Annotated in this window: 105 protein-coding genes, 2 tRNA genes and 1 pseudogene (2 of these 108 only partly in view); 50 read left to right on the forward strand and 58 right to left on the reverse strand. The window is 29.0% G+C overall.

Translation table 11 applies throughout. From position 1 onward, the window contains the following. Nucleotides 1–651: the 3' portion of a S8 family serine peptidase gene (locus tag ACSIGC_RS01360; protein ID WP_442266389.1), read on the forward strand. The gene continues 573 nt to the left of window position 1, outside the view; only the last 651 of its 1,224 coding nucleotides appear in the window; the start codon falls outside the window, past its left edge; its stop codon occupies nt 649–651. Between the two features lie 73 nt (nt 652–724). Here ACSIGC_RS01360 and folD read toward each other — a convergent pair whose 3' ends face one another. The 3 genes from folD to ACSIGC_RS01375 all read right to left on the reverse strand — a co-directional run bounded on the left by folD (nt 725) and on the right by ACSIGC_RS01375 (nt 3,572). After that, nucleotides 725–1,600, reverse strand: coding sequence for a bifunctional methylenetetrahydrofolate dehydrogenase/methenyltetrahydrofolate cyclohydrolase FolD (gene folD / locus ACSIGC_RS01365; RefSeq protein ID WP_442266390.1), 876 nt, complete (start codon nt 1,598–1,600; stop codon nt 725–727). Nucleotides 1,601–1,674: 74 nt separating this feature from the next. Further along, a complete protein-coding gene (ffh, locus tag ACSIGC_RS01370) occupies nt 1,675–3,003 on the reverse strand; it encodes a signal recognition particle protein (protein WP_442266391.1) in 1,329 nt (442 codons plus the stop codon). Nucleotides 3,004–3,044: 41 nt separating this feature from the next. Further along, nucleotides 3,045–3,572 (reverse strand): DinB family protein, encoded by a 528-nt coding sequence (locus ACSIGC_RS01375; protein WP_442266392.1) that lies wholly within the window; start codon nt 3,570–3,572, stop codon nt 3,045–3,047. A 142-nt stretch (nt 3,573–3,714) separates the two neighbouring features. On the opposite strand from ACSIGC_RS01375, the gene ACSIGC_RS01380 reads away from it, so the two are divergent. Genes ACSIGC_RS01380 through ACSIGC_RS01400 form a run of 5 tightly spaced genes read left to right on the forward strand, consistent with a single transcriptional unit; the run spans nt 3,715 to nt 9,349 of the window. Beyond that, the gene (locus ACSIGC_RS01380) at nt 3,715–5,055 is read left to right on the forward strand and encodes a hypothetical protein (RefSeq protein ID WP_442266393.1); all 1,341 of its coding nucleotides are present in this window, start codon (nt 3,715–3,717) and stop codon (nt 5,053–5,055) included. 24 nt (nt 5,056–5,079) lie between these two features. Next, nucleotides 5,080–6,519 (forward strand): serine hydrolase domain-containing protein, encoded by a 1,440-nt coding sequence (locus ACSIGC_RS01385; protein ID WP_442266394.1) that lies wholly within the window; start codon nt 5,080–5,082, stop codon nt 6,517–6,519. Between the two features lie 25 nt (nt 6,520–6,544). Then, a complete protein-coding gene (locus ACSIGC_RS01390; RefSeq protein ID WP_442266395.1) occupies nt 6,545–7,564 on the forward strand; it encodes a sensor histidine kinase in 1,020 nt (339 codons plus the stop codon). Then, nucleotides 7,561–8,592: a histidine kinase gene (locus ACSIGC_RS01395; protein WP_442266396.1), complete on the forward strand. Its 1,032-nt coding sequence runs from the start codon at nt 7,561–7,563 to the stop codon at nt 8,590–8,592. Before ACSIGC_RS01390 ends, ACSIGC_RS01395 begins: the two co-directional genes overlap by 4 nt. A 1-nt stretch (nt 8,593) precedes the next feature. Continuing rightward, nucleotides 8,594–9,349, forward strand: coding sequence for a LytR/AlgR family response regulator transcription factor (locus ACSIGC_RS01400; protein WP_442266397.1), 756 nt, complete (start codon nt 8,594–8,596; stop codon nt 9,347–9,349). Here the strand turns inward: ACSIGC_RS01400 and ACSIGC_RS01405 are convergent. Beyond that, on the reverse strand, nt 9,346–9,957 hold the full coding sequence (locus tag ACSIGC_RS01405; protein WP_442266398.1) for a hypothetical protein: 612 nt from the start codon (nt 9,955–9,957) through the stop codon (nt 9,346–9,348). The genes ACSIGC_RS01400 and ACSIGC_RS01405 overlap by 4 nt on opposite strands. Nucleotides 9,958–10,018: 61 nt before the next feature. Next, the gene (locus tag ACSIGC_RS01410; RefSeq protein WP_442266399.1) at nt 10,019–10,552 is read right to left on the reverse strand and encodes a GNAT family N-acetyltransferase; all 534 of its coding nucleotides are present in this window, start codon (nt 10,550–10,552) and stop codon (nt 10,019–10,021) included. Between the two features lie 99 nt (nt 10,553–10,651). On the opposite strand from ACSIGC_RS01410, the gene ACSIGC_RS01415 reads away from it, so the two are divergent. Further along, complete coding sequence (locus ACSIGC_RS01415) at nt 10,652–11,662, forward strand: LacI family DNA-binding transcriptional regulator (protein ID WP_442266400.1); 1,011 nt, start codon at nt 10,652–10,654, stop codon at nt 11,660–11,662. Here the strand turns inward: ACSIGC_RS01415 and ACSIGC_RS01420 are convergent. From ACSIGC_RS01420 to ACSIGC_RS01430, 3 genes and pseudogenes are all read right to left on the reverse strand, one after another. Then, nucleotides 11,646–12,200 (reverse strand): annotated as a pseudogene (locus ACSIGC_RS01420) (DUF1572 family protein). The gene ACSIGC_RS01415 and the pseudogene ACSIGC_RS01420 sit on opposite strands and share 17 nt — an antisense overlap. Nucleotides 12,201–12,234: 34 nt before the next feature. After that, nucleotides 12,235–12,717 carry a peptide-methionine (R)-S-oxide reductase MsrB gene (msrB, locus tag ACSIGC_RS01425; RefSeq protein ID WP_442266401.1) on the reverse strand — a complete coding sequence of 161 codons (483 nt, stop codon included), beginning with the start codon at nt 12,715–12,717 and terminating at the stop codon, nt 12,235–12,237. Nucleotides 12,718–12,719: 2 nt separating this feature from the next. Then, a complete protein-coding gene (locus tag ACSIGC_RS01430; protein ID WP_442266402.1) occupies nt 12,720–13,586 on the reverse strand; it encodes an alpha/beta hydrolase in 867 nt (288 codons plus the stop codon). Between the two features lie 120 nt (nt 13,587–13,706). Between ACSIGC_RS01430 and ACSIGC_RS01435 the strand changes: the two genes are divergently transcribed. After that, nucleotides 13,707–14,543, forward strand: a complete 837-nt coding sequence (locus ACSIGC_RS01435) for a M48 family metallopeptidase (protein WP_442266403.1) — start codon at nt 13,707–13,709, stop codon at nt 14,541–14,543. A gap of 68 nt (nt 14,544–14,611) precedes the next feature. Next, nucleotides 14,612–15,919, forward strand: coding sequence for an MFS transporter (locus ACSIGC_RS01440; protein ID WP_442267737.1), 1,308 nt, complete (start codon nt 14,612–14,614; stop codon nt 15,917–15,919). Between the two features lie 17 nt (nt 15,920–15,936). On the opposite strand, the gene ACSIGC_RS01445 is transcribed toward ACSIGC_RS01440, so the two are convergent. The 8 genes from ACSIGC_RS01445 to ACSIGC_RS01480 form a co-directional block, all read right to left on the reverse strand. Next, nucleotides 15,937–16,254 carry a hypothetical protein gene (locus tag ACSIGC_RS01445; protein WP_442266404.1) on the reverse strand — a complete coding sequence of 106 codons (318 nt, stop codon included), beginning with the start codon at nt 16,252–16,254 and terminating at the stop codon, nt 15,937–15,939. Nucleotides 16,255–16,355: 101 nt separating this feature from the next. Continuing rightward, on the reverse strand, nt 16,356–16,913 hold the full coding sequence (locus ACSIGC_RS01450) for a type 1 periplasmic binding fold superfamily protein (protein ID WP_442266405.1): 558 nt from the start codon (nt 16,911–16,913) through the stop codon (nt 16,356–16,358). Nucleotides 16,914–16,946: 33 nt separating this feature from the next. Then, entirely contained in the window at nt 16,947–19,349 is a 2,403-nt protein-coding gene (locus tag ACSIGC_RS01455) for a TonB-dependent receptor (protein WP_442266406.1), read from the reverse strand. Nucleotides 19,350–19,390: 41 nt separating this feature from the next. Continuing rightward, entirely contained in the window at nt 19,391–19,714 is a 324-nt protein-coding gene (locus ACSIGC_RS01460) for a hypothetical protein (RefSeq protein WP_442266407.1), read from the reverse strand. A 47-nt stretch (nt 19,715–19,761) separates the two neighbouring features. Continuing rightward, a complete protein-coding gene (locus ACSIGC_RS01465; protein ID WP_442266408.1) occupies nt 19,762–20,193 on the reverse strand; it encodes a hypothetical protein in 432 nt (143 codons plus the stop codon). Then, complete coding sequence (gene purB, locus ACSIGC_RS01470) at nt 20,193–21,536, reverse strand: adenylosuccinate lyase (RefSeq protein WP_442266409.1); 1,344 nt, start codon at nt 21,534–21,536, stop codon at nt 20,193–20,195. Before purB ends, ACSIGC_RS01465 begins: the two co-directional genes overlap by 1 nt. A 124-nt stretch (nt 21,537–21,660) precedes the next feature. Further along, nucleotides 21,661–23,832 (reverse strand): T9SS type A sorting domain-containing protein, encoded by a 2,172-nt coding sequence (locus tag ACSIGC_RS01475; protein WP_442266410.1) that lies wholly within the window; start codon nt 23,830–23,832, stop codon nt 21,661–21,663. A 117-nt stretch (nt 23,833–23,949) separates the two neighbouring features. Continuing rightward, nucleotides 23,950–24,546 carry a Crp/Fnr family transcriptional regulator gene (locus ACSIGC_RS01480; protein WP_442266411.1) on the reverse strand — a complete coding sequence of 199 codons (597 nt, stop codon included), beginning with the start codon at nt 24,544–24,546 and terminating at the stop codon, nt 23,950–23,952. 77 nt (nt 24,547–24,623) lie between these two features. On the opposite strand from ACSIGC_RS01480, the gene ACSIGC_RS01485 reads away from it, so the two are divergent. Beyond that, nucleotides 24,624–25,028, forward strand: a complete 405-nt coding sequence (locus tag ACSIGC_RS01485) for a group III truncated hemoglobin (RefSeq protein WP_442266412.1) — start codon at nt 24,624–24,626, stop codon at nt 25,026–25,028. Here the strand turns inward: ACSIGC_RS01485 and ACSIGC_RS01490 are convergent. Continuing rightward, the gene (locus tag ACSIGC_RS01490; protein ID WP_442266413.1) at nt 25,012–25,356 is read right to left on the reverse strand and encodes a hypothetical protein; all 345 of its coding nucleotides are present in this window, start codon (nt 25,354–25,356) and stop codon (nt 25,012–25,014) included. The genes ACSIGC_RS01485 and ACSIGC_RS01490 overlap by 17 nt on opposite strands. A 128-nt stretch (nt 25,357–25,484) precedes the next feature. Between ACSIGC_RS01490 and ACSIGC_RS01495 the strand changes: the two genes are divergently transcribed. From ACSIGC_RS01495 to ACSIGC_RS01510, 4 genes are read left to right on the forward strand one after another with little or no spacing between them, the layout of a single operon-like run. After that, nucleotides 25,485–27,500, forward strand: coding sequence for a VWA domain-containing protein (locus tag ACSIGC_RS01495; RefSeq protein ID WP_442266414.1), 2,016 nt, complete (start codon nt 25,485–25,487; stop codon nt 27,498–27,500). After that, a complete protein-coding gene (locus tag ACSIGC_RS01500; protein ID WP_442266415.1) occupies nt 27,500–27,679 on the forward strand; it encodes a CPXCG motif-containing cysteine-rich protein in 180 nt (59 codons plus the stop codon). Before ACSIGC_RS01495 ends, ACSIGC_RS01500 begins: the two co-directional genes overlap by 1 nt. Nucleotides 27,680–27,682: 3 nt before the next feature. Then, nucleotides 27,683–28,075, forward strand: a complete 393-nt coding sequence (locus tag ACSIGC_RS01505; protein WP_442266416.1) for an acyl-CoA thioesterase — start codon at nt 27,683–27,685, stop codon at nt 28,073–28,075. 10 nt (nt 28,076–28,085) lie between these two features. Then, on the forward strand, nt 28,086–28,919 hold the full coding sequence (locus ACSIGC_RS01510) for a prohibitin family protein (RefSeq protein WP_299677843.1): 834 nt from the start codon (nt 28,086–28,088) through the stop codon (nt 28,917–28,919). Nucleotides 28,920–29,128: 209 nt separating this feature from the next. Here ACSIGC_RS01510 and ACSIGC_RS01515 read toward each other — a convergent pair whose 3' ends face one another. Next, nucleotides 29,129–30,184: an endonuclease gene (locus ACSIGC_RS01515; protein ID WP_442266417.1), complete on the reverse strand. Its 1,056-nt coding sequence runs from the start codon at nt 30,182–30,184 to the stop codon at nt 29,129–29,131. Between the two features lie 2 nt (nt 30,185–30,186). Next, the gene (locus ACSIGC_RS01520; protein ID WP_442266418.1) at nt 30,187–31,398 is read right to left on the reverse strand and encodes an RsmB/NOP family class I SAM-dependent RNA methyltransferase; all 1,212 of its coding nucleotides are present in this window, start codon (nt 31,396–31,398) and stop codon (nt 30,187–30,189) included. A 78-nt stretch (nt 31,399–31,476) separates the two neighbouring features. Between ACSIGC_RS01520 and ACSIGC_RS01525 the strand changes: the two genes are divergently transcribed. Both ACSIGC_RS01525 and recG read left to right on the forward strand, forming a co-directional pair. After that, nucleotides 31,477–31,986 (forward strand): SH3 domain-containing protein, encoded by a 510-nt coding sequence (locus tag ACSIGC_RS01525; RefSeq protein ID WP_442266419.1) that lies wholly within the window; start codon nt 31,477–31,479, stop codon nt 31,984–31,986. Nucleotides 31,987–32,313: 327 nt separating this feature from the next. Next, nucleotides 32,314–34,419 (forward strand): ATP-dependent DNA helicase RecG, encoded by a 2,106-nt coding sequence (gene recG, locus ACSIGC_RS01530; protein ID WP_442266420.1) that lies wholly within the window; start codon nt 32,314–32,316, stop codon nt 34,417–34,419. Between the two features lie 48 nt (nt 34,420–34,467). Here recG and ACSIGC_RS01535 read toward each other — a convergent pair whose 3' ends face one another. Then, the gene (locus ACSIGC_RS01535) at nt 34,468–34,650 is read right to left on the reverse strand and encodes a hypothetical protein (protein WP_299677828.1); all 183 of its coding nucleotides are present in this window, start codon (nt 34,648–34,650) and stop codon (nt 34,468–34,470) included. Between the two features lie 89 nt (nt 34,651–34,739). Next, on the reverse strand, nt 34,740–35,594 hold the full coding sequence (locus tag ACSIGC_RS01540) for an alpha/beta fold hydrolase (RefSeq protein ID WP_442266421.1): 855 nt from the start codon (nt 35,592–35,594) through the stop codon (nt 34,740–34,742). Between the two features lie 89 nt (nt 35,595–35,683). Here ACSIGC_RS01540 and priA point away from each other — a divergent pair, with 89 nt between their 5' ends. After that, nucleotides 35,684–38,107 (forward strand): replication restart helicase PriA, encoded by a 2,424-nt coding sequence (priA, locus tag ACSIGC_RS01545; protein WP_442267738.1) that lies wholly within the window; start codon nt 35,684–35,686, stop codon nt 38,105–38,107. Nucleotides 38,108–38,119: 12 nt separating this feature from the next. Beyond that, nucleotides 38,120–38,806, forward strand: coding sequence for a hypothetical protein (locus ACSIGC_RS01550; protein WP_442266422.1), 687 nt, complete (start codon nt 38,120–38,122; stop codon nt 38,804–38,806). A 23-nt stretch (nt 38,807–38,829) separates the two neighbouring features. Here the strand turns inward: ACSIGC_RS01550 and ACSIGC_RS01555 are convergent, their stop codons facing one another. Then, nucleotides 38,830–39,828, reverse strand: a complete 999-nt coding sequence (locus tag ACSIGC_RS01555) for a hypothetical protein (protein ID WP_442266423.1) — start codon at nt 39,826–39,828, stop codon at nt 38,830–38,832. A 147-nt stretch (nt 39,829–39,975) separates the two neighbouring features. Here ACSIGC_RS01555 and mqo point away from each other — a divergent pair, with 147 nt between their 5' ends. From mqo to ACSIGC_RS01580, 5 genes are all read left to right on the forward strand, one after another. Further along, nucleotides 39,976–41,451: a malate dehydrogenase (quinone) gene (gene mqo, locus ACSIGC_RS01560; protein ID WP_442266424.1), complete on the forward strand. Its 1,476-nt coding sequence runs from the start codon at nt 39,976–39,978 to the stop codon at nt 41,449–41,451. 15 nt (nt 41,452–41,466) lie between these two features. Next, entirely contained in the window at nt 41,467–42,906 is a 1,440-nt protein-coding gene (locus tag ACSIGC_RS01565; protein ID WP_442266425.1) for a TPM domain-containing protein, read from the forward strand. Nucleotides 42,907–43,274: 368 nt separating this feature from the next. Continuing rightward, nucleotides 43,275–43,835, forward strand: a complete 561-nt coding sequence (locus ACSIGC_RS01570) for an RNA polymerase sigma factor (RefSeq protein ID WP_442266426.1) — start codon at nt 43,275–43,277, stop codon at nt 43,833–43,835. Continuing rightward, nucleotides 43,822–44,631: a hypothetical protein gene (locus ACSIGC_RS01575; protein ID WP_442266427.1), complete on the forward strand. Its 810-nt coding sequence runs from the start codon at nt 43,822–43,824 to the stop codon at nt 44,629–44,631. The genes ACSIGC_RS01570 and ACSIGC_RS01575 overlap by 14 nt, the downstream gene beginning before the upstream one ends. A 70-nt stretch (nt 44,632–44,701) precedes the next feature. Continuing rightward, nucleotides 44,702–45,778, forward strand: coding sequence for a hypothetical protein (locus ACSIGC_RS01580; protein WP_442266428.1), 1,077 nt, complete (start codon nt 44,702–44,704; stop codon nt 45,776–45,778). A gap of 28 nt (nt 45,779–45,806) precedes the next feature. On the opposite strand, the gene ACSIGC_RS01585 is transcribed toward ACSIGC_RS01580, so the two are convergent. Next, nucleotides 45,807–46,691 (reverse strand): sterol desaturase family protein, encoded by an 885-nt coding sequence (locus tag ACSIGC_RS01585; protein ID WP_442266429.1) that lies wholly within the window; start codon nt 46,689–46,691, stop codon nt 45,807–45,809. Nucleotides 46,692–46,811: 120 nt separating this feature from the next. Here ACSIGC_RS01585 and rpsF point away from each other — a divergent pair, with 120 nt between their 5' ends. Genes rpsF through rplI form a run of 3 tightly spaced genes read left to right on the forward strand, consistent with a single transcriptional unit; the run spans nt 46,812 to nt 47,921 of the window. Continuing rightward, nucleotides 46,812–47,153 carry a 30S ribosomal protein S6 gene (gene rpsF / locus ACSIGC_RS01590; RefSeq protein ID WP_442266430.1) on the forward strand — a complete coding sequence of 114 codons (342 nt, stop codon included), beginning with the start codon at nt 46,812–46,814 and terminating at the stop codon, nt 47,151–47,153. Between the two features lie 3 nt (nt 47,154–47,156). Then, a complete protein-coding gene (gene rpsR / locus ACSIGC_RS01595) occupies nt 47,157–47,456 on the forward strand; it encodes a 30S ribosomal protein S18 (RefSeq protein WP_173862380.1) in 300 nt (99 codons plus the stop codon). Nucleotides 47,457–47,471: 15 nt separating this feature from the next. Continuing rightward, the gene (gene rplI / locus ACSIGC_RS01600; RefSeq protein WP_442266431.1) at nt 47,472–47,921 is read left to right on the forward strand and encodes a 50S ribosomal protein L9; all 450 of its coding nucleotides are present in this window, start codon (nt 47,472–47,474) and stop codon (nt 47,919–47,921) included. Between the two features lie 243 nt (nt 47,922–48,164). On the opposite strand, the gene lysA is transcribed toward rplI, so the two are convergent. The 4 genes from lysA to ACSIGC_RS01620 form a co-directional block, all read right to left on the reverse strand. Next, nucleotides 48,165–49,367, reverse strand: coding sequence for a diaminopimelate decarboxylase (gene lysA / locus ACSIGC_RS01605; protein WP_442266432.1), 1,203 nt, complete (start codon nt 49,365–49,367; stop codon nt 48,165–48,167). 276 nt (nt 49,368–49,643) lie between these two features. Then, nucleotides 49,644–50,882, reverse strand: coding sequence for a peptidase T (pepT, locus tag ACSIGC_RS01610; RefSeq protein ID WP_442266433.1), 1,239 nt, complete (start codon nt 50,880–50,882; stop codon nt 49,644–49,646). A 26-nt stretch (nt 50,883–50,908) separates the two neighbouring features. Further along, nucleotides 50,909–51,457 (reverse strand): hypothetical protein, encoded by a 549-nt coding sequence (locus ACSIGC_RS01615; protein WP_442266434.1) that lies wholly within the window; start codon nt 51,455–51,457, stop codon nt 50,909–50,911. A 2-nt stretch (nt 51,458–51,459) separates the two neighbouring features. Continuing rightward, complete coding sequence (locus ACSIGC_RS01620; protein ID WP_442266435.1) at nt 51,460–52,527, reverse strand: DUF3810 domain-containing protein; 1,068 nt, start codon at nt 52,525–52,527, stop codon at nt 51,460–51,462. Between the two features lie 126 nt (nt 52,528–52,653). Between ACSIGC_RS01620 and dnaB the strand changes: the two genes are divergently transcribed. The 4 genes from dnaB to ACSIGC_RS01640 all read left to right on the forward strand — a co-directional run bounded on the left by dnaB (nt 52,654) and on the right by ACSIGC_RS01640 (nt 56,366). After that, complete coding sequence (dnaB, locus tag ACSIGC_RS01625; RefSeq protein ID WP_442266436.1) at nt 52,654–54,183, forward strand: replicative DNA helicase; 1,530 nt, start codon at nt 52,654–52,656, stop codon at nt 54,181–54,183. A 9-nt stretch (nt 54,184–54,192) separates the two neighbouring features. Then, on the forward strand, nt 54,193–54,384 hold the full coding sequence (locus ACSIGC_RS01630; protein ID WP_442266437.1) for a hypothetical protein: 192 nt from the start codon (nt 54,193–54,195) through the stop codon (nt 54,382–54,384). A gap of 72 nt (nt 54,385–54,456) precedes the next feature. After that, nucleotides 54,457–55,716, forward strand: coding sequence for an asparagine synthetase B (locus ACSIGC_RS01635; RefSeq protein WP_442266438.1), 1,260 nt, complete (start codon nt 54,457–54,459; stop codon nt 55,714–55,716). 83 nt (nt 55,717–55,799) lie between these two features. After that, the gene (locus ACSIGC_RS01640; protein WP_442266439.1) at nt 55,800–56,366 is read left to right on the forward strand and encodes a hypothetical protein; all 567 of its coding nucleotides are present in this window, start codon (nt 55,800–55,802) and stop codon (nt 56,364–56,366) included. A 91-nt stretch (nt 56,367–56,457) separates the two neighbouring features. Here the strand turns inward: ACSIGC_RS01640 and ACSIGC_RS01645 are convergent, their stop codons facing one another. Then, on the reverse strand, nt 56,458–59,700 hold the full coding sequence (locus ACSIGC_RS01645) for a S41 family peptidase (protein WP_442266440.1): 3,243 nt from the start codon (nt 59,698–59,700) through the stop codon (nt 56,458–56,460). A gap of 78 nt (nt 59,701–59,778) precedes the next feature. Beyond that, a complete protein-coding gene (locus tag ACSIGC_RS01650) occupies nt 59,779–61,479 on the reverse strand; it encodes a helix-turn-helix domain-containing protein (RefSeq protein WP_442266441.1) in 1,701 nt (566 codons plus the stop codon). Between the two features lie 313 nt (nt 61,480–61,792). On the opposite strand from ACSIGC_RS01650, the gene ACSIGC_RS01655 reads away from it, so the two are divergent. Together ACSIGC_RS01655 and bshA are read left to right on the forward strand one after the other, a co-directional pair. After that, entirely contained in the window at nt 61,793–62,638 is an 846-nt protein-coding gene (locus tag ACSIGC_RS01655) for a transketolase (RefSeq protein ID WP_442266442.1), read from the forward strand. A 126-nt stretch (nt 62,639–62,764) separates the two neighbouring features. Further along, nucleotides 62,765–63,886: an N-acetyl-alpha-D-glucosaminyl L-malate synthase BshA gene (gene bshA / locus ACSIGC_RS01660; protein ID WP_442266443.1), complete on the forward strand. Its 1,122-nt coding sequence runs from the start codon at nt 62,765–62,767 to the stop codon at nt 63,884–63,886. Between the two features lie 282 nt (nt 63,887–64,168). On the opposite strand, the gene aroB is transcribed toward bshA, so the two are convergent. Further along, nucleotides 64,169–65,227: a 3-dehydroquinate synthase gene (gene aroB, locus ACSIGC_RS01665; protein WP_442266444.1), complete on the reverse strand. Its 1,059-nt coding sequence runs from the start codon at nt 65,225–65,227 to the stop codon at nt 64,169–64,171. Nucleotides 65,228–65,327: 100 nt separating this feature from the next. Between aroB and ACSIGC_RS01670 the strand changes: the two genes are divergently transcribed. The 3 genes from ACSIGC_RS01670 to glyA are packed head-to-tail and all read left to right on the forward strand — an operon-like array spanning nt 65,328 to nt 68,068. Then, entirely contained in the window at nt 65,328–66,491 is a 1,164-nt protein-coding gene (locus tag ACSIGC_RS01670; RefSeq protein WP_442266445.1) for a proline dehydrogenase family protein, read from the forward strand. Further along, nucleotides 66,491–66,784 carry an LETM1 domain-containing protein gene (locus tag ACSIGC_RS01675; protein WP_442266446.1) on the forward strand — a complete coding sequence of 98 codons (294 nt, stop codon included), beginning with the start codon at nt 66,491–66,493 and terminating at the stop codon, nt 66,782–66,784. The genes ACSIGC_RS01670 and ACSIGC_RS01675 overlap by 1 nt, the downstream gene beginning before the upstream one ends. Before the next feature lie 9 nt (nt 66,785–66,793). Beyond that, nucleotides 66,794–68,068, forward strand: coding sequence for a serine hydroxymethyltransferase (glyA, locus tag ACSIGC_RS01680; RefSeq protein ID WP_442266447.1), 1,275 nt, complete (start codon nt 66,794–66,796; stop codon nt 68,066–68,068). Between the two features lie 87 nt (nt 68,069–68,155). On the opposite strand, the gene ACSIGC_RS01685 is transcribed toward glyA, so the two are convergent. From ACSIGC_RS01685 to rmuC, 6 genes are all read right to left on the reverse strand, one after another. Next, a complete protein-coding gene (locus tag ACSIGC_RS01685) occupies nt 68,156–70,774 on the reverse strand; it encodes a starch-binding protein (RefSeq protein ID WP_442266448.1) in 2,619 nt (872 codons plus the stop codon). 303 nt (nt 70,775–71,077) lie between these two features. Continuing rightward, nucleotides 71,078–71,386, reverse strand: coding sequence for an S-adenosylmethionine decarboxylase (locus ACSIGC_RS01690; RefSeq protein WP_442266449.1), 309 nt, complete (start codon nt 71,384–71,386; stop codon nt 71,078–71,080). A 2-nt stretch (nt 71,387–71,388) separates the two neighbouring features. Continuing rightward, a complete protein-coding gene (locus ACSIGC_RS01695) occupies nt 71,389–72,945 on the reverse strand; it encodes a polyamine aminopropyltransferase (RefSeq protein WP_442266450.1) in 1,557 nt (518 codons plus the stop codon). Further along, nucleotides 72,946–73,845: a DUF350 domain-containing protein gene (locus tag ACSIGC_RS01700; RefSeq protein ID WP_442266451.1), complete on the reverse strand. Its 900-nt coding sequence runs from the start codon at nt 73,843–73,845 to the stop codon at nt 72,946–72,948. A gap of 6 nt (nt 73,846–73,851) precedes the next feature. Then, nucleotides 73,852–74,556: a DUF4178 domain-containing protein gene (locus ACSIGC_RS01705; RefSeq protein WP_442266452.1), complete on the reverse strand. Its 705-nt coding sequence runs from the start codon at nt 74,554–74,556 to the stop codon at nt 73,852–73,854. Between the two features lie 18 nt (nt 74,557–74,574). Next, entirely contained in the window at nt 74,575–76,014 is a 1,440-nt protein-coding gene (gene rmuC, locus ACSIGC_RS01710) for a DNA recombination protein RmuC (RefSeq protein WP_442266453.1), read from the reverse strand. A 50-nt stretch (nt 76,015–76,064) separates the two neighbouring features. Here rmuC and ACSIGC_RS01715 point away from each other — a divergent pair, with 50 nt between their 5' ends. After that, nucleotides 76,065–76,622, forward strand: a complete 558-nt coding sequence (locus tag ACSIGC_RS01715) for a 1-acyl-sn-glycerol-3-phosphate acyltransferase (protein WP_442267739.1) — start codon at nt 76,065–76,067, stop codon at nt 76,620–76,622. A 20-nt stretch (nt 76,623–76,642) separates the two neighbouring features. Here ACSIGC_RS01715 and gcvT read toward each other — a convergent pair whose 3' ends face one another. Further along, entirely contained in the window at nt 76,643–77,725 is a 1,083-nt protein-coding gene (gene gcvT, locus ACSIGC_RS01720) for a glycine cleavage system aminomethyltransferase GcvT (RefSeq protein WP_442266454.1), read from the reverse strand. Between the two features lie 167 nt (nt 77,726–77,892). Here gcvT and ACSIGC_RS01725 point away from each other — a divergent pair, with 167 nt between their 5' ends. Next, on the forward strand, nt 77,893–79,542 hold the full coding sequence (locus ACSIGC_RS01725) for a M1 family metallopeptidase (protein ID WP_442266455.1): 1,650 nt from the start codon (nt 77,893–77,895) through the stop codon (nt 79,540–79,542). A gap of 137 nt (nt 79,543–79,679) precedes the next feature. After that, complete coding sequence (locus tag ACSIGC_RS01730) at nt 79,680–80,039, forward strand: DUF3887 domain-containing protein (protein WP_442266456.1); 360 nt, start codon at nt 79,680–79,682, stop codon at nt 80,037–80,039. Between the two features lie 18 nt (nt 80,040–80,057). On the opposite strand, the gene ACSIGC_RS01735 is transcribed toward ACSIGC_RS01730, so the two are convergent. Genes ACSIGC_RS01735 through ACSIGC_RS01745 form a run of 3 tightly spaced genes read right to left on the reverse strand, consistent with a single transcriptional unit; the run spans nt 80,058 to nt 83,796 of the window. Continuing rightward, nucleotides 80,058–82,346: a TonB-dependent receptor plug domain-containing protein gene (locus tag ACSIGC_RS01735; protein WP_442266457.1), complete on the reverse strand. Its 2,289-nt coding sequence runs from the start codon at nt 82,344–82,346 to the stop codon at nt 80,058–80,060. After that, complete coding sequence (locus ACSIGC_RS01740; protein ID WP_442266458.1) at nt 82,330–83,226, reverse strand: FecR family protein; 897 nt, start codon at nt 83,224–83,226, stop codon at nt 82,330–82,332. Before ACSIGC_RS01740 ends, ACSIGC_RS01735 begins: the two co-directional genes overlap by 17 nt. A gap of 54 nt (nt 83,227–83,280) precedes the next feature. Continuing rightward, complete coding sequence (locus ACSIGC_RS01745) at nt 83,281–83,796, reverse strand: RNA polymerase sigma factor (RefSeq protein WP_442266459.1); 516 nt, start codon at nt 83,794–83,796, stop codon at nt 83,281–83,283. Nucleotides 83,797–84,043: 247 nt separating this feature from the next. Between ACSIGC_RS01745 and ACSIGC_RS01750 the strand changes: the two genes are divergently transcribed. After that, on the forward strand, nt 84,044–85,786 hold the full coding sequence (locus ACSIGC_RS01750) for a hypothetical protein (protein WP_442266460.1): 1,743 nt from the start codon (nt 84,044–84,046) through the stop codon (nt 85,784–85,786). Nucleotides 85,787–86,019: 233 nt separating this feature from the next. On the opposite strand, the gene ACSIGC_RS01755 is transcribed toward ACSIGC_RS01750, so the two are convergent. Next, complete coding sequence (locus ACSIGC_RS01755) at nt 86,020–86,430, reverse strand: helix-turn-helix domain-containing protein (RefSeq protein ID WP_442266461.1); 411 nt, start codon at nt 86,428–86,430, stop codon at nt 86,020–86,022. Between the two features lie 484 nt (nt 86,431–86,914). On the opposite strand from ACSIGC_RS01755, the gene ACSIGC_RS01760 reads away from it, so the two are divergent. Beyond that, a protein-coding gene (locus ACSIGC_RS01760; protein WP_442266462.1) for an IS3 family transposase occupies nt 86,915–88,209 on the forward strand; the annotation gives its coding sequence in 2 pieces (ribosomal slippage) (nt 86,915–87,281 and nt 87,281–88,209; 1,296 coding nt in all). A gap of 60 nt (nt 88,210–88,269) precedes the next feature. On the opposite strand, the gene purL is transcribed toward ACSIGC_RS01760, so the two are convergent. From purL to ACSIGC_RS01785, 5 genes are all read right to left on the reverse strand, one after another. After that, nucleotides 88,270–91,941, reverse strand: a complete 3,672-nt coding sequence (gene purL, locus ACSIGC_RS01765) for a phosphoribosylformylglycinamidine synthase (RefSeq protein ID WP_442266463.1) — start codon at nt 91,939–91,941, stop codon at nt 88,270–88,272. A 102-nt stretch (nt 91,942–92,043) separates the two neighbouring features. Beyond that, on the reverse strand, nt 92,044–94,191 hold the full coding sequence (locus tag ACSIGC_RS01770; protein ID WP_442266464.1) for an endonuclease: 2,148 nt from the start codon (nt 94,189–94,191) through the stop codon (nt 92,044–92,046). A gap of 37 nt (nt 94,192–94,228) precedes the next feature. After that, entirely contained in the window at nt 94,229–95,014 is a 786-nt protein-coding gene (locus tag ACSIGC_RS01775) for a carboxypeptidase-like regulatory domain-containing protein (RefSeq protein WP_442266465.1), read from the reverse strand. A 111-nt stretch (nt 95,015–95,125) separates the two neighbouring features. Then, nucleotides 95,126–95,209: transfer RNA gene (locus ACSIGC_RS01780), tRNA-Leu, on the reverse strand. Between the two features lie 37 nt (nt 95,210–95,246). Further along, nucleotides 95,247–95,319, reverse strand: a tRNA-Lys gene (locus tag ACSIGC_RS01785). Nucleotides 95,320–95,427: 108 nt separating this feature from the next. Between ACSIGC_RS01785 and ACSIGC_RS01790 the strand changes: the two genes are divergently transcribed. Further along, the gene (locus ACSIGC_RS01790; protein WP_442266466.1) at nt 95,428–95,952 is read left to right on the forward strand and encodes a shikimate kinase; all 525 of its coding nucleotides are present in this window, start codon (nt 95,428–95,430) and stop codon (nt 95,950–95,952) included. Here ACSIGC_RS01790 and ACSIGC_RS01795 read toward each other — a convergent pair. Then, the gene (locus ACSIGC_RS01795) at nt 95,933–96,436 is read right to left on the reverse strand and encodes a phosphoribosyltransferase family protein (RefSeq protein WP_442266467.1); all 504 of its coding nucleotides are present in this window, start codon (nt 96,434–96,436) and stop codon (nt 95,933–95,935) included. The two genes, ACSIGC_RS01790 and ACSIGC_RS01795, sit on opposite strands and share 20 nt — an antisense overlap. 9 nt (nt 96,437–96,445) lie before the next feature. Further along, nucleotides 96,446–96,826, reverse strand: coding sequence for an RNA-binding S4 domain-containing protein (locus tag ACSIGC_RS01800; protein ID WP_442266468.1), 381 nt, complete (start codon nt 96,824–96,826; stop codon nt 96,446–96,448). A gap of 76 nt (nt 96,827–96,902) precedes the next feature. On the opposite strand from ACSIGC_RS01800, the gene ACSIGC_RS01805 reads away from it, so the two are divergent. Beyond that, nucleotides 96,903–97,820 (forward strand): FKBP-type peptidyl-prolyl cis-trans isomerase, encoded by a 918-nt coding sequence (locus ACSIGC_RS01805; RefSeq protein ID WP_442266469.1) that lies wholly within the window; start codon nt 96,903–96,905, stop codon nt 97,818–97,820. Nucleotides 97,821–97,913: 93 nt separating this feature from the next. On the opposite strand, the gene ACSIGC_RS01810 is transcribed toward ACSIGC_RS01805, so the two are convergent. From ACSIGC_RS01810 to ACSIGC_RS01840, 7 genes are all read right to left on the reverse strand, one after another. After that, complete coding sequence (locus tag ACSIGC_RS01810; RefSeq protein ID WP_442266470.1) at nt 97,914–98,537, reverse strand: porin family protein; 624 nt, start codon at nt 98,535–98,537, stop codon at nt 97,914–97,916. Between the two features lie 51 nt (nt 98,538–98,588). Continuing rightward, entirely contained in the window at nt 98,589–99,539 is a 951-nt protein-coding gene (locus tag ACSIGC_RS01815; protein WP_442266471.1) for a transketolase family protein, read from the reverse strand. Between the two features lie 50 nt (nt 99,540–99,589). Then, nucleotides 99,590–100,171: a Maf family nucleotide pyrophosphatase gene (locus tag ACSIGC_RS01820; RefSeq protein WP_442266472.1), complete on the reverse strand. Its 582-nt coding sequence runs from the start codon at nt 100,169–100,171 to the stop codon at nt 99,590–99,592. Between the two features lie 2 nt (nt 100,172–100,173). Then, nucleotides 100,174–100,629 (reverse strand): SsrA-binding protein SmpB, encoded by a 456-nt coding sequence (smpB, locus tag ACSIGC_RS01825; RefSeq protein ID WP_173862354.1) that lies wholly within the window; start codon nt 100,627–100,629, stop codon nt 100,174–100,176. 35 nt (nt 100,630–100,664) lie between these two features. Further along, entirely contained in the window at nt 100,665–102,203 is a 1,539-nt protein-coding gene (locus tag ACSIGC_RS01830) for a hypothetical protein (protein WP_442266473.1), read from the reverse strand. Nucleotides 102,204–102,209: 6 nt separating this feature from the next. Further along, nucleotides 102,210–102,836, reverse strand: a complete 627-nt coding sequence (locus ACSIGC_RS01835) for a hypothetical protein (protein WP_442266474.1) — start codon at nt 102,834–102,836, stop codon at nt 102,210–102,212. A gap of 196 nt (nt 102,837–103,032) precedes the next feature. Beyond that, nucleotides 103,033–104,214: a THUMP-like domain-containing protein gene (locus ACSIGC_RS01840; protein ID WP_442266475.1), complete on the reverse strand. Its 1,182-nt coding sequence runs from the start codon at nt 104,212–104,214 to the stop codon at nt 103,033–103,035. A 113-nt stretch (nt 104,215–104,327) separates the two neighbouring features. Between ACSIGC_RS01840 and ACSIGC_RS01845 the strand changes: the two genes are divergently transcribed. Continuing rightward, a complete protein-coding gene (locus ACSIGC_RS01845; RefSeq protein WP_442266476.1) occupies nt 104,328–105,125 on the forward strand; it encodes an outer membrane beta-barrel protein in 798 nt (265 codons plus the stop codon). Nucleotides 105,126–105,181: 56 nt separating this feature from the next. On the opposite strand, the gene ACSIGC_RS01850 is transcribed toward ACSIGC_RS01845, so the two are convergent. Both ACSIGC_RS01850 and prmC read right to left on the reverse strand, forming a co-directional pair. Continuing rightward, complete coding sequence (locus ACSIGC_RS01850; RefSeq protein ID WP_442266477.1) at nt 105,182–106,129, reverse strand: pentapeptide repeat-containing protein; 948 nt, start codon at nt 106,127–106,129, stop codon at nt 105,182–105,184. A 10-nt stretch (nt 106,130–106,139) separates the two neighbouring features. Further along, a complete protein-coding gene (gene prmC / locus ACSIGC_RS01855) occupies nt 106,140–106,985 on the reverse strand; it encodes a peptide chain release factor N(5)-glutamine methyltransferase (protein WP_442266478.1) in 846 nt (281 codons plus the stop codon). Nucleotides 106,986–107,035: 50 nt separating this feature from the next. Here prmC and ACSIGC_RS01860 point away from each other — a divergent pair, with 50 nt between their 5' ends. The 6 genes from ACSIGC_RS01860 (at nt 107,036) to ACSIGC_RS01885 (ending at nt 112,040) form a co-directional block, all read left to right on the forward strand. Continuing rightward, nucleotides 107,036–107,500, forward strand: coding sequence for an LEA type 2 family protein (locus ACSIGC_RS01860; RefSeq protein ID WP_442266479.1), 465 nt, complete (start codon nt 107,036–107,038; stop codon nt 107,498–107,500). A gap of 10 nt (nt 107,501–107,510) precedes the next feature. Beyond that, nucleotides 107,511–108,548 (forward strand): bifunctional diaminohydroxyphosphoribosylaminopyrimidine deaminase/5-amino-6-(5-phosphoribosylamino)uracil reductase RibD, encoded by a 1,038-nt coding sequence (gene ribD / locus ACSIGC_RS01865; protein ID WP_442266480.1) that lies wholly within the window; start codon nt 107,511–107,513, stop codon nt 108,546–108,548. Next, nucleotides 108,541–109,152, forward strand: coding sequence for an HAD hydrolase-like protein (locus tag ACSIGC_RS01870; protein WP_442266481.1), 612 nt, complete (start codon nt 108,541–108,543; stop codon nt 109,150–109,152). The genes ribD and ACSIGC_RS01870 overlap by 8 nt, the downstream gene beginning before the upstream one ends. Continuing rightward, nucleotides 109,149–110,015 carry a GRP family sugar transporter gene (locus ACSIGC_RS01875; RefSeq protein ID WP_442266482.1) on the forward strand — a complete coding sequence of 289 codons (867 nt, stop codon included), beginning with the start codon at nt 109,149–109,151 and terminating at the stop codon, nt 110,013–110,015. Before ACSIGC_RS01870 ends, ACSIGC_RS01875 begins: the two co-directional genes overlap by 4 nt. Nucleotides 110,016–110,019: 4 nt before the next feature. After that, complete coding sequence (locus ACSIGC_RS01880) at nt 110,020–110,625, forward strand: IMPACT family protein (protein WP_442266483.1); 606 nt, start codon at nt 110,020–110,022, stop codon at nt 110,623–110,625. 68 nt (nt 110,626–110,693) lie between these two features. Further along, on the forward strand, nt 110,694–112,040 hold the full coding sequence (locus tag ACSIGC_RS01885) for a hypothetical protein (RefSeq protein WP_442266484.1): 1,347 nt from the start codon (nt 110,694–110,696) through the stop codon (nt 112,038–112,040). 68 nt (nt 112,041–112,108) lie between these two features. Here ACSIGC_RS01885 and ACSIGC_RS01890 read toward each other — a convergent pair whose 3' ends face one another. Beyond that, nucleotides 112,109–113,278, reverse strand: coding sequence for a T9SS type A sorting domain-containing protein (locus ACSIGC_RS01890; RefSeq protein WP_442266485.1), 1,170 nt, complete (start codon nt 113,276–113,278; stop codon nt 112,109–112,111). A gap of 381 nt (nt 113,279–113,659) precedes the next feature. Here ACSIGC_RS01890 and rpsA point away from each other — a divergent pair, with 381 nt between their 5' ends. Continuing rightward, nucleotides 113,660–115,343: the 5' portion of a 30S ribosomal protein S1 gene (gene rpsA, locus ACSIGC_RS01895; RefSeq protein ID WP_442266486.1), read on the forward strand. It continues 89 nt past the right edge of the window; only the first 1,684 of its 1,773 coding nucleotides appear in the window; its start codon is at nt 113,660–113,662; its stop codon lies beyond the right edge, outside the window.

The raw sequence follows: 115,343 nt of genomic DNA on the forward strand, positions 1-115,343 counted from the left end.
AGAAGTAGAACTTTTGTTACTTCTGGAAAAGACTCAAAAGATGCAAATGATGGAAATGGTCATGGAACTCATGTTGCTGGTACTGTTGGTGCATTAGATAATAATATTGGAGTAATTGGAGTTGCACCTGGAGCAAACTTAGTAGCATTAAAAGTTTTAAGTTCAAGAGGTACAGGTGAGTTTTCGTGGACTGTTCAGGCTTTAGATTATGTAGCAGCAAATGGATCTGCTGGTGATGCAGTAAATATGAGTTTAGGCCCAAGATCTAGATATACTGATTCTGCTGTTGATCAAGCAACTTTAAATGTGGCAAACTTAGGAATTAATATCGCTATTGCAGCAGGAAACTCTGATGATGATGCATCTTTCTATTCACCTGCTCGTGTTAATCACCCTAATGTATATACAATTTCTAATATGACTATAAATGAAGTTTTAGCAAGTAGTTCTAACTATGGAGAACCTGTTGATTATGCTGCGCCAGGTACTTCAATTTTATCTACATGGAAAGATGGAGGTTATAACACAATTAGTGGTACTTCTATGGCTTCACCTCATGTATGTGGTTTATTAATTTCAGGAGGTGTAACTGGTGATGGTTTTGTTCAAGATAAGGATAATGATCCAGATCCAATTGCAGTAAGAAAATAGATTTTATATAAAGTTTTAAAATATAACAGAGCCTCTACTTTTAGAGGCTCTGTTTTATATAAAAAATTAAAAATTAATTTCTACGTTTATTCGCTATTAAGGTATTTTTTAATAACATAGCAATAGTCATAGGACCAACACCGCCAGGAACAGGAGTAATAAAAGAAGATTTTTCAGCTACTTCGTCAAAGGCCACATCCCCAACTAGTCTAAATCCACTTTTTTTAGAAGGATCAGCAACTCTTGTAATTCCCACGTCGATTATAACAACACCTTCTTTTACCATATTACCTTTTAAAAATTCTGGAATACCAATGGCAGCAATAATAATGTCTGCTTCTTTAGTAATATTCTCTAAATTTTTAGTTCTACTATGCGTTAAAGTTACAGTAGCATTTCCGACTTTTCTCTTTTGAGAAAGTAAAATACTCATAGGACTTCCAACAATATGGCTACGTCCAATAACGACAACATTTTTTCCTGAAGTTTCAACTTCATAACGGTCTAATAATTCTAAAATCCCAAATGGAGTTGCAGAAATAAAAGTAGGTAAGTTTAAAGCCATTCTACCAACATTTTCAGGATGAAAACCGTCTACATCTTTGGCTGGATCTATAGCTAATAAAACTTTTTGTTCATCAATATGTTTAGGTAAAGGTAGTTGTACAATAAATCCATCAATATCATTATCGACATTTAAGATTTCAATTTCATTTAACAATTCAGCTTCAGTAGTTTCTTCTGGTAATTGAATTAAAGTTGATTCGAAACCTACACGTTCACATGCTTTCACTTTTGCATTAACATAAGTTAAACTAGCCCCATCATTACCAACAATAATTGCTGCTAAATGAGGCGCTTTTTTTTCGTTTCTCTTTAATTCACCAACTTCTAAAGCTATTTCTTCTTTAATGTCGGCAGAAGTTTTTTTTCCGTCTAATAAAATCATTTTTTGTTGTTAGTGTGTTGTTTATGTTGTGTAAATAAAAAAGAGAAGTGGGCACACTTCTCTTCTGTAATTTTTTATCTCATTCCTCGCATCATTTGCATCATTCTTTTGCCTCCGCCACCTTGCATCATTTTCATCATTTTACTCATTTGATCAAATTGTTTCATGAGTTGATTTACTTCTTGTACTGAGGTTCCAGAACCTTTAGCGATTCTCTTTTTTCTACTTGCGTTTATAACAGAAGGTTTACTTCTTTCTTCAGGGGTCATTGAAAATATAATAGCTTCAATTCCTTTAAATGCATCATCATCAATATCTACATCCTTTAAAGCTTTTCCAGCACCAGGTATCATTCCAACTAAATCTTTCATGCTACCCATTTTTTTGATTTGCTGAATTTGATTTAAGAAATCGTCAAAACCAAATTGGTTTTTTGCAATTTTCTTCTGTAATTTTCTAGCTTCAGCTTCATCATATTGTTCTTGAGCACGCTCAACTAACGACACAACGTCTCCCATTCCAAGGATACGATCAGCCATACGATTCGGATGGAATACATCAATAGCATCCATTTTTTCACCCGTACCAATAAACTTAATTGGCTTATCAACTACAGATTTAATAGATAATGCAGCACCACCTCTTGTATCACCGTCTAATTTTGTTAGTACAACTCCGTCAAAATTTAAAACATCATTAAAGGCTTTAGCAGTGTTTACTGCATCTTGTCCTGTCATAGAATCTACAACGAATAATGTTTCATTTGGATTTACAGCTTTATGAATATTAGAAATCTCAGTCATCATTTCTTCATCAACAGCTAAACGACCTGCGGTATCTATAATAACCACATTTTTTCCGTTTGCTTTTGCATGCTTAATTGCATTTTGAGAAATTTCAACAGGATTTTGGTTTCCTACTTCAGCATAAACTTCAACACCGATTTGTTCTCCAACAACTTGTAATTGATTAATAGCGGCAGGACGATAAACATCACAACCTACTAATAATACTTGTTTAGTTTTCTTGTTTTTTAAATAATTGGCCAGTTTACCTGAGAAGGTTGTTTTACCCGATCCTTGTAAACCAGACATTAAAATTACAGTTGGACTCCCGCCAAGGTTAATACCTACTGTATCTCCTCCCATTAATTCAGTTAACTCGTCTTTTACGATTTTAACCATTAACTGACCAGGATTTAACGTTGTTAATACGTCTTGTCCTATGGCTTTTTCCTTAACCGAGTTTGTGAATTGTTTTGCAATTTTAAAGTTAACATCGGCATCTAAAAGTGCTCTACGAACTTCTTTTAAAGTTTCGGCAACGTTAACCTCATTTATCTTACCATGACCCTTCAGCGAGTGTAGAGCCTTATCTAATTTTTCACTTAAATTATTGAACATCGATGTCTACTACATTTTTTAGAGGCACAAATATAGGTATTTTAAGAGTAGTTTTCAATTAAATCTCTTGTGTGATGTTCTGTATGATGCGCAGTCCACATAATTATTTCTCGAAGTGGCATTTTTCCTAGTAATGGATGGGGTAAAATTAAGTTGTCTAGTTTATAATCACTTAACTTTTTAGTCTTACTTTGTAATTTTTTATTCTGCTTTTTTAAAGTAGCTACAAGTTTAATTATTTTTTTTTCGTTTGGAGTACTTACTTTACTATTAAAATCTCTGGCTTTGTCTTTATATTTTATTAATTTTTCGTCATATCTTTTCACAATCTCTTCATATGTTCTTAATTCTCTATTAGTTGTGCCAAATTTTGCTTTTAAAATAAATGGCGGTAAATTTAAAGCAAGATTCAATGGTTTAATAGAATCTACAAGGTGTTGAATTTGTTGACCAGCTGTCCATCGATTTATTGGTCCTTTCTCCCAATATTTTCCTTCTTGTTTAGATATCCATTGAAATAACTGTTGATGTTTTTCTTCAAGTAAATTTGAAATTGAATTTTTATCCATATCCGTATAAAATGAAATGCATTTTAAAGATATAAAATTAAATTTTACAATTGACTACATTAAAAATACGGTTGATTACATTTCGTTTTTTTTAAGTTTAAACTTCAAATACTTTTGAAAAAGTAAAACAAAAAACAAAGTCATGAGAACAAAATCGATTATACTAACATTGATTTTAATATTATCATCTATTGCATATAATTTAGCAGCACAGACAAATATTAAAGTCTATGGAAAGAATGAAAATTTTAAAAAAGCAGTAGGAAATATTACTCTGTTTATTAAAGGAAAAGGAAAGTTTCATATAGAATACGAAGGAGATATAGAGGTTTCAGATGATGATAAAGATATTATTTCAATTTCAAGAGATGGTTTTATAGAGATTAAAAAAACAAGTTTTGGAAAAAAGAGAAGGCTGGTAATTGAAGCAGAAAGTGGCTCTTTAAAAAAGAGATATTATGTTGGGTGGAGTGAAAAAAACTTTGACCCTGAAGGGAAAATTTGGTTAGCTGAAATTCTTCCAGAAATTGTAAGGTATACTGGTATTGCTGCAAAATCTAGAGTAGAAAGGTTTTATAGAAGAGGAGGAGCAACAGCAGTTTTTAATGAAATAGAAAAATTAAATGGCGATTATGCTGAATCTACATATTTTAAACTTTTGTTAGATAAGGGTTTGGATAATTCGGAATTAATAAAACTTATAAATTTAGCTAGTACTACTATTGATTCTGACTATTATTTATCGGATATTCTTCAAAAAAATCAAAATTTATTTTTACAAAATGAACAATCAGTATCAGCATATTTAAATGCCACAAAAACTATAAAATCTGATTATTATAAATCTCAGTTAATAGAAAATGCGATTGATAATACAGAGATAACAGACGAGCAATTAGATAAATTATTAGAAATTTCTAAAAATATTAGCTCAGATTATTATTTATCTGAAGTGTTAACTAAAATTTTAGAAAATAGAGATTTAAATAAATCAAATATGAATAAAATTATGAAATTATCTAACAGTATTAGTTCAGATTATTATAAGAGTCAAATTTTGAAAAAAGCATTAAAAAAGAAAGATTTATCTAAAGAGAATTATGATACTTTTATTAAGTCTATGGGAGATGTAGATTCTGATTATTATGCTTCAAATGTAATTAAAGATTTACTTAAAAAGGATTTAAATGATAAATCATTAAATGAATTAATAACACTTGTAGAAAAGAATGTAGATTCTGATTATTATGCATCTGATGTTTATAAAAAATTAGCTAAAAGAGATTTAACAGAAAAGCAATTAATTAAAATATTAGAGTCTTTACATACTATCAATTCAAGTAATTATTTATCATCTGTTTTAATCGCTTTTGCTCCAAGTGTGAAACAGGCTTCCCAACGTGTTAAAGACGCTTATTTAAAAAGAGCTAAAAGTATAGATTCAGATCTTTATTTTGGTAGGGCTATAAAAGCAATTTATTAAAAATTATACAATAAAAATTTTAATATGAAAAAGAGTTTACTTTTCGTTTTTATAATGACATTTTTAATTTTGGTTTCTTGTGAGTATCACAATAAAAATAACGATTCGTTTAAAATTATAATTAACGAAAAAACAAAGAAATTAGATTTATTGTATTCAGAGTTGTACAATAATCAGAAATTTAACGGTAATGTTCTTGTTGCTGAAAAAGGAGATATAATATTCCAAAAAAGTTTCGGATTGGCGAATGAAAAAGATCAGATTAAATTAAATTTAGAAACTACTTTTGAATTAGCTTCTGTATCTAAACAATTTACAGCAATGGGAATAATTTTACTTGAAAAAGAAGGAAAATTATCTTTAACAGATACCATATCAAAATACATCCCTGAGTTAAAAGAATACAAAGCTATAACGATACAAAATTTGTTAACACATACAAGTGGTTTACCAGATTATATGGAATTGTCAAATAATGAATTAGATAAAAGTAAAATTGCCACAAATCAAGATATTATAAATCTTTTTCATAAAGTTAAACCAAAGAGAAATTTTGAATCAAATCAAAAATGGGAATATAGCAATACAGGATATTTATTATTAGCTACAATAATTGAGAGAGTAAGTAAGAAAGAATATGGAGATTATTTGAAAGAAAAGATTTTTGATCCTTTAAAAATGAAGAATACTTTCGTACACAGAAGAAGATTCAATCCTAAAGAAATTAATAATTACGCATTAGGGTACATTTATTCTGATAGTTTGAAAAAGAAAATATTACCTGATGAATTAGGTAAAGAGTATTATGTGGTTTATTTAGATGGAATTGTTGGTGATGGTATGGTAAATTCAAATTTATATGATTTATTGAAATGGGATAGGGCTTTGTATAATAATGTATTAGTGACTGAAGAGGAAAAAAAGCATATATTTTCATCATACAAAATTAATGGAAATACTGAGACAGATTATGGTTATGGTTGGATGATTGAAGATTCTGAAAAATTTAATAAAATTGTTTCTCATTCTGGAGGATGGGCAGGTTATATTACTTATATAGAAAGGCATATAGATAACGATAAAACAATTATTATTTTACAAAATAATTCTACAAATCAAATTGAAATACCTATAAAAAATACAAGAAGGATTTTATATGGGATGCCTATTGAAAAACCTATTAAATTAGTTAAAGAGGTTTTAGGAAATTTAGCTGGAATTTATATTTCAAATAAAGGAATAGAAGAACAAATTATTTTTGAAAATGATAAACTTTGGGTTCCAATGAATCCAGAAATTAACCTTGAATTAGTTCCTGTATCTGAAACAAAATTTATTGTCGATGGATTTTCACCAGAAGTATCATACACGTTTGTCCTTAATAAAAAAGGGGAAGTTAAACAATGTAGAATTCAACAAGAAGGAACTAAGGTAGATAAAGTAATAAAAAGAAAAAAAAATTAAAAGTCTTAAGTTTAAGTTCATGTAAATGAAACTAATAAAAATACATCTTCTTACTATTATAACTGGACTAGCATTAGGAATATCAGTGGGATATTTTATGCTAATAGGAGAGCAAAAAGGAGAAGATATTAATATAATTACCATCTTTTTATTAGCTTGTTTGGGGATAGTGTGTGGATATTCAAATTTGGTTATTTCCAAAGTTTTAGATAAACAATTACCTTGGAAAACAAATGAAGGAACACGATTGTTTTTAGGAATAATATTACATTTTGTAATTACTTTTTTAATAAGTGTTTCTCTTTTTTACTTCTATCTTTTGGCATTGAATCCTATTTCTGATTTTCTATCAGAATATTCATTGATTTTAATAAAATTGAGTATTATATTTTTTATAATTTCAATATTATTTCAAGTAGTTTATTTTGCTTTATACTCATATTATGCATATGCTACATTACAGATAGAAACAGTAAAACTTCAGAGGAATCAAATAGAACATCAGCTAGAAGCTTTAAAATCACAATTAAGTCCACATTTTTTATTCAATGGTTTAAACGCGATTTCATCATTAACTCATAAAGACAAAACAAAAGCCTCTTTATTTATAAGAAAGTTAGCTTTAATGTACGATTATGTTTTAAAAAGTTATGATACAAAACTCATTGAACTAGAGAAAGAAATGGAATTAGTAGCGTCATATATTTTTTTAATTAACAATAGATTCGAAAATAAATTTAAATGTGAAATAACATTATCTCCTGTTTTATTAGGAACTAAAATTCCACCATTATCTATACAAATGTTGGTAGAAAATGCTGTTAAACATAATGTTTTAAGTATTGAAAAACCTTTGATGATGAAAATTACAAATGATGAGGAATTTATTTATGTTCAAAATAATATTACATCGAAGCCTAAAAAGGTTAGTTCATTTAAAATAGGGTTGAAGAACATTAACAAAAGGTATTTGCTTTTAACAGGAAAAAACATAGAAATGAGCAATGGAGATAAATTTCTAGTAAAATTACCTATTATACGATGAAAAAGTTATTTATACACAAACCTTTGTTTCGATTACTAAGTCCTGTTTTTAGTGGAGTAGTGGTGTATTTATTAATTCTTTTGGTGAATAATAATGTAGCACAAATTCGACAAGAATTTTTAGGACAAGAATTATATGTGTGTATTGGGTTATCGTACATAGTTCAAGAGTTTTTAAGGTTTTCATTATTACAATTTAAAAGGTTTTTTAAATCATTAAGTAGTCCTTTTTTTATACTAATTCAAGTCTTCGTTACCATAATATTATGTATTGCAATTGTATCGTTATTTATGACAATATATTACAAGAAAATATTAGGGTTTTCACCAAATTTTGAAGAGTTATTATTGTTCAATAGTATTTTTAGTGTTGTAAGTGCTATTTATATTTTACTTTTTATTAGTCACGAATATTTACATAAAATAAATACAGATAAATTAAAAGAAGAGGAACAATACCTTCAATTTATAGAAGAAGATTTTCAAGAATTTAAACAAGGGATTAATCCTAGTTTATTATTCGAAAGTTTAGAAAACTTATTAGTATTAATTCAAAATGATACTGATTTAGCAGATAATTTTATCGATCATTTAGCAACAATATATCGTTATATTTTATCAAGTAAAGAAAAACAATTGGTAACGATTCATGAGGAATTAGAAGCTACAAATGAATTGGTACATCTTTTTAATTATTTACCATTCAGAAATATTACAATAGTAAATGGTGTTAAAAGTGATTTTTTAGTTGTACCAAGAAGTTTACTTTTTACAATTGAACAAATTATTAGGACTACAATCATCTCATCGAATTTAGAATTAAAAATAGAATTAAAAGAAACGGAAAATAGTTTTATTCTAACTTATGTAACCAATGATAAAATAACAACACCATTTACATTACACAGTATTAAAGAGATAGAAAGAGTTTATAAAATATATAGTGATATAGAAATACAGCTTATTACAACTGATTTTAAACGAACGATAACCTTACCAAAACTAACTACCAAAACTGAAAAAAACTAAAATGAAAATAATAATAGTTGAAGATGAATCCTTAGCTGTAGAGAAACTAGAACGTTATCTTTTAAAGTACGACGGAACTATTGAAATTTCAACGAAACTTGATAGTATTCAAAGTGCAGTAGAATTTTTTCAATCAGAAAATGAATTTGATGTTGTTTTTATGGATGTTCAATTAACAGACGGTCTAAGTTTTGAGATTTTTAATCAAACTAAGATCGAGAAACCCATCATATTTGTTACAGCTTTTGATGAATACGCGATAGATGCTTTTAAGGTGAATAGTATAGACTATATTTTAAAACCAATTACATTTACTGATATCTCCAAAGCAATGACTAAATTAAAGTCAATGCAAAATCTTTTCAAAAAAACAGAAGTTGTATCTAATGTTGCTAAAGATTTAATCAAAAGAAAGTTTAAAGATCGCTTTTTAGTGAAATTAGGAAACCATATTCATTCAGTAAAAACAGACGAAATTTCTTTGTTTTATGCTGAAGGAAGAACAGTATATTTAGTAACGAATTCTGGAAAAAAATATATTTTAGATTTTAAATTAGAAGATTTGGTAAAAATTTTAAATCCTAAAAACTTCTTTAGAGTAAATAGAACATTTATAGTTGGAATCAATCCAATTAAAGATGTGTTAGTTTATTCTAATAGTAGATTAAAAATCACAACATCATTTCAACTCGAAAAAGAAATTATAGTAAGTAGAGAAAAAGTTTCTCTATTTAAAAATTGGTTTGAAGGTAATTAATTATAAAGCTTGTTTTTATATTTTTTGATACCAAGAACTAACCCGAAACAACTAATAATTATAATACAAATGAGCATTGGAATAATAAGAAATTTTATGTTAAGTAAAGTACTTATTATTGTTAGTATTAAAAAAGAAACTCCAATATATATCCATATAGGCTCAGATTCTAATCTGTTTTGAGAAGGAAAATTTGGTTCTTTATTAAAGAGAACTTTTAAAGTGTCCCAATCCCATATCAATAGTAAAATATTAGCTAATAACATTAATCCAGTTATAATAGGTGTTCCTCTAAAATCATAAGATATTGTAATAACAAAAACATTGGTAATAATAGCAAAGAAAGCAACAGCACCTAGTTTAGCATAGCGTTGTGTCATCAATAATATTCCTGCAATTAATTGTCCTATTCCTAAGAATTTCCAATAAATTCCAGATTGATATAGTGTTTCAAAAAAATGCCAAGCTGTGTTGATCGGATTTTCAGCACCACTTTCGGTAGTAAATCGCATCCCTTGTATTTTTTTAATACTAGCAAATACAAAAGCAAAGCCTATTAAATACCTAGTGTATATAATAAACAATTGAGGTAATAATTTATTTTTCATCTCTGTTTTTACTTGGTTACTTAGTTAGAGACGAACAATATAAATTTTTGTTACCAAAGAGTCAGGTATTTACTTTGTATAATACACAAGATTCTAGTTTAGGATATTCTTTTAAAAATGGATGATTAAAAGTACTGGCTTTTTGCATTCCTATTTTCTCCATTACCTTTATTGAAGAAATATTAATTGAAGGAGCAACAGAAACAATTTCAGATAACTTTAAAGTTTCAAAACCGTACGATAAACAACGTTTTGCACCTTCAGTAGCGTAACCATTTCCCCAAAACTTTGGTAATAACCGCCAACCAATATCTGTAGAAGGATTAAAATCAGCTTTATAAGTTTGTAAAGAAAGCCCCACAAAACCTATAAATTCTTGAGTTTCTAATTTTTCAGTAGCGAAATAGCAATATTTATGTGTTTCAAATTGCTGCTGCATTCTTTTTATAAAATCTTCACATTGTTCTTTAGAAGCTGTAGAAGGAAAAAAACGCATAACTTCTTGATCGGAATTTAATTTATATAAATTATCTAAATCATTAATAGTCCAATTTCTAAATCCTAAGTTTTCAGAAGTAAATATGTAAGAGTTCATTTTGTTAATTTTTATCAGTATGAAATCACATTTTTTTTGATCACAAAAAGCAAATTAATACATTTACTTCCTAAGGAACCGAACAAATATTGATTTTTTATGAAAAAAAGTATCACGCTGAAAGAGTTGGCTAAGATTCTTGATGTTTCTGCATCTACAGTTTCAAAGGCTTTAAATGATAGTTATGAGATTAGTGAGGCCACAAAGAAGAAAGTTGAAGAAGCAGCTAAACGATATAACTACAGACCAAATAGAGCTGCTTTAAATTTAAAATCAGGAAAAACAAATACAATAGGAGTAGTATTACCAAGTATTAAAGATTTCTTTTTAGTTAGAGCTTTAAGAGGTATTGAAAGTGTTTTAGCAGATACAGATTATAATATTATTATTACCGTTACTAATGAATCTTTTGAGAAAGAAGTAAAAGCTGTAGAAACCTTAGTAAATGGTTTGGTTGATGGTATTATTATAGCGGTAACTGAAGAGACACAAATTAAACAAGATTTTAAGCATTTAAGTGATATTTCAGAAAGTATCGATTTATTAATGTTTGATAGGGTTGATAATCCTGTAGAATGTGATAAAGTTTTGGTAAATGATTTTGAAGCTGTACAAAAAGCTGTACGACACTTAAAGTTTAAAGGAGCTTCTAGTGTAGCATTAGTTTCTTCAAATAAAAATTTAAGTGATGAAAATACAAGGCTATTAGGATATTTAGAGGCTATAAAAGATAATCAAGATCCTCTTATTGTTAAAGGAAATGAAATGTATATTGAAAATGAACTTCATGTTTTATTTGATGAAGAAAAAGTAGATGGAATTATAGCATTAGATGAAGAAGCTTCATTAGCAGCTTTTAGAACAGCTAGTAAAAGAAAACTTTTAGAGGATAGAAAATTATTAATGATAGGTTATGCTGGAACAAAAATTTCTGAACATTTAAAACCTAGCTTAAGTACGGTTGATCAACATGGAAAAAGAGTAGGAAGAACTACAGCAAAACAATTATTAGATAAATTAAATAAAGAGTCAAAAACAAATAAAGTTACAGTTGTGTATTCATCTTTATGCGAAAGAGCAACAACACAAACAATTATAAATCCTCTGTAAAATGCTTACGAACTTTATTTTTTGAGAATTTCTCTTGATTATATTGTTCTGAATTTCCTTTAGGAATAGATAAAGATTGCCATTTTTCGTTAGTTAACATTTTCCCTAAAAATACAATTTGCCCTGTATGATAAGAGTAATGACAAAGCTGACGATTAATTGCTTCCGTAACAGTATGTCCATGATTTCTGATGTAAATAATTTTTTCTAAATCATTTTGATGTAAAGATCCAATTGCGTTAAATAAACATTGCCATCCTTTTTGCCAATATGATATTATCTCATCTTTAGAAACAAAAGTATTTAAAAATTCTTCATCTCTATTGCGCTATTCTTTTTCGCCATCTTCAGTTAAAAAGTTAGTCCATCTAGATAACATATTACCTACCATGTGTTTTACTATAATTGCTATAGAATTTTCATGAGTATCAGCTATCCAAAAAAATTGATCATTAGTAAGTTGATTAAATGTTTTATCTCCTAAATCTTTGTAATATTCAAATTGCTTGATAGCGCTATTTAAGTAAGAATTGGTCATAAAAAAGAGTTGAATTTTCAACTCTTAATTTACATTATTTTTTTGAAGGAATAAATTTTAGGGCTACACCATTAATACAATCTCGTAATCCTGTAGTCTCTCTGGGTCCATCATTAAAACGATGTCCTAAATGCCCGCCACAAGTATTACACTTAAGTTCCGTTCTGGCATAACCAATCTTATAATCTACATCAGTTTCAATATTGTTTTCAATAGCTTTATCAAAAGAAGGCCAACCTGTTCCTGAATTAAATTTACGTTCCGATTTGTACAAAGGAGTTTCACAACCAGCACAAACAAAAGTCCCTTTTTCTTTTAAGTAGTTAAATTCACTTGTGTTTGGTCTTTCTGTTCCAGCTTTTCTCAATACATAATACTGCATTGGAGTTAAAGCTTTTTTCCATTCTTGATCGGTTTTTTGAACCTTATATTTTTTCGATGAAGCTTTATCTTTCTGTGCAATAGATTCACAAGAAATTAAGGCTAATACAGCGAATAAAACAAATATTTTTTTCATACTTAAGAAATTATAAAATCAACAACTCTATTCATGGTTTCTTTATCACGTAAGATTTTTGTGTGTCCTAATCCTTGCGTGATTAAAATAGAACCTTGGTTTAAGTTTTGACGAATACTGTATGCACAACTTACAGCCACATCACCATCTAAAGAATCATGAACAACTAAAGTAGGTATATCTACTTGTTTAGCTGTTTCAGAGCTAGCATTTAAATCGATATCTTTACCTAATTTCTTATCATAATAATTTTTCATTCTTTTAGCAATCTCAGGTTTTAATGTAAGATTGTTTGTAAAATTCATTAGAATTTCACTGATCGTATCTCCAGAGCCAATAGATATAATTTTATTTGTTTTAAAGCCATCTGCATATGCAGAATATAAAGACATTCCTCCCAAAGAATGACCAACGGCAGCTTCAAAAGGACCGTGTTCTTTATTAACTTCATGAATAGCTTCAATAAATTCAGGCATTAAAGTAGTTTTACCTTCAGATTTACCATGAGCTGGAGCGTCAAAAGAAATTACCATATATCCTTTTTCAAGTAATTTATCTGCAATCATAAATAGCTGTGTACTTCTACCGCACCAACCATGAACCAGTAGTATTTTTTTAGTAGAGTAACCATAAGTTAATACATCAATCTCTTTATTGATAGAAGAAACTTTTAACCTGCTTTTTTGAGCACTCTTCCACATTGTTTTTTCTCGTTCAGGTAATTGAAATTTGATAGGAGTTGAAAATAATTTCAAAGAAAACTTTGTTGCCAAAGCAGGAGAAATAAACTGAATAATTTTACTTATTTTTTTGACTTTATTTGGAATAGCTAAGCCTTGGGGTAAAATTCTGTTTGAAGCTGTTTTCATTATCGGGTGAATATTTTTAATGTAAAGATAGAATTTTGTATTTTTAAAAACATAGAAAGTGACTTTTACACTAAATTTGAGTCATATTTTAATAAAGAGTAACAAAAAATCAATAAAAAGATGAGAAGAATTTTAGCTTTAGTAACTGTAATCACATTATTCATTCAATGTAGTACTGTACCAATTACAGGAAGGAAGAGAGTGAATTTTGTAAGTGATTCTCAAGTTTTACCTATGAGTTTTCAACAGTATAGTGGTTTTTTAAAAGAAAATAGTAGTAAATTAATTAAAAATACTAAGCAATCTAGAGAGTTAAAATCAATAGGTAAAAATATAGCTGCTGCTGTTGATCGTTTCATGAGAGCTAATGGAATGACTTCTGAAGCTAATTCTTATCGATGGGAATTTAATTTGATTAATGATGAAACAATTAATGCTTGGTGTATGCCAGGAGGAAAAGTAGTTTTTTACACAGGCATTATGCCTATATGTGCTAATACTAATGGAGTTGCTGCAGTAATGGGGCATGAGGTTGCTCATGCATTTGCAAAACATGGACAAGAAAGAATGTCTTCAGCTCAAATGCAACAATTAGGAGGTTTAGCAGTAGCTCTAGGAACAGCAAATAGTAAGCAACGTAATTTATGGAATATGGCTTATGGTGTAGGATCTCAATTAGGAATGCTTAAATTTAGTAGAACTCATGAAACTGAAGCAGATAAATTAGGTTTAGTTTTTATGATAATGGCAGGTTATAAAGGAGAAGAAGCTGTTAATGTTTGGTTTCGTATGAGTGAAAATGCTAAAAAATCGGGTAGAAAAGCACCCCCAGAATTTTTAAGCACTCATCCACACAACCAAACAAGAATTGTAGATTTAAAAGCATATTTACCTACAGCAAAAAAATTAGCAGCTAAATATAATGCTGAAACAAAAAATATAGGAGTAAAAAAATAAAAGGTAACTTTTTGAGTATATTGCAAACCGTTCTTAAAATAAGAACGGTTTTTTAATTTTTCTAAGTGATGGTAAAAATACAAGGAGACTCAAAAGTAATTAAAGCTTGGGCTTTTTATGATTGGGCAAATTCAGTTTATTCTTTAGTGATTAGTACAGCAATTTTTCCAATGTATTATGATGCGGTAACTGAAGGTAATTTTGTAAGTTTTCTCGGTATAGAATGGGAACATCCTAATTCTTTATATACTTATGCATTATCATTTTCATTTTTAATTGTAGCTATTATTTCACCAATTTTATCAGGTATTGCTGATTACAGGGGAAATAAAAAGAGTTTTATGAAATTCTTTTGTTTGTTAGGAAGTTTATCTGTTATGAGTTTGTATTTATTTGAAGGCTTATCTACAACTTGGATTGGGATTATAGCTAGTATTTTAGCAAGTATTGGTTTTTGGGGAAGTATTGTTTTCTACAATGCATATTTGCCAGAGATAGCACATCCTGAAGATCATGATAGGGTAAGTGCAAGAGGTTTTATAAATGGATATATCGGTTCTATTTTATTACTTCTTCTATGTTTATCATTGGTCATATTTCATGATTCTTTTGGCTTAACAGAAGGAGTGGCTACACGTTTATCTTTTGTACTTGTAGGAGTTTGGTGGTTAGGTTTTGCACAAATTACTTTTAAAAAATTACCAAAAGATAAAAAAATACCAAAAGATCAATTAGAAGAAGGGTATTTATGGAAAGGCTTTCAAGAGCTTAAAAAAGTATTGAAAGAAGTAAAAAAAGATCATCCAGTTTTAAAACGTTTTTTAATAGCTTTCTTTTTGTTGAGTGTTGGTGTTCAAACGATCATTTTAACAGCTACATTATTTGGAACAGCAGAATTAAAGTTAGGAAAAATTAACCTAATAGGAACCATATTAATTATTCAAGTTTTGGCAATTTTAGGTGCTTTTCTTTTTTCTAGAATATCTGAAAAATTTGGAAATATAAAAGCTTTAACGATTACTATTATTGTTTGGATGTTTGTTTGTTTTGGGGCATTTCTTTTACATAAAGATTTAAATAATATTTTAGTCTATTTTTATTTGTTAGGAGGAGTTTTAGGTTTAGTATTAGGAGCAATTCAATCTTTAGCAAGGTCTACTTATTCTAAATTAATTCCAGAAACAAATGATAACACAACTTATTTTAGTTTTTTTGATGTAACTGAAAAAATTGCAATAGTAACAGGAACCTTTGTTTATGGTTTCTTAAATGCCATTACAAACTCTATGCAATGGAGTGTTTTATCTTTAGCTATTTTCTTCTTTGCATCTTTAGTAGTTTTATTAAGACTGAAAAAGACAAAGTATGTGTCTTAGAAAAATATATTTATTAGTTATTTATAATCATTTCTTGCATCTGTAAGTGCTTTATGACAGTTGTCACAGATTTCATCTGTAAAACAAATAAAAAATTCACCTTTTACAATTCCATATTTCAGAGTATATTTTTCTCTATTTAAGCTTTTAAAAGATTTATTTAGGTAGTCTTTTTCTTTCTCAGTCAATAAGTCATAATATTTGAGTTTAATGATAGCTTCACCATTATTATTTTCTACAATACCAATGTTAACTAATTTTTCTTTGAGTTCTGGATTATTATTTAAAATATCAATATAATTTTCTATACTCATTTCTTTACAAGGAGTGTTCATAACAATAATACATTAAAGTTTATCTTCAAATTTAGTAAATAAAAAAAGAGCTTCACAAAGAAGCTCTTTTTTTATTTGGTTGATTAATTCGTATGAACTAATTATTGAATAGTTACATTAAAAGTAGCTTCAATGTCAGTTTCTCCACCAGCTTGTTCTACTAATCCATTATTTGGTTTAGTTGGTTCGTGTTTTAACGTGAATGTTATAGTACCTGAGCTAGCTTCACCTGCTACAAGACTAAAGTTTATTCCTAAAGGATTATTATTAGAATCGTTAGGAGTTTTATAGTTAAAAGCGACGTTTGGTCCTACTGCAGTATAAAAAAACTGATGTTCATTAGCTTCTTCTTCTACTTCTTTTGTGATATCTTCAGCAGGATTTTCAGTTTCGTTTAATACTACAATTGAGCCGTTATAAGTTGTATTTGCTGCTAAAGTTGCGTTTGATGGTGTTATTACTGGTGAGTTAGGTCCGTTACCATCTAAATCTTGAGTTTTTAACACTATAGCAGTTCCACCGCCATCTGGTGTTAAGGTAATTGTCATCGTTGTTATAACTTCTTCTTCATTTACTTCTTCAGGAGTTTTATCGTCAGAACACCCTGTAAATACTAATGAAGAGATAAATAAGAATGCTAATAATTTAATTGATTTCATAATAATATATTTTTAATTTATTTAAGGTTCTATTTAATAATTGAGTTTTAATTGTATTTTAAAATTTCTACCTAAATCATCAGCAAAAAATCGTAATTGATTTAAGTAATTTCTATAAGAAGTATCTAAAATATTATTTACAAACAGATTTATTCCTACTTTGGTTTTTGATAATTTAAATTCAAAACCACTAGAAAAATTTAATAAATGATATGCATCTGGAGGGGTGCTAATATCAACTAATTCATTAGTGTTACTTGTAGCCACAAACGTTGTGAAATTATTATTTGGAAACAGTGTTTGTCTTGCGTTAAATTCACTTTCTAAATTTGCGAAAAAGTTATTCCATTCTTTTTTATTAAACTGTAAATTACTTACGGTTTTAAATGCTGGTATATCAATTAATGGTCTATCATTAGTTAAATCATCTCCTTTGATATAAGAAGATTTGTTCCTAATTAAAAAATTATCATTAATTTGGTACGATAAATCAGTGTCTAAACCAAATAAATTGGCTTTAGTTTGTTTATAAGACCATACTACAAAGGCACCTCTAATTGTAGTTTCTGAAGTAGTAGGTTCTATGTAAATAAAATCGTCAATAAAGTTGTAAAAGCCTTCTATAGAAGCTTTGAATTTTTCACTTGTAAATTTATAAGTTGTTGAAATTCTATGGGAAGATTCTGGACGGATACGTAAATCTCCTAACTCAATTCTAGCTGCAGAGTGATGTAAACCATCACTAAATAATTCAGCAGGATTTGGAGCTCTATTTGATAAACCATAATTAAATAGTAAAGAGTTTTTTTGGTTGAATTCATAAGACAGTCCAACTGAAGCTGATATATTATGATAATTAAAAGTTGGATTTGTTAAGAATTGTGATCCTCTGTCATCTATTATTATAGAATTAAAATCTTGATCATAATTGAGTGAATTCCATCTAGATTTTAAGTAAAACTTCTTTGCGTTAATATGATTAAAGTCGTATCTGATACCTGATGAAAAAATTAAACCATTAAAAAAAATTAATTCAGATATAGTATAAACTCCCACATTATACTTATCATAGTCAGGTATTAGTCGTCTTACTCCTGTTTCAGGGTCAGGAAAATTATTTTGGTATCCGCCAGAAATCCCAATTTTGAATATCTTGTTCGGATTAGCATCAAACTTCATGTCAGCTTTTACATTATGAGTTTTTAATGTAAGGTCTGTTGCAGCAATATTACTTCTTCCACCACGCCTTATGTCAAATTCTTTACGCTGATTATGTTGAAAATCATATTGTAAAGAAAGTTTTCCAAGGCCTTTAAATCTTTTGTAAAAGTTAGCTTTAAAGAGTTGATGTGTAACATCTTGTTTAGGGTTGTTAATATCGTAGCTGAAATCCTTTATCACTAAAGGAATGTCGTTATTAATAGCTCTAATTAAATCAGCTGTATTCCCTATATGAGCAGCTCTTAAAATCCCTATTTCATTTGATAAATAACTGTAATAAATATCATAGCCTTTATCAAATCTTTTAAAGCCAGTGTTAAAAGATAAACCTAAAGATTTTAATCCTGTATTTGTTAAATTATAATCAGGGGCTTCAAAATCTCCGGCTCTTTTTAATGAAGCTTGTCCATTTACAAACCAACCTTTCTCAAAGGATTTATTAATTGAAGTGCTTACAGAGGTAAGGCTACCATTAGTTTGCTGAGATAAAATTGTTTTTCCGTGTAAAGAATCTTTTACGATTATTTTAGCAGGATTAACAACAACAACACCGCCAATGGCATCACCAGCATATTCAAGTGCACTAGCACCTTTAATAAGAGAAATACTACCCGCTGCATTAATATCAATATTTGGAGCATGTTCTATTCCCCAGTCTTGATCTTGTAATCTAACATTATTTACAGATATTAATACTCTACTACTATGTAAACCATTTATAATAGGCTTAACAATAGCATTTCCAGTATTTAAAGATGAAACACCAGATACTTCTTTTAAAGCATCTCCTAAACTACTATTACTGTATGCATCAATTGTACTTTCTTTAATTAAAGTTTCTTGTGATGTTTTAGTTTTTATTCCGTTAGAAGATTTTACCTGAACTTCTTTTAATTCTTCAATGTGATGTTCTAAATCAATTATCTTAAAAGTATTTTTTGTTAGATTTATTTCGATAATTTGTGTATCACAAGCTACATGAGAAACTTCTATAATTAATTTACCACTACATAAATTCTTAAATTTAAACTTACCATCTAAATCAGTGGCAGCATATCTATTAAGGTTCTTTATGTAAACTGTAGCATCAATTATGGGAGATTTGTCATGGAAATCTTCAACGAGCCCAGAAAAAGTATATGTGCATTTTTGACCTATTATTGAATTTGATAAAAAAAACAATAATACAATCAAAAAATAGTGATTGAATTTCATTATGAATGTTTAGTTTGAATTATATGCTAATACTAGTATAATTAAACTAAAGAAGGTGGGGCTCTAAGAGAAAATGATAATTTTAAATAGGATTCTAAAGAAGTATAAAGACTAGTTAAAAAATCAATTTTTTCATAAGAAATAAAAGTAGTATTTGTAAAATCTATAGTTGTGAAACTATTAAAATTAAATTTACAAATTTCACACTCTACTTCATGTTCATGTAAGTGTTGATCGTTTTCAGAAATACAAATCTCAGATTCGATATGATCCGAATCAAAGGAATGTACTAGCTGTATTATTGATGGACTCAATAACAACAGAAGTAACATTACTACAGATAAATATTTCTTTAATGTCTTCATTGATTCGCAAATTAAAAGGATTTATTTTTAAAATCCAATTAATTAACTTAATTTTTAAAAGGTATCTTGCTGATAAATACAGTTCCTTTAGGTTTAAATTTTGAAAACCCTATTCTTGAAACATAATTATAAGATGAATCTGTAACTTTATTCATTTGAACATAAATAGGATCTTTATCCAAATCTGTTTTAGGGTTTTTCATTTTCAATGTATATGAAAAGTTATTTCTCCAAGTAATAAATAAAGTGTCTATATGTTGAATCTCTTTTTCATATACAGTAGTATCTGTTGAAATAGTTACTTTTTTTGTATAATATTCTATTTGTAAACTATCTTTTCTAACTATAATAGTTTTACTGTAATTGTTTCCAGCAGGAATTTCAAAAGTTCCGTGTTTAAAACGTTCAGGATTTCCTTCTGTATTTATATTACAAGAAGTAAGTACTATAGCTAGAAAAGATAAGATTAAATATTTCATTAAATTCCAGTGTAATTTGATGGAGTAATTTGTTTTAATTCAGATTTTATAGCATCTGAAACTTCTAAAGTATCTATAAAATTAGCAATAGATTGTTGCGTAATTTTTTCATTAGTTCTTGTTAGTCCTTTTAAAGCCTCATAAGGGTTAGGATAAGCTTCTCGTCTTAAAATAGTCTGAATTGCTTCAGCAGCAACAGCCCAATTATTTTCTAAATCGTTTTCAAACTTTTGTTGATTTAATAATAATTTATTCAAACCTTTTAAAGTAGCCTTAAAAGCAATTAAAGTATGTCCGAAAGGAACTCCAACATTTCGTAATACAGTACTGTCAGTTAAATCACGTTGCATACGCGAAACAGGTAGCTTACCAGCTAAGTGTTCAAATATAGCATTAGCTATTCCTAAGTTTCCTTCAGAGTTTTCAAAATCAATTGGATTTACTTTATGTGGCATAGCAGAAGAACCTACTTCACCTTTTTTAATTTTTTGTTTAAAATAATCCATTGAAATGTATGTCCAAATATCACGATCTAAATCAATAAGGATAGTATTCACACGTTTCATAGCGTCGAATAAACTAGCCATATGATCATAATGCTCAATTTGTGTAGTAGGGAAAGAATGGTGTAATTCTAAAACTTCTTCAACAAATGAAGTTCCAAAAGCTTTCCAATCAATATCAGGATAAGCTACTTTATGTGCATTGTAATTTCCTGTTGCTCCACCAAATTTAGCTGCATTGGGTATGTGCTGTAAGAATAATATTTGCTGATTAATACGTTCTACAAAAACGAATAATTCTTTGCCTAATCTTGTAGGAGAAGCTGGTTGACCGTGAGTTCTAGCTAACATAGGAATATCATCCCATTCTTCGGCTAAATCGGCTAATTTAGAAGTTAAATTATCTAACGTAGGAAAATATACTTCTTCTACAGCATCTTTAATAGATAGAGGAATAGCAGTATTATTAATATCTTGGGAAGTTAATCCAAAATGAATAAACTCTTTATATTTTGATAAGTTTAAAGCATCAAACTTTTCTTTTATAAAATATTCAACAGCTTTTACATCGTGATTTGTTACACTTTCTATTTCTTTAATTTTTAAAGCATCTTCAGTAGTGAAATCTGAATATATGTTACGCAATTCTGGATATAAGTTTTTATCAATATCTTGTAATTGTGGTAAAGGAATTTCACATAAAGCGATAAAGTATTCTATTTCTACTTTAACTCTGTATTTAATAAGTGCTTCTTCAGAAAAATAATTTGCTAGTTGATCTACTTTGTTTCTATATCGACCATCGATAGGAGAGATGGCATTTAATGTAGTTAAACTCATATTAGTGTGTTGTGTTCAAACGACAAAAATAGAAAATACTATGCTTATATATGAATTTATTAAATAGTAATTTTAGATAGTTTTTAAGTTCTTAATTTTTAAAACAGATACTTCTCTTATGATGTTAATAAATGATGACTTTAAATATTTTATCTTCATTTTGTTTTATAAAGTAAATTCCTTTTGTGTTTGAAGTAAAGGTTATTTTTGTTTGTTGTGTATTTTCATCAAAAATAATTGTTCGGAATTGAATTAATTTACCTAAATTATTGTATAGTCTAAAAGTATCTGTACTATTTGTTTGAGATATATTAAGTGAGTTGTCTACATTTATTGGATTTGGATAAACTATTTGTTTTGTAATAGTTGAAGCATAAGGTTTAAAAAAAGTTATTCCGTGATTGTAAGCTTTTTCTCCTACAGCTTCGCCAATTAATCTACCAGGTATATCATCTGCTGGAGGATGTATTCCTCCCCAAATTCTAGATAGACTAGATTGGTCTGAAGCATCGAAATAGGTTGCCCATTGTAATTCAATATCTTGACTAGGACCTTCTTCAAATACTAGAAAATCATTTTGTTTAGCTAAAAAAGTTCCCATACCATTTGGAAAATATTCACTACCTGTTAATAATGTTAATACTTTAGCTGCAGCTCTTGAAAAAGTAGAGTGCCCTGAAACATAACCAGCAAATGGAGGAGTTACAAAAGAAGGTCTTTGATATGGCCACCAATTCTCTCCTAAAATCCAATCAACCCCAGCATATTCAACTGAAGGATTATTAATATAATCATGACCTCTCCAGGTATATAATTTAATTTTTCCAACATTTTGATTTTGATCACCACTAAGAGGATCTCCAGTTTTAACAACTTCAACTAAACCTTCAACAAGAGGAATTCCATTTTCATGATAATTAGCTAAAGTGTTATCTGTACTCTGTCCTAAACCTACCATATAACGAATTGAAGATATTGGTCTTACATAATCATACCAACCTTTAATACTCCATGCGCTTATTGCGGCATCATGCATTGCTCCACCAAGTAAAAAGTAAGATTTTACATCCCATTCTAAGTCGTCAATAATTTTATTATAGCCAGCTATTTTTTTATTAGAAATTTGATCACTAACTTTTTCGTTTAAAATGGTAAACCAATGTCCAGGAGGCGTTTCAGAATCAGGTCCATCAGCCCAAAATTCTGCAATAACTCTAGCATAATCCCCTCTTTTAACCAAATTTGGAGTATACACTGTATTGGTTATTGGATTAATTGTTCTTCCTTTACCAATATCACCACCATTTTTTAAATTATAAAAATTAGGATAATCATTATAATTTTTTGGAAAATCGGATATATTAATATTTCCCATTGCTCCAGGTGAAATATCAACAAGTGTATTATCTTCACTTGTTAAATGTGATCCCCAAATGGAAACTAGAGAGAATCCCCATTTATAAAATTCTGCAGTAATATTATCGCTTAAAAGAGGAGGAGAATTCGGGTCGTTGTAAACTTTATATTTATTACCATTTTTTGTTTTAACAACATAATCTTCTTCAGTCAAAGAAAAAGGAACAACATTTCCCCATTCAGGACTTAAAAAATCTGGTACACCATGTACAATATTGCCACTTTGATCGATAAAAGTTCTTAAAGATAATGGTTGCCATTTATCAGGATTGATAATTGTGGAATTACCACTATCAGTTGGAATTAGAAAAGGGTTTGTTGGTAAATAAAATTCATTTGAATAACCATTAATTTCATTTGAACCATCGTTTAAACCAAATTCAATAATTACAGATGCTATTAAGTTTCCTAAAGAAATAGCATTTGGTTCATCATGGAAATTTAAATCTATTTTGTTGATGTCTAAATTCAAAGATTCCATCAATGCATTCATGTTAGCTAAAGTCCAGAAATATCTTGGAGATTTTTCAAATCGATGTTTTATAAGATTATACATTGCATAACTCATTGTTTTAACTATAGATTCATTTTTTTCTGTTTTTATAGTTGAATCAAAGTTATTAGGAAGGTTGTATTTCTCTAAGAAGTAAGGTCTACTATCACTTCTGTTATATAACGCCCAAGTATCAAACATGGCAATAGAAGAATGAAATAAATTTCGGGCATGTACCGTAGGTCTAGCAAAATCTTTTCTGATAGCTTCTAAAAGTACTTCATTCCATTTTCTTGCGATAGAGTGTGATTGGTTAATTGTGTGTTGCGAATTCAAAGTAATAGTATAGCAACTTAAAACAAAAAGTAATAGTAATTTTTTTAACATCAGTTTTTAATATTAATAGTATAATATAATTAGCAATTCATTCAAAAATAATAATTTTATTTTTTTTAATAAGATTTAAAGTAGTTATTAAATTAAAATAAAGCTAATTAAATACATTTATCTGTAAACTTTTCTATTTTCAATTTTTACTTCTCCTTGTTTTTCTAATTGTTTTATAGTTCGTATTACAGTCTCTACACGTAAACCTAAAATGTCTGATATTTGCTGACGCGTATAGTTTATTTTTAATGTGAATTTTCCTTCTTGTTTAAAAACATCGTTTTTTAGATAGTCGAAAAACCTTAAAATTCGATGTGATGGTTCTTGACTAGAAATTTCTGAAGCTATTATGGCTTTGTAGTATAGTCTTTTTGCAAGGCTTTCTGTGATTTTAAAATGTACTTCTTTATTGTTTTGTAGTAATTCGTAGAACTTTTCTTTGGGTAAAATATATATTGTACTCTTTTCTATAGCTGTTGCATTGGCTGGGTATTTAACATTAATAAACAAAGGAGGTTCTCCAAAACTTTGTTCCTTATAAAAAACACCTTGAATGAATTCTTTAGCATCATCATTAAAGTTATTCATTTTGACAATTCCATGTTTAACTTGATAATAATTTCTAGCAAATTCTCCCTCTGAAAAGATAATCTCATCTTTATCAAAAGTTTTCAAAGTAGCATTATATTCAATTAAAAGTGTTTCAGGTATCATAATATTATGACTATAATCATAAAGTTTAATTGTACTAAAGATATAATTTTACCACAGTAATTTATATATTTCGATCAATGATTAAAAAAGAAATAGTTAACCGAGCAGATGTTTATTTATTAGTTTCTTCTTTTTATGATAAAATAAAAAAAGATGAAATTATAGGACATTTTTTTTTAAATGCAATTCCTGAAAGTGAATGGAATAATCATTTAGAGCATCTAACTGATTTCTGGGAAACTAATTTGTTTTTTGTTCGAAAATTTAAAGGAAATCCAATTCAGAAACACAGAGATGTAGATGCAAATTCTAACTTTAAAATTTCTCAGGAACATTTTGGTAGATGGTTGCAATTATGGTTTACTACAATAGATGAATTATTTATTGGAGAAAAAGCTCATCAAGCTAAAGAAAGAGCACGAAATATAGCTTCTATGCTCTTCTTTAAAATTTATGAAAATAAACCTAAAAATATAGGTTAATTAATTGCATTACAATTAAAATAATATTAGTAGTAATACTAATAATTCCCGCCCAGGCTACATATTTAAACGGACTTTGACTAAATGCAGTTGCATTTGTTCCCATAGCTGTTACTAAAGCTAATGCTAAATAAACAAAAGAAAATTGATGGTGAATTGCAAGTGCTGCAGTTGCTGAAGCGATCATAGTACTTATCATAATGAGTAATACTGTAATTCCAAAAGCATTTTCTTGTTCAGCTTTAATTTTATTGTTAATTAAGTCAATAATATTTGTTGGCTTTGTATAAGTGATATTTTGAATTGCGGTGTTATCTGTTGTGATCATGATATTTAATTTTAATACAAAGCTACTTTCAGAAAAGTTAAAATTTTATGACCAAAATCATATTTAAGAAGATTTCAAATAAATTATGTTAAAGGTTATTCATATCTTCACATTTCAAATTTTTTAATGTGCAAACAGAAACTCTAGTTTATATCATTTTAGCTTTATTAGTAAGTTTAGGTGTTGGTTTTTTTCAATACTTTTTTAAAGTAAAAAAGACATCAAAAATTACGATTTTATTATTCTTTTTAAGAGTTTTAAGTATTTTCTTAATTCTACTATTATTAATAAACCCGAAAATAGAATTAACAACTACTAAAAATGTAAAACCATCATTATCTGTTTTGGTTGACAATTCGTCATCAACTCAATTTTTTAAAGAGACTGATTTTGTGAATTCTTTTGTAGAAGATTTAAAAAAGAATGATGTTGTTAATGATAAGTTTGATGTTGATTTTTACACATTTGGTAATCAGGTTGAGAAATTAGATAGTGTAACTTTTTCTGATAAAAACACGAATATTACTAAGGCTATAAAATCCATCAATGAGTTACAAAAGAATAATGAAGGAACTATAGTTTTACTTTCAGACGGAAACCAAACTTTAGGAGAAGATTATGAGTTTTTGAATTCACAAAAAACTGTTTATCCTGTTGTATTAGGAGATACTATTCAATATCAAGATATCAGAATAAGTCAGCTAAATGTAAATAAGTATAGTTATTTAAATAATAAATTTCCGGTAGAAGCTTTCATTAACTATGAAGGGAGAGCAGAAGTGAAATCTATTTTTTCTATCTATAAGAGAGGAACAAAAGTTTTTAGTAAAACTGTTGAATTATCACCAAATAAAAAGTCGACTGTAATTACTGCGGAATTAAATTCAGATAAAGAAGGAGTACATTATTACTCTGCGTCATTAACTAAGTTAGATAAAGAGAAAAATGTAAGAAATAACACAAAGAATTTTACTGTAGAAGTAATAGATGAGCAATCTAAAGTTTTAATACTTTCTTCAATTATTCATCCTGATTTAGGTGCGCTTAAAAAATCTATAGAAAGTAACAAACAAAGAAAAGTAGAGCTTGTTCAAGTAAATGAATTTAAAGGAGATTTAAAAGACTATCAATTAGTCGTTTTTTATCAGCCTAATGCATATTTTAAAAAGTATTTACAAGAAAGAAAGTCTAATTTTCTTTTAGTAACAGGCTCTAAAACGAATTGGGATTTAATTAATTCTTTAGGGTACAGTTTTAATAAAAAAGCAATTAATCAAACAGAAAATTATCGCCCGGTTTACAATACAAATTTTTTAACCTATTTACAAGAAGATATTGGTTTTGATGGTTTTCCGCCACTAAAAGATAAATTTGGATCAATTGCAATTAAAGAGCATAGCCCATTATTGTATCAAAGATTAAAAGGAATAAATACCTCGAATCCATTATTAACGACTTTTGATAAAAATGATACAAAATATGCTGTGCTTTTTGGAGAAGGAATTTGGAAATGGAGAGCTTCTAGTTTTATTAGAGAAAATTCTTTTGAAGTTTTCGATGAGTTTTTAGGAAACTTAGTTCAATATTTAAATTCAAATAAAAAGAGAAGACGTTTAGATGTAAAACTAGACAATTTATATTTAGCTAATGATAAGATAAATGTTTCTGCTTTATATTTAGATAAAAATTACAAGTTTGACAACAGAGCTTCTTTAGAGATTCTAGTGAAAAACGAGGAAACAAAAGAACAAAAAGTATACCCTTTTTCTTTGATGAATAGTTCTTACAAAGTAAGTATCGAAGGTTTAGATTCTGGAGATTATACTTATCGAGTAAATGTACTTGGGCAAACCGTATCTAAATCAGGAAAGTTTAAAGTTGCAGATTTTCAAATAGAAGAACAATTCTCCAATGCAAATCATAAAAAACTAAATGTTTTAGCAGAAAATTCTGGAGGAAAATTGTTTTTTAAAGATCAAAAAGAAGTATTACTGCAAGATTTAGTAGCTAATGAAAAATTGGTTACAATTCAAAAGTTAGAAAAGAGAGAACAAGATCTAATTAATTGGAAATGGATTTTGCTTTTAGCAATTGCTTTATTGGCAATAGAATGGTTTACACGAAAATTCTTTGGTAAAATTTAATGAAAGAACATTTTTTTCAATGCCCGTATTGTTGGGAGGAAATCTCAATGTTGTTAGATTCAAGTTTGTCAGAAACATATATCGAAGACTGTGAAATTTGCTGTAATCCTATTCAAATTATTACTCAGTTTGATGGTGGAGAATTAGTCGGTTTTCAATCAATTAATATAGAACAATAGTTTATGAAATTTCATACAAGAAAATGGGTGAAACCCGAAGATTTAAATCCTAACAGAACATTATTCGGAGGAAGATTATTACAATGGATAGATGAAGAAGTTGCTTTGTATGCAATTATACAATTAGAAATTCCAAGAACAGTAACAAAATTTATGTCGGAAATAGATTTTGTAAGTTCTGCTCGTCAAGGAGATATTATTGAAATTGGAATTGATGTGGTGAAATTTGGAAGGACGTCAATTACTTTAGGTTGTAAGGTAAGAAACAAACTTACAAGGAAAGATATTATTACAATTGATAAAATTATTATGGTAAGTTTAGATGATGAAGGAAATCCTGTACCACATGGGAAAACTAAAATAGAATACGTTAAAGATAGATTAGAAGAAAAATAAATTTAAAATTATGAATAACAGACAACCAAATTTAAATTTTCCTAAGCGTGGAATATTATTAATACCAATAGCATTTGTATTAATGATTTTCATAGCAAAATCAACAGAAACAATTAATTCTGGAAAAGCGGGTGTTTTATACAAAACTTTTGGAGGTGGAGTAGTTGTAGATGAACCTTACATGGATGAAGGTTTTCACTTTGTATTACCATGGAATAAAGTATACGTTTACGAAGTAAGGCAACAAGAATTGTTTGAGCAAATGCAAGTATTATCTTCAAACGGATTAGAAATCCGATTAGATGCTTCTGCTTGGTATCAGCCACAGATTAATAATTTAGCAAGATTGCATAAAGAAAAAGGAGAAAATTATTTAGATCGTGTAATTAAACCAGCAATTAGGTCTGCTGCTAGAAGTGTGGTTGGACGTTATACTCCAGAGCAATTATATTCAAGTAAGAGAGATGTAATTCAGCAAGAGATTTTTATTGAAACTAAGAAAATTTTAGACAAGCAGTATATTCAATTAAATGAAGTTTTAGTTCGTGATGTGGAATTACCTCCAACAATTAAAAACGCAATTGAGCGTAAATTAAAGCAAGAGCAAGAAGCATTAGAATATGAATTTAGAATTGCTAAAGCTAAAAAAGAAGCAGAAAGACAACGAATAGATGCTGAAGGTAAAGCAGCTGCAAACCGTATTTTAAGTGCTTCATTAACGGATAAGATTTTACAAGAAAAAGGAATCGAAGCTACATTGAAGTTATCGGAGTCTTCTAACAGTAAAGTGGTATTAATTGGTTCTGGAAAGAACGGAATGCCTATAATTTTAGGAAATCAATAAGAGAACTTCTTAAAAAAAAGTTAATTCAATTTCAAAAGCGTAACTAGATTGGTAATTGGTCGTCTTATATGTAATTACTTCCTGTAAGTTAGTGATTAGTTAGTTTTTGATAGTTGATTGAAAAGCCCAAGGAATTCACCTTGGGCTTTTTTACATTTATAATCTAAATCAATACAAAAAAAGACACTCGTTAGAGTGCCTTTTCTAAATTAATTTATAATAATCTTCTTTATAGTAAACTTATTATTATTTTTAATTTTAAGAAGATAAATTCCGCTATTTAAGTTTTCAATGTCAAATGCTTTATCATCAAAATTAGGATTCTTTTTAGCGTAAACTTCTTTTCCTAAAATAGAATATACTCTAATGTCATTAATTCCAGATTCGTTAGAGAAAATAGTAATTTTACCGTTAACTGATGGATTAGGAAATACACGAGCTTTTAATGTTTGTTCCTCAGAAACACTAGCCGTTGCCCATCTGTTTTCTGCTACAGGTCCGCCCCAAATTTGAGTTGCTAAATTCGGATTGTCAATAAAAGGATTTCTATTTCCTTGTGCATAGGTATTAGTTGTATCACCATGGTAAGTATTTCTATTATCTTCAATTTCAGAAACTGGATCTTCAGCATTCCATTTTAAAAATAAATCGATCATGTCATCAGGTGTACTTGCAGAACTCCCAATTCCAACTACTGTAGGTAAACATCTATCTCCATAACGTAAATACATATACATCATCATTCTAGCTACATCACCTTTCCACTCATCACCAGGATACCAGCCACCATTTACTCTTCGAGAGTTTCCAGTACTTTCCACAAAAGCTAAATTTCCTCTATCTCTATTATGATCTACATCAGATGGACGTAAACTATGTGCATCAGTACCTGCTCCAGGTGAACTTGTAGATAATGAAGGGTTAGCTAAACTTCGAGGATATACGTGTTCTCTGTTCCAATCACCAGCACTTCCTCCGTTTTCATTAATTCCTCTAGTTCTCGCAGTTACGCCTGAAGTACTATATCCATAAATTAAAATAACTTCATTAGCATTTTCTGGGTTTACATCTGTTTTTCTTGAGGCTTCCCAAACACCAGGGGTATAGGATAAAAAGTTAGTATGAGTAGCTGTAATTTTTGTAGCTAACTCATCTTTAAGAGTTAATCCAGATTTAGTTAAGTCTACATCATTATAATAACTTTGTTGTGAAAATCCAACAAAGAAATAAAATGTAAAAAATAAAAAGAATAGTTTTTTAATCATGCTTACTTTTTTTCTAATAAAGCCATATAAAATCCATCAAAACCAGATTCATGAGATAATACTTTCTTATCATGCACGAAAGTAAAATCTTTTCCTGCGTCTGATGCTAAGAAAAATTCGACTTGTTGTTGGTTTTCTGATGGTAAAACAGAACAAGTAGCGTATACTAATTTTCCGCCTGGTTTAACCATTTTAGAGTAACTTTGTAATACTTCTTGCTGAACATTTTTAATGTTATCTAAAAACTCAGGTTGTAATTTCCATTTACTATCTGGATTTCTACGAATTACTCCTAACCCTGAACAAGGAGCGTCAATTAAAACGCGATCTGCTTTATTGTAAAGTTTTTTAATAGTTTTCGTAGAGTCAATTACTCTAGTATCAATATTATGAACACCATTTCTACGAGCTCTAACTTTTAGTTTTTTTAGTTTACTTTCGTAAATATCCATGGCAATAATTTGCCCTTTATTTTTCATTAAAGAAGCAAGGTGTAATGTTTTACCTCCAGCACCTGCACAAGTATCTATTACTTTCATACCTGGTTCAACTTCTAAATAAGAAGCAACCAATTGAGAAGAAGCATCTTGAACTTCAAAAAATCCTTTTTTGAAACTTTCTGTTTTAAATACATTAGCACGTTCTACTAATTTTAATGCATCAGGATATCCTTTTATAAATTCAGTATCAATCCCTTCAGCTTGTAATTTACTTCTTAGATTTTCTTTGGTAGTATTTAAAGTATTAGTTCTTAAAATAACTTCAGCTTGCTTATTTAAAGAAGCAATTTCTTTAGTCCATACTTTTTCTCCTAATTCACTTAAGCAAACATCATCGATCCAATCAGGAATAGATTCTCTAAATTTTCTGATTTTTGATAACTCATCAAATTTTCCTTTGATTCTTCTATTTGGAGTAGGTTCAATTTGGTTCCAATCTGGTAATTGAATACCTCTTAAAACACACCAAACTGAAAACAAACGCCATAAATCTTGACGAGAGAAAGGTTCTTTTACATTAGCTATTTCTGCATATAATCGTTTCCAACGAACAATTTCATAAATAGTTTCAGCAACAAATTTACGGTCTCTAGCGCCCCAGCGCTTGTCTCTTCGTAAAGCTGTTTCAACACCTTTATCTGCATAAACACCTTCGTTGAAAATGTCTCTTAGACTGTCTATTACAGCAAAAACTAAATTTCTATGTAGTCTCATTCGTTTTATTTTGGGCTGCAAAGATACTACGATTTATTGGGTTTTTGTATTTTCGTGTAAAAACTTAAAACTTTGTCTATGAAAGTGCTGAATTATTTATTCGTTTTGTTTAGTGTACTAAATGTTTTTTCTCAAGAAGGAAAGTATATAGGAGTGTATGGTGAACGTTTTAAAATTAATGAAACTGTAATGTTATTTGGTGATAATGTTCGTTTAAGAGAAGAACCAAATATGAATGCTAAAGTTCTAAAGACTTTAAAAATTGGAGAAGAAGTTACAGTTTTAAGTTCTGGAATAGAAGATGAAAAACCAATACCTGATAATGAAATAGTTTGGGAATGGTATAAAGTTAAATATAAAAACATAGAAGGGTATGTATATGAAAGTTTATTGTCTTTAGATTATAAAGTTTATGATACTGACCTTTATTTAGTGTCTATTAGAAAAGATAAAAACAAAAATGATAAAGTTGTAGTTAGGTTATTTAATAAAGAAACTAATAAATATGAAGAAAATTCAAGTTTTTTAGGAAGTGCAACAACTTTTAAAATTAGAGTATTTGGAAATAAAGGATTGAAAAAATATTAAGTCTATCTTTTTAGTAGATGCTATAGCAGAAGCTTGCGGAGTAGATGGTGGTGGAGTTTATTGGTTTAATGATGGAAGTTTAAAAAAAGGTGTTGCTTTTTCTAGTTTTGCTGATGGAGGTTCTTGGTTCGAGGAAAAAATAGTTTTTCCAAATGATAAAGAAGGGATAGAAGATAAAATTGTTTTTATTAGAGAAGTAGGTGAAACTATTGATTATAAAAAAGATTACATTAAAAAGACTGTTGAATCTTGTGCTTTTGATTGGGAAGGAGAAGAAATTAAATTTGAGATTGAAGACAAAAAAGATCATTAATTTTTAATCATTGAATGAACTTAAATCAACCAGTTACATATATTAAGGGAGTTAGCGTTGCAAGGGCAGAACTGCTGTATTCAGAGTTAGGAATAAGGACTTGTAATGATTTTTTGCACTTATTTCCAAATCGTTATATTGATAAAACTCAGTTTTATACAATTAACCAGTTAGAACAAAATAGTTCCGAGGTTCAAATCGTTGGTAAAATTACTGGAATTAAAACTGTAAAGCAGAAAAGAGGAAGTAGATTAGTTGCAACATTTGCTGATGCAACTGGTACAATGGAATTAGTTTGGTTTAAAGGTGTAAAATGGATTAAAGACAGTTTAAAAGTAAATACACCTTATGTAATTTATGGAAAATTAAACTGGTTCAAAGGAACTGCAAACATGGCGCATCCTGAATTGGAACTAGTATCTGAATATAAAAGTAAGATACAAATGGCAATGCAACCTGTTTATCCTTCTACCGAGAAATTATCAAATAAAGGTATTAGTAATAAAGTCATGAGAACCATGATTCAAAATTTATTACAACAATCTTTTGATAGTATAGAAGAAACATTTACAACTGATTTTAGAACTGAAAATCAGTTATTACATAAAAAAGAATCGATTCTTAATATACATTTTCCTAAAAGTCAAGAATTATTAGCAAAAGCACAATATCGATTAAAATTTGAAGAACTGTTTTATATTCAATTACAGTTGTTAGTAAAAAAACTAATCAATAAATCTAGAATTAAAGGTTATGTTTTTGAAAATGTAGGAGAGCAGTTTAATACCTTTTATAATAATCATTTACCTTTTGATTTGACAAATGCTCAAAAAAGAGTATTAAAAGAGATTAGAAAAGATACAGGAACTGGTGCACAAATGAATCGTCTCTTACAAGGAGATGTTGGATCGGGTAAAACTATAGTTGGGCTTTTAGTGATGTTATTAGCAATTGATAATGGTTATCAAGCTACAATAATGGCTCCGACAGAAATTTTGGCAAATCAGCATTACAATGGAATAAAAGAGTTACTTGCTAATACTACGATCAATGTTGAGTTATTAACAGGATCTACTAAAACAAAAAAACGAAGAGAGATTCATGAAGGTTTAGAAAATGGATCACTCCATATTCTAATAGGAACACATGCTATTTTAGAAGATAAAGTTCAATTTAAAAAATTAGGATTAGCAATTATAGATGAACAACATCGATTTGGTGTTGCACAAAGAAGTAAACTTTGGAAAAAAAGTGAGATTGAAGGAGTTCCACCGCATGTTTTAGTGATGACTGCAACTCCAATTCCTAGAACATTAGCAATGTCTGTTTATGGAGATTTAGATGTTTCTGTAATAGATGAATTACCTCCAGGAAGAAAGGCTGTAAAAACAGTACATCGATACGATAGTCATCGTTTAGGAGTATTTCGATTTTTAAAAGATGAAATAGAAAAAGGAAGACAAGTGTATGTTGTTTATCCATTAATTCAAGAGTCACAGGCTATGGATTATAAAGATTTAATGGATGGTTACGAAAGTATTGTCCGAGAATTTCCGTCACCAAAGTATCAAATTAGTATTGTACATGGGCAGATGAAACCAGCGGACAAAGATTATGAAATGGAACGTTTCTTAAGAAAAGAAACTCAAATTATGGTCGCTACGACTGTTATTGAAGTTGGTGTAAATGTTCCAAATGCATCTGTAATGGTTATAGAAAGTTCTGAGCGTTTTGGTTTAAGTCAATTGCATCAGTTGCGAGGTAGAGTAGGTAGAGGAGCAGAACAGAGTTATTGTATTTTATTAACAGGAGTAAAATTGTCTTCTGATGCTAAAACTAGAATTAAAACTATGGTGGAAACTTCTGATGGATTTAAAATTGCTGAAGTTGATTTAAAATTAAGAGGACCGGGAAATATCATGGGAACACAACAAAGTGGTGTTCTTAATTTAAAAATAGCAGATGTCGTAAAAGATAGTCCGATTTTATATAATGCTCGACAATGTGCAATAAAAATATTAAATGACGATCCGGGGCTAAAAAAAGAAGAAAACGCTTTGATATTAAAACGACTTATATCTTTACAACGTACCAGTGGGATTTGGAGTAATATAAGTTAATAAAAAACTCCGCCAATAGGCGGAGCTAATCATACTCTTTTATGTTTTTTAGTTAGGAACACAAGTTCCGTAAAAAGAACCATATCTTTTTACACAAGAAAAGTCTCCAGGAAAAGCGTAAGGTATACTTTCCCAACAATCTCTATGCGTGTTACAAAAAATGTTTGTGTAACCACCATTGATACTTTTTTGCTGTTCTTTCGTTAATTTTTTTCCTAAGTTTTTTAACATAATAGAAGGTTTTTTGGTTAAATAATTTTATGAACAACTAATATACAAAACTTAATGAATTGATAATTAGATTTATATTTGAATTATTATCATGATAATACATAGGATACCCATTCTTTTGGAGTTTCAAGCATAGGGAAATGCCCTGAATTATTAAGAGTATATAATGTGTTATTTTGTATTTCTTTATGAAGCAATTCAGCCATTTTGTAAACTGCAACAGGATCATTTTTAGGCCAAACTATTTTAGTTGGTATAGTCGTTGTTTTTAAAGCACCGATCCATCTATGCCAGAAAAAATAACGTTCATTAATGTAGTTGGATAATTTATGAATTACAGCTTTACCATCATTATGAGTAAGTTGTATCCACATTTCTTTGAGTTCTTCGTTGGTTACTTTTTTCTTGTCGAAATAAACATTTCGTATGTTTTTAGAAAAAATGTACTCGTTAGATAGTTTAGCAACATGTTTACCAGTAAGTTTATTTTTTAATAACTTTTGAATCAATCGTAGTTGCGAAAGTTCAATATGTACGCTTCCATTGCATAAAATGAATTCTTCAATAGTTACATCAATTTGTTTTTTATTAAGACGAGCAATTATTTCTGTAGCTATACTAGTTCCATAATCATGAGCAAGTAAAGTGAATTTAGAAACACCAAGTTGTTTCCATAATGCTAAGGCAACATCAGCTTGTTCAATTAAAGAATAAGAATACTCTTTTGGTTTATCAGAGAAACCATAACCCAAATGATCGTGAACAATCACTCTGTATTTTTTAGTAAGTTGATTTAAAACTTTATAATAATCATAAGATGAAGTCGGATAACCATGCAAAATAACTAATATTGGTTTGTCTTTTTCACCAGCATCTACAGTGAAAATTTTATGATTAAAAACAGTTCTAAATTCACCTTTTTTTACCCACTCATTTGAAGTCATAATCTTATTTAAAAATATATAAACAATGTAGTGAATTTTGCTTAGTTTTGATATAATAAAATCTTTCTCTTATTTATTTTATAGACGTCATATTACCTATACCAATACAAAAAACATTTATGTATTCGGTAACTAAAGAAGAGGCAAGTTTCCTTGAAAAAGGAATGCGAGTTGCTGTATCTTTTGGTAAAACTAAAATGTACGCAGCTTTAGTTTTTAATATCCATCAAAATCCTCCAGAACTTTACGAGGCTAAAGAGATTCATCAAATTTTAGATGAAAAACCTATTGTAAATGAAAGACAGTTAAAACATTGGCAATGGATTTCACAATATTACATGTGTTCTTTAGGAGATGTATACAGAGCAGCTGTTCCTTCTGCATTTCTTTTGGAAAGTGAAACTGTAATTCATAAAAATGAAACATTTACCAATATTGATGTTTTAAATGATGAAGAATACTTGATTTATGAAGCTTTACAACGTCAATCACAGTTAACAATTCATGAAATAACGGCGATATTAGATCGAAAAAAAGTATTCCCCGTTATAAACCAATTAATAGACAAATCTGTATTGTATGTAAAAGAGGAAATTTACGAAACATACAAACCTAAGTTAATCAAATATGTGAGGCTTAATAAAGTTTACGAACATGAAGAAGGTTTGCAAGCTTTATTATCAGAATTATCTCGTGCAAAAAAACAAAGAGATGCTGTTTTAACCTTTTTTCAATTAAAAACAGATAAAAAACCTATTAAGGCTAAAACTTTACAAGAGAGATCAGGAGTTTCTAGTCAAATATTAAAATCTTTAGTAGATAAAGAGATTTTTGAATTTTATCATATTCAAACAGATAGAGTTCAGTTTAAAGGAGATGAAAACCCGTTAAAAGATCTTAATGAATTTCAAGAAAAAGCATTATTTAACATTAAAGAATCTTTTAAGGACAACGATATTACATTATTACACGGAGTAACAAGTTCTGGAAAAACAGAAGTGTATACAAAATTGATTAAAGAAGTTTTAGCTGAAGGGAAACAAGTATTATTTATGTTGCCTGAAATTGCTCTTACTACCCAAATCATTACGCGTTTACAGAATTATTTCGGAAATCAAATTTCTGTTTTTCATTCTAAATATTCAGTGAATGAAAGAGTTGAAGTTTGGAATAATACACTTAACCAAAAAACAAAAGCACAAATTATTTTAGGAGCTCGATCAACTGTTTTTCTTCCTTTTTCTAATTTAGGATTAATCGTTGTTGATGAAGAACATGAAGTTTCTTACAAACAATTTGAACCATCACCAAGGTATAATGCTAGAGATTCAGCTATTGTTTTAGGTAAAATTCATAAAGCAAAAGTTCTTTTGGGTTCAGCAACACCTTCTATCGAATCTAAATTTAATGCTTTAGAAGGAAAATATGGATTGGTCAATTTAACAAGACGACACGGAAATGTTTTGATGCCTAAAATAGAATTGATTGATGTAAAGGAAAAAAGAAAGCGAAGAGAAATGGTTGGACATTTTTCTGATCGATTGATTCAATTAATTAATGAAGCTTTAGAGGAGAAAGAACAAGTAATTCTGTTTCAAAATAGAAGAGGATATTCACCAATTGTTGAATGTACAACTTGTGGGAATTCACCTCAGTGTCCGAATTGTGATGTTAGTTTAACATATCACAAGTACAACAATCAATTAAAGTGTCATTATTGTCATTATCAAAGAGCTATGCCAACCAGTTGTGGAGCTTGCGGTAGTTCTACATTAGACACGAAAGGTTTCGGAACAGAGCAAATAGAACTTGAATTAAAAGAACTTTTTCCAAATCATAATATTGGAAGAATGGACTCTGATACAACTAGAGGAAAATTTGGTTATCAGAAAATTATAGAGGCTTTTGATGCCCAGGAGATAGATGTTTTAGTAGGAACTCAAATGTTGTCTAAAGGTTTAGATTTTAAAAACGTGACTTTAGTTGGTGTTTTAAGTGCTGATACAATGTTGAATTTCCCTGATTTTAGAGCGCATGAAAGAGCTTTTCAATTAATGGTTCAGGTTGCTGGTAGAGCAGGAAGATATCAAAAACAAGGATTGGTAGCTATACAAACCTATAATCCTTATCATCAAATTTTACAGCAAGTTTCTACAAATAATTATGAGGAAATGTATAAAGAACAATTGCAAGATCGTTGGCAATATCATTATCCTCCTTACTATCGTTTAATCAAGATAACTTTAAAACATAGAGATTATGTTAGAGTAAACGATGGTATAAATTGGTTAGCAAAATCCTTACAGAACGTATTCAGAGAAAATGTTTTAGGTCCAACAGCTCCTTCAGTTTCTAGAGTACGAAATCAGTATATAAAAAATTTAGTGATAAAAATTCCTCCGAAACAATCATTACTAAAAACGAAACAAGAGATTCAAAGAATAAGAACTACGTTTGAAGCAGTTAAAGAATTTCGTCCTATTCGTTTTATTTTAGATGTTGATGCTTATTAAATCATAAATGCTATGAAATTCCAATATGTAAATCTTAATAAAGAAGAAAAGGTAATTGATTTACCTGTAAGTGAAGAAGCTTTTAATAAAACGAAGAGTTTTGTTAAAGGATCTGCATTAATTGATATGTATTATGATTGGTTGATTTGGGATTTAAGAGATTATTTTTTTGATAAAATGATTTTAGATTCATTTAGAAAAGAAATCAATTCTTTTTGTAAAAGAATTCAGTTAGCTGATTTTGATTATGAAAAGAACGCAGGGCCTGAAGATGTAAAAGTAGTTCAGATGTATTATCATGTGTACATTTGGGATCAGATTTTTGTTGCTTGTGAACCTGAAGGATCGTTTCATAAAGAAAGTTTAGTACAAGATCGATTAGAGTTAGATTTAGAGTTTGAATTAAATGAATTAGAACACTTACTATTGCAGTTATTAGATGCATTAGAAGTAGATTATTCAGAATTTAAGGAAGAAGAAGATATTTCAACAAATGAATTAGGTATAGATACTTTGGTAGAAAATTTACTTAGAGAATGTTGGAGAAAAACAAAAGAAGAAACCAACTCTAAAATTGTTGGAACTTTATTTGAAGCAACAGGCTTAGGTTCTACTGGAGATTTAGATACAGATAAAGTTATTGGAGATAGTGAAGAGTTAATAATAGAATTCTTTAAGAAAAAAAATATAAAAGCGTAGAATTTATTTCTACGCTTTTGCTTTTAATGCTTGTATTTATCTGTAATATTAACCAATTTAAAACTTGTTTCTTTATTTGTTAAAATTAAAGTATCGTTTTTTAAATTAAAGTCAAAAGTTACATTATAAGATTCGCTATTTCTTTTTTTATTGTAATAATCAGTAATTTCTTTTTTTATTGCTTTAGTACTATCTTTTGGTAAGTTCAATTTATTTAAACTGTCTTTAACTAAGAAGTAGCCTGTTTCAGTGTAACATTTAGCTTTTAAGATTACCGATTTTTTTAAAGAATCAATAGAAAAGTTACCATAATAAATATTATCGTTAAAATCTTTAATTTTTAATCTATAATCATAATCAAAATAAACTCTAAAATATCGTTCATTAAAATTTTCAGGTACTGCTTTGTAAATTCCGAAGATTTCCTTTTCAACTAAAAAATTCTTTTTAATATTAGAAATGTAGTTGTATCCATAAAAAATCATTCCGCCAATAATTAAGAATTTTATCCAATATAAATTTTTAATTTTTTTAGGTAATATAGAAGGAAATAAAGGCGTGTTAATTTTAAACTTTAAGAAATATGTTTTAAAACCATTCCAATCCGATAGTAACAAGAAAACTCCCATTATACTTAATCTAATAGCCATAGAAAGTGCTCCTTGAATATCATAAAAAATATCTACTAATAAGATATTTATCATAAAACTTAAAAATAAAATAACTCCAGCACGTTCGGTTTTTCTAAATAAAAGTAAAAAAGCAGCGATAATTTGAGTAAAAGCTATTATTAATCCATAGGTTCTTGAGTATCCATAGTAATTCCAAGTTAGCATGAAACCATTAAATTGGTTTATAGAGGTATCCCCAAGGTAAGATAAACCTAAATCGAATTGACTTTTAAGTATTTTACCAAAAGCATAGGAAAACATCTGAAAAGCAATATAATATCTACAGATAAGACGAAGTATATATAAGAAGTTGTTCTTCTGTTTTTCAGACTTTAAAAATTTTTTAATCATAGTTTTTTTAATTTTTTTAGTTTAATGAAATTTTAAGTCAGTTTTGAAAAGATTACAAAAAGCATAATAATCAGTGTTTTTTATCATGGTAATTTTTTTAAAAGAGTTTATTCTAAATATATTTACTTCAAATCTAAAATAAAATCAATGAATTTCGAAAAAGAGTATGATTTAATTTGTATTGGAGGTGGTATAATGAGTGCAAATTTAGCTTTATTAGCTAAATTATTAGATCCTAAATTAAAAATACTAATTCTTGAACGTTTAGATGGAGTTGCTTTGGAGAGTTCAGCAGCGTGGAATAATGCAGGAACTGGACATGCAGCTTTATGTGAACTAAATTATTGTCCAGAAAAGGAAGATGGATCCATAGCTATGGAAAAAGCAATTCGTATTTGTACTCAATTTGAAATTTCTAAACAGTTTTGGGCATATTTAACAAAGAATGGATACATAGATAATCCTAATGATTTTGTAATGCCAGTAAAACATCATAGTTGGGTTACAGGTAAAGAGAATAGTGATTATCTAGAAAAAAGATTCAAAGCTTATAAAGAACACTTTATGTTCGATAATATTAGTTTCACTAGAGATATTGCAGAAATGGAAAAGTGGTTTCCATTAATTATGAATGATAGAGGAGAGGAAGAGATTATGGCCGCTTCTCGAATGGATAGGGGAACAGAAGTAAACTACGGAGCATTAACTAAAGTACTTTTTAAAGTTTTAGAAGAAAAGTTTGATACACCAGTATATTGTAACCAAGAAGTTTTAGATGTTGATCCAGATACAGATTTAGATTGGACTGTAGCAACAAAAAACACAAAAACAGATGAGATACATAATATAGAAGCAAAACATGTTTTTATTGGAGCTGGAGGTGGAAGTTTATTATTACTGCAAAAAATAGAGATAGAAGAGAAAGAAGGTTACGGTGGTTTTCCTGTTAGTGGAGAGTGGTTAGTTTGCAATAATGAAGAAATTATTAATCAGCATAACGCAAAAGTATACAGTAAAGCAGGAATTGGAGACCCGCCAATGTCTACACCACATTTAGATACAAGATACATCGACGGAAAAAAGTCATTATTATTTGGTCCATTTGCTGGCTTTAGTCCAAAGTTTTTAAAAGAAGGATCGAATTTAGATTTATTTAAATCGATTCAGTTTGATAATATTTCACCAATGCTAGGTGCTTTTTGGCACAATTTACCACTAACAAAGTATTTAGTTCATCAAGTATTAATGAATAAAGAAGACCGAATAGAGTCGCTTCGCAAGTTTATGAAGAATGCAAAAAGTGAAGACTGGGATGTTGTAAAAGCAGGTCAGCGTGTTCAAATTATTAAGAAAGATGAATTCGAAGGAGGTCAGTTACGATTCGGAACTGAAGTAATTAGTAGTAAAGATGGAAGTATTACTTGTTTGTTGGGCGCATCTCCAGGAGCATCAACAGCAACAGCTATCATGTTTGAAGTATTAGAAAAAGCTTTTCCTGAATTGTTACAAAATCAAGAAAATAAAGACCTATTAAGTAAAGTAGTTCCTTTTTATAATAAAGAAGTTGAAGAAGTATTTTTTAAAAGTGAGTTAAAAAGAGTAAATACAATCTTAAATCTATAAACCAAACTGTTTGTTATGAAAGCTAATTTGTCTAAACTATTATTGGTGTTATGTTTTGTTTTGTTTCACGGTATAACAAAAGCTAATAATTCATTTCATTTTTATGAACAAGATAGCATTGTAGAGCAACAAATACCACCATCAACATTTATAAGTCCCAAGTATGAAAACATAAGTGTTTATAAAGTTGATAATGTTCCAGACCCCAAAAAAGGCAGTTCAAATGGATTTGTGTCAGATCCTAATAATTACATCAATCCATCTGAAGAATATAAGATCAACTCGATTCTTTGGGAGTTGGAAGAGAATTCTACAGCTCAAGTTGCAGTTGTAATTTTAAAAAGTATCGGAAATGAAATTCCTAAAGATTTTGCAGTAAAACTATTTGAAAAATGGGGTATTGGTCAAGCTGATAAAGACAATGGGTTGTTAATATTAACTGTTATAGATCAACGAAGAACAGAGTTTGAAGTCGGTTATGGTTTAGAACCAATTTTAACGGATTTAATTTGCCATAGAATTGGAACAGATGAAATAATACCTAACTTTAAAAAAGGAGAATTTGGATTAGGTTTAATTGCGGCTTCTAATAAAGTAAAGCAAATAATTGAGGATCCTAAAAATATAGAAGAAGTATATTCTCAAAACATTAGTTATCCTGAAAAGAGAAATTCGTCTTTAAGTTCTGTTTATGATCAATACTTAGATTCTAAAGAGCCATCTCCGTATAAAATTTTCCTAACATACTTACCATTATTAATATTAATACTAGTTTATGCAAGTTTAAATGGAGTGCTTTTTCAACGAATGAAGGAGAAAATAGCGATTATAGATAATAGTAAAGAAGATTATTATGATAAGTATAATGAATTAAAAAACACAACCAGAGGAGCTTTAGGTTGTTTATCATTGTTTTTAGGGATGTTTTTTCCAATATATGCGTATTTTAGATACACTACCAGAAAAAAGAAATTAAAAGAGTATCGTTATGCTCCAAGATTTAGCAGAGTTAATGGGCAGAAAATGGAATTGTTAAATGCTTGGGCAGAAAATGAATTTTTGAAAGAAGGTGAAATTTTAGAAGAAAAATTAGATGCCGCAGAGTATGATGTATGGGTTACAGAAGACGAATCTGATGTGATGGTCTTAGAATACGAAGGTTCCAGTAGAAAGTATTCCGATTGTAAAGAATGTGGTTATAAAACTTATGGGCGTTCTAGTACAAGAATTATTCGAAGTGCGACCTATGAAAGAGCAGGAAAAAAAGAAGAAATATATTTATGTAGAAATTGTCATTATACAGATTCCGTGATAATAACAATTCCCCAAAAGGTAAGATCTCAGTCGTCTAGCAGCTATTCTTCAGGAGGAAGTAGTTGGAGTAGTAGTTCATCATCTTCTTCAAGTTGGGGAGGTGGAAGTTCTGGAGGTGGAGGAGCTGGTGTTAGTTGGTAAAAAACTATTCTTAATAATAAAAAGAACTGATTAAGTCTTTTTTGTTTAATTTTTAATGTTCTGTAAATGAGTTTTTTATGTTTTTTTGTGGTTGTTTTGTGTTGGATTGTTTAATTTTTTAAAATTGTAATACATTGTAAAACAATGATTTAAAAAGGTGTTTTTCCTCTTTTAAAGAATATCTTTAATTCGTAAATTTAAAATGTAAATAAATCTAAATATAAAGTACTTTCTTTCCCCCGATTTACATCTTGTGTATGTAGCTTTAAACCTTCTAAACATAAATTTAGGAGGTTTTATGTTTTATTCAGGCAACCTTTTTCAAAACTATGTAGTCTATATATTTGTAAGAGGACAAAAACAGTGAATTGAAAATAATTTCTTTACATACAAAATCACAACAGCAACGTAAAAAAGCGATTAAAGGAGATCGTGAAGCTCAAGAGCAAATATTTAAAGAACACGCTCCTGTTATGCTTAGTGTATGTAGGCAATATGTAAAAGATATTCATCATGCAGAAGATTTAATGTTACAAGGTTTTTTAAAAGTTTTTAAAAATTTAGAGAAATTTAAAAACGAAGGAAGCTTTGAAGGTTGGATTAGAAAAATAATGGTGAATACTTGTATTAGTTATTTAAGAAAGAAAAATCACTTAGAATTTACAGATGAAGAATATCAGTTTAATGATATGGTTACTCATAACATTGAAAATACATCAGTAGAAGATATTCAGAGATTAATTGACGCCTTACCAGATGGTTATAAAATGGTTTTCAATTTGTACGCAATAGAAGGTTACAAACATCACGAAATAGCTAAGAAGTTATCTATTTCAGAAAGTACTTCTAAATCGCAGTTATTTAAAGCTCGTAAATGGTTACAAGCTAATTATATTAAAATGAATAGAATTAAAGATGCAGACAGATAATTTTGACAAACAAATAGCCGAAAAGCTTAAAAATAGAAGATTATCACCTTCTGGTTCTGCTTGGGAAAGGTTAAGTAATCAGCTAGATGAAGTTGATCAGTCTAAGCGTAAGAACAAAATGGTTCTTTTAAGTTATGTAGCTAGTATTTTACTTCTAATATCATTAGGGATGTTTTTCTTGAAAGATGATATTAATAATTCAATCGATTTTCCTAAACAGGAAATAATTACTAAAACAGAAAAAAAAGTCGATAACGATATATTCCAGAAAAAAAGTTCAAAAGAAGAGTTTAAACCAGTGGTTTTAGCAAAAAAAGATGAAGGTATAAAGAAACAAACTCATAAAACTAAAGTTAAAATCACAAGTAAAACAGAATTACTAAAGAAAGAATTTAATGATAAAGTAAATTTTATTAAAACTGAAATTTCAGAAGATAAATTATTAGCTCAGAAACAAAAAACAGTAAAAGATTCAGTTATAAATCAAAAAATAAAAACAGTAATACCAGCTACTAAAAGAATATATGTAAATGCAGATGATTTATTATATGCTGTTACTCATAACCCAGAGGAAGTAAAAGAATATTATGCTAAATACAAAATAAACAGAAATGATATTATAGATACAGTAAAATATAAGTTACTAAAATCTAATTTGAAAATTGACCCAGAAATAATTTTAGCCGAAGTAGAAAGTGCTATAGATGAATCTTATTATCAAGAAAATTTCATGGATAAATTCAAATCAAAACTATCAGAAGTTATTGTAGCAATTGCAGAAAGAAATAATAAATAGAAATTATAAAATAATTATCGATAATTAGACTTACCAAACCTTAAATCACGTTTAATTTAAAACTTAAAAAATGAAAAGAATACTACTAATATTAGTACTTCTATGTACTACTTATGCCCAATCTCAAGAAAAAACTTTTGAAAAAGAAGTAAAGAAAATTTCAATTGAAATAGAGAAAATTACGAAACAAGAAAAAGATAGCTTAAAGAAAAAAGTAAAAGCTATTAATAAAAGATTAAGTAAAGGAGAAATTACAGAAGAAAAAGCGAAACAATTAAAAAAAGAAGTAGCAGAGTTACACGCGTCAAATATAGAGAACAGAGTTAGTAAAGAAGAATTAAAACTACAACAATTAGTACAAGATAAAACTAATGGTAAAATAGTTAGTGATGATGCAGATTTTAATGATTATGTTTTCAATTTTCAAATTTTTGATAGAGGTATAGGTATTAGTAATGCTTCTGTAGGAGAGCGAAGAGTTAAGAGACATAGAAAAAGGAATAAAAGAACCACAAGTCAAATAGTTTTAGCTATGGGAGCAAATAATGTAATTGAAAATCATAACCTAGGTTCTATTAATAATTCTGAATATAAATTTTGGCAATCACGTTTTTACGAAATAGGATTTTCTTTAAAAACTAGGCTTTCAAAAGAACCATCTAAAACATATTTTAAATACGGTCTTTCTTTTTTATGGAACAATTTACGAGCAGATAATAACCAAATTCATGAAGTAAATGGAGACCAAACTAATTTAGTAACTTTTTCTGATAAACTTTCAGAAAGTAGATTGCGTCATGTACAAATGATTTTTCCAATGCATTTAGAATTTGATTTTTCAAAACATAAAAAATATGATGATGGTTTTGTGAAGGATAGAACCAACGAAGGAATTCGTTTAGGATTAGGAGGTTTCTTTGGATTTAAATTAGGAACAAGACAATATTTAGAGTATGAAAATAGTAATGGTATTGAGATTGAAGAAGTTCAAAAAGATCCGTTTAACACGAATACTTTAAATTATGGTTTAAGTGGTTATTTATCATACAAATGGTATGGATTGTATGTGAAATATGATTTAAATCCACTATTTAAAAATACAAATACACGAAACATATCTTTAGGAGTTCGTTTCGATATCGACTAAACTTTATTAAAAGTAGCGGTATTGTCCGCTACTTTTTCTTTTCCCATTCTGCTCTTAAATCATCAGATAAGATTCCTGTACCATCATGTTTCCATCCAGGAGGTTTAAAAAAATATAATAGTCTTTTTCTTACAGAAGTTTTACTTTTAAATACATCGGAAAGCATATGATACCATTCAATAAAAGCAATTTTAATAGGATTATAGGTATTAATATTTTTAACTAAACCATAAATAGGTTTTTCTACTTCAGGTTCAAAAGTTCCAAAGATTTTGTCCCAAATAATAAAAATACCAGCATGATTTCTATCTAAGTATTGGGGATTTGTTGCGTGATGAACTCTATGATGACTAGGGGTGTTAAAAATGGCTTCAAACCAATTAGGCATTTTCTGTATTAATTCAGTATGAATCCAATATTGATATAATAAGCTAATACTCATTTGAACCATAACCATTACAGGATGAAAACCAATAATTATTAAAGGAAGCCAAAAAATAAAAGTATAAAAACTTCCTGTCCAAGTTTGACGTAAAGCTGTACTTAAATTATATTTTTGAGAAGAATGATGAACTACATGGCTTGCCCAAAATAATCTACTTTCATGTGCAATTCGATGATTCCAATAGTACACAAAATCTTCAGCAAAAAGTAAAATAACCCAAGCCCACCAAGAAAAAGGGATGGTGAAAAACCGATACTTATATAAAAGTAAAAAGATAGTGAGTATAACTCCTTTAGTAAATAAACCAATAAAAACATTACCTAATCCCATTAAAATGGAAGTGTAAGCATCTTTAAACTCATAATTATCAAGTTTCACTTTTACAGTTAAAATGGCTTCAATAATTACTGTAATTACAAAAAATGGAATTGCATAATGAATTAACTCTGGCATTTCAGGAATTGTCATAATTTAGGGTTTATTTTTTGTGAATATACTAAAAAGAAAAATATTTGTTTTTATTATTCAATTATTAGATATATAAATGTTATATTTGCACGCTTTAAAAATTAATTTAAACATTTAATTATGAATCATTACGAAACTGTTTTCATTTTGAATCCCGTTTTATCTGAAGGTCAGATAAAGGAAACAGTAAAAAAGTTCGAGGACTATTTAGTTTCAAAAGGTGCAGAAATGATCCACAAAGAAGATTGGGGCTTAAAAAAATTAGCTTACCCTATCCAAAAGAAGAAAAGTGGTTTCTATCATTTATTCGAATTTAAATCAGCTGGTGAAGTAATTTCTCCATTTGAATTAGAGTTTAGACGTGACGATAGTATCATGCGTTACTTAACTGTAAAGTTAGACAAGCACGCTGCTGCTTGGGCTGAGAAGAGAAGACAAAGAGTTAAATCTGCAAAAAAGTAATCAATTATGTCATCAATTGAACAACAAGCAAAAGGAAACAAGCAGGGGGAAGTACGTTACTTAACTCCACTTGACATTGAAACTAAAAAAGAAGCTAAATACTGTCGTTTTAAGAAAAACGGTATCAAGTACATCGATTATAAAGATGCTGATTTCTTAATGTACTTAGTAAACGAGCAAGGTAAGATTTTACCAAGACGTTTAACAGGAACTTCATTAAAATATCAACGTAAAGTAGCACAAGCTATTAAAAGAGCTCGTCACTTAGCTTTAATGCCATACGTTGGTGATATGTTAAAATAAAAAAGAAGTAGAACAATGGAATTGATATTAAGACAAGACGTAGAAAATTTAGGTTTTAAAGATGATGTTGTAACTGTTAAGAATGGTTATGGACGTAACTACCTAATACCTCAAGGATATGCAGTTTTAGCTACTTCTTCAGCTAAGAAAGTATTAGCAGAAAATTTAAAGCAACGTGCTTTTAAAGAAGCTAAATTAGTAGAAGATGCTAACAAAATAGCAGAAACTATTAAAGGTTACGAATTAAAGATTGCCTCTAAAGTAGGAAGTGGAGATAAATTATTTGGATCTGTAAATAATGCTGATGTAGCTGATGCTTTAGCTAAAGAAGGTACTGAGATTGAAAAGAAATTTATCAAAGTTACCGGAGGTAATGTAAAAAGATTAGGTAAATATAACGCAGCTGTTCGTTTACATAGATCAGTAGTTGTAGATATTACATTTGAAGTAGTAGCTGAAAAATAATTTCAGAAATTTAACTTTAAAAAAATAAAAACACACTCAATGAGTGTGTTTTTTTATGATATAATGTGGAAAACCGTAATTTTAATTGCGGTTTTCCCTATTTAGAAACAGGTTTTTTCCTGTTTAAAAACCTTAAATAATTTGCAAATTGCCAATGCATATACTTTTATATAATTTATTTAGGGGATTATTTAATTATATAAGAAATAAAAACTCCGACGAAAGTCGGAGTTTTTTTATAAGTTAGATTACTATTTCTTGGTTTCTCATAATATCTTCAAAAGTTTCTCTTTTTCGTATTAAATAATCCTTACCTTCATGAATCATAACTTCTGCAGGTCTGTATCGAGAATTATAATTGGATGCCATAGAGAAACAATATGCTCCAGCATTATGGAAACATAAAATATCATCCTCTCTAATTTCATTAATTCTTCGGTTTGTACCAAAAGTATCTGTTTCACATATATATCCTACAATACTATAAAAACGTTCTCTTCCTTTTGGATTAGATAAGTTTTCTATAAAGTGGTACGAGTTATAAAACATAGGACGGATAAGGTGATTTAAACCACTATCAATTCCTGCAAATACAGTAGAAGTAGTTTGTTTAATAACATTTACTGTAGCTAAGAAATATCCTGCTTGACTCACTAAAAACTTTCCAGGTTCAAACATTAAGGTTAAATCTCTTCCGTATTCTTTACAGAAATCATTAAACCTTTTCGATAAATGTTTTCCTAAATCTTCAATATTTGTAGCAATGTCACCTTCTTTGTAAGGAACTTTAAATCCACTGCCAAAATCAATAAACTCAATATTTTTAAATTCTTTAGCAGTGTTGAAAAGAATTTCAGTAGCCATTAAAAAAGTATCTACATCTAGAATGTCAGAACCTGTATGCATATGAATACCATTTATATGCATGCCTGTGTTTTCTACTACTCTTTTTATATGTGGAACCTGATGTATTGAAATTCCAAATTTCGAATCGATATGTCCAACAGAAATTTTAGAGTTTCCACCTGCCATTACATGAGGGTTTATTCTAATACAAACCGGAATGTTTGGGTGTTTTTGACCGAATAATTCTAGAATAGATAAATTATCGATATTTATTTGTACTCCAAGCTTTGCTACATCTTCAATTTCTTTTAAAGAAACACCATTTGGAGTGTAAATAATGTCTTTTGGCTCAAATCCAGCTAATAAACCTAGTTTAACTTCTTGAATAGATACAGTATCTAATCCACTTCCTAATTTATTAAATACCTTTAGTATATTAACATTAGATAATGCCTTAGTTGCGTAATTAATTTTTACATTCTTTACCTTAGAAAAAGCTTTTGTTATTCTTTTGTATTGACTTATAATCTTTTCTGTATCATACACATATAAAGGACTTCCATGCTTTTTTGCTAAATCTAATAGTAAATTGTTCTCCATTTTTAAAATTAATTTTTTTCAAATGTATTGATATAAAAATTTAAAAAAAATTGAATGTGAGAATATAACACAATAGCCTATTATGTGAAAAAATTACATTTTTTTATTACAAATTGCAATTTTTCTTTGGTTTTTGGTAAAAAATAATATTATCTTTGTATCGAAATCAAAATTGATGGGAGTGTTTTCATATATTTGATTTTAATAGGAGGTTAATTAAAAACTCTGGTATTTCTTCACCAGAGTTTTTTCATTTTATAATATGTAGTAAATTTTCTATTTAAACTTCACTGAAACTTTTTCCGCTATACCAACAATAACTTCTGAAGCTTTAATCATAGATTCAACAGGAACATATTCGTATCTACCATGAAAATTATGCCCGCCTGCAAATATATTTGGACAAGGAAGTCCCATATAAGATAATTGAGAACCATCGGTTCCTCCTCTAATAGGTTTAATTAATGGTGTAATATTTAAATCTTTCATTACTTCTTCAGCAATATCTACGATATACATTACAGGTTCAACCTTTTCACGCATATTAAAATATTGATCTTTAATCACTACTTTAATTGCTTCTTTGCCAAGTTCATTATTAATTTTTTCAGCAACAGATATCATAGTTTCTTTTCTTTGCTGAAAAAGTTCCATGTCATGATCTCTAATAATGTATTTTAAAACTGTTTGCTCAACTTTGCCTTCCATTGTGTGTAAATGGAAAAAACCTTCGTAACCTGTAGTTTGTTCTGGAACTTCATTTTCAGGTAAAGTGTTGATGAATTGACTGGCAATAGTCATAGAATTCACCATTTTTCCTTTAGCGTAACCAGGATGAACAATTTTTCCTTCTATAGTAACAACTGCACCTGCAGCATTGAAGTTTTCATATTCTAATTCACCGATTTGGCTTCCGTCCATTGTGTATGCCCATTTTGCTCCAAACTTTTCTACATCAAATTTGTGAGCTCCTTTTCCAACTTCTTCATCTGGAGTAAAACAAATTCTGATTTTTCCATGTTTAATTTCTGGATGTTGAATTAAATACTCCATCGCTGTTACAATTTCTGTAACTCCAGCTTTATCGTCTGCTCCTAATAAAGTTGTACCATCTGTTGTAATTAAGGTTTGACCTTTATATTGTAATAAATCTTCAAAATACGAAGGCGATAAAACAATATTCTCTTTTTGATTTAAAACAATATCTTCACCATTATAATTCTCATGAATTTGAGGTTTTACATTTGCTCCAGTATAATCAGGACTTGTGTCTATATGTGCAACAAAACCAATTGTTGGTACTTCATAATCAATATTACTTGGTAACGTAGCCATTAAGTAACAATTTTCATCCAATTCTACATCTTTCATTCCAATACTGATTAATTCCTTTTCTAATAATCTAGCTAAATCCCATTGTTTTTCAGTACTTGGAAAAGCAGGATTTGTAGGGTCAGATTCAGTATCAATTGTCACGTATTTAATAAATCTATTAATTATGTTTTGTTTGTTCATTTATGTTTTGTTTGTTTTTTGAATGTTTATTTTACACGTACATTATTAATTAAAGTAATTGCAGAGCAAAGTCGCTCATTAATTAATGAATCACCATAAATTTCTGTTTTAGCATGTATAAAACCAGTTTCAGTTTTTCCATAAAGATTTAGAATATGGTAATTAAACTTTCCTCTTTTTCCTTTAGCTAAGTTATAATATGCGTCGTTTCTTTTGAATTTTATTTGTTTCGATTGTACTTCTTCAAGTTGTAATTCTTTATTATCACTTTTCACTTTATTAATAAAATCATTATCAATATTGTCAGGATTTGTGATAAAAGAAATATCGATTAAAGTAGCTTTAGATAAACTTAATGTTGTATCTGCAGCATAAATAGAAGAAACAGCTTCTTCATAATATAAATTAATCTTCCAGTGTTTTGGGAATTTTACAGTGAATTTTTTCTTAAAATCTTCAACCGTTTCTAAATTACCTGGAGAAGGAAATTCACAAGCAAATTCTTTACCTAATTCGTTAGAATCACATGATATAAATATAAATGCAGTGAAGAAAAATAGTAAATACTTTGTCATAATTATTTTTGTTCAAAATAAGCAATAAGCAAATCTACAACATAGCTGTAAGATTCTATTCCTTTTGTTTGATTATTCGCTTTTAAATAAGAATTATATCCTTTTTTTAAATAAGGTTCAATAGGGTTTTCATACTTTTTCCAAAACAAATAGTTGTCATTTAGTTCTTTCTTGATACCTTTATTTACTGTTTTCAAAAGTTCTTTATATAATTCTTTATCACGTTTTCTTATTTCTCGCATACAATATCGAAATGCCATTCGATAACCAGAGTAATTAAAATAAACATCATCACTATAAATACAAGCTAAAAAGCCTAAGAAATTAGCGTCGTTTTCTGCTGACCAACCGATTTGATGTGCAACTTCATGACAAGTAGTTGCTGGATAACCTGCTTTTGGAAGCATACTATTTACTTGTGCTTCACCTGTTATTGGATTTAAATATCCTGCTGTTCCGTTATAAGACTGAAATAAACTAACTAATGAGTTTTTTATAGCAGTATTTTTATAAGCGAGTTGCGGATAATCAATAGCTACATTTTTGTAAGCATCAGGTACTTTAGCATAAATTTCACTTGAAGAATAAGGAACATTAATTTTTAATGTATCGTTTTTTGTTATGTTGAAATGAATGTTATTGAAAATTTCAATAGTTTTCTTTGTAGTTCTTATTAATTGTTCTGTAGTATATTTAGATTGTTGTAAACCTAAGTTGTTAGCCAAAGGTTTTCTAAAATAATTTAATCCCCAAAACATATAAAAGCAAAAATAAACTACAGATAAAGCAGCAATAAATTGTACTAGTTTAGGAAATATGTTTTTTAATTTATTTTTAATTAAAATGTAAACCTGACGAATAAATAGAATAATTAGAGTAAACCCTAAAATATCTCCCAAAGAAAAAGGTAACCAACCTAAAAGAATTCTAAAAAATCTAGATATATATGGATATATCCCTGAAGAATAGTACTGTTCAATAAACTCATGCTTTTGGCTTAAAAATTGTACTATAAAGAACTGTATTGGTAATAATGTAGCAAGTATTACATGTTTCTTTTTTAATTTCATTGGGTAAAAATATAAAACAAAAATGTTATCAACATGTTAGTAACAGTTTTGTTTACATTTTTTGTGAAAAAAGAAAATTGTTAAAAATGAGGAACAATATGAACCTAAAAAATTACTTTTGTCACCATGGAGAAAACACAAAGTTTAAGGGGAGGAAGAGTTGATCGTTCGAGAGTCGTAAATTTAGAAAAAGGAAAATTACCACCACAAGCATTAGATCTTGAGGAGGCAGTTTTAGGAGCTATGATGACCGATAAAAAGGGGATTGATGAAGTGATAGATATTTTACATCCTGAAGCTTTTTATGATAAAAGACACCAAGAAATTTATGCAGCTATTTATGCTTTATTTCAAAATTCTGAACCAATAGATTTATTAACCGTATCTAATCAATTAAGAAAAGAAGGAAAGCTAGAAATAGCTGGTGGAGATTTTTATATTATTGGTTTAACACAAAAGGTAGCTTCTTCTGCTCATATTGAGTTTCACTCGAGAATTATACTTGAAAAGTTTATTCAGAGAAAATTAATTTCTATTTCTTCGGAAATTATTGAAAGTGCTTATGACGAAACTACAGATGTTTTTGATTTATTAGATGATGCGGAAGGAAAACTTTTCGAAGTAACACAAGGAAATCTTAAAAAAGGAGCAGAGAATGCTCAATCGCTTGTACAACAAGCAATCAATAAAATTCAAGAGATTTCAAATAAAGAAGGAATGAGTGGTTTAGCAACTGGTTTTACTAAGCTAGATGCACTTACTTCTGGATGGCAACCAACGGATTTAATTATTATTGCTGCTCGTCCGGGTATGGGAAAAACAGCATTTGTAATTTCGATGGCAAAGAATATGGCAATAGATTTTAATCACGCAGTTGCTTTGTTTTCTTTGGAGATGTCTTCTGTACAGTTAATTACTCGTATGATTTCTTCAGAAACTGGCTTAACTTCAGAGAAATTGCGTAAAGGAAACTTAGAACCACATGAATGGGAGCAATTAAATGTAAAAGTTAAAAAACTATCTGACGCACCTATTTATATTGATGATACTCCAGCTTTATCTATTTTCGACTTACGTGCAAAAGCTCGTCGTTTAGTATCACAGCATGGAGTAAAGATCTTAATCATAGATTATTTACAGTTAATGACAGCTGGTGGAGCAGGAGGTAACCGTGAACAGGAGATATCGATGATTTCACGTAACTTAAAAGCTTTAGCAAAGGAATTAGATGTACCAGTAATTGCATTATCGCAGTTATCACGTTCGGTAGAAACACGTGGAGGAAGTAAACGCCCACTTTTATCCGATCTTCGTGAATCTGGAGCAATCGAGCAGGATGCCGATATTGTATCATTTATTTTCCGTCCTGAATATTATGGAATGACAGAATGGGATGACGATGATCATTCACCTTGTGAAGGGCAAGGAGAATTTATTGTAGCAAAACACCGTAATGGTGGTTTAGATAATATTCGTTTGAAGTTTACAGGACATTTAGCTAAATTCTCAGATTTAGAAGAAGGATTTAGTAGTGAATTTCAATCTAGTATGAATACATTTGAGTCTGGTTCTTTACCATCTCCATCTGCCGCAGATGCTTTTGGAGCTCCAGAACCACCTTCAACTCCAGATTTTAATGATGATGTACCATTTTAAACTCAAATAGTGGAAATAGTTTTTATCATAATAGTAATATCAACATATCTATTTATATTTATTTGGGGATACAGTTATGAATATAAAAAAAATCCTAAAGGTTTTTTAAAAACTATCATTGGAATGCCAATAGCCATGTTTGCTTCGTATATGGGATTTCCTGAATTAGATAAGAAAATTAAAGATTGGACAGAAAAATAACAATAAACAAATCACAAAAAATATTAAAATACACAATTGCTTTATGGTAATTGTGTATTTTAGTTTTTACATATGAAGAAATACATAATATTACTAGTAATTATATTATTATCAAATACTGTATCGGCATCATTTATTTACCTGCCGATGAGTCATGATAATCAAAAAAACCATTTAAAAGCTTATGGTATTGTTTATTACGGACTTCAAAATGGATTAAAAGCGAAGTGGTTATTAAATTACGATGGAGGAGCTTTTTTAATTGAACATAATGATGCTGTTGTTAACGAATGTAAAATAAGAGGAGTTTCTTACGAGGTAATTTCAGATGTTAAATCTCAATTAATATTAGAAGAGATTTCATCACCAAGTAAAAATCAAGAAGCTGTAACTTTAGAGAAAGCTCCTAAAATAGCAGTGTATTCACCAAAAGATAAAATGCCTTGGGATGACGCTGTAACTATGGTGTTAACTTATGCAGAAATACCTTTTGATGTTGTTTACGATGAAGAAGTGTTGTCTGATAAATTGTTATTATATGAGTGGTTGCATTTACATCATGAAGATTTTACAGGACAATATGGACGTTTTTACGGAGCTTTTAGAACTGCTCCTTGGTATATTCAACAAAAGAAAGATGCTGAAGCCTTAGCTACAAAATTAGGATATAGTAAAGTTTCTGAAGCAAAACGAGATGTATCTAAAAAGATTAGAGATTTTGTAATTGGGGGAGGATTTATGTTTGCTATGTGTTCTGCTACTGATAGTTTTGATATTGCTTTAGCAGCAGATGGTGTAGATATTTGTGAAGCTATGTTTGATGGAGATCCTTCTGAACCAAATTATCAATCGAAAATTGATTATAACAAAACCTTTGCGTTTAAAAATTTCGAATTAATTCGTAACCCAACTACTTATGAGTTTTCTTCAATAGATATGACAAGAAAGCGAAGAATTAATAAAGAAGTAGATTATTTTGTTTTGAAAGATTTTTCTGCAAAATGGGATCAAGTTCCAACAATGTTGTGTCAAAATCATACTCAACTTGTAAAAGGTTTTATGGGACAAACAACTTCTTTTGAGAGAAGAGCAATTAAATCTAATGTTATGGTTTTAGGCGAGAATAAAACCAATAGAGAAGCAAGATACATTCATGGTACAAAAGGGAAAGGTTTATTTACTTTTTATGGAGGACATGATCCTGAAGATTATCAACATAGAGTAGGGGATCCAAAAACAGAGTTAGACTTACATCCAACTTCACCTGGATATCGTTTAATTTTAAATAATGTTCTGTTTCCAGCTGCTAAAAAGAAAAAACAAAAGACTTGATAACCTTTGTTTTACACATTAAAAATATTTAGAACCCTCACACGTTTTAAAACATGTGAGGGTTTTTAAGTGTAAATAGTATAATGATATATAGAGTGTTTCTTACAATGTTATTATTTTGTATTTCATGTTCGTCAAATGATGTAACGCATGATCGTAAAATGACAAATGATTTCATCAAATCATTATTGAAAAATGAAGATTTTTTAAAAGTAAATGGAATATTAGAAGTTTCTCTATGGAGTCCAGATTTAGTGAAAGAAAACATTGATTTCCTGAGTAATAGTCTAAAGATAAGGGATTTAAAGCATCTAAATTTTCAATTAAGTTTGTTGGATAGTTTTAGAGTTCCTTCAATTTTGATTAAACCTAAAAGAATAATCACTATAAATGAATATAAAGATTTTACTGCATTACTTGAATTGTTTCACAAAGAAGACTATTCTTACCTTGATTGGTTAGAAAAGAAAAATTGTAAATATGGATTTGGATCAATATCAAAACCGATTTTCAATGAGAAATACGATCGCGCTTTGATATATTTTGAAAAAATTTGTGGACCTCTTTGTGGCGGAGGAACGATAGCTTTATATGAACTTGAAGAAAATGAGTGGAAACAGAAAAATGTTATTGATCATTGGATACAATAAGATTTAGTTAATTAAAAACATAGAGATTTTGTAAGGTCATAAAAAAGGTTAGCATATAAAATGCTAACCTTATTATTATATATAAATACTACTATTTAATATCTTTAAGCATTTCTTTAACAGATCGTTCTAATTGCTGATCACGACCATTGTCAATAATACCAGGCATATTTTTTACTTTAATCATTGGTTCGGTTTGGTTATTTTCCATCCATCTACCAGATTTATCTTTAGCACTTACAGGAACAACTCCCCAATAACTTCCATCAGGTAAACCTTCCCAACCAGCAAAGCTACATGTTCCAGGAACAGGCATTCCTACTGTTTTACCAATTTTAAGATCTGTATATCCAGCAGCATAACAATGTCCGTCAGAATAATTACTTTCATTAAACATGGTTAATGTTGGTTTTGTCCAACGAGACGTTGGTTCACCACCGACAACTTTAGCTTCAGTTTCATAAGAAATAAAAGGTACGCCAGTAAAGAACATAGCTAAGTCGGCAACTAAATCACCACCACCGTTAAATCGAGTATCGATAATCATTCCTTTACGTTCGAAGAATTTACCCATAATATCTTTGTAAATACTTCTATATGGACCATCACTCATTCCAGGAATATGAACATATCCTAATTTTCCATTACTTAATCTATCTACTTCTTTTTCGTTAGTTTTTACCCATCTCTTATATAATAAGCTACTTTCTTCACCAAGAGAAATTGGTTTTATTGTTATAGTTTGTTTTTTCTTAGTTTTAGGATCAGTAATATCTAATAAAACAAATTTTCTAGCTTTTCTATTTAAATATTTAGCAACATCAACATTTTTATCGATAGTAACACCATCAATTTTTTCAATGATCATTCCTGCTTTTACATTTAAAGATGATTTGTCTAACGGACCCTCTTTTATGATTTCATCAATTAAAATACCATCATCTTTATGATTGTAATTCATGAAAATTCCAAGAGAAGCAGTAGCATCTGCATTATTGATACTAGTTCTATAACCTGCACCAGCATGTGAAACGTTTAATTCACCTAACATTTCAGAAAGCATTTCAGAAAACTCAAAAGAATTACCAATTGATGGTAAATACTTTTTGTATTCCTTTTTCATTTGCTTCCAATTGATACCATGAAAATCTGGATGATAGAAAATCGCATTAGTTCTAATCCAAACGTGATCGAACATTGCTTCTCTTTCTGCATCAGTATCTAATAGCATTTCACCATTAATCTTAACGCCTTTATTACTTTTCTTAGCTGGAGCTATTTTCGAAATTCTTCCTCCACTTAGTAAGTATAAGTTTTTCATATCCTTATCCCATTGAAGTGAACCAAAATTAGCATTTAAACGCATTACCATTTTAGTTTCCTTTGTGCGTAAATTTGTACTCCAAAGGTTCATTTTTCCTTCAAAACGAGCTAAGTAGTATAAAATATCACCTTTCTTTGATAATACAGCATCACCTAAACTAGAAGAATGAATAGTAAGTCTCTTAGTACGATCTTTCATACTGTCCCAATCGAAAGTAAGAGGTTTAATTTCCTTCTTTTTATCAGTTTTCTTCTTATCTTTTTTATCGTCTTTTTTGTCCTTTTTGGCAGTCTCTTTTTTCTTGTTCTTCTTTTGTTCAGCTTTAATAGCTTCCATTAATTTGAAATCTTCATCACTAAGATTAAATTGATCCCAAGCATCTTGTGTAAAGAACATACTGTATACATCAGTTTGAGACTGACCGCTAGTTGCGTAAGATTTTAAACCATTTCGATTACTAAACCATAGCATTTGCTTTCCTCCGTTAACCCATTTCGGATAATAATCACTATATCCGCTTTCAGTTAAATTAACACGTTTAGATCCGTCTGCGGCCATTAATAAAACTTCACTATTGCTTAACGTTTTACTCCATCCGACTAATAACCATTTGCTATCTGGACTCCAAGTATAATATTTATCTCCATCTCTCATATGGAATAAATCTTTTGGAGTAAGTAATGTTACTTGCTTTTTAGATTTTAAATCCATTACTTTTAAAGTACGACGACCTTCAACAAAAGCAATTTTAGATCCGTCAGGAGAAAACTCAGGTAAGTAATTATCAAATTTATTTTCAATTACTGGAGATTCTTTAATTAAAGTAGAAGCAAAAAAGAAAGGTTCTTCTTTTCTAACTTTTTCAGTTTTGTAAATACTCCATTTTCCATTTCTTTCACTACTATATACTACAGATTTACCATCTGGTGTCCAAGTAACAAAACGTTCTCTTTCAGGAGTATTTGTTAATCTTTTTGTAAACGATTCATTTACAGAAGTAACAAAAACTTCACCGCGAGCTATAAAAGCAATTTCTTTTCCATTAGGAGAAATAGCCATTTCGTTTACACCTCCATTAATAGATACAAATTTGTCACTGTTATCAATACTCTGTGTTCTAATAATAACATTTACTTTAGAAGGTTTTTCTCCTTCTTTCATTGTATATAACTCACCGTCGTAACCAAAACTTAAAGTTCCGTTACCCATGCTTAGAAAACGAACAGGATGCAACTTGAAACTAGTTATCTGTTGATTTTGATTAGGGTTATTTAAGTTAATTTTATAAACATTAAATGTTCCACTTTTTTCACTTAAATAATACATGCTTTTTTCATCTTCAGAAAAAATAGGTTGTCTATCTTCTCCTTCAAATGAAGTAATCATTTTATGAGTTTTATTTTTAGTATTGTAACTCCAGATATCTCTAGTAATTGAAGATTTATGATGCTTACGCCATTCATTTTCTCCACCTTTCTTATCATGATATAGCATTGTTTGTCCGTCTTTAGATACTTGAACATCTTCAGCAGGAACAGTTAACAATTGACTCACTCTACCACTAGAAACCGGAACACTATATAATTCTGGTTGCGATCCAGTAGGGTATTGTCTATGCTTTACATGATCTTGGCGTTGAGCACCGAAGATTACATTTTTATTATCTGCTGAAAATGAAAATGGAGTTTCATTACTAGAATGAAAAGTTAATCTTTCTGCAGCACCTCCACGAGCATCCATAACATAAATGTCAAAGTTTCCGTAACGATTAGAAGCAAAAGCGATTTTTTTACCATCTTTACTCCAAATAGCTTTATAATCATGTGCTTTATGGAAAGTTAATTGTGTTGCGTTTCCTCCATTAGAAGAAACTTTGTACAAGTCACCTTTATAGGTGAATACTATTTCTTTTCCATCAGGTGAAATAGATGAGTGTCTTAACCAATTAGGTTTCTCTTGAGAGAATAAATTAAAGGTTAATAATGTAAATAATATTGAAATGTATTTCATTTGGTTAATTTTTCGGCCAATCTACTAAATAGATGGAAGTTAATTATGTTAATTTTGGTTAAAAAGCTCGAGGAATATTTAATTTGAATTATTTTTTTTCAATTCATTAATAAAGTAAGAAGGTTTTACATTAGTGAATTTATAAAATGCCTTAGAGAAAGATTCAGCACTTTTAAAACCAACTTCTTCGGCAAGTGCTTTTACAGTATATTTTTGAAAAGTAGAATTATGTTTTAACTCGTTAACGATGTACTTTATACGAAGTTGATTAATATAATTAGAGAAATTTTGTTGTTTGTGCTGATTGATAACTTTGGATAAATAAGAAGAATTTGTTTCTAAATGACTAGCTAATTTTTTAAGATTGATTTCTGGGTTTAAAAATTCTTTATTTTTTTCGAATAAATCTAATTCCTTAAGTATAGCTTCACTTATTTCTTTTGAAATTTGGTAAGAATCTTGTCTAGGTATTAAAGTTGTATTATTAAATGATACTGTATTAGAGTTTTGTTCTTTTTCAATTAGTTTTGAAAATTGACGTTTATAATTACGTTTTCTTTTGGTTTGGTAGATTAAAATTAGAAGAATTATTAAAATTCCGGTTCCATATAATAGTTTATAAAGTTGATTTCGATTTGCTTTTTTTTGCAACTTAGCAATAATTTTATTTTTCTCAGCAATGAGTTTGGGTTTATCGTAATTTTCTGATAATGAAATATTTAGTTCTTTATTTGTTTTGTTGTTGTAGTTGTTAATATCAATTAGACTATTTAAGTAGTTTAATTGTTCAGTTAAGTTATTTTCGTTTTTTGATTTTTCAATTAGAAAATAATATGTCTTTTCAATTTCAGGATTTATAATATTTTCCTTCTTGTAAATAGAGTCAACTTTATAGTGAAATCTTTGAGCTTCTTTATAATTATTTGTTTTATCATAACATATAGCTAGTTGTGTGTAGCAGTAAGACAGTCGATTAATTGCTACGTGATCAGAAATAATAAATTTGACATATCTTTTTAAATGTTTAATAGCGATGTCATACTTTTTTTCTTCAAATTTAAGTTTAGCATTGTAGTATAGAAGAGTTCTAGTATGTTCTAAAGATTTATATTGATATGGAATTCCATAACCTTTATCTAAAAAATAATATGCAGAGTCGTATTTTTTTAATAATGAGTAAATTAATGTAAGTTTGTTATATATTTTATATGTTAAAATAGGATTATTTGAATTAGTTTTCTTTTTTTTCAATATTTCATTAAAAATATCTTTTGCTCCTTTATATTGTTTGTTAGCGAGTTTAATTGTTCCTATTCTATAATTAACAAATTCATAAATACTATCATTTTTATAATAATTTATAATTTTCTTAATCGCTAAATATTCTTTTAAAGCTTTGTTTTTAAGTTTTTTTACTTCGTATGCATTTGCTTTCTGACTTCTGATCTCAATTAAAAAATCATATTTTTTTTGAGGTTCATATATTTTTATAAGAGAGTCACAAAAAACATGAAATTCCCTATAATCATTTTTGTATTGAGATAATAAAAAGTTTCCGTAAAGTTTATAAGTAAATGATTTATTCTTTTCTGCTTTTTTTAAATATGCACGAGCATAAACTTTTGCTATTGCAGTATCTTTTAAATTCTTGTAGAAAGAGTTTATGAAATAAGCATATGATTTCTCAGCTAAACTATCGTTTACAATTTCTTGTCCTTTTAAATTTTGATTGATTAAAAAAGTAGAAAAAAAGAGAAAAAAGAATTTATAAAATTTCATTAACGAAGCGATTTTTAACAAAAATAAGTATTAAAAAGTTAAAAATAAGTACTCATTTTATGGTTTTGTTTTATAGTAGTTTAGATGTTTTAGGACTCGTTTTTTATAAAACGTGGGTACAATTTATTGTGTAATTAAAACTTTAAGATTTTCTTTGGGGTAAGAAAAGGGTTCGGGGGAATTAAAGAGGACGGGAAAATCTCTTAGGAAAAAGAAAATTTAATCAACTAAATAATCGAGCCCTTTTTTCTTTGTCAATTAGCTTTTTTTTCATTCTGAATCTATTACTTTTGTGTCAACAAAATAATATACAATGCCAACAACACAACAACTTCAAGATTTTACACAACAAGTTCGTCGAGATATACTTCGTATGGTACATGCAGTAAATTCAGGTCACCCTGGTGGATCATTAGGATGTGCAGAATTTTTTACATGTTTATATCAGGAGGTAATGGATTATTCTACTGATTTTAATATGAATGGAGAAAATGAAGATTTATTTTTCTTATCTAACGGTCATATTTCACCAGTATATTATAGTGTTTTATCAAGAAGTGGTTTCTTTCCAGTAGAAGAATTAGCTACTTTCAGAAAATTAGATTCTCGTTTACAAGGTCACCCAACTACTCACGAACATTTACCAGGAATTAGAATTGCATCTGGTTCTTTAGGGCAAGGAATGAGTGTTGCAATTGGTGCAGCAGAAGCTAAGAAATTAAATAATGATAATAAATTAGTATTCTCTTTACATGGTGATGGAGAATTACAAGAAGGTCAAGTTTGGGAGGCAGCAATGTACGCAGCTGCTAAAAAAGTAGACAACTTAATTTCAACTGTAGATGTAAACGAAAAACAAATAGATGGTACTACAGATGAAGTATTAGCTATGGGAAGTTTAAAAGCTAAATTTGAAGCTTTTGGATGGGATGTTTTAGAAGTTAAACAAGGAAATGACGTTGCAGCTGTTTTAGAAGGTTTAAATGAAGCTAAATCTAGAACAGGAAAAGGAAAACCAGTTTGTATTTTATTATATACAGAAATGGGGAATGGAGTAGATTTTATGATGCACACACATGCTTGGCATGGAAAAGCTCCTAACGATGAGCAATTAGAATCTGCATTAGCTCAAAATCCTGCTACTTTAGGAGATTACTAATCAGATTAATATCAATATAAAACGCCGCTACTTAACATAGCGGCGTTTCTTTTTTATTATTATTAACATTTCAGCGTAAACAAATATGTATTTTTACGTACTAAAAGATCAAACAATTTTAACTCAATGAAAATAGGTATTGTATGCTATCCTACTTTTGGTGGAAGTGGAGTAATGGCAACTGAATTAGGAATGGCATTAGCTAATAAAGGACATGAAGTTCATTTTATAACATACAATCAACCTGTTCGTTTAGATTTTATTTCACATAACTTGCATTTTCATGAAGTGATGTTAGAAGAATACCCATTATTTCAATATCAGCCTTATGAATTAGCATTATCTACTAAAATGGTAGAAGTTGTAAAACAATATAATTTAGAAGTTTTACATGTACATTATGCTATTCCACATGCCTATGCTGCCTATATGGCTAAAAAAATGCTTAAAGAGAAAGGTATTAAAGTAAAAGTGGTAACTACATTACATGGGACAGATATTACTTTAGTTGGAAGTCATCCGTCATACAAAACAGCTGCAGAGTTTAGTATTAATAAATCTGATGAAGTGACTGCTGTTTCTAATAGTTTAAGAGAAGATACATTACGATTATTTAATATTGAAAAAGATATTAAAGTGGTATATAATTTTATAGATACAGTTAAGTACGATATGGCTGATCAAGAAGAATGTATGCGTAGTGCAGTTGCAAATCCTGAAGAAAGAATCTTAACTCATGTAAGTAATTTTAGACCTGTAAAAAGAGTTTTAGATGTAGTTAAGGTTTTTCATAAAGTACAACAAAAAACACCTGCAAAACTATTAATGGTAGGTGATGGACCAGAGCGTTTAAAAGCTGAAAATTTAGCTAAAGAATTAGGAATTGCAGATAAGATATTATTCTTAGGAAACAGTAACGAAGTAGCTAAACTTTTATGTTATACCGATGTGTTTTTATTACCATCAGTAGCAGAAAGTTTCGGGTTAGCAGCTTTAGAAGCTATGGCAGCAAATACAGCTGTAATATCAACAAATGCAGGAGGTTTACCAGAAGTAAATGTTCATGGAAAAACAGGTTTTTTAAGTGATGTTGGAGATGTTGAAGATATGGCAAATAACACATTGAAAATTTTAGAAAACGACGCTTCTTTATTAGGGTTTAAACAAAGAGCTAAAGCGCATACAAAACAGTTTTCTTTAGATAAGATTTTACCACAATATGAAAAGATTTATCAAGCTTGTTTTTAAGTTACAAAACGTTATTGTGATTAATTGTTAGTTGACTGTTTTTTTATATTTAATTTTATGTAATCACCTAACTATGTCCTTAGATCTGGTTTATTTTAAAAAAATATAAAATCTTCCCTAGAGATATATAACTTGGTTTTAATTTTTTTATTGGACTTAGATTCTAATATTCAGTTTAATTTTTTTGATAAACTTAATAATATTGAAAATAATAATGTTTTTATTATTAGAGTAATATCGTTTTTAAATAAAAAAGTTGGCTTTTAAACCAACTTTTAACTTTTATAAATTATAAAATCTAATACTCTCTCGAATTAATTCTTCAGAAGCCTCACAACTTAATTCAAAATCTTCATAATCATTTAGTAAAACAAACTTTACAACACCAGCTTCATTTTTCTTATCGTGAATCAATAATCCCATAATCGGGCTAATGTCTTCTGTAGAAATTTCAATTTTTCCGTAAATATTGATGATAGCTTCTTTAATTTCAGCTGTTTTTTCTTCTGAGAAATTTAAAATTTTAGAAGATAAATAAGCTTCACAAACCATTCCTATAGCAATGGCTTCACCGTGGGTAAGATTTTCTTTATGTTCAGAATCTAAAAAGTAAGACTCAACAGCATGTCCAATTGTATGACCCCAATTTAAAACTTTACGCAACCCTTTTTCCTTAGGATCTTCAGTTACAACTTCGTTTTTAATCTCAATAGATCTATGAATTAAGTCAATGATATTTAAATCAGGATTATCTTTTATTTCATTAAATAAGTGAATGTCGTGTGTCATTCCATATTTAATAATCTCAGCAGTGCCAGAGCGAATTTCCCTTGGATCTAATGTGTGTAAATACTCTGGATCAACTAATACCATTTGTGGATTAGCAAAAACTCCAATTTGATTTTTTAAAACTCCTAAATCTACTCCAGTTTTTCCACCAACAGAAGCATCTACCATTGAAAGTAGCGTAGTAGGAAGATTGATAAAGTCGATTCCTCGTTTAAATGTAGAAGCAACAAAACCACCTAAATCTGTTATAACTCCACCACCAAGTGTAATTAATAAACTTTTACGATCTGCTCCTAATTCAGTCATAGCATTCCAAACACCCAAACAAGTGTCTAAGTTTTTATGAATCTCTCCTGAGTCGATTTGAATTAATTCAATTTTTAAGTCGGTTTCTAAATGTTGTATGAATTTAGGATAGCAATATTCAATAGTGTTATCATCAACCAATATAAAAATTGATGAATACGTATTTTCTTTTAAATGTAAATTTAATTCTTGATATGCTTTGTCAGAAAAATGTACTGGATATGTAGTTGCTTGAATTGTATTCATTGGTTGTTTTAATATGATGCAAATTAAATAGAAAATATTAAAATATTTAAATGTTGTCTTCTATATTTGTCGGAATAAAGTAAACTAGTTACTACTATCAATGAAACTTTTTGAAAATACCGAAGTAGCGTTTAAATTAAAATCAGATTCTGAGTTAGAAAGAGCTCATTTTCTGTTTCGCTTAATACAGAGTCAACCTATGGTAAAAATAGGAACTGCTGTTACAAACTTTGCTTTAAAAGCACATTTACCAGTTGAAGGTTTAATTCGTTCTACAGTGTTCGATCATTTTTGTGGAGGAATAACAGAAGAAGACTGTATTCCTAACATAGAAAAAATGTACAATGAAGGAAATGTTCATAGTGTTTTGGATTATTCTGTAGAAGGAAAAGAAGAGGAGGAAAGCTTTGATAGTGCAGTAAAAACTATTGAAAATATTATTAAGTTCTCTGAAGAAAAAAACTCAATTCCTTTTGCTGTTTTTAAACCAACAGGGTTTGGTCGATTTGCCTTATATCAAAAAATTGGAGAAAAAAAGCCATTAACTGTTGAAGAGGAAGAAGAGTGGAAGAGAGTTAAAGCAAGGTTTTACAAAGTTTGCGAATTGGCTTTTAAGAAAGATGTTCCTTTGTTAATTGATGCAGAAGAAAGCTGGATGCAAGATGCAGCAGATGATTTAGTTGAGGAACTTATGGAGAAATACAATAAAGATAAAGCAATTGTATTTAATACACTTCAAATGTATCGTCACGATCGTATGGAATATTTAAAGGCTTTACATCAAAGAGCACATCAGAAAGGTTTTCATATTGGAATGAAAGTAGTTCGAGGCGCATACATGGAAAAGGAAAGAGCTAGAGCAGAAGAATTCGATTATCTTTCTCCTATTTGTAAAACTAAAGAACTAACAGATAAAAACTACGATGAAGCTATTTTATATATGATGGAACATAAAAATATGGCTTTATTCGCAGGAACTCATAATGAGGAAAGTTCATATTTATTAATGCAATTAGCTGAGAAATATAATATAGAAAAAGACGACAAAAGAATGTGGTTTGGTCAATTATATGGAATGAGTGATCATATTAGTTTTAATCTCGCTAAAGAAGGATATAATGTAGCAAAATATGTTCCATTTGGACCTGTTCGAGATGTGATGCCTTATCTAATTAGAAGGGCAGAAGAAAATACATCTGTAGAGGGACAAACTTCACGAGAGTTAAAACTCCTTAAAGTTGAAAAAAAACGTAGAAAACTGTAATGACTGGAGTAGAAGAAATAAAAGCTTTACTAGTAAGTAATAAAATTCGTTTTTTAAATGAATTAAAAGAGAGTAAAGAACTTATTTTACTACTTAAAAAATCAACAACGAATAAGTTAACTACAGAAGAAAAACATAAGATAGAGGAACAGTTATTAGATATTTGTAAAGCTATACCAGCTTTTGCAATTTTCTTACTACCAGGAGGTTCTTTATTATTACCTTTGTTAGTGAAATTGATCCCTACAATTTTACCAAGTTCTTTTAGAAAAGATATAGAAGATTTAAAATAACAAACAACAATGCAACAAGATCATCAAATATTTGATTTAATTCAAGAAGAGAAAGAACGTCAACTTAATGGTTTAGAGTTGATTGCTTCTGAAAATTTTGTAAGTGAGCAAGTAATGAAAGCTCAAGGATCTGTACTAACTAATAAATATGCAGAAGGATATCCAGGTAAGCGTTACTATGGAGGATGTGAAGTAGTAGATGTAGTTGAGCAGATTGCAATTGATAGAGCAAAAGAGCTTTTTGGAGCTGAATATGTAAATGTACAACCTCACTCAGGAAGTCAGGCAAATACAGCTGTTTTTGCTGCATGTTTACAACCTGGAGATACTATTTTAGGATTTGATTTATCACACGGAGGACATTTAACTCACGGATCACCTGTAAACTTCTCAGGAAAACTTTATAATCCAGTTTTTTATGGAGTTGATAAAGAAACTGGTTTGTTAGATTATGATCATATCGAAAGTCAAGCAAAAGAACATAAGCCAAAGTTAATAATTGCTGGAGCATCTGCTTACTCAAGAGATATGGATTTTAAACGTTTCCGTGAAATTGCAGATAGCGTTGGAGCTATTTTAATGGCCGATATTTCTCACCCTTCTGGATTAATTGCTAAAGGTATTTTAAATGATCCGTTACCTCACTGTCATATTGTAACTACTACAACTCATAAAACATTACGTGGGCCAAGAGGTGGTATGATTATGATTGGTAAAGATTTCGAAAATCCATTTGGTTTAAAATTAAAAAGTGGAAAATTAAAGAAAATGTCTACTTTAATAAACAGTGCAGTTTTCCCAGGAAACCAAGGAGGACCGTTAGAGCATGTAATTGCTGCTAAAGCAGTTGCTTTCGGAGAAGCTTTAACTGATGAATTCTTAGAGTATCAAATTCAAGTTAGAGCAAATGCTCAAGCAATGGCTGCTGCATTTGTAGAGAAAGGATATCATATTATTTCTGGAGGAACAGATAATCATATGATGTTAATTGACCTTAGAAATAAAGGAATTACGGGTAAAGATGCTGAATTAGCTTTAGGTAAAGCAGAAATTACAGTAAATAAAAATATGGTTCCATTTGATACAGAATCTCCATTTGTCACTTCAGGAATTAGAATTGGAACACCAGCGATTACAACAAGAGGTTTAGTTGAAGAAGATATGCTTATTGTTGTTGATTTAATCGACGAAGCTATACAAAATGCTGATAATGATGAAAAATTACATGAAATAGGTGAAAAGGTACAGGATTTAATGCACCATAGAAGATTATTTGTAATGTAATTTGTATGTAACATATATAATTAAAAAACGGTTGTTATTTAAAACAACCGTTTTTATTTGGGGATTATTAATAACTACTGAAAAGAGTTAATTTTTAATTATTTTCATAGGTCTTGTAATATGTACATTATTTAAAGTAGTAGTGATAATGTAAATTCCTTTTAACCCAAAATCATTACTGTTTAATTGAATTGTATGATTTCCAGCTTTATTTGTTTTCTCATAAACTGTTTTAGATTGTCCTAATAAATTCATTACAGATACTTTTAAAACACCTTTTTGAGTTGTTGTAATAAATAAGTTTCCATTCTGATTAATTGGATTAGGAGCTATTCTTACAGAGTTTTCTGTTGTTAAATCAGAATTATTATTTACTGATATTTGTCTTGAAGAAACACATCCACTAGGACATGAATTAGACCAAACTCCTGTAGCTTTTCCATTAGAACTTCCAGTAATTCTAAACCATCCTGAAGTTCCTCTATTTAAGTCTACAGTTTGCTGACCATTTCCATTGTTAAAAACAACTCCAACATTATTTACAGAAACATTACTAGGTAATGTAAATGAAGTTGAAGACCAAGAAGTACTAGCTTGATTTTGCATTGTTCTACCTGGCCAAGCAGGAGTTCCAGCTAAAGTAGAATTTGTATTCGTGTTATATAAATATACATTTACAGTATTTCCCCAAGAAGATGTTCTTAAAAAGTTTAATGTAACATTATTATTACTTGGAGGTGGTGGAGTAGCACCATCACAGTCAGACGGACACGCATTTGTCCATGTGCCATTGTCATACCAACCAGTTGAGCTTCTTGTTAAATCATCAGTTTGGTTATTTCCATCATTAAAAATTACACGAACATTATTTAACGAAGTTCCAGAAGGAATAGCAACTTCGTAAGAAAACCAAGGTGTTCCAGAAATGTTAGTTGTTGCCTGTCCTGGCCAACCTGCGGTTCCAGAAATTGTAGTATTAGAACCAGCATCAAAGAAATAAGCGTTTACACCATTTTCCCAACCATTTGGTTTTTTAAAGTTAACAATAAATCTAGTATTAGTTGTCGGTGGATTTGTACTTCCACTGCAATCAGACGGACATGTATTAGACCATGTTCCATTATCATACCAACCATTAGTACTTCTGCTTAAATTATCAGTTTGACTAGTTCCATCATTAAAAATCACTCTAATATTTTCAGCAGCAACACCAGAAGATGGGTTAACTTGTAATGAATACCATGGAGTTCCATTAATATTAGTAGCTGATTGTCCTGGCCAACCTGTAGTTCCCGGAATAATAGCATTTGTAGAAGTATCAAATAAATATACATTTACATTATTTCCCCAACCACTAGGTTTTTTAAAGTTTACAGTAAAAGGATCAACTTGAGCTGGAGGAGGAGGAGGCGTAACAATTCCACCTTTTGTCCAAACTGCATAATCTGTTCCAGAAGTACGCAAAGTCCAACCTGAACCTTGAGGAGACCAATTACCACCACCAAGTTTCATTGCAATCGTTCCATTTCTTCCATCAATGTAAGCTGCATAAACATCGTTTCTTGCTTCAGCAATATTAATAGACGAACTCGCAAAAATTCTTACATCTTTTCTAATTGCTATCAAATCTTTGATTGCCTGTCTTACGCCATTTCCAGCATCAAAATAATGTGTCCAGAAAATCATAGGATTACCTGGGTGAGTTAGAATGTAAGCATATCCCTTTCTTAAGTTTGTTTCACCACCAGGGAAAACATAGTTAGAACCACAACATTGTTGTGCAAAACCAGTATCGTGATTATCTAAGAACGTTACCGATTTTCCTGGATTAATACCAATCATTCCAGATGGTCTTCCTTGTCCATCTCTTAGGTATGACATATTGTTGTCTCTAATAGCATCTTGTAAAGTAACTTTAGTATTAAAGTCAAATGCAGAAGAAGACTGTTGTGTAAAGTTTACCCAGTTATTTGTTTGAACTCTACTACTTTCTAATAACTCTCCTACAGCAAAGTAAGGCTGTGTAGCATCATTATATTCTTTGTTATATATTGGATCATATCCATGAACAAAATCATATCTCCAACCGTCGAATCCTAAATCATTCTTTAAGAAATTCATCCAGTTTTTTATCTCTTGTCTTACAGCTGGATTTCTATGATCTAAATCTCTAGCAGGACCATAAGTTCCGTTTGAACCATCAGCTTTTAAAGCTGTACCAGGAAAGTAATCTGAATTAATACTAAACTCTACAGGAAAGTTAACAAAGTTTCTTCCTTCATCATCGGCAGTAATAAATGTTGTTGGCCAAGCAGGATTTGTGAAAGTAACTGCGTCACTAGTACCAACTCTATGGTTAATTACAATATCTCCAATAATTTTCATTCCTAAATTATGATATTGATTAATTAAGTCTCTTAATTGAGCTTCTGTACCATAAGCACTATTAAAATTATATAATTCTCTTGGTAAATATCCTTGTGGAGCTGCAGAGTCACTCACTGGAGGTAACCAAATTAAATCGACACCAGCACTACTTATTTCTGCACTATTTTGAGTGACAACATTAAACCATGTTTGTCCAGCAGGTTGGTTTTGAACATTCCAATCGAAAGCTTGAAACATTACATCTTCGTCTTGTGCTTGTATATTCCATGCTAAAGAGAATATTAAAATAATTTGTAATAATTTTAGAGTTCGTTTCATTGTGTTATTTGAGTTTATTTGAAAGGTTATAATAGGATAGTTGTTCTTAAAAAACATTTTAAATTGTTTATTTTGATAATGTTTTTAAGAAAAAAGTGAAATTATTATCACTTTAAAACGAATTTATTGTGAAATAGTCAATCAAAAAAAAGGAAAGGAAAACTAAATCGATTTCGTGTTAATAAATAAATCGATTTTCTACGAAATGATTATCAATAATTAAATTTTAGTTGATTAAAACTTGTTTTTATGTATTACGATATCGTTGTCGTTTTGTAAGATTATAATGAAGTGAATTGATTGTTAAGTTATTTTTATTTTTTGTTTAAGCAATACTAATTTATTCTCATTACAACTGCTGATTTGCAAATATGTTTTTTCTTGATCTGGAAAAGTATGAATCGCTAAATGACTTTCAGCTAATAACCAAACAGCAGTGTATCCTTTAATAGGAAAATTATGTTCTATGAAGTTAACAATGTTAAATCCCGAATCGATTAATAACCTTTCTAATTTGTGTTTTAATTGATCAGTATTAGTGGTAGATAACCAAGTATCAAAGTGGAACATTTCTGCCTTTAAAGCAATGTATTTTTCGTTATTTTTTTTCATAATTAATAAATGTCCCAGTTTCCTTTGTTATAATATTCGTAAAGTACTGGATTACTAATCTGATTGATTTCTATTGAATCTAATTTTTTCTTTTTAAAAAAGTCTTTTCCGAAGGAAGTAATTAATTGCATGGCTTCTTTATTTAACCATTTTGTTGTAATTACTTTCGTATCTAATTGATTCAATTTAGCCATCATTTCTTGTTTAGAAAGTTGATTTTTAGTTCCTAAAATCCAACCCCATTCTCCCATAGAAAGTACCTGATTATGTAATGCTAAAACACTATAATTGGCTTTTTCCATAGTCTTTTCTATACATTTATATGCATAAGGAGTATAATAAGGACTACCAGCTTGAGTAATTAAACCACCATTTGGAGTTAGCTTTAATCGACACAGTTCATAAAATTCTTTAGAATACAAACGAGCTAATTCTACATTTCTAGGATCAGGAAGATCGATAAGAATTAAATCGAAAAACTCTTTGGTATCCGTAACATATTTAAATCCATCTTGATTAACAATACGAACTTTTTCATTTGTTAGAGACTTTTCATTAATAGCTACCAATTCTGATTCATTAATAAAAAGATCGGTTAGTTTTTTATCTAAATCGACAAGAGTTATTTGTTCTAAAGAAGGATATTTTAATAATTCCCTAGCAGCACAACCATCACCACCACCAAGAATCAAAACTTTCTTAGGTTTGTCTAAAATATGCATTACAGGATGCACTAGAACCTCATGGTACATAGGTTCATCAAAAGTAGAAAACTGTAAATTATCATTTAAATATAACCAGTAATCATTTTTCCATTTGGTAACCACAATTTTCTGATAAATAGATTGCTCTTGGAAAACAATTTTATCTTTATACTTACTTTGTTCTCCATGTAAAATGATTTTTCCAGCAAAAATATTTCCGATAATTAATATGGTAACCAATACTCCTGCAAAAGAGAATAGCATGTTTTTCTCTTGCTTATTCAATTTATTTTTAAAAAATATAAGTAGAAGAATGGCTACAAAAAGATTAATAAAACCTAAGATAAAAGGCGTATGAGTTAGCCCTAAATAAGGAAGACCAATAAACACAAAAAATAATCCACCAATTAGACTTCCGTAATAATCTTTTTCTAAAATATTAGCTACGTTTAGTTTTAGTGATTGAAAATCGTTGTTTAATCGCATTGCCAAAGGAAGTTCCATACCAATTAACATTCCTGTTAAAATAGCCATTGAGTAAATGTAAATAGATACATATTCTAATTGAGTAGCTAGATAATAGGTTGTAACTGCCGAGAAAGAAACTAATAAGGAAAGAGCGAATTCTGTAAAAATGAAAAGTTTAAATACATTTCCATCAAAAGATTTCGTAATTCGACTACCTAATCCCATGCTAAATAGCATCAAAGAAATTACAATAGACCACTGCTTAACAGAATCTCCAATAAAATAAGTAGATAACGTGGCGAAACAATATTCAGCAACTATACCCGATAATCCTGTTGCAAACAAGGCAAGAAATAAAATTCTTCTTTTAACTTTTATGGATGCCATTTACATACAATAACTTATAATGATAGCACTACCGATATAAGCAAAAGCTTCTATTAAAGCAGCTCCTTTATTCGGAATTTCTTGATGTACAATTTCATCAGTTAGATTACTCTTAGGTAGTATTATTTTTTCAACAAAAATTCTAGATAATGGAAGTAAAATAATAGCTAAACCTAAATGATATGCAATATCTTCTAAAGCTATTTCCCATGATTCTATATCACCTCTAGAAGCAAATGAATATAAGAAAGAAACTGCCACAAAAATACTAGCATATACTATTCCTACAGCATTATTATCTTTTTGAATTTCTTTGATAAAATCGTATTTCACAAACTTGCGATATACTTTTAAAAATATGTATAAGATAACTTGACCTAATAACCAGAAGAATAATAAACTTAAAAAGTCAGATAAATAATGTCCTATTTCTCCGTGATCTGGAAATAAATTGATGTTTCTACCAGAAATAGCACCATAAATGATTAATCCTGCTCCAATAAAATTAGCAGCTTCCATAAAACCAGTTCCTAAATTTTCATCTTTTATAATTTCTTTATAAAATCGGAACTTTTTTCCAAAAACTATTTTTTCATTAATAATAGAAGTAAGAATCAATAGTAAATTCCCGAAGAAAGAATAGAATAAGATTAAAATTATATCTTTTATTAATCCGTGTGATTCACCATGCAGAACGCCAACAAAAATGGTTAAAGTAGCAATAAAATAACCCGTAGCAGTTACAGCAAATGCTACATTATCTTTTATGGTTAATTCGCTTTCAATGTCTATTTTTCTATTTTTTAATTTAAAAAACAGTTTAGCAATAATAAACGAGGCATAAAATAGCGTTACATACGTTACGGTTTTAGTAAGCCAAATAAGTGTATTTTCTTCCATAATTTTCTATTTACCAAATCCTCTTGAGCTTCTACCTCTGTAGTAATTGTTTGTATTTCTATAAACTTTCGTAGAGTCATTATAATCTCTGTTACTATTCCAAGAATTATTATTTGAGCATTTTCCAAGCATTAATGTCATTAAAATAAAAGCTCCAAAGATTAGGCCTACAAAATATCGACTGATAAAACTTCCTAAAGAACTAGTATCAACAAAAGTTTTTCTTTCTTGAATATTTTTGATTTCAGTTTTAGAAATCAATTTCCCAGTACAAATTTCAATTTCATCATCCCATAATTGAATAGAGAAAAATTTTGTATCGTCTGTGTTGGTATAATCTAAAGAATTTACTCTTTCCGATTCGTAATCATAATAACAAGTTCCATCGCAACGCTCATCAAAATCATACGCTACGCTTTTGTAATTGAATTTCTTAGGAAATTTTGCATTATTGATAGAAACATAATCTGTTTCAGTTTTTGTAATTTGAGATAAGAAATGATCTATGCTATATAGTTTTTCCCAAAACGTATATTTAGGCGATTCTTTTCTAACATATTCGATCATTAAATATCGAATAATACCGTTTTTATCTTTTACTTTATATTCTGTTGTATTAGAACCATCATCCCAATTAATCTTATATATATCAACAACTTTCCAGGTCTGAGTTTTATAATTGAATAAGTATCCTTTTTTTAACTCTTGCATTTACACTTCAATTTTTGATTAATTATCGTCATTTGCTCTTTCAATAATACTTTCTGGAAGTGCTTTTTTAGCTTTAGCTCCCATTTTTTTAAGTTTTTCTACACTGGTAATTAAGTTTCCTCTTCCATCAACTAATTTATTCATAGCTGCACTATAATCACTTTTGGTTGCATCTATTTTCTTTCCTATATTAATTAAATCTTTTAAAAGACCTTCAAATTTATCATATAAGGCTCCAGCTTGACGAGCAATTTCTATAGCATTACGCTGTTGCTTTTCATTATTCCACATCGTATCGATTGTTCGTAAAGTAGCTAATAAAGTAGTAGGAGTTACAATTACAATATTTCTTTCAAAAGCTTTATTGTATAACGTATTGTCTTCATTTAAAGCTACAGCAAAAGCAGGTTCTATAGGAACGAAAAGTAACACGAAATCTGGAGATTCTATTTTGTAAATATCTTCATATTTCTTTTCAGAAAGTTGTTCAACGTGTCTTTTTAAAGAAATTAAATGTTCTTTTAAGAAGGTTGCTTTTTCTGTGTCATCATCAGAATTTACAAACTTCTCGTAAGCAGTTAACGACACTTTACTATCGATAACCATTTTTTTATTATCAGGTAAATGAATTACAACATCAGGTAAAATACGTTTTCCTTCTTCATTTGTAAACGATTGTTGTACAAAATACTCTCTATCTTTTTCTAAACCAGATTTTTCTAAAACACGTTCTAAAACTAATTCTCCCCAATTTCCTTGAGTTTTACTATCACCTTTTAAAGCTCTAGTTAAGTTTAAAGTTTCTTTGCTCATTTGAGCATTTAATTCTCTTAAACCAAGAATTTGTTGACGTAAAGCAGAGTGGTAATCAATACTTTCCTTATGAGTTTTATCTACTTTATCCTCAAAATCTTTAATTTTCTTTTCTAAAGGATTTAAAATGTTTTGAATATTCTCCTTATTCTGAACAGTAAATTTATTCGACTTTTCTTCTAAAATTTTATTCGCTAAGTTTTCGAATTCTTTTGTGAATTTTTCTTGTAATCCTTCTAATTCACCTTTTTGTTCAGTAAGCTTATGTTGTAAGTTTTTTAGATCAACATCTTGACGCGTATTGACTTTTATTAAACTTTCTTTTTCTGTTTGTAAAAACTTTAATTCATTTTTTAATTCTTCTACATTTTTTTCAGAAGAAAATTTATATTCAGTTAAAGATTGATTTCTTTCTTTTAAAGTATCTTTTTCTGTTTGAATAGTTTTTAATTCTTCCTTTAGAATTACTATATTATTTTCAGCAGTAGTTTTTTGCTCCAAAAGCATTGAATTTCGTTCCTGAAGACTAGAATTGTCTTTTTCTAGAACAGAAGCTTTACTTTTTTGAATGATAAAACCTACCAAAAAACCTATGATAATTCCTACAAAACCAGTTGCTAAAATGTATAATAACTGTTCGCTCATTTATATAAAAAATTAAAACGGTAAATTTACCACTTTAACATGAATTAATGATACAAGCAATTTCTAAATTTATTTTCACCAAAATATTAGGTTGGAAAGTAACAGGTAGTTTTCCTAAAGATTTAAAAAAATACATAGTTATTGGTGCTCCCCATACAAGTTGGAAAGATTTTCATATTGCTATTTTAGCTAGAAATACCGTTGGAGTTAAAATTAATTATATAGCAAAAGCGTCTTTATTTAAACCTCCTTTTGGATTTATTTTTAGAAAACTTGGTGGTACTCCAGTTAATAGAACAAAGAGTAGTAATTTGGTAGATAGTATTGTGTCTATTTTTGAAGAGAAAGAAGAATTTAGATTAGCACTTTCTCCAGAAGGAACTAGACAATTTACTGAGAAATGGAAAACTGGATTTTATTATATAGCGAAAGGTGCAAATGTACCTATAGTAATGTTTGCTTTTGATTTTGGAAACAAACAAATAAAAGTTGCAGAACCTTATTATTTAACAGATGATAAAGAAAACGATTTTAATCATTTTCTAAATTTTTATAAAGATATTGTTCCTGCTAAACCAGAACTCTTTAATAATAAAAAGCTGCTTTAAAAAGCAGCTTTCTTTATGTATTATCCTTTGTAAAATGGCAGTTTAACCACTTTTGCTGGAATTTGTTTCTTTCTAATTTGTATTAATATATCAGAATCTACTTTAGAGTTTTCAATAGTGACATATCCTAAACCAATTCCTTTACCTAAACTCGGACTCATAGTACCGGAAGTTACTTCTCCGATTACTTCTCCGTTTGTATTTACGATTTCATAATCTTTACGAGGAATACCACGTTCATTCATTTCAAAAGCCACTAATTTTCTTGAAACACCGTTTTCTTTTTGAGCTTTTAAGGCTTCAGCATTCACAAAATCCTTAGAGAATTTTGTAATCCAACTTAAACCAGCTTCAATAGGAGAGGTAGTATCTGTAATATCATTTCCATATAAACAATATCCCATTTCTAAACGTAAAGTATCTCGAGCTGCTAATCCAACAGGTTTAATGCCCCAGTCAGCACCAGCTTCAAACACTTTTTTCCATAAAGCTTCTACATCTTCATTTTTTACATAAACTTCAAAACCGCCAGACCCTGTATATCCTGTGGCAGATACCACCACGTTTGGAATACCTGCAAAATCGGTGATTTCAAATGTGTAAAATTTAATGGTTGATAAATCTACTTTAGTTAAAGATTGCATAGCTTCTGCAGCCTTTGGACCTTGAATAGCTAATAAAGACCAGTTTTCAGATCTATCTTCCATATCAACATTTAAATCGTTATGTTGAGAAATCCAGTTCCAATCTTTTTCAATATTAGATGCATTTACAACTAGCATATACTCGTTTTCTTTTATCATGTAAATGATTAAATCATCTACAATACCACCTGTATTATTAGGCATACAAGTATATTGAGCTTTTCCAGGAACTAACTTTGAAGCATCGTTGGTTGTAATTTTTTGAATTAAAGCTAAAGCGTTTTCTCCTTTTAGAAAAAACTCTCCCATATGACTTACATCAAAAACACCAACACCATTTCTAACCGTTTCATGTTCAATATTTACACCTTCGTATTGCACCGGCATGTTATATCCAGCAAATGGGACCATTTTTGCACCAAGAGCTTCATGTACGTGTGTTAACGCAGTATTTTTCATTTGAATTGTTTGTTTTTTAGATGATTCAAAAATATTGAATCCTTTTTAAAGACTATAATCTTTTTAAATAATCTCTTAATTTTTTATGTAAATTTTATTATTAAGTTTAACAAAGAGGTATGTTGTTATAAATACAATATATTCGCGAATACAAAATGTTTAAAATTATGGTTAGAGAAAAAAGTAGCTTTTTATTTGTGATTATATGTTTAATAAATATAAATGTAAAAGCGCAAGAAGGTTTATTTGTTCATAAACATAAATTTACTAAGCAAGATACTTTAAGAGGAACTATTACACCTGAAAGAGCTTGGTGGGATTTAACATATTATCATTTAGATGTTACTGTAAATCCAGAGGAAAAATTTATTAAAGGGAAAAACGAAATTCGATATAAAGTTTTAAATTCATTTCAAACATTACAAGTTGATTTACAACCGCCTTTAAAAATCACGAAAATTACTCAAGATGGAAAAGAATTAAAATTTTCTTCAGATATAAATGCACATTTTGTAAACTTAAAAAAGAAGCAAAAGAAGGGAAGTCAAAATTCAATTACTGTTTATTATGAAGGAAATCCTAAAGCTGCAAAAAATGCACCTTGGGATGGTGGTTTTTCATGGAAGAAAGACGGTAATGGAAATCATTTTATAGCAACTTCTTGTCAAGGTTTAGGAGCTAGTGTATGGTGGCCAAATAAAGATCATATGTACGATGAAGTTGATAGTATGGCTATAAGTGTTAGAGTACCAAAAGATTTAACAGGAGTTGCTAATGGAAGATTACAAAAAATAGAAAAGCATAATGATAACACTACTAGTTATCATTGGTTTGTGAAAAATCCAATTAATAATTATGGCGTAAATGTTAATATTGGTGATTATGTTAATTTTTCTGAAAAATATAATGGAGAAGGAGGAGAGCTAGATATGAATTATTATGTTTTAAAAGACAATTTATCTGAGGCTAAAGAACATTTTAAAGACGCTCCTAAAATGATGAAAGCTTTTGAATATTGGTTTGGAAAATATCCTTTTTATGAAGATAGTTTTAAATTAGTTGAAGTGCCTTATTTAGGTATGGAACATCAAAGCTCTGTTACCTATGGGAATAAATATTTAAAAGGCTATTTAGGAAATGATTTATCTGGAACTGGTTGGGGATTAAAATTTGATTTTATTATTATTCATGAAGCTGGTCATGAGTGGTTCGCAAATAATATTACAAATAAGGATATTGCTGATATGTGGATACATGAAAGTTTTACAGCATATTCAGAAAGTTTATTTTTAGAGTATTATTATGGTAAAAAAGCAGGTTCGGAATATGTAATTGGAACAAGAAGAAATATTGCTAATGATAAGCCTATAATTGGAGTATATAATGTGAATCATGAAGGATCTGGAGATATGTATTATAAAGGCTCAAATATGCTTAATACTATAAGAACAATAATAAATGATGATGAAAAATGGAGAATTATTTTAAGAGGTTTAAATGAAACATTTTTTCATAAAACAGTAACTACTGAAGAAATAGAGAATTATATTAGTACAATGGCAGGAGTTGACCTTTCAAAAGTTTTTGATCAATACCTTAGAACAGTTAAAATTCCTGTTTTAGAAAATAAAATTGAAAATGGTAAATTGTATTATAAATGGAATAATGTAGTTAAAGGATTTAATATGCCTTTAAGAGTGAAATTTAAAACCGAAGAAATTGTTTTAAAACCCACTGAATTATGGCAAGAAATTAAAATTAATTCTGATAGAGTTTTTATAAATGAGAACTATTATATTAATCAAGAAAAAAAGTAGTGTTTAGTTGTTTTTTATTTATTAATCAAATAGTTATATAGATCAACTAAAAATCAAAAGTTATGTACTATATTTATATTAATTTTTTGTTTTTATAACTAGTTAACCTCAATTTTAACATAAACATTTTCATCTATATGAAAAAAGTGATCTGCATATTTTTATTATTATGTATAAATTTAGCATCATTTTCTCAAACTGATTCTGATTACGAAAAATTAGTTGAAAAAGTTACCAAATTCATTAATAGTCAAGATTTTAAAAGTGTTTATGAATTGTTTTCTGACAATTTAAAAAAAGAAAATAGTTTTGAAAGTCTAAGAAAGACTATTCTTAATCATCAAAAAGAACTTGGGAAAATTACTTCTACAGAGTTTTGGATGGAAGGTGAATTAGGTAATTGTTATTTATTAGAATTTGAACAGGCTACTATGGTTTTAATAGTAAAGTTACTACCAGAAAATAAAATATCAGTTTTCAATATTGAAGAGTATTAAATAACTAAAAACAAGTGTTTATAATTTAACTCTGAAACTAATATTTGGAGTAAAGCCTAAAGAAATATTATCAATTTTAGATAAATTTCCGTTTTCTATATCATAGTAGGTATTTAATACATTTTTTCTATCTAAAATATTCCACATTGATAAACCAGTACTAGCATGTGATTTCCATATTTTAAAGTTGTAGTTTATAGAAGCATCTAATCTGAAGTAATTGGGTAATCTGCTACTATTAGGATCTTCATAATTAATACTACTTCCTGTTGAACTTACCCCATTAGGTTCTGTAAAAGGTCTACCTGAATGCCAATTAAAGCCAAGCGCAAAATCTATATTTTTATAACTATATGTCCCATCTAAACTAATTACACTTCTAATATCTACATTATTTGGAAAGCTTTTTGATTCATTTAAATTCTCGAAAATATAATCGTTTTTACTGTAACTGTAACTTAACCATGTTTTTAAGTTCTTAAGTTTTTTATGAATCAATAAGTCTACACCTTTAACCTCATAATTTCCAATGTCATTAATTAATTGAAATTGATTTTGAAATCCTTGACTTCTACTACTTATATTATTAACTTTTTTATAATAAGTTTCTATACTAATTAACCATTTGTTTTTTTCGTAAAATAAACCTAATCCAAGTTGCTGACTTGTAAGTATAGGAGTATTTTCATTAGCTAATACCCATCTTCTTTTTTCTATTCCTAAAAAATCATTTTGTAAATCAATTATTTGTGATGTTCCTTGACTTTTGAAATCTGTTGTAAACTCAAATTTAAAATTTTCATGAAATTTATAGTTAAAAGCTAATCTAGGTTCAAATGAAAATCGCTTAAATTTTTCAAAATAACTTATCCTTAATCCTCCTTTTAAATAAAAATTATCACTAGAGTAATTTAGTTGCGTGTATAATGAGTGTGTTATTAATACTTGCTTAATAAAGCGTCTGAAAAAAGGATCATCAATTTTTTCTAAATTACTTATAGCTATTTGAGAAAAGTGATATCCGTTAGACCAAGTTGTATTTGGAGATATAATTAATTCTGTATCAAATTTATACCCATTATCTTGAATTTCGTTTTCTTGAGTGAAGTTTTGTTTATCTATAATATTAGCATTGGTAGAAGATAAGTTATAAAAAGAAAAATAAGCTTGAGCAGTAAGTTTAAAACGATCGTTTAAATCTCCAACATAAGTTATTCCAGTGCTTATATTGTTCTGATTAAGTTCACTTTTTAGCTCTTCATCTCTCAAAGAGTTAATCAAAGATTCGTTATAGGTTAAGTCATTTTCTATATTTAATAGTACAAATCTAAGTTGATGATTCTCTTTTATATCCCATATTAATTTACCGTAAAAGTCATGAAATTTAAAATTTTCATCTTTTGTAATAATACTGCTATCATCGGAAATCAGTTGTAAGTCAGAATTTTGAAATGCTCTTTGGAAATATTGATCAAAAGTAGGTGTGTTTAAGAAATCTGTGGTAGATCTTCTTGCTGCAATCTGTAATTCTAAATTCTTTTTCATAGGTATAGTACTCAAAATATCTAGATTAAGTAAATTCATACCGAAGCCTAATTCAAATTTATTTGTAATTTTATTAGGTAACTTCATATCTATGATACTAGATGTACTTTCACCGTATTTAGCACTACTTCCTGTTTTTGATAAAGTTATATTGTATTTAAGATTAGGATTAAAGGCAGAAATTAAACCAAAAAAATGACCAGATTGGTACATACGAATACCATCAAAAAGAATTAAATTTTGATCATGTGTACCACCTCTAATATTTAAATTTGAAATAGATTCATCTGAACTTACTACACCAGGAAAAGCATTTATTGCTTGTAAAACATCTGGTTCAATAAGTCCTGGTAAAATTCCTAGCTTATCTGTTTTAACACTAATTGATCCATCATTGTTTTTTGAAATCCCTGAGGTTAAATAGCCTTGAACAGAAATTTCTTCTAAATTTTCAAATAAAATATTTTCTGTGTTTTTAGTTTTAATGATAATAAAACGATCATTTAAAATTTTAAATTCTAACTTTGTTTTATCTTCTAAGAAAAATAAAATTTTATCTAAACTTAAAGAACTATTTGTCGGAGGTGATATATAAATCTCCTCAATTGTCTTATCAGCATAAGAAAAACTTATATTAAATTTTCGTTCAGTTTTTTTTAAAAATTTAACAAGAGGTATTTCATTTTCATTTTGACCTAAAGAAATGAAAATGTTAAGATTAAATATTAATAGAACAAAAAAAAACTTATTGAGGATTCTCACGCTTTAAAATAATTTCATCTCCTCGGATTGTGTAACTTAAATTTAAAGGTAAAGTTATTGAATTTAAAGCTAAATTCAAGTCTTTATGGTTAAATTTACCAGTAAATAATTGTTGAGTGTTGATATTATTTATTGTGAAATTGACTTTATATTGTCTTTCAAATTCTTTAATTACTTCTAAAAAAGGCTCACTAACAAATTCACTTTCATTGTTAATCCAAGAAGGAGAAATATTTCCTGTTTCTTTTTCTATAAATCGCCCAAATTTAAAAGAATCTCCTGGTGATAATTTTACTATTTTGTTTTTGTATTCTACACTTACAAGACCTTCATAACAAACAACCTGAAAGATGCTATCCCTAGTTTTTATATTAAATTCTGTTCCTAATACAGTCACATTACCTTGTTCTGTAATTACTTTAAAAGTAGAACCTTTGGCTACCTTAAAAAATGCTTCACCTTTTAAAATAACTTCTCTCTTTTTATCCCAAGAATTTTTATTGTAATTAATTGAACTTACTGCGTTTAATTTTACTGTAGAAGCATCGGGTAAAGATGTTGTAATTTTGTTAGCATAGCCTGTTTCAACTTTAGTAATATTGTCTTTGTTGAATAAAAAATAATAAGCTCCTAAGGTAATTACAAAAAGAGCTGCAATTTTAGTTAGTACACTAAAAATATTTAAACTGTTTTTTTTCTTTTTAGAAATAATGTTGTTTAAAATTTGTTGTTGATTAACATTATGTTCTGCCTTAAATTTCTTAAGACTTTCAGAAATATACATCAGTTCATCATAATCTTCAATAGACTTAAAGCTTTCAAGTTCTTGAGGATTAAGATCGTGATCTAACCATTTTTTTATTAATTCTGTTTTTTCCATATCTATCTACAATACTATAACAAGTAGAGAATAAAAATTCCTACCCCAAAAAGATTATAATCCATCAATATCTTCTCTTAATTTTTTTAATGCACCGTAAATTCTTTTTTCAACAGCTTTTACTGAAATACCTAAAATTTCTGCAATTTCTTTAAATCTTTTTCCTTCTATACGATTTAGTAAAAAAGCAACCCTTTGAGATTCAGTTAGATTGCTAATTGCGTTTTGAATTTTATTCATGTATTCCTTTTCTTCTAAAACGAAATCAGGTGATTCATTAGTAGATTTTTTTTGGGGGATTTCAGCGTACTTTAATTTTACTTTTTCGTGGTTAACTTGATTTAACATCAAATTATTTGCAGTAGTGTATAAAAAGCTTTTTGCTTTATCTGGTGTGATACGATGGCAATTTTGCCAAACTTTTAAAAAAGCTTCTTGAACTTTATCTTCAGGATTTAGTTTTTCACCAAATTTATAGTATAAAAAATTATATAAATCTTTAAAATGCTTATTAAAAAAAGAAGAGAAAAGATTTTCGTTACAAATATTTTTATGTATTGGTTTTTCCATTAAGCAACAGCCATAATTTTTTTGTAATTTATAAAAAAACGATTACGAAGGTAGGATTTTTTTTTAGTTTGTTGTTATAATAATGAGCAAACAAAAATTACGAGGTTGATTTTTAATAGTTAACAACGCTTTGTATAATTTTTTTATGAAATCAAACTTATTTTTATTTTATTGAAACATTAATCCTTAATTTTGAGTTTGCTTTTTTAATTTAAGTTTTTGTAAGTTGTTGAATATTAATTTTATTATGAGTGTCAAGCGTAATCAGTTTTTAGCTTTTTTTTTGCTAGTTGTTATAACGTTAATACTATTTTCCTGTCAAAAAGAAGTTATAGAAATATCTAGTTCTCAAGAAGAAGAAATAAAGTTAACTACAAATTCTACTTTAACAACTTTAATTACTCAAACTGTAACTAATGATGGTTCAATAGATAATATAATAGATCAAGCTAATTGTTTAGAAGTCAAATTACCTGTTTTTGTTGTAGTAAATGGAACTGGAGTCGAGATTAATTCAATAGAAGATTATCAAGTAATTGAAGAAATTTTTGATAGATTTAATGACGATATTGATAGAATTGATATTCAATATCCAATAAAAATTGTTACAAATGAATTCACTGAAATAGAAATAGATAATGAAAATGAATTAAAGGAATTAGTTAGCACATGTAAAGGTGAAAATGAAAAAGATGATGATATAGAATGTATTGATTTTGTATACCCAATATCAATTTCTGTTTTCAATACGGATTTTGATATTCTTGATACTAAAACTGTAAATAATGATGCTAACCTTTATGTTTTTTTACAAAACCTTGACGCTTCAACTATTGCAAATATCAAATATCCAATTACTTTAATAAAAGCAGATGATACATTAATTTCAGTTAATAATAATAAAGAATTACAAGAAGCTATTATTGATGCAGCAGATAGTTGTGATGAAGATGATGATTTTAATTACAATGATGATGACCCTGATTATTGCAATGTTGATTTTGTTAAACAGAGTATAGAAAAATGTTTATGGAAAGTTACATCATATGCTAATAATTCATTATTAGAGAATTATAGCTTAAGGTTTAGTAGTGATTTAACTTTTACAATAATTCAAAATGGAACAATTGAAGGATTTGGAGATTGGTCTGTTGATTCTTTAGCTGATGGAAATGTGTTAAAATTATCTTCAACTATAACAAACTTTAATGGTGAATGGATAATAAAAGAATGTGGAGATAAATTTTTAGAGGTAAAATTAAATGATGACATAATGAAAATTGAAAAAATATGTCCAGATTTTACCGAAGATAAAGTAAAAGAAGTTTTGTCAGGTTGTAATTGGGCAATTACAGATTTTATAGATAATGGTAACAATCTGTCTGATCAATATTCCGATTTTAAATTTAAGTTCAAATCAGATGAAACATTTGAAATTACAGACGGAACGGATACATATACAGGCTTATGGAAAGTAGAAACTAATGAGTTTGGAAATGTTACTATTAATATTTCTTCAGTATTTTCTGATATTGTTGATCAGTATTTTGTGGCTAGTTTAGAAAATAGTAATGTATTAATTCAGAGTAATTCTGGAAAAACTATTAAACTTCAAAAGGATTGTAGTACAGCTCCTGATGATATAAGTGTTGATAGATTAAATTTTTTAGTTCTTAATTGTATTTGGAAAATAGCAGATTTAAATAAAGACGGTAATAATTTAACTGCAAATTATACAATGTACAGGTTTAAGTTTTTCCAAGATGGGACTTTTATATTTTATAATGCGTTTGGTGGTGGAGATTATTCAGTAGGTATTTGGAAAGCTGAAAGAACAAATAAAGTTGTATTTTTATTAAGTTCTCAAAACCTAAGTAATGAAATTAAAGGATTCTTCGAGGTTGTTCTTTTGGAAGACGATAAGTTAAATTTATTTGTTGAAGGTATAAATGGAATACATGAAATGAAACTAGAAAGACAGTGTATTTAATTTATTGTACAAAATATTGCTATGGTTTAATTATAGGTTATTATATGTTTTAGATATATTTATTTAAAGTCCATATTAAATATTTTTAATATAGACTTTTTTTAAATATTTGATTTAGGTTAAGTGTTTTTTTTTACCTGTATATCAGTATTTTATATAAATAAATAAGCCTGTATTTTTATACAGGCTTATTTCTTAAGGGGATTATTTAAAATCAGTAACTCTTTAAGGAATTACTTGTCAAATACATCAAATGTACCGTCGTTATACAGTAAAATAATTTTGGTTAAAGTTTTCGGGGGTAGAGTTGATAAGTTATTAATTTTTTCTGACCTATCAAAATTATTTTCTAAAATTGATTCTTTTTTTCTGCTTTCTTCTATTTCTTGATTAAATAAAGAAGTAGATTGTTGTTGTGAAGTAGATTGTTCTTTATTTTTAGGAAAATATCCTTTACCATAAAGCAACCAATCTAAATCGACTTCTTCGAAAGCTTTATCTACTTTCATAATAAAATCTAAACTAGGTTTATTTCTGCCAGAGAGTAGATGTGAAATACTAGATTTAGGAACATCTATTTTTTCAGCAAAATTTGTTGACGTTAGATTATAATGATCTAAAATCAATTTTAAACGATCTATCATTTTACAAACGTAAACTAACATTTAGTGTTTACAAGTGTAAATATAAGTAATCTAAGTTGAATAGCAAAAAATTCCTTGTATTAGATGAGTATAACCAGTATTTACAGCTATAAAATACTTTAATTAACTATGTTTAACTTATTGTATTACAGTTATTTAGATATATACTATAAATTATACTTATAATTGAGTAATAATGCGTTTTTAGGGGTTTAAAATACAAATGTAAACACCTAAAAGTAGTAAATTACCTTAAAAATACATATATTAATAAACCAATATTTGCTATTAGCCATCCTTTTGAGCATAATTAACAACCTAATCAGAGGTTACAATTGTAAAATTATCTAGATCTTAATTAGTTTAACTATGTAAACTATCTATTAGTATACAATTGTAAAAAAAAAGAGACACTAATAATAGTGTCTCTTAATTTTATCATATTGTCTCGTCCTGAAATAGCGTTACACAAATTTGTAACCTTATGAACGACAACATTTACCGCAAACGTACTCAGAAAGATTATACGATGAGTTTTAAACTTTCGGTTGTATCGGAAGTAGAAAAAGGCGAATTAACCTACAAACAAGCTCAACTTAAATATGGGATTCAAGGAAGAAGTACTGTTTTAGTATGGTTGAGAAAATATGGTAACTTTGATTGGACTGATCAAACACCATCTAATATGCCAAAATCACCAGAACAAAAATTATTAGAGTTAGAGCAAAAATTACGTCAATTAGAAAAGCAAAACAATCGTTTAAAAGCTCAAGCAGCAGCATCAGAGAAGAAAGCGATACTGTTTGATATGATGATTGATTTAGCTGAGAAAGAGTATAATATTCCTATTAGAAAAAACTCCAAAACCGAGTAATTGATATGTTTGTTTTACAAAAGAAAGAAAGTATTTCTTCTACCTGTAAATTACTTGGGTTTAGCAGACAGGTCTATTATCAAGCTAACTATAGAGTTAAGAAATCTCAATCAATAGCCAATAAGGTTGTTGAATTGGTTAAGCGTGTAAGAATGGAACAACCAAGGATTGGGACAAGAAAACTGTATTATCTTCTTTCGGAGGAATTAAGCAGTTTAGCTGTTGGAAGAGATCGATTATTTGATATTTTACGAGCTAATAAACTATTGATAAAACGACAAAAGAGTTATCACATTACAACCAACTCTCATCATCGTTTTAGAAAACATACTAATCTTATTGAAAATCTGGAAATAAATAGACCAGAACAAGTATGGGTAGCAGATATTACATATTTAGGCAATCGTAAGAACCCTATGTATTTATCATTAATTACAGATGCATATTCTAAGAAAATCATAGGATATCATTTGGATAAAACTTTAGAAGTAAGCTCAACGGTAAAAGCCTTGGAGATAGCTATGAAAAATAGAGTATATCCAGAGAAGGAACTTATCCATCATTCAGATAGAGGATTGCAGTACTGTAGTAACATCTATCAAAATATTTTATCAAAACATAATATTAAATGTAGTATGACAGAATCATACGATCCATATCAAAATGCGATAGCTGAACGGGTTAATGGAATCTTAAAACAAGAGTTCTTTATTGCTACCACAAATCTAGATATTAAGATAATGAAGAAAATAGTAAAGCAATCAATAACTATTTATAACTCTAAAAGACCGCATTGGTCATGTCATTTTAAAACTCCTAACCAGGCACATCAACAAAATAAAATGAAGATAAAATCATATCGAAAAAAAACATCATCTAAAGCTATAGCTTTAGATGATGTTTAATATATTTAATCAATAAATAACTGTAACGGTTATTTAGGACTAGTCATATAATTAAATTACTTAATCATCATTTTTATTATCGATCCAATTTTTAGCATTAATAAATGCTTCTAACCATGGAGAAACTTCGTCTTTTCTACCTTCAGGATAATATGGCCAGTTCCATTGGAATGTAGAACGTTCAATATGTGGCATAGTAACTAAATGTCTTCCTGTTTTATCAGTTAACATGGCTACGTTATAATCTGAACCGTTAGGATTATGAGGGTATTCTTCGTAAGCGTACTTAGCTACAACATTATATTCGTTTTCTTGTTTAGGTAAATTAAATTTACCTTCACCATGAGAAATCCAAACACCTAAAGTACTTCCTGCTAAACTAGATAGCATTACAGAGTTATTTTCTTGAACTTTCACAGATGTAAACGAACTCTCATGCTTGTTAGAATCGTTATGAATCATTTTTCCATGAATATCATGTTCTGGATTAATTAGCTCTAATTCCATCCATAGCTGACACCCATTACAAATACCAACTGATAAAGTATCTTCTCTTTCAAAGAATTTCTTTAATGCAGTATTTGCTTTTTCATTATATAAAAATGCTCCAGCCCATCCTTTAGCAGAACCTAAAACATCTGAGTTAGAAAAACCACCTACAGCACCAATGAATTGGATGTCTTCTAAAGTTTCTCTTCCAGATATTAAATCAGTCATATGAACATCTTTAACGTCAAAACCAGCTAAATACATGGCATTTGCCATTTCTCTTTCTGAGTTAGAACCTTTTTCTCTAATAATAGCAGCCTTAGGTTTTGGCTTGGTAGTATCTATTTTTGGTAATTCACCAGTAAAATTATTAGGAAAAGTATATGTTAAAGGCTGGTTTTTATAGTTTTGGTAACGATCTTCAGCTAAGTTATTTGCAGTTTGTTTTTGATCTAATAAATATGAAGTTTTATACCAAACATCTCTTAATTCACTAATTGATAAAGAAAATAAATCAGTATTATTCTTAATATTAATTCTATCAGATTCAGTTACTGAACCTATTTTAAAGAATTCAATAGCATTAGCTTTTAATGTATCTTCTATAGAACTATCACTTGCTTGGATTACAATTCCTGAGTTTTCAGCAAATAATAAACGTAAAGAATCATTTTCATTTAGCGCAGATAAATCTAAGTTAGCTCCGGTATTTGTATTTGCAAAACATAATTCTAAAAGAGTAGTAATTAAACCACCCGAAGCAACATCATGTCCAGCAACAATCTTTTCTTGCTTAATTAATTCTTGAATAGTATTAAAAGCTTTTTTGAAAAAAGCTGCATTTTTTATTGATGGTACTTCATTACCTATCTTATTTACAACTTGACTAAAAGAACTACCACCTAATTTAAAACTATCCTGTGATAAATTGATGTAGTAAATATCTCCTTTATTTTGTTGAAAAACTGGCTCTACAACTTTAGTAATATCATTACAATTTGCAGCTGCTGATATAACTACTGTACCTGGAGAAATCACGTCTTCATTAGGATACTTTTGTTTCATTGATAAAGAATCTTTACCTGTAGGAACATTTATACCTAAATCAATAGAGAATTCAGAAACTGCTTTTACAGCTTTGTATAATCTAGCATCTTCACCTTCATTTTTACAAGGCCACATCCAGTTTGCAGATAAAGAAACCGATTGTAAATTATCTTTCAAAGGTGCCCAAATAATATTCGTTAAAGCTTCAGCAATTGAATTTAAACTTCCTGCTCTAGAATCTATCAAACCAGAAATAGGAGAGTGGCCAATAGAAGTAGCAATTCCTTCTTTACCTTTAAAGTCTAGTGCCATAACACCAACATTATTTAAAGGTATTTGTAATTGTCCAACACACTGTTGTTTAGCTACTTTACCACCAACACAACGATCTACTTTATTTGTTAACCAATCTTTACAAGCAACAGCTTCTAATTGTAAAACTTGATGTAAGTACGATTCAAAGTTTTCACTAGAATATGTAATTTCTTTATAGTTACGATTGATTGTTTTATCTGTCATTATTGTTTTTGGAGAACTTCCAAACATGTCAGATAAAGCTAAATCCATTGGTGTATTACCTTTAGTTTTAGATTTAAATGTAAAACGATGATCGTTAGTAACATCACCAACAGTATAGATAGGAGAACGTTCTCTTTCTGCAATTCTATTTAATATTTCAGAATTTTCTTCTGAAATTACTAATCCCATTCTTTCTTGAGATTCGTTTCCAATAATCTCTTTATCAGATAATGTAGGATCTCCAACAGGAAGTTGATCTAAGTCAATTTTTCCACCTGTATCTTCTACTAATTCAGATAAACAATTTAAATGTCCACCAGCTCCATGATCGTGAATAGAAACAATAAAGTTTTCTTCACTTTCAACCATTCCTCTTACTGCATTGGCAGCACGTTTTTGCATTTCTGGATTAGATCTTTGAACAGCATTTAATTCAATACCTGAAGAAAATTCACCAGTATCAGCAGAAGAAACTGCAGCTCCTCCCATACCAATTCTGTAATTTTCACCTCCAAGAATTACAATTTTATCACCTTCTTTAGGTGTGTCTTTTAAAGCTTGATCTGCTTTAGCATATCCAATTCCACCAGCTTGCATAATTACTTTATCAAACCCTAACTTTCTAGCATCTTCTTCATGTTCAAAAGTTAAAACTGATCCACAAATTAATGGCTGTCCGAATTTATTTCCGAAATCAGAAGCTCCATTTGAAGCTTTAATTAAAATATCTATTGGTGTTTGGTATAACCATTTTCTTTCATCCATGGCTTTTTCCCAAGGACGATTTTCTTCTAAGCGAGAATAAGAAGTCATGTATACAGCAGTACCGGCCATTGGAATAGAACCTTTACCACCCGCTAAACGATCTCTAATTTCTCCCCCCGAACCAGTAGCTGCTCCATTAAATGGCTCTACAGTAGTAGGGAAGTTATGTGTTTCTGCTTTTAATGAAATCACAGATTCAAACTCTTTGGTTTCGTAGAAATCAGGTTTATCTGCACTTTTTGGAGCAAATTGTTCAACCTTAGGACCTTTTATAAAAGCGACATTATCTTTATATGCAGAAACAATATCATTTGGATTTTGTTTCGAAGTTTCTTTAATCATTTTGAATAAAGAAGTAGGTTGTTCTTCTCCATCTATGACAAAAGTTCCATTAAAAATTTTATGTCTACAGTGTTCTGAGTTTACTTGTGAAAAACCAAAAACTTCAGAATCTGTAAGTTTTCTTCCAATTCTTTCAGAAACTTCATTCAAATATTCAACTTCTTCGCTACTTAATGCTAAACCTTCTTGCTCATTATAAGTTGCAATATCTTCAATTGCTATAATTGGTTCGGGTCTAATGTTTATGGTGTACGTTTCTTGATCTAATTTTTCAAATTTTTGAGAAATCATTGGATCAAATTCTGAAAAATCTTTAGCTACAGCATTAAATTCTTCAATTCTTATAATACCTTCAATACCCATATTTTGGGTGATTTCAACGGCATTTGTACTCCAAGGTGTAATCATAGCCGCTCTTGGTCCAACAAAAAAGGCGTCGATAGACGCCACGTTTATTTTAGGTTGATTACCAAATAACCAAGTTAATTTTGCTATAGTCTCAGATGTTAATTCTTCTGTTGTTTGAACAGCAAAAACCTTGCTGCTTGTGTTTCCAAAGAAATGAATCATTATGTTAAGTTGTGTTTACGTGTTGTTATAAGGGTGTAAATTTAATTCTTTTGGATGAAATAGAAGCATAAAAAAAGCGGCAAAATTTTGCCGCTTTAATTTTTACTTTACTAATATCTTTTGATGTTTATCTCCAGAATTTGTCTTTATTTTTAAAAAGTATATTCCAGTTAGTAAATTTTTAATGAAGATTGTGTTTTCATTTAAGTTTTTAGAAGAATTAAAAACTTCTTTACCATCTATAGAAAATACACTTATTCTATTAATAGTAATATTAGTTTTGTTTTGAATCTTTATAGTTCCATTAATAGTTGGAATAGGAAAAACTTTAATATTATTTAGAATTTCTTCATTTACGCTAGCTGTAGCTGTATTATGAATTCCGATATTGTCTACATTATCTTGTGGAAATTCTTCCCATTCATTTATTAAATCAAAAGTAGTGTTAGGGGTAACTACAGTTAATTTTCTTCGTAATGTTTTGTCTTTAGCAAAATTAGCTGTTCCTCCATTGAAAACACCAATAATATCTATTAAAACATCATTTTTAAATAAACCTACAGGATCATTTCCATTAAAGTTTATTGGTTCTCCGTTGTTAGTTGCACTAGAATTTGGATGATTCAAGTCAGCTTCATCAATTAGTTTTTGAATAGAAGAGCTACCGTTAATGATTACATACACATCGCCTGCAGCTATTGTTCCTGAAAGATTAAGAGGAGCAGACCAAGTTGAACCACCATTTCCGTTTCTTTTAATACTATACACAGATAAATCAATTGGATTAGAAGTAACATTTGCGATTTCAATAGCTTTATTATTACTTGACCCTTCTACATATTCTGAGAAAAATAGTTCATTTGCGCTTGAAGTTCCCCCATCTGTAGTTGTTGCGTTTACTACAGTACTTAATGAAGAAGAATTACCAACTGCATCTTTTGCTAAAACTTGAACACTATAAGTAGTAGAGGCTGTTAAACTATTTGCAGTATATTCTGTATTCGTACTAGTTCCATTTACACTTCCATCAATATAAATTTCATATTCAGTGACAGCAGTATTATCGGTAGATGCACTCCAAGAAACTTTAAATGTAGTATCTGTTTCGTTACTAATAACAATATTTGTTGGAGTAGTAGGAGCAGTTGTATCTTCTAAAGTTTTAGGTGTTATTGGAGAAGTTTGAGCTGACTCATTACCAACAGCATCTTTAGCTAAAACCGAAATAGAAAATGTTGTATTAGAAGCTAAATTATTTAACGTATGGTTTGTACTTGTTACATTAGTGTTTAGATTTCCATCTACATAAATATCGTAACTAGTTACATCAACATTGTCCGTTGAAGCTGTCCAAGAAATGTCAATAGATGAAGTAGTGATGTTACTTGCCATTAAATTTGTTGGTACAGTTGGAGCTTCTGTATCTGAATTTGAATAAATTCCCCAAATATCTTCCGCATCTGGTCCTCCCCAAATTCTTGTAGCTAATCTTGGATTATCGATGAAAGGGTTTCTATTTCCTTGAGCATAAGTGTTTGAAGTATTTTCATGAAAAGTATTTCTTTGTTTTTCAACATCAGAAACAGGATCTTCTGCATTCCATTGTAAAAATAAATCAATCATGTCATCTGGAGTAGCAGATGAATTACCAACACCAACTTGTGTAGGTTTACATTGGTCTCCATATCTCAAATACATGTACATAATAATTCTAGCTACATCACCTTTCCATTCGTCTCCAGGGTACCATCCATTTGTAACAGCTCCAGAATTACCAGATCCTGTAGCAAATTTTTTATTACCCCTTGATGAATTAATTTGCGTATCAGAAGGACGTAAATTATGAGCGTCAGCATACGGAGGTCCGTTAGTACCACCTGCATCTAGATCAGGATTGGCTAATGAGTTAGCATAAACATGCTCTCGGTTCCATTCTCCGTTGTTTCCTCCATTATCATTAATTCCTCTAGTTCTAGAAGTAGATCCAGAAGTACTGTAACCATAAATAAGTAAAACTTCAGAACTGTTAACGGGATTAATATCAGTAGCTCTTGAAGCTTCCCATATTCCAGGAGTATAATCTAAAGCGTTGGTGTGAGTATTAATTATTTTTACAGCCAAAGCGTTTTTTAATGATGTTCCGGTAAGGTTTAAGTCTACATCACTGTAGTAACTTTGCTGGGCATAAATAGAGCTTGTTATAGTAAAGTATAACAAAGCAAAAATAGTTAAAGGTATTTTTTTTACCATAAATAACTTTTTTAAGAATTGATTTAAAAACTATAATTTAATTTTTTCTAGGTATTCTATCTCTTTCAATTTTACCTTTTTTAATTGCTTTATAATTTTCATAACAATTTAACACAGCCTCAATTAACTGTAAGTCACTAGCTTTTTTAATGAAGTATTCAGAATAATTACAATCATCTAACAGTTTTGTTAATTGTTGTTTATCCATTTCTAAATATTCCATCATTACTTCTCTGTCAAATTTGCCTGCTAACATTTTACGCAAGTCATCTTCTTTCTTTAGCTTTTGTAATTTTTTTAGTTGTTTAGGTTTTTTCCCAAATAAGTTATAAACGAGATCTACAGGGTTGAGAAGTTTAGCAATGGGAGAGGAGATTTTTTGTGGTCTTCCAACTTCATAAGTCTGTGGTAATCCATTTAAATGTATTCTAGTAAATTTATCTTTAGGAACCTGTTTTATATCTACTTCTAATACACCAATTAATTTAGTAGACTTTATAATAATTTCTTTAACTTCTTCTGGTTTTTCGTTCAAAGCTATTTCTAATTCGTTACCTTTTAGTAAATCATTAGTTACTTTCAATTTAATAGACTCAAAACCTAAAAAAGATACTAAAACAGTGTCGTTTGCTTTAGCAGTTAATTCAAAAAGTCCTTTTTCATTTGTGATAGTACCAATTACGGTATTTAAATTAAGTACATGTGAAGCGCTAAGCGGTTTCTTTGTAACTGCATGAACAACTTGCCCTCTTAATTTGTTTTCTTGAGCGAAAGTGTTGTAAACTGTTAAGATAAGTAATAGTAAAGATAATTTTTTTAGCATAATGCAATAATACGGAATATTTATGGTGATATTAGTCAATTATACGTTAAAGAACTTTCAAAAAATATACCATAAAAAAACGTTTCTCTAATTATAAAGAAACGTTTTGAGTGCGCATAAGAAGATTCGAACTTCCACATTCATAAGAATACTGCCCCCTCAAGGCAGCGCGTCTACCAATTCCGCCATATGCGCTTAAATAAAAAAAGTTAAGCAAATGCTTAACTTTATGTGACCGGGCTGGGGCTCGAACCCAGGACCCTCTCCTTAAAAGGGAGATGCTCTACCAACTGAGCTACCCGGTCAATAACTCTTCTTTCGAAAAGCGAGTGCAAATATATATACGTTTTTTGAAACTTGAAAGTATTTTTTATGTTTTTTTTTTAATCTTTGTAACTCTAAAAATTATTTCAATGAAAACTATACTGTTAGGTTATATGGGGAGTGGTAAATCTACTATCGGAAAATTACTTTCGGAAGAGAAAAAACTACCTTTTATTGATCTAGATCATTATATAGAAGGTAAATTAAATAAAACAATTCCAGAAATTTTCGATGTAGAAGGAGAGATATTTTTTAGATTAAAAGAGCATGAATGCTTAAAAGAACTTTTAGAAAGAGAAAATGATTTTATTCTTTCTTTAGGAGGTGGCACTCCTTGTTATGCTGGAAATATGGATGTAATTAATAAGAAAGAAAATGTAATTTCCATTTACTTAAGAACTTCCATTAATACAATAGTAGAAAGGTTAAAGAAAGAAAAAGAATCAAGACCTTTAATTGCTAAATTAAATGATGGTGAATTACATGAGTTTATAGCAAAACATTTATTTGAACGTAGTTTTTTCTACGAACAAGCTTCACATAAAATAAATACTAACAATAAAAATATAGATGATATTTTATTAGAAATTAAATCTATTCTAAAAAAGCGATAATATTATTATCATTAAATTCAACTACAACATGTTCTTTTATAGATGTTGATAATGAAATACCTTTAAAATCGGCTTTTATAGGGTATTTTTTATGATTTCTATTTACCAATACAGCTGTTTTAAATTTCTTTAAAGGAACGCCTAAAAAGTGTTTTACAGCATATATCAAAGTAGTTCCAGAATGTAAAACATCATCTACTAATACCAAAGGTTTGTTAGTATAATCTTTAACGGTAATATCAGTTGTAATTTCTTCTAAAGGATTTTTTTTGTTAATACTTACTTTACAGAGAGTGATATTTAAATCAGAAATATTTTTAAGTTCTTCAACAATCTTTTCTGCTAACAAAAAACCATTATTTGCTATACCTGCAATAACAACTTCATTTTCTAAATGATTTACTTCGTAAATCTGATATGCGATTCTTTTAATTTTTTGATGAACCTGTGTCGTGTTCAGTATGATATTGTTTGTCTCGATCATGGTGCAAATTTATGAATCTTCTTCATTAGTTTCGTAATAATCTTCAATATCTCTTCTGTCTTTTTTGGTAGGTCTTCCTGTGCCTTTTTTTCTATAATAGTCTTTTGCGTATTTTAACAATTCAGTTTTTTCAAACTCTTCCTTTGGAGTTATATCTTTTCTATATAAATCAACTAATTTAGCACCAACTCTATTCGGTGGTATGTCTAGAACAATTATTTTATAATTGATTTGATTTTTACGGATTGTTATAGTTTCACTTCCAAAAATATCTCTAGAAGGTTTACATATTTTATCATCTATTTTTACCTGTCCTTTTTTACAAGCAGTTGTAGCTATATTTCTTGTTTTAAACAATCTGATACACCATAAATATTTATCAATTCTCATTCAAAAAGTTAATTTTTTGTTGACTTCTTTTTACAAAGGTATAAAAATGGTAAATTGCAGCCCTAAATAAAAATAAATGATGAAAATAAAACATATACTATTAGTTGGTATTATTTCAATTTTAGTGTATTCGTGTGGTGATGATGGTCCTGTAAGTACAGTAGACCCAAACTTTGATCATGCAGCACAATCTGCTATTGATAATGATTCGTTGGTTAAATTTTTTAAAAATCATTATTATGATTTAGATACAGATATAGTAAAGCCGATGGAGGCAGGAAAAACGCCACTATCAGAAGATCCTAATTTAAAAACTCAAGATGTAGTTGATAATATAAATGGGAAAGAAATTGATTTTAAATTATATGCCTATGTTAGAAATGAAGGTTCTTCTCCTAAAGGATTTCCAACTGTAGTAGATTCTGTTTTAGTAAATTATTCAGGAAGAAAGATCTTAGATACTGAAAGAATTAGTCCTGTGCAATTTGATGTTAATGTAAACACTTGGTTCGTTTTAGGATCTGGAGTAATACGTGGTTGGACTTATGGAATGACAAATTTTAAAGGAGGAATAAATACCACTAATCCTAACGAACCATTAACTTTTTCAAATAAAGGTAAAGGAGTTTTATTTATTCCTTCTGGATTAGCTTATAGAAATGAAGGCCTTGTTGCTGGAGGAATTTTAGCTAATGATATTTTAATGTTTTATGTAGAAGTAAATGATATTGTTGTAGATACTGATGGAGATGTTGATGGAATACCTTCTATATTAGAAGATTTAGATGGCGATGGGAAACCATGGAATGATGATACAGATGGAGACGGTTTACCAAATTTTGTTGATACAGATGATGATGGAGACCTTGTTTTAACAAGAAATGAGGATACAAAAATTAAAGATGGTAACCCATTAAATGATTTTAGTGACCCTAACAATCCAACTTTACCAGATTATTTAAATCCAGAAGTTAGAAAATCAAAAGATGACTAAATTCATTTTTTTTAAATAGTATAGTATAAAAAATAAAAAGGACAACGAATTCGTTGTCCTTTTTATTTGAGGAAATTTATAATTTCTTTTTAATTAAAATCTATATGAAAGTCCTATAATAATTTGATTAACTCGAGTGTCAAAATTAGTAGTATTATTAACTCCTCCAATATTAGAAATTATTTCAGATTCAACATCAGAAAAAGCTCTTTCCCAGCGTAAATCTATACCAACTTTACCTAATTCAACACCACCACCTAATTGTAAGCCTACAGTAAACCCATCAGCTTTAAGATCAGAAACTGCATCAAAATTCAAATCACCATCAAGAAGATATTGAAAAGAAGGACCAATATGCGCGTAAGCAACTTTAAAGAATTTTTTTCCTAATAGTACAGGAATATCAATTTTTTGAAAATCATAACCTACTTTTTGTGTAGTAGTAGCAGTAGTTTTTAAATCTACTTCACTTTTTAAAGAAGTATAAACTAATTCAGGACGAACATACCAGCCAGACATTGGTAATTTAAATCGTAACCAAACACCGGCGTGAAAACCTGTTCTGCTTTCAGCATTCCCGTTAATAATATCATCTGACACTTCTTTAAACGAATCTGAGTTGTAGTTTATACCTCCTTTAATACCAAAACCTATTTGCGCTTCAGAAAATTGTACTGCTGCAAATAATAAGCATAATGTAAAAATAAGTTTCTTCATAATTTTACTTTTAGAATTATTATATATAAAAAAAACGAGTTAATAACTCGTTTATTTTCTCTTTATTACTTTCTTAACTGCTGCTATTACTGCTTCATCGTTAATTTTGTATTTTTTCATCAATTGATCTGGTGTTCCAGATTCACCAAAACTATCATCTACAGCAACAAATTCTTGTGGAGTAGGAGTGTTCTCTGCTAAACAACGTGCTACGCTTTCGCCTAATCCACCTAATTTATTATGTTCTTCAGCAGTAACAATACATTTTGTTTTAGCTACAGATGCTAAAATAGCTTCTTCATCTAAAGGTTTTATAGTGTGAATGTTAATTACTTCAGCAGAAATTCCATCTTTTTCTAATGCTTCTGCAGCTAATAAAGATTCCCAAACTAAATGACCAGTTGCAACGATAGTTACATCTGTACCTTCAGTTAATTTGATAGCTTTTCCAATTTTAAATTCACCTTGTGGCATGAATACAGGAACTTTTGGTCTTCCAAATCGTAAATAAACTGGTCCATCATGCTCAGCGATAGCGATAGTAGCTTCTTTAGTTTGGTTATAGTCACAAGTATTAATTACAGTCATACCAGGTAACATTTTCATTAACCCGATATCTTCTAAAATTTGGTGTGTAGCTCCATCTTCACCTAAAGTTAAACCTGCGTGAGAAGCACATATTTTAACATTTTTGTGTGAATACGCGATAGATTGACGAATTTGATCGTAAACTCTTCCCGTAGAGAAGTTAGCAAATGTTCCAGTGAAAGGAATTTTACCGCCAATAGTAAGTCCAGCTGCTATTCCCATCATGTTTGCTTCTGCAATACCTACTTGAAAAAAGCGATCTGGATGATTTTTTTCGAATTCATTCATTTTTAATGAACCTGTTAAATCAGCACATAAGGCTACTACATTAGGATTTGTTTTTCCTAATTCAGTTAAACCGTCACCAAAACCAGAACGTGTATCTTTTTTTTCTGTAAATGTGTATTTTTTCATTGTTGTGTTGTAAATTCTGACCAAAAATAAACTTTTAGCTTATAAGAAGCTTATAAATTTTCTAATTCTTTATATAATTTATGAACAGGTAGTCCCATAACATTAAAATAGCTTCCTTCTATTTTGTTAATTCCTATTTTACCTATCCAATCTTGTATTCCGTATGCTCCAGCTTTATCAAAAGGTTCGTAATTTTCTATATAGTAATGAATTTCTTCATTTGTAAGTTCTCTAAAGTTAACCAAAGAAGTATCATGAAGTATTTTTTGAAAGTTTTTTCCTTTAATACTTACAGAGGTAATTACTTTATGACTTCTATTGGATAAACTTTTAAGCATATTAAAAGCGTCATCATAATCTTTTGGTTTACCAAGTGCTTTATCGTTTAGCCAAACAATAGTATCAGATGTAATTAATATATCATTATCTTTAAGTTCATTATCAAAAGCTTTTGATTTTAAATCGGCTAAAAAATCTGTAATTTGTACTTCTTTAAAATGATCAGGAAAAATTTCATCTACTTCTTTTAAACGAATCTCAAATTCTAAATTTAAATCTCGAAAAAATTGTTGACGTCTTGGTGAACCAGAAGCAAGAATGATATTATATTTTGCTAGTTTTTCTTTAAGCATGATTAGTAATTCTTTTTCAAACGAGCTAAATCTCTTTTATTATCACGATCTTTTATTGTGTTTCGTTTGTCATGAGTTTTTTTACCTTTAGCTAAGGCAATATCTAATTTAGCCCAACCATTTTCATTGATAAATAAACGTAAGGGAACTATTGTATTACCTTTTGCTTCAACTTCACGAGCTAGTTTTTTTAGTTCTTGTTTATTTAATAAAAGTCTACGTTCACTTTTAGGATTATGATTGTAATGGTGTCCAAAAGCATATTCTTCTATATACATATTAATTACAAACAATTCACCTCGTTCATTAAATTCACAAAAGCTTTCTGTGATTCTAGCTTTACTTTGTCGAATAGATTTGATTTCTGTACCCGTTAATTGGATACCAGCAGTATATTTATCTATAATCTCGTATTCAAAACGAGCTTTTTTATTCTGTATGTTTATTTTTTTCTGCATAATTCCTCAGCAATAAGCTACAAAATTAAATAATATTATTTAGCAGTAAGCATAGAAATATTATAATTAATTCCAAAGTTAGCAAAAGTACTACTCAAACGTCCGCCTCTTGCTTTTACATAACCAATACCACTTCTTAGACTTAAGTTTTCTAATAGTTTTATATCAACACCAAAACTAGGTTTCACAATTAACCCTTGTCCAGTACTTATTCCGCCACCTCCAGCAGCTCCACCTAATAATTGACCATAGATACTTAATTTATCTTTTAGAAAACGTTTAGATTCAGCACCTAAACCAACAATTCCTTCTGCATATGCTCCTGCATCTCCAAAATTAGCAAATGAAGTCTGACCAGCAGCATATATGTATTTATTTAAGAATACATTGACTTGTAATGAAATTTGATGCATGTCTAAGTTGAAATTACCATTTCTTGCAGCATCCAAATACCAATCTTGTTTTATGATAGTTTGTATTCCTTTGAATTTAAAACTATTTGGTTCAGAAAAACTTGAAGTAGTTCCTTCTTTATCAACATAATATTTTAATCCAACTCCAAAAGTAGAAGTTAAAAAATGAGCATCAGGACTCATTAAGTATCCTTTATTTATGGTTGCATAAAAATTGTCAAATAATTTTTGCTCTAATGAAATATCAGGATAAATTAAGAAACCACCTTTAGTGTCAACTCCGCCGCCGCCACCGGCTCCAATTCCAAATTTAGCTTGAATATTAGTTCTATTTTTATTCAGAGATAAATGATAACCGCCACCTAAGAAAATGTCCATATAACCAGCAGGAATTCCATGGAAAGCACCGTCTGCTCTAACAAAGAATAGCCAATTCTTATTTAAAAAAGATATAAATTCAAAACCAGCTAGCCTTATAGTTCTTTCTTTAATAGCTTCTCCTGTTGTGAATTGTGAATCACCCTCAACTGATAAATTATTTAAATGCACCATTAAAGAAATTCTGTTAGATTTAGTGTTCCAATTGCTATTTTTTAAATCTTCAAAAGTGTATTTAACTTCTTTATTTTTAAAATCAGAATGATTAAAATTCAATGGTATTTGTACTGAAGCATAAAATTGATTGCTATTAATTGTGCCACCATCAAAAAAGTCTATGTAACTCCAACCTGAAGATATAGAGAAGTGCTTAAAATCATAACCTAAATTAAAATGAGGTAGTATAAAAGCACCGCCTCCATCAGGAGCTGAAGCACCACCACCACCACCAAAATGTATTCCAGTGTCAACAAAAAAGTTTTTATAAAATTTATAATTAACACCAGCATTCACTCCTAAAGTAAAAAAACCACCTCTAATACCACCTATGGCACCATAGAAACCTAATCCTGCATAACTCCAATCATTCAATTTTATGTTATAATGAATACCTGTAAAATCCATATTAGGTTCATTATTATTAGGCATTTTGATACTTAAAAAATCTACTTGCGCAAATCCTATTTGAGTTTTATGGTTTGTTGTTTCTTTAATTTGTGCGTAAAAAAAATGAACGCTTAGTGATAAAAATAACACTAGCGTTCTGAAAAAACTGTTAGTCATTAGTTCTTAATATGGTTTATGAATTTGTTGTCTTTTTCCATTTATATATGAAGCAACGAAAGCATCGTCAAATCCATATTTTAATAATTGACGTCTAAAATTTTGAGCTTCTTTTAATGTTTCAAATAAACCGATAGAGTATCTCAAGTAATCGTCATCAGATAAATTTCCTGCAATTGTTTTAGATAATAAAGGGTATCTTTTTTCTGTAAAAGCACCGATTTGTACTGAATATACTTTCTTACCTTTAATTCCATCCTTAATAGCAGATATTTTACCATTTCCAGTAGAAGAAACTTCATCATTATATTCATCATTATAATCCTCACCTTGGAGATCACCTGTGTTTGCTGTTTGAATACTATCGATAATTCTATCTATTTGTTCTTGATTTAATGCTGATGTTTTTGAGGAAGGCCCACCAAATTTCCCCTGATAGGCGAAATAAGCTATGGCCAAACTAATACCAGCTATAAAGCTTAGTATTATATTCCTATTTCTAGAAATACTTTTTACATCTGCTATTTCTTCTGCTTTTTCATTCAATTCATTTTCTAAATCTTCATTTTTAGAATTTAAGTCTTTAATTTCTTGTTGTAAATCTTCTAGTTCTTGATCGTTTAAAAAAGGCATTGAGTTGAGTTAAATTGATTATTAATAGCTAAAATACAAATCTTTTTAAAATATAAATAAACTGTTGTGTAAGTAGTTATAATTTATAAGGGGCGCGTAGCCTAAAAGACCTAGGCTACGCTAGTGTTTCCCCCTTAAACACTTTTCAGTAGCTACCTCTAACTTAGTTAAGTAACTAAGTCAAATATAAAAAAAACTATTTAATTTTTGAACTGATTATAAAAACCTTAGATTCATTAAGGAGCTTTGTTCCAAAAAGATAAAGATCTCCACCGGATTTAATTTTAGTTTCTTTTCTTATTTGATCTACAGATTTCCCAAAGTTTCTTACAGTTATATTGGCTTTTTTTTGAGGGACTTCTCTTATAATATTTTTTTTATTATAGGGTATAGTTTTTTTTATTTTAAAAGTCCTTCCAGGAAAATCTATTAATTCATTTGATGTGTATAAATGAGTATGTTTATGTAGTTTTTTTATATTGAAATGTGTTGCAATTTGATAAAAAGCTCCAGACTTAAGAATTGCTGCATTTGGTTCGTAAAGATATTCTAAAGGCAAACTGTATTCTGGATTTTGCTTAATTTCAGAAATACCAAACTTAAATTTTTGGATTTCTGTTTTTAAAATATTTGCAGTTTTTATTATTGTTTCGTTATTGTAATTTTTCTCTAACAAAAACAATAACTCTTTAACTTCATTATTAATTGCTATAATGTGAATTGTTTTTACATTTCTTAATTCATTTATAGCAGAAGAAAGATCTAATAAAGGAGAGGCTTTTATAAATATTTGATTTGATTTTGAGAATAAAATTTCTAATGAATCTGGTACATTTGGAGTACAATCTTTTAAGAAAAAAACTTTGTTTTGTTGTGAGTCTCTTCTGGAAGGATCAACATAAATACAGTCAAGTTTTTCTTTATGATTTTTTACAAATTGAATACCATTATCATTTATAGTTTCAATGTTATTAATGTCAAGTTGAATGAAATTGTGCTGAACTATATTAGAAAGCTCAGAATTGATTTCGCAATGAAAAACAATATCAAAAAATTTTGAAAAATAATAAGAATCTACTCCAAAACCACCTGATATATCTGCAATGCTTTTCCCTGTAATTAGTTTAGATTTGTATGCTGCGGTAATTTCCGAAGATGTTTGCTCTATAGAAATTTTAGCAGGATAATAAATGTTTTTAGTGTTAAACCAAGTTGGGAGTTTTTTCTCGCTTTTTTGTCTTGCTTGTATCTGATTTACGAGTTCTTGTATAGTGATATTATCAAAAGGACTCCCTTTAAAAATGAGTTTCGAAATATCACTTTTTAAATTGGAGTTTATAAAATCCTGTACGTCAGTTCTTAAAATATTTGTATTCAAAAAAAGTAAAAAAATATGGCTTCTGATAGTCAAAAATACTGATATTTTTATGAATTTCGCGCCTCAATTTTTGCAACAAACATTTAATATTTATGATTAAAAACAGTTTTTTGATGTTGTGTCTAGTGTTATGTTCATTTACAGCTAGTGCACAATTTTATGTATCTTTTAGTGGAGGATATGCATTCGCAGCAGGAGAGAAAGAATTTGGAACTAATTCTGTTTTATCTCCTACAGGTATTGTTAATCTTGGTACTTTTGAAGGTAGTTATGGAGAAGGAGTGCAAACTCAATTAAGAGGTGGTTACTTTTTTAATGAAAAATGGGGAGTAGAAGTAGGTGTAGGATATATCTACGGAACTGACCAACAGTTTCAAAAAGTAGAAGGGATTTTAGACATGAAAACTAGGGGTAGAGCTTTTGGTGCATCTTTGTCTGGAGTTTATAATGTTACTAAAAACATTTATGTACGTGCGGGTATGCTTACTAAAATTGCAGGAAAAACAGAAGCTGTAGTAGATTTAACGCTTCCTGCTGCTTTAACAGGGAGAGGCGATATTAAAGCTGATTTTACTACAGATTTTAGAGGAGAATTCCCATTAGGATTTATTGGTGCAGCTGGATATAAATTCCCGATTACAGAGAGATTATCTTTATTTGCAGAAGTAGAATATATGTCTATCGATGTTACTAGAGATATTTCTGAATTGGGAGAATATAAAGCGACATTAAATGGAGTTATTGATGTTCCAGCTGAAGCTTTAGCTCAACAATTAGGAGCTACTCCTTTATCAGAATTAAGTTTATTATTACAAGAAAGATTACAGTGGGGTGAAAATGGATTACCTTCTCCTGAAGCGCCATATTCTTCATTTGGAATCAATTTTGGAATTACTTATAACTTTAAGTAATTAATAAAATTTTACATAAAAACAAAAAAGAGGCTTAAATAAGCCTCTTTTTTGTTTTATAATCCTTTTACGTTTTTGAGTTCTGATAGATCGAAATTAGTGTTACTGATTTTGGCATCAGTAAAATCTGCTCCAGAAAGATCTTTAGCTTTCGTGATTCTTGCATCGGTTAAATCAGTATTAATAAAAATAGTATTTCTCGCCCATCCATTAGAAAACTGAATATTTCTAAGGTTTGAGTTAGTTAAATTAGCCCCTTCTAATTTTGCTCTTTGTAATTCAGCATTTTCAAAATTAGAATTAGCTAAATTAATTCCAGATAAATAAGCTCCTGTTAAATTTGTGTTTTTAAAATAACAATGTGAAAAATCTGAAGCAGCATAAATTTTATCTAATTCATCTGTGTTAATACCTGAGTTTACTAAGAATAATAAAAGTTGAGTTCTTTCTGAACTATATGTTTTATTAGAAAGTTTACTGTCTTCTTCTAAAATTTTATAAGGTGTTAAACTGTGAGAAAGTGAGATAATTCTAGATCTTATATTTTTGGTTACTTTTCCATTGTTTCTTCCAATTGCATCATAAATACCCTCTAATTGAAAGCTGTAAGAACTTTTTCTTGTTCCTTCAACAAGAGCGTTTTGAGTTCTAATTAAGTCATTCTGTTTTACTAATATATATAACGATACTAAAGACGGAACTATAGAAAACAATAATAAAATAACACTTAATAGACGTACACGAACAAATCGTTGTACTAAGGATGTAAGTAAATTAGCAGAAGTATCTGGAGAAACTTTTCTTTCTGTATGAAATTCCGTAAACCAGTTGTTAAAGTTTTTATTTAATGAAGCTCCTGTGAATAATTTCCATGTCCAACTTAAAGTTTTCTTTGTACGTTCTTGTTTTCGTTGAGCTTTTTGGTTTGCTCTGTCTACTTTAGCACGTAAAGCATCATTTTCTTTTTGTAGTTTTTCTAATTCGTTTTGGAGATTATCTTCCATAATAATTTATTTAAAGATTGGCTTTAATCATTCTGTCGTTACCAAATAAATCTTGTTTTAAAGTTACGTTTTTAAACCCTTTATGAATCAACATTTCTTTGGTTTCTATTCCTAAATACTGATTGATTTCAAAAAAAAGAATTCCATTTGGATTTAAAGCGTATTTAGCTACATCAGCAATTCTTTTATAAAAAATCAACGGATCATCATCTTCTACAAATAACGCTAAATGTGGTTCATTATTTAGTACGTTATTTTTTATTTCTTGTTTTTCTAGATTTCTTACATAAGGAGGGTTAGAAATTATGATATCGAATGTATTTTCTAATTCTTTTTCAGAAAGTATATCATGTAAAAGGAAAGTAACATTAACATTATTGTATTTAGCATTATTCTTTGCTGTTTCAATTGCTTTCTCAGAAATATCTAAAGCAAATACATCTGCTGAAGGAATTTCTTTTTTTATAGTTATAGGAATACAACCTGATCCAGTACCAATATCTAATATTTTAATATTATTATCAACAATAGAAGATTCTTTAACCCAACTAATCAGTTCTTCGGTTTCTGGTCGAGGAATTAAAACATTGGGGTTTACATAAAATCTATATCCATAAAATTCAGTAGAACCTAAAATGTATTGAATTGGTTCTTCATTTTTTAATCGATTTAATATATTATGGAATAATTCTAGTTTGTTTGGATTTATAATGGTAGCCTTTTGAGTAAAAAGATCAAGTAAACTTAACCCCATTTTATCTTCAATAATTCTAAAAAAGAAAGCATCGATCTCTTTTTTAGGGTATATATTTTCTAGTTCTTTATTAAAAAAAGTTCTGAAGTCGTTTAGCTTCATATATTCAAGGTAAATTGGTACTTTTGATGAGTCAAATTTATAGAAAACAAATGAAGAATTTAATTTATTTTATAGCTATATGTTTCTTATTGGTGAATTGTTCAGTAAAAAAGAAACCTACCTTTATTAAAGTAGACGACATTAAGTTCTTATCATTAAAATCAGATACTGTAAGATTACAAGCCAAAGCTTATTTTAAAAATGAAAATGATGTAGGAGGGAAGTTAGCTACAGATGAGATTAAAGTTATTATTAGTGGTGAAGAAGTAGCACAAGTATCTTCGGAAGAGTTTAAAGTTCCTGCTAACGAAGAATTTTTTATACCATTAAATGTTGTTGTGCCGGCTAATAAGATTTTCAATGATAAAAAAAATGGAATTTTAGGAGGAATTCTTAGTTCTTTAATAAACAATAATTTGAAAGTTCAATTCAAAGGAGTTATTAAATATAAAGTATTAGGTTTTTCAAATTCTTACGTTGTTGATAAAACTGAAGAAGTTAAAATTAAGTTTTAATACAATTACATTGAATTACGATAAAAAATATATGGCTAGATGCCTTGAGTTAGCCAAAAACGGAACTGGAACTGCAAGACCAAATCCTTCTGTAGGTGCTGTAATTGTTCATAATGATAAAATTATTGGAGAAGGGTTTACAGATTCGTATGGTGGACCACATGCAGAAGTAAATGCTGTAAACTCGGTTAAAGATGAATCTTTGCTAAAAGAAGCTACAATTTATGTGACTTTAGAGCCTTGTTCACATCATGGAAAAACACCACCTTGTGCAGATTTAATTGTTAGAAAACAAATTCCAAATGTTGTTATTGGAACTGTAGATACTAACAGTTTAGTTTTTGGAGAAGGAATAAAACGTTTAAAAAAAGCAGGTTGTAACGTAAAAGTTGGAGTTTTAGAAGAAGAATGTAAACAACATCATAAACGTTTTTTTACCGTTCAAAATAAACAAAGACCTTACATAATTTTAAAATGGGCAGAAACTAGCAATGGTTTTATAGCTCCAAAAAATAAGGAAAAACAAGAACCAGTTTGGATTTCCAATACTTATGCTAAACAACTAGTACATAAATGGAGAAGTGAAGAACATGCGATTTTGGTAGGAACCAATACAGTTCTAGCGGATAATCCAAAATTAAATGTAAGAAGTTGGAGCGGAAATAACCCTACAAGAATTGTGTTAGATAAATCACTTAGAATTCCAAATGACTCAAGTGTTATAGACGGAAGTATTCCAACTATAATTTTAACAGAAAAAGAAGAAGGTACTAAAGAAAATATCATATTCGAACGTATTGATTTTTCAAAAGAATTAGCATTTCAAATTTGTGGAGTTTTATCAAAACATAAAATTCAATCAGTAATTATTGAAGGAGGAACACAAACTTTACAAAGTTTCATAGATGATAATTTATGGGATGAAGCTAGAGTTTTTATAGGGGATGTTAGTTTTTCTGAAGGTATAAAAGCACCTGTTTTAAATAGCTTCTTATCAAAACAAGAAACAATAAAAAATAACACATTAAAGTATTTTTTTAATGATTAAAAATATCATTTTCGATTTTGGTGATGTATTCATTAATCTCGATAAACAAGCTACTTATGTAGCATTAGCCAAATTAGGTGTAAATGAAGTTTCAGAATCTATGATGCAAGTATATTATGATTATGAAATGGGATTAATGGCAACTGATGAATTTGTTGATTATTTTCATAATGAATTCAAGATAGATAAAGAATCTTTAATCGATGCTTGGAATGCTATTTTATTAGATTTTCCATTACATAGGCTTAATTTTTTAAAAGAATTAGCAGATTCAAAAAAGTACCGTTTGTTTTTGCTAAGTAACACAAATGATTTACATATTTCTTGGATTCAAAAGAATTGGGGAGATGAATTATATAAAGAGTTTAAATCTTGTTACGAACAATTCTATTTATCTCATGAAATTAATTTGAGAAAACCTAACAAAAATATTTATGAATTTGTTTTAAATGAAAACCAATTAGTTGCAGAAGAAACATTCTTTATTGATGATACTAAAGAGAACACTGATGCTGTTAAGAATTTAGGAATTAAAGCTTGGAATATAGATCCTACTAGTGAAGATATTGTAGATTTGTTTTCGAGAGAGGAATTTAGCGTATGATTTATTTAGTTTTAAGCATTTTAATATCGAGCAGTTTATATGTGATTTTTAAACTTTTCGAGAGATTTAAGGTAGATACATTTCAAGCTATAGTAGTAAACTATATTGTAGCTTTTTCAATAGGATATTTATATTCTCCTGTAAAATTACCAATACAAGAAATTCCTAGTCAATCTTGGTTTTTAGGAGCCTGTTTTTTAGGTTTTTTATTTATTACCATTTTCAATTTAATGGCTTTAACTTCACAAAGAAATGGACTTTCAGTAGCATCTGTATCTGGAAGAATGGCTGTTGTTATTCCAATTATTTTTGGTGTTATTTTATACAACGAAAGTGTAACGATTGTAAAGGTAATTGGTATACTTTTAGCTTTGGTGGCTGTATATTTAACATCTGTTAAAGAAAATAGTAAAACGATAGAAGGTAGTTCTTTACTTTTTCCTGTTCTTTTATTTTTAGGATCAGGAGCTATAGATACTTTACTTAAGTTTACTGAAGTTAATCATGTTTCTTCTGAGAATGTATCTATTTTTTCAGCTTCTATATTCGGAATCGCTTTTGTTTTAGGTATAATATATTTTTTGTATCAATTACTTTTTCAAAATGGAAAAAATATAAATATTAAAAATATTATAGCAGGAATTGCATTAGGTGTTCCAAATTATTTTTCGATTGAATTTTTAATTCGAGCACTTAAAATAGAAGGCTTTGATAGCGCTATACTTTTTACAATCAATAATGTGAGTATAGTGTTGTTAACTACAATTGCTGGCTTATTTCTTTTTAAAGAAAAATTAGAAGATAGGAATTGGATTGGAATTGCCATAGCTGTTTTTAGTATCATTTTAATTACAATGGTTTAATTTTATGGAAAAAGATACCTACAAAACAATAATTAAACCATCTGAAGAAACTTTATTTAAAGACAGAAATAGTAAGTTTTTCGGTTACGCTTTTCCTGTTCAAACCGAAGATGATGTAAAAAAATACTTAGAAGAAGTAAAAAAGAAACATCACACAGCAAGACATCATTGTTATGCTTGGCAATTAGGAACAGAAAACATTAGGTTTAGAGTAAATGATGATGGTGAACCAAATAATTCTGCTGGTCAGCCCATTTATGGTCAGATACAAGCATTTGAAGTAACAAATGTTCTTATAGTTTCTGTTCGTTATTTTGGTGGAGTAAAACTTGGAGTAGGAGGATTAATTAATGCCTACAGAACTTCCGCTCAATTGGCTTTAGAAGCTTCAGAAATTATAGAAAAAACTATCGATGTACATTTTAAGTTAAAATTCGGATATGATTTAATGAATAAAGTTCAACGAGTTATTAAAGAAAAGAACTTAGATATTTTAAACCAAAAGTTAGAATTAGATTGTGAGTATGTGATTTCTGTTCGAAAAAAAGATTCAGAACATATCTTTAATACTTTTCAAAGTATATATAAATTAGAAATTTCAGAAATATAATATAACCTCCAAAAAATAGTTTAAATAGTATTCAGTAATACCTTTTACTATTTCTCATTCATTTCCCTATGCATAAAAGATATTTACTCTTATTACTTTTTTGTTGTATTAATAATCTTATATATTCTCAAAATTATTTATACGATACAGAGCAGTTCGGTATAAAAGGTGCAACTTTAGGTGGTTCAGTAATTGCTGGAGCAGATGATGAAAGCATGACTTTTTATAATCCAGCTGCAATTCATAAAGCTCCTTCTCAAGTAAGTATTTCGTTGTTTCAACCAGCTATACGAAGTTTCGGGTTTGATAATTTTTGGGGAGGAAATGAAACTAGCCAATTAAATACAAATTTCGGATTAAGACCTTCTTTAATCTCTTTTAAAGTAAATATAAAAGGTTTTGATATTGCTTTCATAAAGATTAGTAAAAGTGTTCTTACAGATAATTTTAGTGCTAAAAGAGAAACTACAAATGGAAATGATTTAACTACTCAATTTTTTGAGTATAAGTATACAGGAGAAGATAGTTGGTTTGGAGCAGGAACTAGTTTTAAAATAGGACCTAAAACTCATTTAGGTGTAAGTCAATTCTTAACTGTAGCCGATTTTAGTTATAGTAACAATATTCTAATAGAGCAATTTGATATGACCAACAATATGGCTATATCGAATAGTTATTTTAATTCTCAGCAGAATAGTAACTATGGTGATATTGGTTTTGTTACAAAATTTGGTTTTTTATATGATTCAAAAAATCATGATTTTGGTGTTACAATAACTACCCCTAAATATTTAAGATTGAATAGTAATGGTGAGTTTACTAGTACTTTTGTAAATATTGACAACACTACTAATGATTCTGTTCAGATTATTGATAATGATATAGATACAGAAATTAAAACACCTTGGGAATTTTCTCTAGGTTATAGTTATTTGTTTGAAACAGGAAGTAAAATTTGGGCTACAGCAAGTTATTATTCTAGTATTTCTGAATATGAAATGGGAATTATTGAATCTGTTAACAATAATGCTTCATGGGTAAATGGTAGTGAAGGGGTTTTTAATGTAGGAGTTGGATATTCAAGAAAAATAAGTAATAAAGTAGAGCTTTCCGGAGGTTTAAGAACGAATAATTTCGCCTACAGAAATAGACAATCTGTAAATAATGAGCTTAGAAATACAATTTTAGATGGAAATCATATTCATTTTGTTGTAGGAAGTAAGTTCGAATTCAGAAGACATAATGTTTTAATAGGTGTTGATTGGGGAACTCTAGTTGAAGCTCCCGGAGAAGGGAATTTTCAATTCTTAAATAATATTGGAAGATTAAGTCCTAATTTAAAAGGATTGAAAAAAAATAACATCAATGTGTTGTTAACATATCGATTTATTATTGATGAACTAATTAAGCTATAAAATTACTTTTAATTGAATTAAACACCCTTCTTCATTTGAAGATAGGTGTTTATTGTTTTTGAATTAGTTTATTTAAAATTTAAAAGAATTTTTTTAGTAATTTCTTCTTTCTCACTTTTAATAACTACAATGTAAACTCCCGAAGAAACAGGTTTTTTGTTGATGATTATTTTAGAGTTATTTAAGTTTAAATTAATATTCTCTAATTGATTAATTAATTCTCCTTTCATAGAATAAAGTTTAATCAAAATGTTTTCTTGAAAGTTATTGTTTTTTAATTCTAAAATAACTTTATTTTCTTTAGTGAAGATGTTAAAGTTATTATTCAATAAATCATCTTTAATGCTTAATGTTTCTTTATCTAGCTTATATATGTCTCCGTAATAGGAAAAAGCGTAGCCGTAATCCTCTCTTATAATTATTTCAGATATAGATTTGTCAGCTTCAAAATCTTTTTCAAATGTTGGGTTAATATTAGCATCCTTATAATTGATTATCTTATAAATGTACTTGTTTTCTCTATTGTAAGCATATAAAATTTTATTATCAAAACTAGCTATAGAGGTAAATTCTTGGTTGTTTTGATAAATTCTTTGATAGGAAACTTTATTTTCTGGTATTCTAAATATAGCTCCTTCAGTACCGCTAGGATAACCAGAATCACCATAATCGTATATACCTGTAAAAACATTATTTTGTGCATCTAAATCAATCACAGAATAACTTTCAACAGAACCAGATGTAGGCATATCAAAAGATTTTATCCAATCTCTTCCGTAATTACTTGTTTTATATATTTTCTTATCCGCAGTCCCAATACCTTTACCTGTTGATTTATCTATTTTAAAATCTCTTAAAGAAAATGAAGAGTTTTTGTTCCAAGTAGCGCCTCCATCTGATGTGTTAATAATAGCTTCATTAGTTATAATGAATCCATTATTTGTGTCTTCAAAGAAGATTTTATAAGCTCTTGTACCACAAGAACTACACAAAGAAATTTTCTTAATGGTCCATGATTCTCCTCCATTATTTGTAGAACCAAAATAAATTTCACCAGATTTATCGTTTACAAAATATCCATTTTTTATATCAACAAAATCAAAACTAAAAAAAGAGCTTCTTTCGTCATAAATTTCACTCCAAGTTAATCCTCCATCTTTAGAATGATGTATTCTTCTTTTAAAAGGGTATCCATGAAAAGATGATATGTAAACATTGTTTTTATCTATAACTTTCATGCTTTCTATATTTATAATCCCTTTTTCAGATAAATCAATAACTTTCTTCCAATTAATTTGTGAGTAAGATAGATTTGAAAATATAAAGTATAGCAAAAAAGATAGTAGTATTTTTTTTATAGTTCTTTTTTTAGCAATGATACAAAAATATTTAATATTAGTATCTTGATTTTATATGTTTTTCATATTAAATAAAATAACAACTTAAAATAAAAAAAGAAATTAAAATAGGTTAACTCATTAATAATCCGTAAATTTGCACGCCTTTTTACGGTAACAGATTATTAAAAAGGTTGAAAATTATATTTATAAGTTTAATCTCTCTTTGAGTTATTGCCGTTAAAAATCTGAATAACAAAAAGATACAAAATTATTTCAGACATGTCTGAAGAAACAAAAAAGACAGTTGATCCAACTGTAGACCCAGCACAATTTTTAGCAACTTTTAACTGGCATAAATACGAAGAAGGTATTGATGAAGTTGATGAGTCTAAATTAAAAGAATTCGAACAAGCATTAGAAGGAACTGTTGGTTTCGTAAACGAGCGTGATGTAATTGAAGGTGAAGTTGTACGTGTAACAGATCGTGATGCAATTATTGATATTAACTCTAAATCTGAAGGAGTTATTTCTTTAAATGAATTCCGTTATAACCCAAATTTAGCTGTTGGTGATAAAGTAGAAGTATTAGTTGACAAAAGAGAAGATTCTTCTGGTCAATTAGTATTATCTCACAAAAAAGCTCGTGTGATTAAAGCATGGGATAGAGTTAATAATGCACACGAAACTGGAGAAATCGTTAATGGTTTTGTTAAGTGTAGAACTCGTGGTGGTATGATCGTAGATGTATTTGGTATTGAAGCTTTCTTACCAGGTTCTCAAATCGATGTTAAACCTATCCGTGATTACGATCAGTATGTTGAAAAAACTATGGAATTCAAAGTTGTTAAAATCAACCACGAATTTAAGAATGTAGTAGTTTCTCATAAAGCATTAATTGAAGCTGATTTAGAAGATCAAAAACGTGAAATCATTGGTCAATTAGAGAAAGGACAAGTATTAGAAGGAGTTGTTAAGAATGTAACTTCTTATGGTGTATTTGTTGACTTAGGAGGTGTTGATGGATTAATTCACATTACTGATTTATCTTGGTCTCGTATCAACCACCCAAGTGAAGTTGTTGAATTAGATCAAAAATTAAACGTTGTAATCTTAGATTTTGATGATAACAAATCTAGAATTCAATTAGGATTAAAACAATTATCTGCTCACCCATGGGACGCTTTAGATGGAGGATTAAAAGTAGGAGATAAAGTAAAAGGTAAAGTAGTTGTATTAGCTGACTATGGTGCGTTTGTAGAAGTAGAAGATGGAGTAGAAGGATTAATCCACGTATCTGAAATGTCTTGGTCTACACACTTACGTTCTGCTCAAGATTTTGTGCAAGTTGGAGACGAAGTTGAAGCTCAAATTTTAACTTTAGATAGAGATGAGCGTAAGATGTCTTTAGGTATGAAGCAATTACACCCAGACCCTTGGACAGATATCACTAATAAATTCCCTGTTGGTTCTCAACACGAAGGAACTGTACGCAATTACACTAACTTTGGTGTATTCGTAGAGTTAGAAGAAGGAATTGATGGATTAGTTTACATTTCTGATTTATCTTGGACTAAGAAAGTTAAGCACCCATCTGAGTTTGTAACTGTAGGTGATAAATTAGCTGTTCAAGTATTAGAATTAGATGTAGAGAACCGTAAGTTAAACTTAGGTCATAAGCAAACTCAAGATAACCCTTGGGATGCTCACGAAGCTAAGTATGCTATCGGATCTAAATTCGAAGGTACTATAACAAACAAGAATGACAAAGGAGCTACTGTAACTTTTGAAGATGGTATTGAAGCATTTGCACCATCTCGTTTCTTAGAAAAAGAAGACGGTAGTAAATTAGCTAAAGGAGATACTGTAGAGTTTATGGTAACTGAATTTAGTAAAGAGTATCGTAAGATTGTTGTTTCTCACACTTCTATCTTCAGAGAAGAAGAGCAAAGAAATGTGAAAGCAG

Origin of the sequence: Tenacibaculum aquaeponti (assembly GCF_052084715.1) — a bacterium.
In the GTDB taxonomy this organism is placed as follows: domain Bacteria; phylum Bacteroidota; class Bacteroidia; order Flavobacteriales; family Flavobacteriaceae; genus Polaribacter.

Coding starts and splice junctions, on each gene's coding strand:
- folD (WP_442266390.1), bottom strand. CDS start 1,600: ATGATTTTATTAGACGGAAAAAAAACTTCTGCCGACATTAAAGAAGAA.
- ffh (WP_442266391.1), bottom strand. CDS start 3,003: ATGTTCAATAATTTAAGTGAAAAATTAGATAAGGCTCTACACTCGCTG.
- ACSIGC_RS01375 (WP_442266392.1), bottom strand. CDS start 3,572: ATGGATAAAAATTCAATTTCAAATTTACTTGAAGAAAAACATCAACAG.
- ACSIGC_RS01380 (WP_442266393.1), top strand. CDS start 3,715: ATGAGAACAAAATCGATTATACTAACATTGATTTTAATATTATCATCT.
- ACSIGC_RS01385 (WP_442266394.1), top strand. CDS start 5,080: ATGAAAAAGAGTTTACTTTTCGTTTTTATAATGACATTTTTAATTTTG.
- ACSIGC_RS01390 (WP_442266395.1), top strand. CDS start 6,545: ATGAAACTAATAAAAATACATCTTCTTACTATTATAACTGGACTAGCA.
- ACSIGC_RS01395 (WP_442266396.1), top strand. CDS start 7,561: ATGAAAAAGTTATTTATACACAAACCTTTGTTTCGATTACTAAGTCCT.
- ACSIGC_RS01400 (WP_442266397.1), top strand. CDS start 8,594: ATGAAAATAATAATAGTTGAAGATGAATCCTTAGCTGTAGAGAAACTA.
- ACSIGC_RS01405 (WP_442266398.1), bottom strand. CDS start 9,957: ATGAAAAATAAATTATTACCTCAATTGTTTATTATATACACTAGGTAT.
- ACSIGC_RS01410 (WP_442266399.1), bottom strand. CDS start 10,552: ATGAACTCTTACATATTTACTTCTGAAAACTTAGGATTTAGAAATTGG.
- ACSIGC_RS01415 (WP_442266400.1), top strand. CDS start 10,652: ATGAAAAAAAGTATCACGCTGAAAGAGTTGGCTAAGATTCTTGATGTT.
- msrB (WP_442266401.1), bottom strand. CDS start 12,717: ATGAAAAAAATATTTGTTTTATTCGCTGTATTAGCCTTAATTTCTTGT.
- ACSIGC_RS01430 (WP_442266402.1), bottom strand. CDS start 13,586: ATGAAAACAGCTTCAAACAGAATTTTACCCCAAGGCTTAGCTATTCCA.
- ACSIGC_RS01435 (WP_442266403.1), top strand. CDS start 13,707: ATGAGAAGAATTTTAGCTTTAGTAACTGTAATCACATTATTCATTCAA.
- ACSIGC_RS01440 (WP_442267737.1), top strand. CDS start 14,612: ATGGTAAAAATACAAGGAGACTCAAAAGTAATTAAAGCTTGGGCTTTT.
- ACSIGC_RS01445 (WP_442266404.1), bottom strand. CDS start 16,254: ATGAACACTCCTTGTAAAGAAATGAGTATAGAAAATTATATTGATATT.
- ACSIGC_RS01450 (WP_442266405.1), bottom strand. CDS start 16,913: ATGAAATCAATTAAATTATTAGCATTCTTATTTATCTCTTCATTAGTA.
- ACSIGC_RS01455 (WP_442266406.1), bottom strand. CDS start 19,349: ATGAAATTCAATCACTATTTTTTGATTGTATTATTGTTTTTTTTATCA.
- ACSIGC_RS01460 (WP_442266407.1), bottom strand. CDS start 19,714: ATGAAGACATTAAAGAAATATTTATCTGTAGTAATGTTACTTCTGTTG.
- ACSIGC_RS01465 (WP_442266408.1), bottom strand. CDS start 20,193: ATGAAATATTTAATCTTATCTTTTCTAGCTATAGTACTTACTTCTTGT.
- purB (WP_442266409.1), bottom strand. CDS start 21,536: ATGAGTTTAACTACATTAAATGCCATCTCTCCTATCGATGGTCGATAT.
- ACSIGC_RS01475 (WP_442266410.1), bottom strand. CDS start 23,832: ATGTTAAAAAAATTACTATTACTTTTTGTTTTAAGTTGCTATACTATT.
- ACSIGC_RS01480 (WP_442266411.1), bottom strand. CDS start 24,546: ATGATACCTGAAACACTTTTAATTGAATATAATGCTACTTTGAAAACT.
- ACSIGC_RS01485 (WP_442266412.1), top strand. CDS start 24,624: ATGATTAAAAAAGAAATAGTTAACCGAGCAGATGTTTATTTATTAGTT.
- ACSIGC_RS01490 (WP_442266413.1), bottom strand. CDS start 25,356: ATGATCACAACAGATAACACCGCAATTCAAAATATCACTTATACAAAG.
- ACSIGC_RS01500 (WP_442266415.1), top strand. CDS start 27,500: ATGAAAGAACATTTTTTTCAATGCCCGTATTGTTGGGAGGAAATCTCA.
- ACSIGC_RS01505 (WP_442266416.1), top strand. CDS start 27,683: ATGAAATTTCATACAAGAAAATGGGTGAAACCCGAAGATTTAAATCCT.
- ACSIGC_RS01510 (WP_299677843.1), top strand. CDS start 28,086: ATGAATAACAGACAACCAAATTTAAATTTTCCTAAGCGTGGAATATTA.
- ACSIGC_RS01515 (WP_442266417.1), bottom strand. CDS start 30,184: ATGATTAAAAAACTATTCTTTTTATTTTTTACATTTTATTTCTTTGTT.
- ACSIGC_RS01520 (WP_442266418.1), bottom strand. CDS start 31,398: ATGAGACTACATAGAAATTTAGTTTTTGCTGTAATAGACAGTCTAAGA.
- ACSIGC_RS01525 (WP_442266419.1), top strand. CDS start 31,477: ATGAAAGTGCTGAATTATTTATTCGTTTTGTTTAGTGTACTAAATGTT.
- recG (WP_442266420.1), top strand. CDS start 32,314: ATGAACTTAAATCAACCAGTTACATATATTAAGGGAGTTAGCGTTGCA.
- ACSIGC_RS01535 (WP_299677828.1), bottom strand. CDS start 34,650: ATGTTAAAAAACTTAGGAAAAAAATTAACGAAAGAACAGCAAAAAAGT.
- ACSIGC_RS01540 (WP_442266421.1), bottom strand. CDS start 35,594: ATGACTTCAAATGAGTGGGTAAAAAAAGGTGAATTTAGAACTGTTTTT.
- ACSIGC_RS01550 (WP_442266422.1), top strand. CDS start 38,120: ATGAAATTCCAATATGTAAATCTTAATAAAGAAGAAAAGGTAATTGAT.
- ACSIGC_RS01555 (WP_442266423.1), bottom strand. CDS start 39,828: ATGATTAAAAAATTTTTAAAGTCTGAAAAACAGAAGAACAACTTCTTA.
- mqo (WP_442266424.1), top strand. CDS start 39,976: ATGAATTTCGAAAAAGAGTATGATTTAATTTGTATTGGAGGTGGTATA.
- ACSIGC_RS01565 (WP_442266425.1), top strand. CDS start 41,467: ATGAAAGCTAATTTGTCTAAACTATTATTGGTGTTATGTTTTGTTTTG.
- ACSIGC_RS01575 (WP_442266427.1), top strand. CDS start 43,822: ATGCAGACAGATAATTTTGACAAACAAATAGCCGAAAAGCTTAAAAAT.
- ACSIGC_RS01580 (WP_442266428.1), top strand. CDS start 44,702: ATGAAAAGAATACTACTAATATTAGTACTTCTATGTACTACTTATGCC.
- ACSIGC_RS01585 (WP_442266429.1), bottom strand. CDS start 46,691: ATGACAATTCCTGAAATGCCAGAGTTAATTCATTATGCAATTCCATTT.
- rpsF (WP_442266430.1), top strand. CDS start 46,812: ATGAATCATTACGAAACTGTTTTCATTTTGAATCCCGTTTTATCTGAA.
- rplI (WP_442266431.1), top strand. CDS start 47,472: ATGGAATTGATATTAAGACAAGACGTAGAAAATTTAGGTTTTAAAGAT.
- lysA (WP_442266432.1), bottom strand. CDS start 49,367: ATGGAGAACAATTTACTATTAGATTTAGCAAAAAAGCATGGAAGTCCT.
- pepT (WP_442266433.1), bottom strand. CDS start 50,882: ATGAACAAACAAAACATAATTAATAGATTTATTAAATACGTGACAATT.
- ACSIGC_RS01615 (WP_442266434.1), bottom strand. CDS start 51,457: ATGACAAAGTATTTACTATTTTTCTTCACTGCATTTATATTTATATCA.
- ACSIGC_RS01620 (WP_442266435.1), bottom strand. CDS start 52,527: ATGAAATTAAAAAAGAAACATGTAATACTTGCTACATTATTACCAATA.
- dnaB (WP_442266436.1), top strand. CDS start 52,654: ATGGAGAAAACACAAAGTTTAAGGGGAGGAAGAGTTGATCGTTCGAGA.
- ACSIGC_RS01635 (WP_442266438.1), top strand. CDS start 54,457: ATGAAGAAATACATAATATTACTAGTAATTATATTATTATCAAATACT.
- ACSIGC_RS01640 (WP_442266439.1), top strand. CDS start 55,800: ATGATATATAGAGTGTTTCTTACAATGTTATTATTTTGTATTTCATGT.
- ACSIGC_RS01645 (WP_442266440.1), bottom strand. CDS start 59,700: ATGAAATACATTTCAATATTATTTACATTATTAACCTTTAATTTATTC.
- ACSIGC_RS01650 (WP_442266441.1), bottom strand. CDS start 61,479: ATGAAATTTTATAAATTCTTTTTTCTCTTTTTTTCTACTTTTTTAATC.
- ACSIGC_RS01655 (WP_442266442.1), top strand. CDS start 61,793: ATGCCAACAACACAACAACTTCAAGATTTTACACAACAAGTTCGTCGA.
- bshA (WP_442266443.1), top strand. CDS start 62,765: ATGAAAATAGGTATTGTATGCTATCCTACTTTTGGTGGAAGTGGAGTA.
- aroB (WP_442266444.1), bottom strand. CDS start 65,227: ATGAATACAATTCAAGCAACTACATATCCAGTACATTTTTCTGACAAA.
- ACSIGC_RS01670 (WP_442266445.1), top strand. CDS start 65,328: ATGAAACTTTTTGAAAATACCGAAGTAGCGTTTAAATTAAAATCAGAT.
- ACSIGC_RS01675 (WP_442266446.1), top strand. CDS start 66,491: ATGACTGGAGTAGAAGAAATAAAAGCTTTACTAGTAAGTAATAAAATT.
- glyA (WP_442266447.1), top strand. CDS start 66,794: ATGCAACAAGATCATCAAATATTTGATTTAATTCAAGAAGAGAAAGAA.
- ACSIGC_RS01685 (WP_442266448.1), bottom strand. CDS start 70,774: ATGAAACGAACTCTAAAATTATTACAAATTATTTTAATATTCTCTTTA.
- ACSIGC_RS01690 (WP_442266449.1), bottom strand. CDS start 71,386: ATGAAAAAAAATAACGAAAAATACATTGCTTTAAAGGCAGAAATGTTC.
- ACSIGC_RS01695 (WP_442266450.1), bottom strand. CDS start 72,945: ATGGCATCCATAAAAGTTAAAAGAAGAATTTTATTTCTTGCCTTGTTT.
- ACSIGC_RS01700 (WP_442266451.1), bottom strand. CDS start 73,845: ATGGAAGAAAATACACTTATTTGGCTTACTAAAACCGTAACGTATGTA.
- ACSIGC_RS01705 (WP_442266452.1), bottom strand. CDS start 74,556: ATGCAAGAGTTAAAAAAAGGATACTTATTCAATTATAAAACTCAGACC.
- rmuC (WP_442266453.1), bottom strand. CDS start 76,014: ATGAGCGAACAGTTATTATACATTTTAGCAACTGGTTTTGTAGGAATT.
- gcvT (WP_442266454.1), bottom strand. CDS start 77,725: ATGAAAAATACTGCGTTAACACACGTACATGAAGCTCTTGGTGCAAAA.
- ACSIGC_RS01725 (WP_442266455.1), top strand. CDS start 77,893: ATGGTTAGAGAAAAAAGTAGCTTTTTATTTGTGATTATATGTTTAATA.
- ACSIGC_RS01730 (WP_442266456.1), top strand. CDS start 79,680: ATGAAAAAAGTGATCTGCATATTTTTATTATTATGTATAAATTTAGCA.
- ACSIGC_RS01740 (WP_442266458.1), bottom strand. CDS start 83,226: ATGGAAAAAACAGAATTAATAAAAAAATGGTTAGATCACGATCTTAAT.
- ACSIGC_RS01745 (WP_442266459.1), bottom strand. CDS start 83,796: ATGGAAAAACCAATACATAAAAATATTTGTAACGAAAATCTTTTCTCT.
- ACSIGC_RS01750 (WP_442266460.1), top strand. CDS start 84,044: ATGAGTGTCAAGCGTAATCAGTTTTTAGCTTTTTTTTTGCTAGTTGTT.
- ACSIGC_RS01755 (WP_442266461.1), bottom strand. CDS start 86,430: ATGATAGATCGTTTAAAATTGATTTTAGATCATTATAATCTAACGTCA.
- purL (WP_442266463.1), bottom strand. CDS start 91,941: ATGATTCATTTCTTTGGAAACACAAGCAGCAAGGTTTTTGCTGTTCAA.
- ACSIGC_RS01770 (WP_442266464.1), bottom strand. CDS start 94,191: ATGGTAAAAAAAATACCTTTAACTATTTTTGCTTTGTTATACTTTACT.
- ACSIGC_RS01775 (WP_442266465.1), bottom strand. CDS start 95,014: ATGCTAAAAAAATTATCTTTACTATTACTTATCTTAACAGTTTACAAC.
- ACSIGC_RS01790 (WP_442266466.1), top strand. CDS start 95,428: ATGAAAACTATACTGTTAGGTTATATGGGGAGTGGTAAATCTACTATC.
- ACSIGC_RS01795 (WP_442266467.1), bottom strand. CDS start 96,436: ATGATCGAGACAAACAATATCATACTGAACACGACACAGGTTCATCAA.
- ACSIGC_RS01800 (WP_442266468.1), bottom strand. CDS start 96,826: ATGAGAATTGATAAATATTTATGGTGTATCAGATTGTTTAAAACAAGA.
- ACSIGC_RS01805 (WP_442266469.1), top strand. CDS start 96,903: ATGATGAAAATAAAACATATACTATTAGTTGGTATTATTTCAATTTTA.
- ACSIGC_RS01810 (WP_442266470.1), bottom strand. CDS start 98,537: ATGAAGAAACTTATTTTTACATTATGCTTATTATTTGCAGCAGTACAA.
- ACSIGC_RS01815 (WP_442266471.1), bottom strand. CDS start 99,539: ATGAAAAAATACACATTTACAGAAAAAAAAGATACACGTTCTGGTTTT.
- ACSIGC_RS01820 (WP_442266472.1), bottom strand. CDS start 100,171: ATGCTTAAAGAAAAACTAGCAAAATATAATATCATTCTTGCTTCTGGT.
- smpB (WP_173862354.1), bottom strand. CDS start 100,629: ATGCAGAAAAAAATAAACATACAGAATAAAAAAGCTCGTTTTGAATAC.
- ACSIGC_RS01830 (WP_442266473.1), bottom strand. CDS start 102,203: ATGACTAACAGTTTTTTCAGAACGCTAGTGTTATTTTTATCACTAAGC.
- ACSIGC_RS01835 (WP_442266474.1), bottom strand. CDS start 102,836: ATGCCTTTTTTAAACGATCAAGAACTAGAAGATTTACAACAAGAAATT.
- ACSIGC_RS01845 (WP_442266476.1), top strand. CDS start 104,328: ATGTTGTGTCTAGTGTTATGTTCATTTACAGCTAGTGCACAATTTTAT.
- ACSIGC_RS01850 (WP_442266477.1), bottom strand. CDS start 106,129: ATGGAAGATAATCTCCAAAACGAATTAGAAAAACTACAAAAAGAAAAT.
- prmC (WP_442266478.1), bottom strand. CDS start 106,985: ATGAAGCTAAACGACTTCAGAACTTTTTTTAATAAAGAACTAGAAAAT.
- ACSIGC_RS01860 (WP_442266479.1), top strand. CDS start 107,036: ATGAAGAATTTAATTTATTTTATAGCTATATGTTTCTTATTGGTGAAT.
- ACSIGC_RS01870 (WP_442266481.1), top strand. CDS start 108,541: ATGATTAAAAATATCATTTTCGATTTTGGTGATGTATTCATTAATCTC.
- ACSIGC_RS01875 (WP_442266482.1), top strand. CDS start 109,149: ATGATTTATTTAGTTTTAAGCATTTTAATATCGAGCAGTTTATATGTG.
- ACSIGC_RS01880 (WP_442266483.1), top strand. CDS start 110,020: ATGGAAAAAGATACCTACAAAACAATAATTAAACCATCTGAAGAAACT.
- ACSIGC_RS01885 (WP_442266484.1), top strand. CDS start 110,694: ATGCATAAAAGATATTTACTCTTATTACTTTTTTGTTGTATTAATAAT.
- ACSIGC_RS01890 (WP_442266485.1), bottom strand. CDS start 113,278: ATGAAAGTTATAGATAAAAACAATGTTTACATATCATCTTTTCATGGA.